Source organism: Rhodococcus sp. SGAir0479, assembly GCF_005484805.1.
Classification (GTDB): domain Bacteria; phylum Actinomycetota; class Actinomycetes; order Mycobacteriales; family Mycobacteriaceae; genus Prescottella.
In genome coordinates this window covers 2,172,277-2,287,619 of the sequence record NZ_CP039432.1, presented here as the reverse complement: position 1 = coordinate 2,287,619, position 115,343 = coordinate 2,172,277, and the positions used below count along the sequence as shown (strand labels likewise).

Below are 115,343 nucleotides of genomic sequence, written 5' to 3'. Positions count from 1 at the left end.
TGTGCGACGTCTCCGGTTCGGTCGCCGGGTTCTCCCACTTCACGCTGCTGCTGGTGCACGCGCTGCGCGAACAGTTCTCCCGGGTGCGTGTCTTCGCGTTCATCGACACCACCGACGAGGTCACCCGTTTCTTCGACACCGGCTCGGACCTCGGCGTCGCGATGTCCCGGATGATCCGGGAGGCCGAACTCATCACGTACGACGGCCACTCCGACTACGGGCACTCCCTCGGCGTGTTCGCCGAACGGTATGCGCACAGCATCACGAGCAGAAGTTCTCTGCTCGTCCTCGGTGACGGTCGCAACAACTACCGCGATCCCGGGCTGGCTGCGCTCGAGCACCTGGTGTCGGTGGCCAAGCACGCGCACTGGCTCAACCCGGAGCCGCGTAAGCAGTGGGGGACGGGCGATTCGGCCGCTCTCGTCTACAACGAAGTGATCGACATGCACGAGTGCCGGTCCGCCCAGCAGCTCGCCGCGGTGGTCGCCGGTTTGCTGCCTGTGTGACCGACCGCCGCGCGGCAGCCCGTAAGCTGGATTCTCGTGCACCAGCAGACAGCCGTCACCCCCCGTCGCCGTGTGGGCGTGATGGGCGGCACCTTCGATCCGATCCACCACGGGCACCTCGTGGCCGCGAGTGAGGTCGCGGATCGCTTCGACCTCGACGAAGTCGTCTTCGTGCCCACCGGGCAACCGTGGCAGAAGGACGACCGGCAGGTCAGTCCCGCCGAGGACCGCTACCTGATGACGGTGATCGCCACCGCGTCCAACCCGCGCTTCTCGGTCAGCCGCGCCGACATCGACCGTCACAAGGTCACCTACACCGTCGACACGCTGCGGGACCTGCGCGCCCAGCACCCCAACGCCGACCTGTACTTCATCACCGGCGCCGACGCCCTCGAGAGCATCCTGTCGTGGCAGGACTGGGAGGAGCTGTTCGCGCTCGCGAAGTTCGTCGGCGTCTCCCGTCCGGGCTACGAGTTGCACACCGAGCACCTCGCCGGCTACCTCGACCAGCTGCCGGCCGACGCCGTCACGCTCATCGAGATCCCCGCCCTGGCCATCTCGTCCACCGAATGCCGGTTACGTGCGGCCGAGCACCGCCCGGTCTGGTACCTCGTTCCGGACGGTGTGGTCCAGTACATCAGCAAACGAAATCTGTACCGCCCCGCCGGTGCCGAGCGCATCGACGGCGCGGCGACCATGTCGGAGCCGGTCCCGGCGCGACAGGTCGCCGCCGAAGCAGCACAATCGTCAACATCAGCAGAACCGGGAGAACACTGAGTGAGCGCATCGAACGACGCCATCGCCATGGCACGCACCGCCGCCCTGGCGGCCGACGAGAAGTTGGCCTCCGATGTGGTGGTGCTCGACGTCTCGGAGCAGCTCGTCATCACGGACTGCTTCGTCATCGCGTCGGCGCCCAACGAGCGCCAGGTCAACGCGATCGTCGAGAACATCGAGGACCGGCTGCGGGAATCCGGGCACAAGCCCGTCCGCCGCGAGGGCACCCGTGAGGGCCGGTGGGCGCTGCTCGACTACGTCGACATCGTCATCCACGTCCAGCACACCGACGAGCGCAACTTCTACGCCCTCGACCGGCTGTGGAAGGACTGCCCGGAGGTCCCGGTCGAGGGAATCGAACCGCGACAGCTGCCGATCGACGGTCCGGCGGACGAGGCGGGGGAGCCGGAGCTGTGACGGCGGCCGCGGGCGCAGCCGCGGTCAGGCGTCTGATCCTGCTGCGACACGGGCAGACCGAGTACAACGCCACCAACCGCATGCAGGGCCAGCTGGACACCGACCTGTCCGACCTGGGCCGGGCGCAGGCGAAGACCGCGGCCCAGGCGCTCGCCGACCAGCGGCCGTTCGCGATCGTCTCCTCCGACCTGCGCCGGGCCCACGACACGGCGCTCGCGCTCGGGGACCACGTGGGGCTGCCGGTCGAGACCGACAGCCGCCTGCGCGAGACGCACCTCGGGGACTGGCAGGGCCTCACCCACACCGACGTCGACGAGGTGTCGCCCGGTGCGCGGGTCCGGTGGCGCACCGACGCCGCATGGGCGCCGCCCGGCGGCGAGAGCCGGGTCGACGTCGCCGCGCGCAGCCTGCCCCTGGTGCAGGAGCTGCTCGAACGCTACGACCAATGGGGGCCCCAACCCGTGGTGCTGGTGGCCCACGGCGGTCTCATCGCCGCCCTCACCGCGCGACTACTGGACCTGCCGGCGGATCGGTGGCCGGTGCTGGGGGGACTGGGCAACACCAGCTGGGTACAGCTCAGCGGACACGGGGAGGGAACGGAACCGGCATGGCGGTTGGATGTGTGGAACGCGTCGGCGAGCGTGGCCAGTGATGTCCTCTGACGGCTCGGCCGTCGTGACGTCCTCTGACGGCTCGGCCGTCGTGACGTCCTCCGACGGCTCGGCCGACACCCGGCCCGTGCTGTTGGTGATCGCCGATTCGCTGGCGTACTACGGGCCCAAGGGAGGCCTGCCGGCCGATCATCCGCGGATCTGGCCGACGCTCGTCGCGAACCAACTCGGGTGGCGGGTGGAACTGGTCGCGCGCATCGGCTGGACCAGCCGGGACGCGTGGTGGGCGGTCACGCAGGACCCGCGCGTGTGGGCGGCGGTACCGCGGGCCGCTGCCGTCGTGTTCGCGGTCGGCGGCATGGATTCGCTGCCCTCGCCGCTGCCGACCGCCCTGCGCGAACAGCTCCGGTACATTCGGCCGCCGGCACTGCGGCGGGTGGTCCGCACGGGCTACCAGTGGCTGCAGCCGCGGCTGTCGAAGCTGGGCCGCCCGGTCGCTCTGCCGCCGAAACTGTCGGTCGAGTACCTCGAGAGCTGCCGCGACGCGCTCGCAGCCATTCGTCCGGACCTGCCGGTCATCGGCACGTACCCCTCGGTGCACCGGTGTGACGCCTACGGGCGGGTCCACACCGGCCGCGCACCCGCGGTGCGGGCGCTGGCCGCCTGGTCGGCCGCCAAGGGCGTACCGATGGTCGACCTCGCGGAGGCGGTGCGCGCGAACGTCTTCTCCGACGATGCGAATCCCGACGGCATCCACTGGGGGTGGCAGGCGCACGAGGAGGTCGCGGCGGCAATGGTCGACGCGGTCAAGAACGCGCGCACGCCGACCTCACCGCGGATCGAAATAGGGTAGAGCTGTGCCTGTCGTCGTCGTGACCGACTCCTCGTCCTGCCTGTCGCCGGAACTGGTCGACCGCATGGGCATCCGAGTCGTGCCGCTGCACGTGCTGCACGACGACCGCGACTACCGGGAGGGCGTCGACGAGGTGCCGCGCGGGCTGTCGGGAGTGACGACGTCCGGCGCGTCCCGCGGGGAGCTCGTCGACGTCTATGCGGCGGCGCTCGCCGACAGCGGTGGTGACGGCGTCCTCGCCGTGCACATCTCCCGGCAACTGTCCGGCACGTGGGACGCCGGCCGTCAGGCCGCGCAGGAATTGGGCGAGCAGGTCCGGGTGGTCGACTCCGCCTCGGCCGGAATGGGTCTCGGCTTCCCGGCGCTCGCCGCGGCGCGGGTCGCCCGCGCCGGGCGCAGTCTCGAGGCGGTGTACCAGAAGGCGGTCGAGGTCGCGGCTCGGGGACGCACGCTCATCGTCGTCGACCGGCTCGACCATCTCCGCCGCGGCGGCCGGATCGGCACGGCCGCGGCCCTGCTCGGGACCGCGCTCGCCATGAAGCCGGTCCTGCACGTCGTCGACGGCAGACTGGTGCTGCGGGAGAAGACGCGGACCGCGACCAAGTCGCTCGCCAAGCTGGTCGACGCAGCGGTCGAGCAGGCCGGGGCGGGACCGGTCGCCGTCGCGGTGCACCATTCGCACGCGCCCGAGCGGGCGGACGAGGTTGCGGCGCAACTGAAGGAGCGGATCCCGGCGGTCAGCGAACTGGTCGTCACCGAGATCGGGAGCGTGCTCGGCACCCATGTCGGGCCCGGTGCGGTCGGCGTCGTCGTGTGTCCCGGCGGGGCCGACGTCGAGGATTCGTCCACAGGCCCCGACTGATCCACAGACTTTCCTCGGCGCCCGCTCACGGCGCGTTCTCCGACGGATGCGGACCCTACGGTCGGCGGCATGGGTACCGATCACGATCGAGCGAGGGCGCGAAGTCGGCTCGCGGCGCCGACCCCGGTGACGGCAGGCAGGGACCGTCCCGACACCGCCGATGACCGCGGGGACGGTGGATCGGACTGGGCACCGGGCTGGTTGGGCGAGGACGACGACGCGGATCGGTCGGACTGGGCGCCGGATTCGTCCCGGTGGCGGGCCGCGCGGTGGAGTCCGGGCCGCGGCGGTGTCGTGGTTCTCGTGGTGGTGGGGTTGGTCGCGGTCGTCGTCGCGGCGCTCACGGTGTGGCGCGATCGACCCACCGCGCAGGCGGTGCCACCGCTGCCGGCCGTCGAGGTACGCCCGGCCGACGAGGCGGACGCCGGGACCGAGGGGGCAGTGGGGACGCCTGCCGAGACGAGCCCGCCGGCTGCCGCCGAGGAACTCGTCGTCAGCGTCGTCGGGTTGGTCGACCGGGCCGGACTGGTGCGACTCGCCCCGGGATCGCGGGTCGCGGACGCACTCGCGGCCGCCGGCGGCCCGCGCCCCGGCGCGGACGTGCTCGGGCTGAACATGGCCGAACGCGTCGACGACGGCGATCAGATCCTCGTCGGGGCCGTGGCCCCCGACGGCGGACCGACGACCGTCGGCAGTGCCCGCGTCGGGTCCGGCGCGGCAGCCGTCGGCAGTGCAGGTGTACCCGCGGACGCGAACAGCAAGGCGGGCAAGGTGAATCTGAACGCCGCCGGGGAGGCCGACTTGGACGCGTTGCCCGGGGTGGGCCCGGTCACCGCCGCCGCGATCGTGGCGTGGCGTCAGTCCAACGGCAAGTTCACCGACGTCGAACAGTTGGGGGAGGTCGACGGAATCGGCCCGGCCCGGCTGGCGAAGCTGCGTGAACTGGTGACCGTGTGACACCCGCGCCGCCCCGGTGGCCCCGGGGGCCCCGGTGACGGAGCGGGACGGCCCGCCGGACCTGCGTCTCGTCCCGTCCGCAGCGGCGTGTTGGGGGATGACGCTCGTCGGGATGCTCGCGGGATGGCGGCCCGCGGTGTGGTGTGTGGTCGGGTCCGTCGGCGCGGCCACCGTTCTCGCGGTCCTCGCCTGGCGTCGACATCGCGCCGGGGTCCCGGTCGGCGCGGCCGTCGCGGCGATCGCCGCGCTGTTGCTCGGCGCCGGGTTCGGTGCGGCCGTCGCAGTCCGCGCTCACGCGGCGGACACGCATCCCGTCGCCGAGTTGGCCGCGGCCCGTGCCGCGGCCACCCTGACGCTGTCCCTCGACGACGACCCGAAACTGCTGCGCAACAGCGGCTTCGGCGGGGAGAAGCAGTACCTGCTGCGGGCGTCGCTGCGGCGCGTGGAGGCCCGGGACACGGGCGTCGGGGTGGGCGGGTCCGTGGTGGTGTTCGCCGAGGGCGAGCCCTGGGCGGGCCTGCTGCCCGGACAGACGGTGACGCTGCGGGGCCGGCTCGCACCACCGGAGCGCAGCGACCTCACCGTCGCCGCCGTGCGGGCGACGGGACCCCCGGTGCGTGTCGATCCGCCGTCGACGGTGCAGCGTTGGGCAGGCACGGTCCGGGCGCGGCTCGCGGCGGCCGCCGCGGCGGGTCTGCCGTCCGACCAGGCGGGGCTGTTGCCCGGGCTGGTGGTCGGGGACACCGCGGCACTGGCACCGGAGACGAAGGACGCGTTCACGGCCGCCGGACTCACTCACCTGACCGCAGTGTCCGGCGCCAACGTCTCGATCCTGCTGGGGGCGGTTCTGCTGGTCGTGCGGGGTGTCGGGCTCGGCCCGCGCACGGGTGCGGTGCTGGCGGCCGTGGCGCTGGCGGCGTTCGTCGTCGTCGCGCGGCCGTCCCCGAGCGTGCTGCGTGCCGCCGCGATGGGTGCGGTCGCGTTGCTCGCCCTGGTGACCGGTCGCCGCAAGCAGGCGGTCCCGGCACTCGCGGCCTCGGTGATCGTGCTGCTGGCGGTGTTGCCCGCGCTCGCGGTCGATTTCGGCTTCGCGCTGTCGGTGTCCGCGACCGCCGGGTTGGTCGTGGTGTCCCCGATCCTCGTGGACCGACTGCGGGAGCGCGGCTGGCCGCGCTGGCTCGCCGAGATGTGCGCCGTGGCCGTCGCCGCGTTCGTCGTGACCGCACCGTTGGTGGCGGCGATGTCCGGCACGGTCAGTGTCGTGTCGATCGCGGCGAACATTCTCGTCGCGCCGGCGGTGGCGCCCATCACCGTGGTCGGCGCCGTGGTCGCGGTTCTCGCGGTCGTGTGGCTGCCGGCGGCCGCGCTCGTCGTCCGGGTGGCCGGGCCGCCGCTGTGGTGGTTGCTCGAGGTCGCCGACCGTGCTGCGGCGGTCCCGGGAGGGACCTTCACGGTCGCGTCCGGGACGGCGGGCGCGATCGTCGTCACGGTGGGCGTCGTGGCCGTCGCATGGGCCGTGCGGTACCGCTGGTCGCGCCGAATGCTGTTGGCGCTGGGGCTGGGGACGGCGCTGGTGTGGGTGCCGACCCGGGTGTACACGCCCGGGTGGCCCGCAGGTGGCTGGTCGTTGGTCGCGTGTGACGTCGGGCAGGGCGACGGACTGGTGCTGTCGACGGGGGACGGGCGGGCAGTCGTGATCGACGCGGGCCCGGAGCCGGGACCGATGGACCGTTGCCTGCGCCGCCTCGGCGTCGACGAGATCGCGCTGCTGATCGTCAGTCACCTGCACGCCGACCACTACGGCGGCATCGACGGCGTGCTCGACGGCCGGGCGGTGGGGGCGGTCGCGATCGGCCCGGCGGATCTGCCCGCGGGCGGGTTCCGGTTCGTCTCGGCCGCAGCGCGCCGGGCCGGGGTGGCGGTGGTCCGGTTGTCCCCGGGGCGGGACGTCGTCCTCGGGGACGTCCGGCTCGAGATCCTGGGCCCGCTCGTGCCGCCGCCGCGCAGCCCCGACGAGGCCGACGACGCCGCCAACGACTCCTCGCTGGTGATCCGGGCGCACACCACTGCCGGCACCATCCTGTTGACCGGGGACACCGAAGTGGCGGGCCAGCGTGCCCTCATCCGCTCGGGTGTGCCGCTGCAGGCGGACGTGCTCAAACTGCCGCACCACGGATCACGCACCACCGCAGCCGAATTCCTCGCGGCGGTACGGCCACGGCTGGTGGTGGTCAGCGTGGGCGCCGACAACTCGTTCGGGCACCCCAACCCCGGCATCCTCGACCGGATCCGCGGCAGCGGCGCGGTGATCGCGCGCACCGACACGGACGGGGACGTCGCGGTGGTCCGATCCGGCTCCGGGGCACTTGCGGTGGTGGGCCGCTCCCATGGCACCATCGTCCGGTGAGCTCCTCTACGCGCCCCGATCCGCTCCATCTGGTCCTTGGTGACGAGGAGTTTCTGGTCGAACGGGCCGTGGCATCGGTGATCGGCGCGGTGCGCAAGGCGGCCGGTCCCTCCGGCGCCGACATTCCCGTCTCGCGGTTGCGGGCGGGCGACGCCAGCGCCCCCGAACTGGCGGAGCTGCTGAGCCCGTCGCTGTTCGCGGAGGATCGGGTGATCGTGCTCGAGGCGGCCGCGGAGGCCGGTAAGGACGCCGTCGCGCTGGTCCAGGATGCCGCCGCGGACCTGCCCGAGGGCGTGGTGCTGGTGGTGTTGCATTCGGGCGCCGGCCGTGCCAAAGCGATGGCGGGCGTGCTGCAGAAGACCGGTGCCACGGTGCACCAGTGCGCCAAGCTGAAGTCCAACGAACGCGTCGACTTCGTGCGCGGCGAATTCCGCACGGCCGGCGTACGAGTCGCGCCCGACGTCATCGAGCTCGTCGTCGAGGCGGTGGGGTCCGACCTGCGGGAGCTGGCGGCGGCGTGTTCGCAGCTGGTCGCGGACACCGGCGGCAAGATCGACGCGGGGGCCGTGCAGCGGTACTACTCGGGCAAGGCCGAGGTGTCGGGCTTCGACGTCGCCGAGAAGGCGGTCACGGGGGACCGGCGTGGCGCGATGGAGGCGTTGCGGTGGGCCATGCACCGCGGAGTCGCGCACGTGTTGCTCGCCGATGCCCTCGCCGACGCGGTGCACACCATCGCGCGGGTCGGATCGGCCGGCCGGGGCGACCCGTTCCGGATGGCGTCCGAGCTGGGCATGCCGCCCTGGAAGATCAAGAAGGCGCAGGGACAGGCGCGGGGCTGGGACCCCGCGTCCATCGGCGAGGCGCTCCAGGTGGTCGCGAAGCTCAATGCGGACGTGAAGGGACAGGCCGCCGACGCCGACTACGCGGTCGAGTGGGCAGTGCAGCGCGTCGCGGGTCTGCACGGCGGCCGCTGAGGGGGCATACCCAGAAGGGCAGCGGTGGTGGCTGCGCTCGCGCGACTCCAGCGCCCGAAGGCGAAAGGCGCACAGCAAGAAATAGCCCCCGATCAGGTGATCGGGGGCTACTTCTACAGAGCTTGCGACGGTGTAACCGTCAGAAACTTGCGACGGTGTAACCGTCGGAAGTTTGTCAGATGGAGTTGGCGACCTTCGCGAGCGCCGACTTCTTGTTGGCGGCCTGGTTGGCGTGAATGACGCCCTTGCCGGCTGCCTTGTCGAGCTTGCGGCTGGTGGCGACGAGGAGCTCGTTGGCCTTGTCCTTGTCACCGGCTGCCGCGGCCTCGCGGAAGGAACGGATCGCCGTACGCAGCGAGGACTTGACCGACTGGTTGCGGAGTCGGTTGCGCTCGTTGGTGCGGATCCGCTTCACCTGGGACTTGATGTTGGCCACGCGTAAAATCCTGTCGTCTTTGGTTTCTGTCGGAAAGCTCTGGGCACACGTGTGTGCCGACCGACGACACTACCAGTACCCGTGTGGTGTTCTCAAACCGGAGGCCGTCCAGGGCTCGTGCAACCCTAACGGCCCGGGAGTTCGCGGTCGCCGCCGGGGCCACGCTCGTGGCGATTGCGGCGCATCCGGCGGGTCTCGATTCGAAATCACTGTCCCCGGTTTCGGCCGAAAGCAGACCAGCTTGTTCGTAAAGTCCGGTCCGTCACCTCAGGCAGTGGTGGGATCGGAGGGCGGGTGTATGTCGACAGCGCAGGAAATTGCGGAGAAGGAACCGATTTCGGACCTCGCGAAGTACCTCGCCGAGGGAGTCGGCACCTTCGTGCTCGTCTTCTCGGCGATCGGCACGGCCGTGTTCTCCGGGGGGAAGGTGGGTCAGCTCGGCATCGCGCTCGCCTTCGGTCTGACGCTCCTGTTCCTCGTGTACTCGATTGGCCCGATCTCCGGCTGCCACGTCAATCCGGCCGTCACCCTCGGGCATTTCATCGTCGGTCAGATGTCCGCCGTGCGGGCGCTGATCTACGTCGCGGCGCAGGTCGTCGGCGGTCTCCTCGCAGGTCTCGCGGTGTTCGCGATCGCCCGGAGTCTGCCGAGCTACGACCGCGAGACCGACGGGCTGGCGGCGAACGGCTGGGGCGTGCACAGCCCGTCGGCGGAGACCGGGCCGCTGGGCAAGCTGGTCGAGCCGGGCTACGGGATCGGTGCGGCCATGACCGTCGAGATCATCCTCACCGCCATCCTGGTGTTCGTGGTGCTCGCGTCGACGGATCAGCTGTCCGACATTCCGCTCGCGGGCATTTCCATCGGCTTCACGCTCGCGGTGCTCCACCTCGTCGCGATTCCGATCGACAACACGTCGGTGAACCCGGCCCGCAGCTTCGCCGTCGCCCCGTATCAGGACGGTGCGATGGGCCAGGTGTGGCTGTTCATCGTGTTCCCGCTCATCGGCGGCGCCGTGGGCGCGCTGATCTACCGGGCGCTGTTCGGTCGCTACAACCGGCTGAAGGACTGACGCTCGGGGATCAGTGCCAGCTGTAGTCGGAGCGCAGTCGGGCCGCGACGGCGTCGAAGCGGCCCCGCTCGAGGATTGCGCCCTCGCGGCGGATGCCCGCCTCGGGGACCTCGAGCACCCGGTCGAGCCGCACCCAGCTGGGGCGCCCGTCCGCGTCCCACTGCCCGGCGCCGAGCGCGAGCCAGTTCCGGTCGTCGCCGCGGTCGCTGTTGGACGACAACATCAGGCCCAGCAGCGTGCTGCCGTCCCGGCCGACGACGAGGACCGGTCGGTCCTTGCCCTGGCGGGGGTCCTCCTCGTAGGCGACCCAGGTCCACACGATCTCGCCCGGATCGGCGCGCCCGTCCAGTGCGGGGGCGTAATCGATCCGGCGGGCCCGGTGCGCGGTCGGCACCGACGTCCGCGAGACCGGACGGCCCTGCGGGACCGGATGCTGCGGTGGGCCGGTCAACGCCTCGGCAGCCCGCTTGACCGGCTCGGTCTCCTGCAGTTGCCGGAGCAACTTCGGTCCCTGCCGGACGGCGTACTTGCCGAGCTTTCTGCCGATGCTGCCCCACGTGCTCGCCATGGGGTCCGAGCTTAGTGGCGCCGGGCTCGAGCTTCTCGGCTCGCGCGGACGCGGGCCACCCTCGATGTGTACGCCCACCCGCGTGCAGGGGATGATGGGTGGGCACGGGACGCGGTCGATGCGATCCTGGTGCGGGACCAGTGCGGGACGGGCGACCGAACCGGGCCGATGCCGGCGCGCGAGTGAGACGAGGGAATAGGGCTTGAGCAGCAACTTTGCGGAGAAGACGTTCACGGATCCGTCGAAGATCCGGAACTTCTGCATCATCGCGCACATCGACCACGGCAAGTCGACGCTCGCCGACCGGATGCTGCAGCTCACCGGCGTCGTCGAGGAGCGCGCGATGCGCGCGCAGTATCTCGACCGCATGGACATCGAGCGCGAGCGCGGCATCACCATCAAGGCGCAGAACGTGCGGCTGCCGTGGACGGTCGAGAACGAGGACGGCACGACCGAAGAGATCGTCCTGCACCTGATCGACACGCCCGGTCACGTCGACTTCACGTACGAGGTCTCCCGCGCGCTCGAGGCCTGCGAGGGCGCGGTGCTGCTGGTCGACGCCGCCCAGGGCATCGAGGCGCAGACGCTGGCCAACCTGTACCTGGCGATGGAGAAGGACCTCACCATCATCCCGGTGCTCAACAAGATCGACCTGCCCGCCGCGGACCCGGAGCGGTACGCCGCCGAGATCGCGCACATCGTCGGCTGCGAGCCGGAGGACGTGCTGCGGGTGTCCGGCAAGACCGGTGTCGGCGTGAAGGAACTGCTCGACGAGGTCGTCAAGCAGGTGCCCGCGCCCGTGGGCGACGCGGACGGTCCGGCCCGCGCGATGATCTTCGACTCCGTGTACGACGCGTACCGCGGCGTCGTGACCTACGTGCGTGTGGTGGACGGCAAGATCCGCCCCCGCGAGAAGATCACGATGATGTCGACCGGGACGACGCACGAGTTGCTCGAGGTGGGAATCATCTCGCCCGAGCCCAAGGCCGCCACCGGCCTGGGCGTCGGCGAGGTCGGTTACCTGATCACCGGCGTCAAGGACGTGCGCCAGTCGCGGGTCGGCGACACGGTCACCACCTTCCGTAACGGTGCGGAAGAGCCGTTGACCGGTTACCGCGACCCCAAGCCGATGGTCTACTCCGGTCTGTACCCGATGGACGGTTCCGACTACCCGGTGCTGCGCGACGCGCTGGACAAGCTGCGGCTCAACGACGCGGCCCTGGCCTACGAGCCGGAGACCTCGGTGGCCCTCGGTTTCGGATTCCGTTGTGGCTTCCTCGGTCTGCTGCACATGGAGATCACCCGGGACCGGCTCGAGCGGGAGTTCGGTCTCGACCTGATCTCCACCGCGCCCAACGTGGTGTACCGAGTGGTGATGGAGGACGGCACCGAGCACGAGGTGACCAATCCGTCCTACTGGCCGGAGGGCAAGGTGCGCGAGGTGTACGAGCCGATGGCCAAGTGCACCGTCATCGCCCCGAGCGAGTACACCGGTGCGATCATGGAGCTGTGCCAGTCTCGCCGCGGCGAACTCGGTGGCATGGACTACCTGTCGGAGACCCGCGTCGAGTTGCGCTACACGCTGCCGATGGGCGAGATCATGTTCGACTTCTTCGACGCTCTCAAGTCGCGGACCAAGGGCTACGCGAGCCTCGACTACGAGGAGGCCGGCGAGCAGCAGGCCGCGCTGGTGAAGGTGGACATCCTGCTCCAGGGTGAGACCGTCGACGCGTTCAGCGCGATCGTGCACAAGGACGCCGCGTTCGCCTACGGCAACAAGATGACCACCAAGCTTCGCGAGCTGATCCCGCGCCAGCAGTTCGAGGTGCCGATCCAGGCCGCGATCGGATCGAAGATCATTGCGCGAGAGAACATCCGGGCCATCCGCAAGGACGTGCTCGCGAAGTGCTACGGCGGCGACATCTCCCGTAAGCGCAAGCTGCTCGAGAAGCAGAAGGAGGGCAAGAAGCGGATGAAGACCATCGGTCGGGTCGAGGTTCCGCAGGAAGCCTTCGTTGCTGCGTTGTCGAACGAGTCGGTGGCGGACAAGCCCAAGGGCAAGTAGGAGGACACTCGATGATCGGCACCTGGTTGACCCGCGAGCTCGGGCTGGAGGTGCCGGTCTTCGGTGCCCCCATGGGCGGGCGGGCCGGTGGCCGGCTCGCCGGTGAGGTGACCCGCGCCGGCGGTCTGGGGCTGCTCGGTGCCGCCCGGTACGCCACCCCCGAGTGGATCGCCGAGGAATCGGCGGTCGCCCGCGAGATCGGGGGCGGGCTGCTCGGCGTCGGCCTGATGACGTGGTCACTGGACGCCGACGACACTCTGCTCGACGCTGCGCTCGCCGAGAAGCCGCGCGTGGTGTCGCTGTCGTTCGGGGACCCGGCACCCTACGTCGAGCGGGTGCACGCGGCCGGGGCGCTGGCCGTCTCCCAGATCAACACGATCGAGGACCTGCGGGTCGTCGAGCGGGCCGGCGTCGACGTCGTCATCGCGCAGGGCGGTGAGGCGGGCGGTCACACCGGACGCATCGGCACGCTGCCGCTGCTGCAGGAGGTGCTGGACGCGACGGACCTGCCCGTGCTCGCGGCCGGCGGCATCGGGACCGGCCGGGGCCTGGCGGCCGTGCTCGCGGCCGGTGCGGACGGCGCGATGATCGGCACCGCGCTGCTGGCCAGCCCGGAAACGGTCGGACCGGAGTACGCGCGGGCTCGGCTGATCGACGCGGGCAGTGCCGACACGGTGTACACGTCGATCTTCGACCAGGCCCGGGACCAGCCGTGGCCCGCCCGCTGGGGTGGGCGGGCGCTCACGAACGACTACACCGACAAGTGGCACGGGCAGGGCGCGGACAACGACACCCTCGCGGCCGCTTACGATCCCGCCGACCCCCGACAGGGGGTCGTGTACGCGGGCGAGGCGGCCGGCCTGGTCACCTCGGAACGTCCGGCGGGCGAGGTGGTGCGCACCATCGCGGCCGACGCGGAACGGTTGCTGCGGCGCCGGTACTGACGCGGGGCGGCTAGGCGGGACGGTGGCAGACGGCCTCGACGTTGTTGCCGTCCGGATCGCGCACGAACGCGCCGTAGTAGCCGGGGTGGTACTCCGGCCACTCGCGCGGCTCGTGCAGCACCTCGGCGCCCCTCTCGACGGCAGCGGCGAAGAACGCGTCGACCGCGGCGCGCGACTCGGCGGAGAACGCGATGTGGTTCTCGCGGAAGCCCGCGTCGGCGGGCACCAGCGGACTGATCCAGAAGTCCGGGTGCGGCGGCGCCCCGTATCCGATGACGCCGGGGGCGGGCTCCACGAGTCGCTTTCCGCCGAGCGGAGCGAGCACGGCGTCGTAGAAGGTGGCAGCGGACTCGACGTCGGCGCATTGGATACCCACATGATCCAGCATTCGTCGATCCTGGCACAGCGGGTGCGCCCCGGGGGCCGGTACGGCGGACGGAACGAATCGCACCGACCCCCGCCCGCCGTCACGACGGGGTGCGGACCACCTGACCGACGCGCAGGACCCCGCGCGGGTCGTGCCGGTCGGCCAGCGCACCGAGCCAGTGCCGGGTGTCCTCGTCGTAGCACTGGGCGATCCGCGCCGGATCGGCACTGGCGGAGAAGTTCGGCAGCGCGCCCCCGGTGGCCCAGGGCGCCAGCGACCGCACGACGACGTGCGCGTGCTCGGGGACCGGCCGGGCGAGGGGTGGGGCGGACACTCCCGCGACCATCAGCCCGAACGCGGCGTCGCGATGGCAGAAGGCGCTGCGGTGCCGCGGTTCGCGGGCCAGCGCGCCGCCGAGCAACCGGAGCTCGATCACCGTCTGCGGCGACCCGGAGCCGGGACCGGCGACCGCGAGCAACGCGTCGACGGCCTCGTGGGTCAGGGCGCCGGTGAGCGCGCTGAGCTCGTGCGTCGGCATCGGGTCCACCGGATCGGCGTGGATCGCCGACAGCGCCGCGTACGGCATCGGGCCGACGGCATCGATCAGCGGGGTCGCCACGGCGCGCAGGCGCGCGATCAGCGAGTCGGCCTCGGAAGTGTCTGCGACACTGGCGAATCTGACCGCGAGTGTCAGCCGTCCCGCCAGCGGCGGCGGGATCTGCGGCAGCGGTGGCAACTGCAGGAACGCGATCGAGGTCGAGCTGTGCTCGGGCAGGTCCTGGCACCAGTCGAGCCACGCGTGGGCCACGGCGGCCGCATCCGCACCGTCGAAGTAGAGGGCGCCGCCGTGGATCCGGCTGATCGGCAGCAGCTCGATCTCCACCGCCGTCACGATCCCGAGTGTCGCCTTGCCGCCACGCAGGCCCCAGAACAGCTCGGCGTGCCGGTCGGGGGTGACGTGCAGCCGCTCGCCGTCCCCGGTGACGATGTCGAACGAGCGCACGTGGTCGGAGGACAGCCCGTAGGTCCGCACCAGCGGGCCGATGCCCGCTCCGGTGAGGAAGCCGGCCACTCCGACCGTCGCGGACGAGCCGGCCAGCGGGGCCAGGTCGTGCGGGGCGGCCGCGGCCAGGACGTCCTGCCAGATCGCGCCCGACCCGACGCGCGCGGTGCGGGAGTCCGGGTCGACGACGCACTCGTTCAGCCGTCCGGTGTGCACCAGCAGCACGTCCCCGTCCAGGGGCACGGCGCCGTGGCCGGTGCGCTGCACCGCAACCCGGAGCCCGTGCTCGGCGGCGAACCGCACGGTCGCCGCGACGTCGTCGGCGTCCGCCACGGCGACCACGGCGCGCGGCGTCACCGGAATCGAGAGGTTCCACGGCGTCGCCAACTCGTATCCGGGTTCGCCCGGCAGGGCGACCGAGCCGGTGAGACGTGGCCGCAACGACTCGATCGCCGCGTCGATTGTCGGGGTCTGGAGCTCCATCGAACTTCCTTTCGTCGGCGCCTTCGCGGCGTGGACGAAACGATGGTCGAGCCCTCTTGGGCGGTTCTTGTACCGGATCCGACGGACGATCCAAGAATTCGCCAAGCCGACGGCCGGATCAGCCGAGCAGGGACCGCGCCTGTGCAGCGAGCCCGTGCATGCCGCGGCGCTCGGCCTCGTCCGCGACGGCCACGAGCTCGCTGGTGCGTGCGTCGGAGGCGGGCGCGAGTTGCGCGCGGAACAGCCTGCAGCGCAGCAAACTCGGTGTTCCCGACGTCCGGGCCGCGATCCGCTCGGCCTCGTCCAGCAGGGCCGTCGCCCGATCGGCGCGCCCGAGCAGCGCGTGCAGACGCGCGGACGCCTCGGCGACGGTACCGACGACCCCGACCTGCCCCACGGTCGCGATGCGGTCGCTGAACGGGGCCAGGAGATCACCCAAGGGCCGGGCGTACTCGACGAGCGCCAGGTCGGCGATCACGTGCGCGAGCAGCGTCCGGTGTCCGAGCGTGGTCCACACGTCCGGGCCGGGATCGGCCATCCACCGCTCGAGACCGTCGATCGCGGCCTGCCGGTCACCCCGCGCCGCTGCGATCGCGATCGTCCACGCCCGCGGCTCGACGAACCCCGGTGTGCTGTCGGCCAACACGCCCTGCTCCCACTTCACGGTGTTCTGCGCGAGGTCGGCGCTGCCCGCGGTGTACAGCTCGGTCTGCAGATGGATCTGCGCCGCCGTGGCGTAGTGGTGGGCGGCCTGTCGGAGCTCGCCGCGCCACTCGGCGAGCGTGCCCTCCATCCAGCGGAGTTGGACGCGCAGCACCGGTAGCCGCAGCAGGTCGCAGCCGACGATGCCCCGCCGCACGTGCGCGGCGGCGGACGCGGTGTCGGCGAGGTTCATCTGCGTCATGCTGGCGACGGCGTGCACGATGACGTCGTCGACCCGCGACTGCTGGTGCGGCAGGCGCAACAGCTCGGCCGCGAGGTCGAGCGACTCGCGGCTGCGGCGCGCCACTCCCGAGAAGAGCAGGAGACGGCCCAGCAGCGCGTCGGCGATCACGTCCGGATCATTCTGCGCGCGAGCGAGTTCGACGGCCCGGCGGCTCATGTCGTCGGGAACCGCGGAGTCGGGGTGATAGCACGACCCGACGGCCAGGGCGGCGAGGACCCGGGCGTGCGCGACGGGGTCGGACGCCACGAACGGTTCGAGCGCCCCGAGGCGTTCGAGCAGCGGGCCGGGATCCCGGCCGTACGACACCCACGGCCACGCGCCCGCGGCCCGCAGCAGCGCCGCCGCCAGCCTCCCCGCACCGGACGTGCGTCCCTCGCGGACGGCGTCGAGCAGACCGGCGTCGACGACGTCGAGAACGGTCTGCCCACGACCCGCGCGGGCCAACGCCTCCACCCGGGCCACCACCAGATCGTCCCGGTCGTCGGCCGAGCGCGCCGACGCCGGCAGCAGATCGAACGTCTCGACGGCGACCTCCCACCAGTGCGCAGCGGTCTCCGAGCTCCACCGCTCCGTCGCCTCCCGGGCCGCGAGGACGCAGGCGTCGAGCGCGACCTGCGGATCGACCAGGGGCACTGCGGCACGCAGGTGGTGGGCGCGCCGACTCGCACGGTCGGTGTCGGCGGACTCGGTCAGGATGTCGGCGACACGCGCGTGCACGCGCTGACGGCGCACCGGCGGTATCGCCTGGAGCACCTCGTGCCGCAGCAGTCCGTGGGCGAAGACGTAACCACCGGAGCCGGGCGCGGCGACGAGGATGCGCTCGTCGGCCGCGGCGTCGAGACGATCGGCGAGCGTGTCCACGTCGAGGCCGGTCGCCGCCGCGAGGAGACCGACCTCGATCGCGTCACCGAGGACGGCCGCGACGCGAAGCACGTGCAACACATCCGCATCCACCGCAGCGAGCCGGCGCCCGAGGACCGACCGTACGGCCAGGGGGATGCCGTCACCGAGGCGTTCGTCGCGGGGCAGCCGCGCGTACTCGGAGACGAACAGCGGGTTGCCGCCGGTCCGATCCGACAGGAGTCGGACCTCGGCCGGTCCGAGGTGTTCACCGCAGACGTGGCGAGCCAGTTCCGCGACCTCGTCCGACGCCAGCGGCGGGACCACGACGTGCCGGTTGCCGTCGCCACGGAGCACGGCGTCGACGAGGGTGCCGACGACCGTTCCCGACCCGGTGTCGCGCAGGGTCAGCACGAACCACACCGGCCGCTGCCGTAGCGCCCCGGCCAGATACGCGAGACATCGCAACGACGTCGGATCGGCCCACTGGATGTCGTCGACGACGACCGTCAGCACCGGCGTGTCCGCGGACGCCGTCTCGATCACGTCCCGGACCCGCTCGTACACCGCGAACCGGGCCTCGTCGGGATCGACGCCGGTCGGGGGGATCAGCACCGCGTCGGCGTCGCCGCCGAGTTCGCGCACCAGCCGGCGGATCGGCCACCAGGCCGGTGTCCCGTCGTCCTCCGGGCACCGCGCCCACACCGCCGTTCCACCCACCGCGGTCGTGCGGGCTGCGCACTCCTCCGCGACGCGGGTCTTGCCGATCCCGGCCGGCCCGGTGAGCGCGAGCCATCGCGTGGAACCGGCGAGGACGTCGTCGAGCATGCGGTCGATCGTGGCCGTCTCGTTGCCGCGTCCGACGAACGGGCGGGCCGGCCTGCTCGCGGCGGCCGAATCCTGCGGACCGGTGTCGGAGGGACGCGGAGACGTGGACGGGGTGGCAGGAAGCGGAACCTGTTCGGCCCCCGTCCATCCGGGTGTACGCGGCCATGCGGCCAGACCGGGGTCGTGCCGGAGGATCGCGCCCTGCAGGTTCTGCAGTTCCGCGCCGGGGACGAGGCCCAGTTCGGTGTCGAGCCGGACGGCGTGCGCCTGGAACTGGTCCAGTGCCTCGGACGACCTGCCGGCGCGGTGCAACGCGAGCATCCGGAGCCAGCAGGTTCGGTCCCGGTACGGGAACTCGCTGCTGAGTTGGGCGGCCTCCACCAGCGCCGGGGAGATCCGCCCCAGCGCGAGCAGCGCGGTGATGCGGGTCTCCCGGCAGGCGGTCCGCACCTCGTCGAAACCGGCTGCCTCCAACCGAATCCACGGCTGGTCGCCGAGGTCCTCGAGCAGTGGCCCGCGCACCGAGGCCAGCGCGCGGTCCGCCGTCTCCAGGGCGGGTTCCCACTCGTGTTTCTCGGTGAGGCACCGTGCATCCTCGGCGTCGGCCAGGAACGCGGTCAGGTCCACCTCGTCGGAGGAGACGTCGAGCACGTAGCCCGGCGGTTGCCGCACGATCGGCGAAGTGGCGCCGGGGCCGCTGCGCAGCACCCGGCGCAGGTTGGAGACGTAGGCCTGGAGGCCGGCCAGGGCGCTGGCAGGGGCGTCGTCTCCCCAGAGGGCGTCGATCAGCCGGGCCGTCGACACCACCCGGCCGCGAGCCAGGAGCAGAACCGCCAGGACCGTGCGTTGTTTCCGCGGACCCAGGTCGAGAAGCGGGCGGTCGGAGTCGGATCCGGCCACCTCGAGCGGTCCGAGCAGCCGATAGATCATGCGTGCACTCCTCGCACCTGCCGACGCCCACGTCCGAACGGGTCGAGTGTAGGGATCGGCGGGCCGGGAGGAGACGCAAACGGTCACGAAAGGGCAGGCACGCCGGGGTCCCGACTGGCGGTGGCGGCCCGCCGGACGCGACGCGCGGGCAGCATCGCCGCACACACCAGCGCGCCCAGTGCGGCGATGAGCGCGGCGACCGTCAACGCCTGGTGCAACCCCGTCACGAATTCCGCGGGCGAGCCGCCCGCCAGCATCGACTGTGCCGGCAGGAACGCGCCCAGGCCGGCCACACCGACCGCGATCCCGGTCTGACGGAACGCATCGTTGATTCCCGCGGCGAGTCCGACATGGTCGGCGGTGCTCTCACCCAGCACCAGTCCACTCATCACCGGGTTGAACACCCCGGCCCCCACCAGGGCGACGACGAAACCGGGAAGGATCGCGTACCGGGAACTGGCCACGTCCACGACGGTCATCATCCCGAGGCCGGCCGCCACGAGCATCAACGAGCAGGTCAACGTGACCGACGCGGGGACGCGCCCGTCGAGTTTCGCGGTGGCGCCCGCGACGACGAACATCGCGATCGTCGCGGGCAGGTACACCAGGCCGGCCTCGACGGGCGACAGGTGCAGGACGGACTGCAGGTAGATGGTGGTGTAGACGAACACCGCGAACAGCGACGCCGAGATCGCGAACGCCGCGATCTGCGCACCCGCGAACGCCCGGTTCCTCAGCAACTGCGGCGGCAGCATCGGTTCCCGGGTGCGCAGCTCGTATCCGACGAACCCGAGCAGCGCGATCACGCCGACGACGAGCGCGCCGACCGTCGCCGGCGCGCTCCACTCGGTCTCGTTGCCCCGCAACAACCCGAACACCAGCGCACCCAACCCGATGCAGACCAGGATCTGGCCGACCACGTCGGTGCGTCGCGGATGCGGGTCTCGGGATTCCGGTACCCACCGGACGGTGACGGCCAGCGCGAGCAATCCGATGGGGACGTTGATCAGGAAGATCGCGCGCCAGTGCGCGAACTCGGTCAGCACGCCGCCGACGAGCGGGCCGATCGCGAAGGCCCCGCCGATGGTGGCGCCGTAGGCCGCCAGCGCGCCGGCGCGCGCCGGGCCCTTCTCGAAGACGTCTGCGAGCAGCGCCAGCGAGCAGGCGAACAGCACGGCGGCGCCGAATCCCTGTGCGGTGCGGGCGAGGTCGAGGATCCAGATGTTCGGCGCCAGCGTGCAGCCCAGCGAGGCGGCGGTGAACAGCAGGATCCCGATCACGAACACGTGGCGGCGGCCTCGCCGGTCCGCCCAGGAACCGGCAGTGAGGACCGCGGTCGCCAGCGCCAGGGTGTAGGCGTCGACCACCCACTGGAGCCCACTCACGCCGGTGTCGAGGTCCGACGCGATCGACGGAAGCGCGGTGTTGACCACCGCGATGTCGAGCATCAACATCGCGGTGGTCACACACACCACGGTCAGGGTCGCGCGGCGGGTGGCCGCGCTCGCGGAAACTCTCTCGACAGGCATGGGCGCTCCTCTGGAGTCGGCGGGGGTGCGACGTGTTCGCACCGCACGCCACCGTGCGCCCGGCCGCTTGGCGGCCGTCGGGACGAATCCTTGGATGCCGCCGGTGTGGCCGCCGCGGCGCCGGCCCGTCAGGCGGGACCGTGCGCGGGCTGGAAGGTGCCCGTGTCGCCCGCTTCCTCGGCGCGGATCACGTGTACCACTGCGTTGATCAACGCCAGGTGGGTGAACGCCTGCGGGAAGTTGCCCAGGTGCCGGCCGGTCTTGGGATCGATCTCCTCGGCGTACAGCTTGAGGGGGCTGGCGAACGCGAGCAGCCGCTCGCACAGCTGCTTCGCACGCTCGAGTTCGCCGATCTCGACGAGCGCCGACACCAGCCAAAAGGAGCAGATCGTGAAGGTGCCCTCCTTGCCGGACAGCCCGTCGTCGGTGGATTCGACCCGGTAACGGAGGACGAGCCCGTCCTCGGTGAGCTCGTCGGCGATGGCCGACACGGTGGCCCGGATGCGCGGATCGTCGGCGGGCAGGAACCGGAGCAGCGGGGCCAGCAGCAGGGACGCGTCGAGCGACGGGTGCCCGTAGCGCTGAGTGAAGACCCCACGCTCGTCCACGCCGTGCTCGAGGACGTCGGCCTTGACCTCGTCGGCGGCCCGGGACCACTGCGCGGCGTAGCCCTTCTCACCGTGCAGCGCGGCCAGGCGCGCACCTCGGTCGAGCGCCACCCAGCACATGATCTTCGACGACGTGAAGTGCTGCGGCTCACCGCGCACTTCCCAGATGCCGCGGTCGGGTTCGCGCCAATGGGCGAGGACCTCCTCGACCTGACGTTTGAGCAGCGGCCACAGCGTCTCCGGGACCTGGTCCCGTGAACGCACATGCAGGTACACCGAATCGAGCATGGTGCCCCAGATGTCGTGCTGGTTCTGGTTGTAGGCGCCGTTCCCGATCCGGACCGGGCGGGCGCCGTCGTAGCCCTTGAGATGTGTCAGTTCCTCCTCGACCAGCGTGTGTTCGCCGCCGACGCCGTACATCACCTGCAGCGACGTCGGGTCGCCGTTGTCGGACTGCGACGAGTCGAAGATGAACGAGAAGAAGTCGTTGGCCTCCCGGTCGAGCCCGAGGGTGTACAGACCCCACAGCGCGAAGGTCGAATCCCGGACCCACGCGTAGCGGTAGTCCCAATTGCGTTCGCCGCCGGGGGTTTCCGGTAGTGACGTGGTGGGCGCGGCCAGCAGCGCGCCGGTCGGCGCATAGGTCAGGCCCTTGAGTGTCAGCGCGCTGCGCTGCAGATGACCCCGCCACGGGTGGTCGGGGAACCGTCCGATCGTCACCCATTGCCGCCAACACTCGGTGGTCTGCCACATCCGGTCGGAGGCCTCCTCGAAGGTCCGCGGCGCCGGTACGTCCGACCACGACAGGGCCACGAACGCGTTGTCGCCCTCCACCATCCGGGTACGGGCGCGAGCCTCGCGCCCCTCGAGCCCGAGACGCAGGTTCGACGTGAGCCGCAACGTCGGGTGCTCGCCGGGCGCCGCGGTGCGGCACGTCGCCGTCGCCTCCTCGTACACCTTGCCCGTGTATTCCCACCGGGCCGGCGCGCGGTGGTAGTCGAACGCGGGCTCGCAGCTCATCTCCAGTTCGACCGTTCCGCTCACGCACTTCACGGTGCGGAGCAGGATGTGCTCGGCGTCCCAGTCGGAGGGGGTGCGGCGCCGGGTGGGGGAGCGCTGCTCGTTGGCGTGCCACCGGCCCATGACGAGAGCGTCGCGCACGATGAGCCATCCGGTCTGCGTCTGCCACGTGGTCTCGAGGATCAACCCGCCGGGCAGGTAGCGGCGCGCGGCGGGCACGTTCTGTCCGTACGGCCCGATCCGGAAATGACCGGCGCTGCGATCGAGGATGGCCCCGAAGACGCTGGGCGAGTCCGGCCGTGGCAGGCACATCCACTCCACCGCACCGTTGCGCGCGATCAGGCAGTTCACCTCGCAGTCCGAGAGGAACGCGTAGTCGTCGATCGGGGGGAACACGCTCCGATGCTCGGGTGCGGTTTCGTCGGAATCGCCCATCGGTGTGGTGACGGACTGTTCGGCCTGCAACGTCATCCCCTCATCATCGACCGAGTGCCCGTCGCCGTCCACAGTTCACCGAGCCGCCCGCCCCGCACGGGCCGGATCGGGGCGGGTGGAGCGTCTGCTATGGTCTGCGACGTGTCCGCCGTCACCGCCCACCGCATCCGCCATGAACTGGCGTTGATTGCCGTCGGTGGTCTTGCGGTTGCCGACATTCACTGTTGCTGACGCGGGTCTCGGCGTTCGCCTCCGCGTAGATCCCGTCGCGCCGCACTCGTCGTCGCGTGCGTTCCCGGCCGTGTGCCCGGGGTGCCGCGCGGGCGGGTCGTGTCGAACGCGGTCTCTGCTCGGGTGTCGTCGTTCGCGCTCCCGCTTCGCTCTTCGAGTTCGTCGGTCCGGCCCGCGTCGCCCGACGGCTGTTCGTCCCACTACACCTGTGAGCCTGTAGGAAGGCAATCTGATGAGGCATCCCCGTTCGTTCCTGACCGCACTCGTCGCGCTCGGAGCCGTCGCGCTCACCGCGTGCAGCGGCGGTTCGAGTGACGTCGCCGGTGGCGGCGAGACCGTCGCCGACGGCAGCGGTGGCACGATCAACCTGTTCGCGTACGCGGTGCCCAAGCCCGGATTCGACAAGGTCACCGCGGGCTTCGCGGCGACGAAGGAGGGCAAGGGGGTGCGGTTCAATCCGTCCTACGGCGCCTCCGGTGACCAGTCGCGCAAGGTCAAGGACGGGGCCCAGGCCGACTTCGTGAACTTCTCCGTCGAGCCCGACATCACCCGCCTGGTCGACGCCGGGCTCGTCGACGAGAACTGGAACAGCGACGCCTACAAGGGAATACCCTTCGGCTCCGTCGTGACGATCGTGGTGCGCGAGGGCAATCCCAAGAACATCCAGGACTGGGACGACCTGCTGCAGCCGGGTGTCGAGGTGGTCACGCCCAACCCGTTCAGCTCCGGTTCCGCGAAGTGGAACCTTCTGGCGCCGTACGCCGCCGAGAGCGAGGGCGGCAAGAACCCGCAGGCCGGACTGGATTACCTGAACAAGCTCGTCGGTGAGCACGTGAAGGTGCAGCCCAAGTCCGGTCGGGAGGCCACCGAGACGTTCCTGCAGGGCACCGGCGACGTCCTGCTGAGCTACGAGAACGAGGCGCTGTTCACCGAACGGGGCGGTGACCCGGTGGAGCACGTCACGCCGCCGAGCACCTTCAAGATCGAGAACCCGGTCGCGGTGATCTCGAACAGCCCGAACATCGAACAGGCCACGGCGTTCCGGGACTACCTGTACACGCCGGAGGCGCAGCGGCTCTGGGCCGAGGCCGGATTCCGTCCGGTCGACCCGGCCGTCGCCGCGGAGTTCGCGGCGGACTTCCCGCAGCCGCAGCGGCTGTGGACCATCGCCGACCTCGGTGGCTGGCCGCGGGTCGACGCCGAGCTGTTCAAGCAGGGAACGGGCAGCATCGCGGTCATCTACGAGAACGCGACGAAGTAGCGGCACCCGGGCGTGACCCGGGGGGCGGTGACCGGATGCGGCGGACGTGCGCCGTGTTCGGTCACTGCTGTGTCAACGGCTAGGGTGGTCGGGTGGATCAACTCGCGAACTGGTGGGACGGCACCGAGCTGTGGATTGCCGGCCTGCCGTTCATTCCCCAGGTCGTCCTGGTGCTCGCGGTGATGATCCCCGTCTGCTTCGGCATCGCCTGGCTTCTCGATCGCGTGCTCTCGGCGGTGTTCGCGGCGGTCGGTCGCGCCGAATCGGTCGATGCCGGTGTTCGGTCGGACGTACACACCGAGCTGGAGGGGTCCTGATGCCGCGCTCACGCGTGACCTTGGCGCTGATCGCGCTGATCGTCCTGGTCGTCATCGCCTGGTTCTTCACCCGCTGACCCGTCCGCTCGGCCGTTCACGTCGGCCGTCTCGACCACTGGTCGAGCAATTCGGACGCGGCTCGGTGCTCTGCTAAAGTCTGCCGCGTGTCTGTAGTCACCGCGCACGAGGTCCGCCATGAACTGGCGTTGATTGCTGTCGGTCGACTCGCAGTCGCGGACATCGACTGTTGTTGACACCTGTCTCGGTGTTCGCGCCCCGATAGCTTTCCGCGTTCCTCGAACGCCTCCCCACCTCCTGCCCGTCGCAGCGACGTGCTTCGCGAACGCCTCTCCACTCCCGAGCTTCACAGACCGACCGCTTGGTTCGGTCGATTTCGCGCGAGCACTTCTGCCAGCGCCGTCGCCGTAGGAAGGTGAACCCGTATGAATCATCGGTCCCGCTCGCTCCTGACCGCGTGTGCCGCGGTCGGGGTCTTCCTCGTGGCCGGGTGCAGCGGTGGCTCGAGTGACGTCATGGGCGGCGCCGGTGGGGGACCGGACGGCAGCGGGGGCACGATCAACCTGTTCGCCTACGGGGTGCCCAAGCCCGGCTACGACAAGGTGACGGCCGCGTTCGGGGAGACCGAGGAGGGCGCCGGCGTGCGGTTCAACCCGTCTTACGGCGCCTCGGGCGACCAGTCTCGCAAGGTGCAGGACGGTGCGCAGGCCGACCTCGTCAGTTTCTCGGTGGAACCGGAGATCACGCGACTGGTCGAGGCGGGGCTGGTGGACGCCGGGTGGAACGAGGACTCCTACGGCGGCGTCCCCTTCGGATCGGTGGTGACGCTCGTCGTGCGGGAAGGCAACCCGAAGAACATCCGTGACTGGGACGATCTGCTCCGTCCGGGCGTCGAGGTGGTCACGCCCAACCCGTTCAGTTCGGGCTCGGCGAAGTGGAACCTCCTGGCGCCGTACGCCGCCGAGAGCGAGGGCGGCAAGAATCCGCAGGCGGGCCTGGACTATCTGGGCAAGCTCGTGGGCGAGCACGTGAAGGTGCAGCCGAAGTCCGGTCGCGAGGCGACGGAGATGTTCCTGCAGGGCACCGGCGACGTGCTGCTGAGCTACGAGAACGAGGCGCTGTTCACCGAGCGCAAGGGTGATCCGGTGGAGCACGTGACGCCGCCGGTGACCTTCAAGGTGGAGAACCCGGTCGCCGTCGTCTCCACCGGACGGAACGCCGCCACCGCGGTCACCTTCCGTGACTTCCTGTACACCCCGGCCGCGCAACGGGCGTGGGCCGAGGCCGGGTTCCGGCCGGTCGACGCCGCCGTCATGCAGGAGTTCGCGGCGGACTTCCCTCCGCCGCAGCAGCTGTGGACCGTCGCCGACCTCGGCGGCTGGGACACGGTCGACCAGGATCTGTTCGAGCAGGACTCGGGCCGGATCGCCGCCATCTACGAGAACGCGACGACATGACGACGACAGTGACGACCTCGGCGACGACGCCGACCGATCGCATCCCGCCTCCCCGGAAGTCGCGGGGCGGATTCCGGCGGCGACTCGCCGTCACCGGCGCCGTCGGCCCGTTGGGAATCGGGATCGCGGCCCTGTGGCTCAGCATCATCGTCCTGCTGCCGTTGGCGGCCCTGACGGTGACCTCGTTCGAGGACGGTTGGTCGGGGTTCTGGAACGCCGTCACCGCGCCCGGTGCGCTCGCCGCGCTGCGCGTGACGATCGTGGTCTCGGCGATCGTCGCGCTGATCAACGTGGTGATGGGCACGCTGATCGCGTGGGTGCTGGTGCGGGACGAGTTCCCCGGCAAGCGGATCGTGAGCTCGCTCATCGACCTTCCCTTCGCGCTGCCCACGATCGTCGCGAGCATCGTGCTGCTGTCGCTGTACGGCCCGCAGAGCCCGATCGACGTGCACCTCAACGCAACCCAGCCCGGACTGGTGGTGGCGCTGGCGTTCGTGACGCTGCCGTTCGTGGTCCGGTCGGTGCAGCCGGTGCTGATCGAGGCCGACCGGGAGGTCGAACAGGCCGCGGCGTCGCTGGGCGCCGGCAACTGGACGATCTTCCGTCGCGTGGTGCTGCCGACGCTCACCCCCGCGATCATCAGCGGCGCCGGACTGGCCTTCGCCCGCGCGATCGGTGAGTACGGGTCGGTGGTGCTGATCGGCGGCAACATCCCGCGCGAGACGCAGGTGGCCTCGCAGTACATCCAGCAGCAGATCGAGATCGATCGCCCGGTCAGTGCGGCCGCGGTGTCGGTGGCGTTGCTGGTGATCGCGTTCGTGACGTTGTTCGTGCTGCGCCTGTTCGCGGCCCGGAACCAGCGCCGAGAGGAGCAGTCGCAGTGAAGATCTCACCCTGGGCGCGGATCAGTCTGCGCACCGTCGTCCTCGGCTACCTGTTCGTGCTGCTGCTGGTACCGATCGGAGTGATCCTGTACCGCACGTTCGAGCACGGAATCGTGGACTTCTACCACGCGATCAGCACTCCTGCGGCGATCTCGGCGCTCAACCTGTCGCTGCTCATCGTCGCGATCACGGTGCCGATCAACGTCGTCTTCGGCGTCGTCACGGCACTGGCACTCGTACGGGGCCGCTTCCCCGGACGCGGCCTGCTCCAGTCGGTGGTCGATCTTCCGTTCGCGGTCTCGCCCATCGTCGTCGGCGTCTCGCTCATCCTCCTGTGGGGAGCGAACGGCTGGTTCGGTGGTATCGAATCGACCGGGTTCAAGGTGATCTTCGGATTACCCGGCATGGTCATCGCCACGATCTTCGTGACCCTGCCGTTCGTGGTCCGTGAGGTCGAGCCGGTACTCCACGAGATCGGCGAGGAACAGGAACAGGCGGCGGCGACCCTGGGCGCGTCGAAATGGCAGACGTTCTCGCGGGTCACGCTGCCGGCGATCCGGTGGGGTCTGACCTACGGCATCGTCCTCACGGTCGCCCGCGCGCTCGGCGAGTTCGGCGCCGTCATCATGGTCTCGTCCGGCATCCCCGGACAGTCGCAGACCCTGACTCTGCTCGTGCACTCCCGATACATCGACGACCACAACACCTTCGGGGCCTACGCCGCAGCGACACTGCTGATGTCGATCGCGGTGCTGACCCTCCTGCTGATGACTCTGCTCGACCGTAAGAGGAGCACGACATGATCACCGTGACCGGGGCACGCAAGAACTACGGCGACTTCGCGGCACTCGACGACGTCACCCTGGACATCCCGTCGGGCTCGCTCACCGCGCTGCTGGGGCCGAGTGGGTCGGGCAAGTCGACGCTGCTGCGCTCGATCGCCGGCCTGGAACAGCCCGACTCCGGCACCATCACCATCGGCGGCAAGGACGTCACCGGGGTGCCGCCGCAGAAGCGCGACATCGGCTTCGTCTTCCAGCACTACGCGGCTTTCAAGCACATGACCGTGCGCGACAACGTCGCGTTCGGGCTCAAGATCCGCAAGCGTCCCAAGGCCGAGATCGCCCGCAAGGTCGACGAACTGCTCGGCATCGTCGGGCTCGACGGCTTCCAGCACCGGTACCCGGCGCAGCTCTCGGGCGGCCAGCGTCAGCGCATGGCACTGGCTCGCGCACTGGCGGTGGACCCGCAGGTGTTGCTGCTCGACGAGCCGTTCGGTGCGCTCGACGCGAAGGTTCGCGACGACCTGCGCACGTGGCTGCGGCGCCTCCACGACGAGGTGCACGTGACGACGGTTCTGGTCACGCACGATCAGGAGGAGGCGCTCGACGTCGCCGACCGGATCGCGGTCCTCAACAAGGGGCGGATCGAGCAGGTCGGCACCCCGCAGGAGCTGTACGACACCCCGGCCAACGACTTCGTGATGTCGTTCCTCGGCCCGGTCGCCCGGCTCAACGGCCAACTGGTGCGCCCGCACGATCTGCGGCTCGATCGTGCCCAGCTGCCGCAGTCGTTCGCGGCCACCGTCTCCCGCGTCGTGCACCTCGGTTTCGAGGTCCGTGTCGAGCTGCAACCCAAGACCGGTGCCCAGGAGCTGTCCGCCCAGATCACGCGCAGCGACGCCGAGGCGCTCGGGTTGCGGGCGGGCGAGACCGTGTACGTGCGCGCGAGTGAGACGGAGCGAGCAATCCAGGACTAGGCGGAAAGGCGCCCGCGCCGTCCCGGTGAGAGCCGTTGTCGGCGCGGGCAATTCCGCCCGCCGTTACGCGCACGAGTCCCGTCGCTCGCCCGAAGCGGCACCCGTGGCCGGTGAGCGCGTGTAAGGCGAGGCCCGGCTGGGTACCTGACCGACATGGATTCAGACACCGACGATCACGCTTCCGACGAGGGTGCGGGCACCAATGCGTTCGTCTTCGCGCCGTCGCCACTCCTCACCGTCACCGTCGAGGCGGCCCCCAACGGGGGCAACGAGTTACATGTACATCCCGGTGGACAGGGGTTCTGGATCGGTCGGATGGCCGCGATTCTCGGCATGGACGTCCACCTGTGCGGACCTTTCGGGGGCGAACCGGGCGGCATTCTCGTGGACCTGATCCGCCGCGAAGGTCTCACGGTGCACCCGGTCGCCACCGCGCGAGACAACGGTTCGTACATTCACGACCGCCGCGCGGGTGAGCGCGAAGTGGTCGTGGACGTCCCACCACCGACCCTCACGCGCCACGAGACCGACGATCTGTTCAGCGCTTCCCTCGCTGCGGGCATGGCGGCCGATGTGGCGATCCTCGGCGGTCCGCACTGCGACGAGGCAGTGCCCGTCGAGCTCTACACCCGACTGTGTTCCGATCTGTCGGCACTGAAGATCCCTGTCGTCGCGGATCTCTCGGGAGCTACCCTCACCGCCGCGCTCGAAGGCGGGGTGTCGCTGCTCAAGGTGAGCCACGAGGACCTCATCGAATGCGGGCGCGCCGCGTCCGAGGATCTGGACGATCTGATCGAGGCGATGAAGTCCCTCCACGAGGAGGGTGCCGGGTCCGTCGTGATCTCCCGTGCCGCGGACCCTGCCATCGCACTGCACCAGGGCGAGGTCTGGGAAGTGGAGGCGCCGCCCGTGAAGCCGGTCGACCATCGCGGCGCCGGCGACTCCATGACGGCCGGTCTGGCGGCCGCCCATGCGGCGGGCAAACCGATCGAGGATGCGCTGCGACTCGGCGCAGCGTCGGGAGCGGTGAATGTGACCCGGCGCGGGCTGGCGACCGGCCAGCGGCAGGCCGTCGAGCGGATGGTCGAGAACGTACAGGTACGTCGTCTGCGGAGGGACGGGGCATGAGGGCACTCATCGTCAACGACGACGGAATCGACAGTCCGGGCCTCGCAGTTCTGGCCCGCGTCGCGGTCGCCGCCGGTCTCGAGGTGCAGGTGGCCGCGCCGCATGTGGAGCGCAGCGGTGCGAGTGCGTCGTTGTCCGCTCTCGAGGACGACGGAAAGCTCATGCTCTCGCGCCGGACCATGCCGGACCTGCCCGGGGTGGAGGTGCTCGCGGTGGAAGCCTCACCCGCGATGATCGCCTTCGTCGCAGCGCACGGGGCTTTCGGCCCGGCGCCGGACCTCGTGTTGTCCGGCATCAATCTCGGACCCAACACGGGGCATGCGATCCTCCACTCCGGAACGGTCGGCGCCGTTCTGACCGCGGCCGCGCACGGCGCCCGCGGCGTGGCGCTGTCGCTCGACCAGCCCTCACCGTCCGACTGGGAGACGGCGGAGGCCGTCGCGTCGCACGCAGTTCGATGGGCCGTCGAGCACGCAGCGCCCGGGAGGGTGCTCAACGTGAACATCCCGGATGTCCCGATCGACGGCCTGCTCGGATTGCGTGCTGCCCCGCTGGCGGAGTTCGGTGCAGTGCAGGCCGAGATCGGCGACGTCGAGGAGAACGGGGACGAGTCGCGTGCGGTGACCGTGACGTTTCGGAAGGTGGAAATCGACAGTTCCGGCGACAGCGACGCCGTACTCCTCCATGACGGGTGGGCGACCGCCACCGTGTTGCGGATGCCGTTCGAGGTTGCCGAGGCCGACCTGGGCGACCTCACGTTCAGCCGCTCCGGGAACGCCGTCTCCTGACGGGGGCGCTCATGGGTGCCCCCTCGCGATCACGTTCGCTCGGACCCGCGTCGTCACGGCCCGGACGAGGCCCTCGAGGGGACCCCGACCTGCGGTGGCGCGCCACGCCAGTGCCAGCAGGACGATGACCACCGCTTGACGGACGTAACCCTCCGTCGGGCCGTAATGGTCGAAGTCCGAGTTCACGAAGAGGATGTGGCCGACGTAGACCGTGAGCGACATGCTGCCCACCGCCGCCAGCGGGGCGAGAATTGTGCGGACGACGGTGGACCAGAACGGCCGGGTCACGTGCGTCAGCGCGAGGCACCCGCCGAGGACGAGCAGGGCGCTGCCCATGGTCGCCAGGAGGTCCAGCGGGGTTCCGGTGTGTGGGGCCGAAAGGCCGAGCCACCACCAGGAGTTCGTGGGTACGGTGCCGTCGGCGCCGAAGGTGAGGAACTCGTCGACGGTTCGGTTCGGATCGGGAGCCATGACCCACTCGAGTCGCGTCCGGCCACCGACCGGCCCCAGGATCGCCTTCGACGCCAGCATCGCCGACACCATCATCGACAGTCCGGCCGCGGCCAGTGTGACGGCGGTGCGCAGTGAGGTCAGCGAGAGTCGCCCGACCAGGAGGCCGAGGCACACGTAGCTCGTCCACACCAGTGCCGGGAATTCACCGGTGAACATGACGTCGGAGAGGAACCGCGCGGGATCGTCCCACAGGAGACCGAACGACAACTGGGCGTCGAAGCGCTGCGGCAGTGCCGGTCGCAGCACCTGGCTGAGGAGGGGAGTGCCCACCGTCAGCACCACGGTGACCACCGCGAGAACCCGGGTGCTCAGATAGATCAACGGTATTGCGAGGAAGAACATCGCGCCGTACGCGACGAGGATGACGACGCCGTACGTGCTGTCGGTGAAACCGAGCGCGAGTCCGATCGCTGCGATCGTGACAGCGCGCGCGGCCAGCGCCCAGGCGATCGATCGCGCCTCGACGCCGCGAGTCTGGCGCCGCCGCCGGGACAGGAACGCAATACCGACTCCGGCCAGGACTGCGAAGACGGCCGATGCGCGTCCGGCTGCCAGGCTGTACGTCCACGTCGGCTCGCCGGTGGTTTCGTCGTAGGCGGGGAGGGAGTGCACCGCGATCATGCCGAACACCGCGAGCCCGCGTACCGCGTCGATCGCGGTCAGTCGCTCACTTCTGTCGACCCTCCGGACGATTGGCGGTCCGGTCGGGGTGGACGTGTCGACGTTGTCCATGTCAGCGCTCATGTCGGATCATCACCGCATCCACTAGTTCCAGCCCCGCGTCGCGGGTGTCGTCGGCAGGTCGAGACAAGTCGGCGTCCGCAAACCAGTCGCGATCGGCCTCCGGGTGCGGTCCGACGGCGGCGACCCGCCCGTTTCCGTAGTCGGTTGCCAGGGCCGCGATCTCCCCGTTGGGATAGGTGGCGATGACGTCGAGTCCGGGCGCGTATCGATCCACCCGGAAGACAGCTCCGTCCTGGAAGTACATGTGGCGCCGGCGGTGTCGCCAATCGACTGCCACCACGGTGGGGCGAGCGGAGTGTACGGTGGCGGCCTTCGAGCTGATGTAGCGGTCGGTGTCACCGGGGAGCAGGTCGAAACCGGGAGTGGCGCCGGCGAGGTAGCCGCCGAGGCAGAAGCCGAGGTACCGGCCGCCGGCGGCGACGAAGTCGCGAAGTGCCTCGTCATACGGACGCATCCGGCGCCACGCGGGGCGCAGCGTCCCGCCACCCGGCTGTGCGTAGAGCGCGGCCCCGGCGAGTACGTCGACGGTGAGCGGAAGACGTTCGCGTGGGCCGACATACCGGACATCGAAGTTCCACCGGCTGCGCCGCAGGAGTTCGGCCACGGATTCGGCGCAGCCCGGCAACGTCGCCCGTCCGCGATAGACGAGCGCGAGTGGACGATCCGCCCCCCTCATCGGAGTGCCTCGGCAGGGATCCCGCTCCAGCGGGTCTCGTCCGGCAACGTCTCGCCCTTCATCAGGAGCGACAGCGTGCCGAGGGTGGCGTCACGGCCGACCGTCGCGTCGTAGAGCACGATCGCGCGGGTTCCGACCGTCGCACCCGATGCGACGGTGACGGTCGACATCTTCATCACGCGGTCCTCGAACAGATGCGTCTGCAGGGACGCGTTCGCGCCGACGGCGGCATCGTCGCCGATATGTACGAGGTCGAACTCGGTCAGATAGGTGGTGTCCATCCAAACCCGCTTGCCGATGTCGGCACCGAAGCCACGCAGAGCGAGTGGCAGAAATGGCGTCCCTCTGAGCTGGTCGAGCAGTACCGGGACCGCGGCCGCTTCGTAGATGCCGGTCGCGAATTCCGCTCGCCGGACGAACCGTGCCCACAGCGGTTCCACGCGCGGGCGGTAGACCCCCACGATGTTGCGTTTGAGCGCGGCGGCGAACAGGACGACGCCGAGCGCGGTGACGAGAGCGAACAGCGGCGCAACCAGGACCGTCACCGCCAGGCCCTGGGATCGCGCGGTCAACGAGAGCGTCAGCAGGTAGAAGAACAAGCTGACTCCGATCAACGTCGCCGGCAAGGTCGCGCGGAAGAACTCGATGAACCAGCGGTGCGCGAGAACCTGCCGAGGGGGAGCGAAAGTCTGCGACTCGTCGTAGGTTCCGCTGTCCTGGCGCACCGGCAGGTGGATGGCAGGTGAGCCGAGCCAGGAGGAATCGGCCGGGACACCATCGGCGTGCGGAACGGTCAGGACCCCGACGAGCGACCGGTCTCCGGTCCGGGCGCCGGCCGGAACGTGCGCCGCGTTACCGATGAATGCGCGCTCACCGACCACGGTGTGGTCGAGGGTGAACCAGCCGTTGCAGAACGACGATCCGCCGACGCTCGCCATGTCCGCGACGAAACTCCCGTCGCCGATCGTGAGCAGGTCCGGGTCGATGTGAGCGGCAGTGGACACTTCGGCACCGCGGCCGACCCGGGCGCCGAGCAGACGCAACCAGGGCCCCGTGTAGAGCGTCGCGTACAGAGAACCGGTGTAGGTCAGACTCATGAGAAACAGCTTGTCGGCCAACCACTTACGGATTCCCAGCGTAGAACGGGCACTGTGGGTTCCGGTGGGCGGGTCGGGCAACAGAACTCGTTTCCCGGCCGCCACCACGGCACACACACTGAGCACGTAGAGCGGTCCGGATGCCAGCGTTGCGATGAATGCCCACACCATGCCGTACGTGAGAAGCACGTACCAGACCAGAATCAGACTGGGGAACAGGGCGGCGATGGCAGCCGCTTCGAGGGAGGCCAGGCCGAGTACCGACAGCGCGTACAGGCGCGCCGACCACGATCGGGGCGGTGGTGCCGCGGCCATCGCTTCGACAGCGGGGCTCAGTGCGGCGACGGGCCGAGACGGAGATCCCGCATACCGGCTGCGGGCGGGTAGCGTTCGGTCGGCGTCGACCACGGACTGGTCGGCGAGCATGGCGCCGACCTCGATGTGGGCCCCCGGTTCGAGCACGCTGTCGGAACCGACGAACGCGCCGTCCTCGATGACGACTTCGCCGACGATCACCCAGCCGGCCTCGACCCGCCACGCTCGCAGGTCGGTGTTGTAGCCGACCGAGACGCGGTCGCCGATCCGGACCAGAGCCGGCAGCGGGATCGTGCCGGTGCAGATCTCGGTGTCCCGGCCCACCCTCGCCCCGAGTGCGCGCAGGAACGGGGCCATGATCGGCGACCCGGCGAGCACCGGACTCGGCGACAGGGCCAGCAACCGGTCCACCGCCCACAACCTCAGATACGTCGTTCCCCACAGCGGATAGCGACCGGGGCGGATGCCGCGCGAGAGGGGCCGGACCAGTAGCACCGGCAGAACCCATCGAACACCCAGATAGGTGGGAACCGTCGCGACCAACAGATCGCGGAGAACCACGAACGACGGCCGACCTCCGTGAATGCTGTAGACGACAGACACCGGAAGCGTCACGACGAGGAGCAGAAACAACAACGCGCTCGCTTGCACCGTCCCGGCCCGGCGGACAGGAACGTCGTCGTGCCCGAGTGCCTCGGCGCGGGGCGGGGATGCTCGACGAGCGCCGTCGACGGTGTCGAGCCGGGCTGCGAGCGCACGCACCGTCGGGTGGGCATACACATCGCGGAGCCCGATCTCGCGAATCTCGCTCTCGCGCAGTGTGGAGACGAGTTTGGCCGCCGCCAGGGAGTGCCCTCCCAACTCCGTGAAGAAGTCGGACTCCACGGACAGTGTGGTCGCGTCCACTCCCAGGACGTCGGCGCACACGGCGCGTACTCGGCTCTCGCGATCGGTCGCCGGCGCGACCACGGGCCCGCCGTGGTGCAGACTCCGGCGCCGTCCGGGTGCCGGCAGCCTGGTCCGGTCCACTTTGCCGCTGGGCATGGTCGGCAGCTCGTCGACGATGTCGAGATAGGCCGGGATCATGTAGTGGGGTAGCCGTCGGTGGAGGGCGTCGAGAAGACGGTCGACGAGCACGGATTCGCCGTCCACTCCGGCGCGCGCGGGCCGATGCGATCCGGTACGCAAGGAGACGTAGGCGGCCAGCTCGCCTGTGCCGGCGACGTCCACGAGAGACACGACGCCCGTGGCGACTTCGGGATCCTCGAGCAGGACGCTCTCGATCTCCCCGAGGTCCACCCGATGGCCTCGGATCTTGATCTCGCTGTCCGCCCGTCCCAAGTACTCGATTTCACCGTCTTCGACAATTCGGCCGAGATCTCCTGTGCGGTAGAGCTTTCCGTCACCGCCGCTCGGGTGGACGATGAAACGCTCCGCCGTCTGCTCGGGCCTGCCCACGTATCCGCGCGCGACACCGGGTCCGCCGATGCAGATTTCACCGATCTCCCCGTCCGGGACCGGAACGCGATGCTCGTCGAGGATCACCACCGAGTAGGTCGGCAGCGGTCGTCCGATGGTGACGAGTCGCCCCGGTAGCAGCTCGCCCCAGGTTGCGGTGACCGTGGCCTCGGTGGGCCCGTAGGTGTTGAGGATCCGCCGGCCCGGGCGCGACCACCGCTCGACGAGCTCACCCGGACATGCCTCACCGCCGACGAGAATGGTTCGTAGCTGCGGAAGGTCACGGGGGATCGTGGCGAGGAGGGTCGGCACGCAGTACAGCTTGGTGACGCGGCGCTCTTCGAGAAAATCGGCGAGATCGGCGCCCAGTCGTCCGGACCCGGTCGGGCCGGCCACGAGTGTGGCACCGCGCGCCCACGTCGGCCAGATCTCCTCGATGGAGAAGTCGAAGGAGATCGTCATCCCCTGGTAGACGCGGTCGGTGGGTTGTACGTCGTAGATTTCCGGAACGACGTCGAGGAAGTTGCAGATGCTCGACTGGGCAACCGCGACGCCCTTGGGTTTTCCGGTGGATCCGGAGGTGTAGATCACGTAACACACCGGGTCGAGATCGGCGGGGACGTCGAGCACCGGGCGGGACGACGGATAGCGGCGGCAACTGTCGGAAAGGGTGTCGAGTTCGAGACGGGGCCGGCCGAGCGCGGAGAGAGCGTTCGCGAAGGAGGACGACGTGAGCACCAGATCGACGTCTGCGTCGGAAATGATGTAGTCGATCCGATCCGGCGGGGCGCCCGGGTCGACAGGAACGAACGTGGCGCCCGACTTGAGCGAGGCGAGCAGCGCGATGTACGTCGCCGGCGACCGCTCGAGCAGAAGGGCGATCCGAGCACCTACTCCGATGCCGTGATCGATCAACAGATGGGCGAGCCTGTTGGCACTCGCGTCCAGCTCGGCATACGTGAACTCGGTTTCGCCGCATTCGAGCGCCCACGCGAAAGGTGTTCGGTCGCAAGCATCCTCGAAAACGTGGTTCAGGCGCCGCGGGCGCGACCGTTCCCGTCGGGCAGCGGCGTCGTCCACTTCCGAAACTGCCAAATTGTGCATCGGAGACTCCAGTGTGTGCGAAGAGTTACTCCGGCCCCCCGACCGCCGAAAGCAGACTAGACGTCCGTCTAGGTCTGGCCGCAGGAATGTTAGGGGCATTCGTCGGCCGAGGTTCGGCAGTGTTCTCGGGCGTCGAGGTCCCGTCGCGGGCGTGCGGAAAGACACCGAATCACAACGAAGTTCGAAGTAACGAAAGTTATCTCCGCAGCTCAGTACTAGCCTGTTCTATAGGGCGTTTTGGTCGCGGGACTCTTCGACGGCGACTCCGAATTCCCGCTGTCAGTGCTACGGCAAATAACGACGCATCGGGACTTCACCCCATTTTTCACCCTTTATCGGGCAAAATTGAGACCGCGGTCACAGGCGGGGACGGTGCGACGAGCGGTGAGGGGACGATGACGATGGTGGATCGGCGAGGGTTTCTGACCGGCGTCGGCGCGGCGTGCGCGCTGGCATTGACACCGAAGTTCGCCTCGGCCGCCCCGGTGCCGGCCCTGCGGGCAGGTGCCGAATCGCGGCCGTTGGCGGCGGTCTACCGCGGCCCCGCGTCATCCCCGGGCTGCCCGGAGGCGGTCGCGACACTGCTACAGAACTGCCCCCGCAACTTCCGAACCGTCTACGTCGGGCCGGGCGAGCAGACACCGCTGACCGCTTCCGCCCTCGCGAATGCAGCGGTCTATGCGCAGCCGGGTGGCCCGACCTTGGCGACGGGGTGGGCGGCGATGAGCGAGTATGCCGACATCGTTCGACGGTATGTCGGGGACGGCGGCGTCTACCTAGGATTTTGTCTCGGCGGATATCTGGCCGGCGCCACTCCCGGGTTCGGCCTCCTGCCGGGCGACACCTGGCGATATATCTCGGCTCCGGACGCAACGGTGAAAACCGCCGGCGCGTCCCGGATCACTGTGAACTGGCGTGGGGCGGCGCAGACCCTCTTCTTTCAGGACGGGCCGGCATTCCGGATAGCGGGCGGGCAGGCGGAAATTCTGGCCACCTATGCGGGTGGTCAGCCCGCAGCCCTCGTTGCCCCGTACGGCGCCGGGCGGGTGGGGGTCGTCGGCCCCCACCCGGAGGCGGACGGTACGTGGTTCGGCCGCATGGACAGAACCGGTGCCATTCACCCAGAACTCGGATTCGATCTCGTCGAAGCTTCACTGGGGGCGCTGCGGGTGTGAGCCCGCGGCACTCTCAGGCCGACAGTCGCGCTCGGCGCGCTGCCGTCGACGCGGCGTCGTACCGATCGATTGCGACGTGGGCGACGTGTCGGTGCGCCCCGATGGTGTCGGCGAGGATAGCGTCGGGAGCCGCGTCGAGCGCCGCCCTGCCGAGCCGGTCGGTCAGGCGTCCGGGAGCGAGGAACCACGGGGCGATCACGATGCGCTCGACCCCTCGCGAGCGCAGGTGTGAGACGGCTCCCGCCACCGACGGCTCGGCCGCGGTCGCGAAGCAGGCCGTCGCGCCGGCCCAGTGGGTGCCCGCGGCGAGGACCGACGCGAGATCCCGGGTGCGCTCGTTCGCGCGGGCGTCGGACGACCCCACGGCGGCAAGCACGACACCGGCCGCACCGTCGTCGACACCGACACCGGTCGCGACGACGCGGTCCCGGACGGCGCCGACCAGGCGGTGGTCGTGTCCCAGGACGTCCGATTGGGTGAGCGTCAACTGCGGATGTCGCCTGCGCGCGGCCGCCAGGATCCCGGGCAGGTCCACGCGGGCGTGGAACGCGCTGCCGAGCAGCAGCGGCACCACCACCGCGGCGGAATGCCCCTCGGCGGCCACCGCGTCCACCACCTGATCCACCGACGGCGCAGTCAGATCGAGAAAACACAGCCGGACATCGAGCCCCGGCCGATGCGCGCGGATCGCCGCCACGGCCGCCGTGACCACCCGAGCGGATCGGGGATCACGGCTGCCGTGGGCGACGGCGATCAGCGGCGGAGTCACTGTCAGACCCGCTCACCGAGTTCGACCGCCGCGATGGCGTCGCCGACGAGACCGGCCGCGAGCGTGTTGCCGCCGGCCGGGTCGATCAGCAGGAAGCTGCCCGTGTGGCGGTTGACGGTGTAGTCGTCGGCCACGATCGGCTCCGCGACGCGCACCGAGATCTTGCCGATCTCGTTGAGCTCGAGCGTCTCCGGCGACGCCTCGGACACCAGCTCCTGCTCGTCGAGGCGTTCGACGAGCGCGCCCACGATGGCCTGCGTGGTGCGGGTGCCGTGCTTGAGCAGCAGGCGGGCGCCGGGACGCAGCGGTTTCTCGGCGAGCCAGCACACGGTGGCGTCGAACTGGTCGATCGGCTCCGGCGCGTGCGACGGCGCCGCGATGGTGTCACCGCGGGAGACGTCGACGTCGTCGGCGAGCACCAGCGTGACACTGCGGCCGGCGTGTGCGACGTCGAGTTCGCCGTCGTAGGTGTCGATGCGGGCCACCGTCGTCCGGGTGCCGGACGGCAGGATCACCACTTCGTCGCCCGGGACGACCGAGCCGGCCGCGACCTGACCGGCATAGCCGCGGTAATCGGGGAACTCGGCGGTACGCGGACGGATCACGTACTGCACCGGGAACCGCAGCCCCACTGCGTGCCGGCCCTCACTGTCGCTGTCCACCGGCACCGACTCGAGGTGCTCGATCAGCGTCGGCCCGTCGTAGTACGGGGTCTTGTCCGACGCGACCGCGACGTTGTCGCCGTGCAGCGCCGACACCGGGATCGCGTGGACGTCGGCGTCGTCCCAGCCGAGTGAACCGGTCAACGACCGGAACTCCGCGGAGATGTCGGCGAACACGGCGGCCGGGTCCTCGACCAGGTCGATCTTGTTGACTGCCAACACCAGTCGCGGCACTCCGAGCAGTGCCAGCACCGCGGCATGCTTGCGGGTCTGCGAGATGACACCCTTGCGCGCGTCGACCAGCAGGATCACCAGCTGGGCGGTGGAGGCGCCCGAGACGGTGTTGCGGGTGTACTGCACGTGGCCCGGGGTGTCGGCGAGCACGAACGAACGGCGCGGGGTCGCGAAGTAGCGGTACGCGACGTCGATCGTGATGCCCTGCTCGCGTTCGGCACGGAGGCCGTCGACGAGCAGTGACAGGTCGGGGGTGGACAGACCCTTGTCGACCGACGCGCGCGTGACGGCGTCGATCTGGTCGGCCAGAACGGATTTGGTGTCGTACAGCAGCCGGCCCACCAGGGTGGACTTGCCGTCGTCGACACTGCCCGCGGTGGCGAGTCGTAGCAGGTCGCTCATGATCAGAAGTAGCCCTCTCGCTTGCGGTCTTCCATGGCCGCTTCGGAAACTCGATCGTCACCGCGGGTCGCGCCGCGCTCGGTCAGTCGGGACGCCGCGACCTCGGCCAGGATGGCCTCGTTGTCGGCGGCGTCGGACAGGATGGCGCCGGTGGTGGAGCCGTCGCCGACGGTGCGGTAGCGCACCGACCGCACCTCGAGCTCCTCGCCCTCGGCCGGGCCGCCCCACACGCCCGGAGTCATCCACATGCCGTCCCGGCGGTAGACCGGACGCTGGTGCGCGTAGTAGATGCTGGCCAGTTCGACGTTGTCGCGGGCGATGTAGCGCCAGATGTCGAGCTCGGTGAAGTTGCTGAGCGGGAACACTCGCACGTGCTCACCCGGTGCGTGCCGGCCGTTGTACAGGTTCCACAGCTCGGGACGCTGACGCTTGGGATCCCACTGACCGAAGGCGTTGCGCAGCGAGAAGATCCGCTCCTTGGCGCGGGAGCGCTCCTCGTCGCGGCGGCCGCCGCCGAAGACCGCGTCGAAGCGGTTCTCGGAGATCGCGTCCAGCAGCGGGACCGTCTGCAGCGGGTTCCGGATGCCGTCGGGGCGCTCGGTGAGCCGGCCGTCGGCGAGGTAGTCCTCGACCTTGGCGACGTGCAGGCGCAGGTTGTACTTCGCGACGACGTGGTCGCGGAAGTCGAGCACCTCCTGCAGGTTGTGGCCGGTGTCGACGTGCAGCAGCGCGAACGGCAGCGGGGCGGGCCAGAACGCCTTGATCGCCAGGTGCAGCAGCACCGTCGAGTCCTTGCCGCCCGAGAACAGGATGACGGGCCGCTCGAACTCGCCGGCCACCTCCCGGAAGACGTGGACGGCCTCGGACTCGAGGGCGTCGAGCGTGTCGAACTTGTTGCCGTCGAGCTGAAGTCGCGGCTCGGAAACGATGTCGATTGTCATGACTGGTGCAACCCGCATTCTGTCTTGGCCGAACCGGCCCACCGACCGCTGCGCGGATCGGCGCCGGGGAGTGGTTTGACGGTGCATGGAGCGCACCCGATGGACGGATATCCCTCGTCGACGAGCGGGTTCACCAGGATCGAATGCTCGTCGATGTACGCCTGCATGTCGTCGTCCGACCAGGCCGCGATGGGATTGATCTTCACCAGTCCGAACGCCTCGTCGAACGAGACGAGGGGAGCGTTCGCCCGGGTGGGGGCCTCGACCCGGCGGATGCCGGTGACCCACGCCCGGTAGTTCTTCAGCGTCGCCTTGAGCGGCGCCACCTTGCGCAGCGCGCAGCAGCGGTTGGGCTCGCGGGCGAAGAGGTCCTTGCCCTCGATGGAGTCCTGCTCGGCCACCGAGGCCGCGGCCTGCGCGTTGATGACGTTGACGCCGTACACCTGCTCCACCGCGTCGCGCGTGCCGATGGTCTCGGGGAAGTGGTAGCCGGTGTCGAGAAAAAGCACTGGCACAGCACTCGATTTGCGGACCTGCGCGGCAAGGTGAACCAGGACGCCGTCCTGCATGTTCGACGCCACGATGTAGCTGTCGCGATACCCCGTCGCTTCGCTCGCCCCGGCCCCGAACGTGTCCTCCGTCCACTGCAGCAGTTCCCGCGCGGACGCGCCGTCCAGCTCCGCTGCGCCCCGCGCGGCCAGTGCCCGGAGCTCGTCCTGGGTCGCCGTCGCCAGATCGACCGTCATCGCAAATCCCCCTCGTCTGCTCGAACTGCCCACTGTGCGAAGCGTTCACCCTCGTTGCGGTGCTTCACGAAGTTGCGCACCACCCGGTCGATGTAGTCGCCGAGTTCGGCGCTGGTCACCTTGTGCTGGCGCAGCTTCCGGCCGAACGCGCTGTCGAGGCCCAGGCTGCCGCCCAGGTGGACCTGGAATCCCTCGATCTGGTTGCCCTCGCCGTCGTCGACCAGCTGGCCCTTGAACCCGATGTCGGCGATCTGGGAGCGGCCGCACGAATTGGGGCAGCCGTTGATGTTGATCGTGATCGGGACGTCCAGCTGCGCGTTGATGTCCGCGAGCCGCTCCTCGAGTTCGGGAGCGAGGACCTGCGAGCGCTTGCGGGTCTCCACGAACGACAGCTTGCAGAACTCGATACCGCTGCACGCCAGCAGGTTCCGCCGCCAGTGCGACGGCCGGGCGTGCAGGCCGAGCGGCTGTAGTTCGGCGATCAGGTCCTCGACCTTGTCGTCGGGCACGTCGAGCACGATCAGCTTCTGGTACGGCGTGAAGCGGATACGGTCGGAGCCGACCGCCTCCGCCGCGGCGGCGACCTTGGTCAGGATGGTGCCCGACACCCGGCCGGCGATGGGGGAGAACCCGATCGCGTTGAGGCCGTTGCGCAGCTTCTGCACGCCGATGTGGTCGATGGGGCGCTCCGGCTTCGCCGGCGCGGGGCCGTCGATCAGTTTGCGCTTCAGGTATTCGGTTTCGAGAACTTCCCGGAACTTCTCGATACCCCAGTCCTTGATCAGGAACTTCAGCCGCGCCTTCGCGCGCAGCCGGCGGTAGCCGTAGTCACGGAAGATCGAGACCACGGCCTCCCACACGTCCGGAACCTCGTCCAGCGGCACCCACACGCCGACGCGTTGCGCGAGCATCGGATTGGTGGACAGACCGCCGCCGACCCACAGATCCAGGCCGGGACCGTGCTCGGGATGCTCCACGCCGACGAACGCGACGTCGTTGATCTCGTGGACGACGTCTTGCTGCCCGGAGATGGCCGTCTTGAACTTGCGCGGCAGGTTCGAGTACTGCGGATCGCCGATGTAGCGACGCACGATCTCGTCGATCGCCGGGGTGGGGTCGAGCACCTCGTCCAGCGACTCGCCGGCCAGCGGTGAGCCGAGCACGACGCGGGGGCAGTCGCCGCACGCCTCGGTGGTCTTCAGTCCGACGGCTTCGAGTCGCTGCCAGATGGCGGGCACGTTCTCGATCTCGATCCAGTGGTACTGGACGTTCTGGCGGTCCGAGAGATCGGCGGTGTCGCGGGCGAACTCGGTCGACAGTTCGCCGATGGTCCGCAACTGCCGGGCGCTCAGCGCACCGGCGTCGCAGCGGACGCGCATCATGAAGTACTCCGCCTCGAGTAGGTCGAGGTTCTCGTCGCCGGTGAAGGTGCCGTCGTAACCCTCTTCACGCTGCGTGTACAGCCCCCACCAGCGCATCCGTCCCCGCAGGTCGGCCTTGTCGATGCTGGCGAAACCCTGCTTGGAGTAGATGTCCTCGATGCGGGCGCGGACGTTGAGGGGGTTGTCGTCCTTCTTGATCTGCTCGTTCGCGTTGAGCGGCTCGCGGTAACCGAGGGCCCACTGCCCCTCGGAGACGCGCTTCTTGGGACGTGCCGTGCGCGCAGCCGCAGGCGGGCTGGCCACGGAATCGGCGTCGGTGGTCGACGTCATTGGTGCTCCTGAACTTCGTGACTCTCACGGTGCACCGGGCGAAGACAAGGAAGAGGAGGGCTGTTCCTCGCGGGATCGTCTTCGGCCGGCCGGGACAAGCGGGCTGAAACGGGGGAGACGAACGCAGGCGAGCGCCAAAGGCCCACTCAGGGCCGGAGAACGCCGTGCCGCGTTACACGCCGCAAGGCAGACAACAACAGCTGCAGACACGCTTGAGGTCGACGTGGCGCCTGGCCACCAATCGCACCCCGGTGTCTGTCATGCGGGCCATTCTGCCATGGGATTTCGCCTGCGTGGACCACCGGGGAGATATTTCCCCGAAAATCGCGGGAAATCTCCTGATCGACGCCGGATCGTGGCGCGGAATCGGGCGGCTGGAACACTGGAGACGTGAGTGGATCCACCGTCTCGACCCCGGCCGCCGAAGCGGCACCCTTCGAGCTGCCCGACTCGGCGCTGGCCGGGGTGGGGGCACGCCCCTTCGGCATCTACGTGCACGTCCCGTTCTGCGCGACGCGGTGCGGGTACTGCGACTTCAACACCTACACCGCCGGGGAACTGGGCACGTCCGCGTCACCACAGTCCTGGCTCGAGGCGCTGAAGCGCGAGCTCGCGACGGCAGCCCGGATCACCGGTGCGCCGAGAGCGGACACGGTGTTCGTCGGCGGCGGTACGCCGTCGCTCCTGGGCGGCGACGGCCTCGGTGCGGTGCTGGGCGCGGTGCGGGACAGCTTCGGGCTCGCCGACGGCGCGGAGGTGACCACCGAGTCCAACCCCGAGTCCACGTCCCCGGAGTTCTTCACGACGCTGCGGGACGCCGGGTTCACCCGGATCTCGCTCGGCATGCAGTCCGCCGCCGAGCACGTCCTGCGGATTCTCGACCGCACGCACACTCCCGGCCGCGCGGTCGCGGCGGCGCGGGAAGCGCGCGCCGCCGGGTTCGACCACGTCAACCTGGACCTCATCTACGGCACCCCGGGCGAGACCGACCGGGATCTCGACGCCTCGCTGGACGCGGTGCTGACCGCCGGCGTCGACCACGTCTCGGCGTACGCGTTGATCGTCGAGGACGGGACGGCGCTCGCCCGGAAGGTGCGCCGCGGTGAACTCCCGGCGCCCGACGACGACGTGCTGGCGTCGCGTTACGAGCGGATCGACGCGCGACTCGCCGACGCCGGCCTGCGCTGGTACGAGGTGTCGAACTGGGCGGCCGCCGATCCGGGCGCCCGCTGCCGCCACAACCTCGGATACTGGGACGGCGGCGACTGGTGGGGCGCCGGCCCGGGCGCACACAGCCACGTCGGCGGGGTCCGGTGGTGGAACGTCAAGCACCCGGCCCGCTACGCGGACCGGCTGGCGGCCGGCGAGCTGCCGGTGGGCGGCAGCGAGAGGCTCACCGCCGAGGACGTCCACGTCGAGCGCGTCCTGCTCACCGTGCGACTGCGGACCGGGCTGCCGCTGGCGGAACTGCACGAGAGCGAACGCGTCGCGGCCGAGCGGGTGGTGGCGGACGGGCTGGCGGTCGTCGACGCCGACCACCTGGTGCTCACCGACCGTGGCCGGCTGCTCGCCGACGGTGTCGTCCGCGACATCCTGGACTGATTCCGACCCGGCCGTCGAGCGGGAGCTACACGGTCTCGCCGCCGTCGAAGTCGTAGACCCGGGCGTGCAGCACCACCCGGTTGCGCAACGCGGACCGGACGGCGTGGTGGACGCCGTCCTCGAGGTAGATCATGCCCTGCCACAGCACCGCGTGCGGGAAGAGGTCGCCGTAGAAGGTCGAGTCCTCCGACAACAGCCGGTCGAGTTCGAGCACTTTCGTGGTGGTCACGATCTCGTCCAGGCGGACCTGGCGCGGAGGGATCTGGGACCAGTCCCGCAGTGTCAATCCGTGGTCGGGGTACGGCTTGCCGTCCCGGACGCCCTTGAAGATCATCTGTCGTTCCCGCCGTGTTCCTCGTCGTGTCTCGTGAGCGGTCGGCCCGCGTGCCGGCCCGGCGACAACCCTACGGTCGCTCCGCTCGTGGGGCCGGTAACGAAGGCGCGGTGCGGGCTGCGCCGAGGAAAAACGGCTCGGCCATTAGACTTGGCGGCGAGGTGGACGCCGCGCGAGCGGCGTCCCGCGTCCGGGGGTGTCCACGACAACTTCCGGTCTCCGTGGCGAAGTGGGCGAAGTGGAGGTGTGTAGCGGTGTCGAGTACGGAGGAACGGCGGTTCGAGGTACTCCGCGCGATCGTCGCCGACTACGTGGCCACGCAGGAGCCGATCGGTTCGAAGGCCCTGGTGGAACGGCACAACCTGGGCGTGTCGAGCGCGACCATCCGCAACGACATGGCCGTCCTCGAGGCCGAGGGCTACATCACGCAGCCGCACACCAGCTCGGGCCGGGTGCCGACCGACAAGGGCTACCGGCAGTTCGTCGACCGGATCGCGGACGTCAAGCCGCTGTCGGCGGCCGAGCGTCGGGCGATCCTCCAGTTCCTCGAGTCCGGTGTCGACCTCGACGACGTGCTGCGGCGCGGGGTCCGGCTGTTGGCGCAGCTCACCCGGCAGGTCGCGATCGTGCAGTACCCGACCCTGTCGGCGTCGTCGGTGCGGCACCTCGAGGTGGTGGCACTCACCCCGGCTCGGCTTCTGCTGGTGCTGATCACCGACTCCGGGCGGGTCGATCAGCGGATCGTCGAACTCGGTGACGTCGTCGACGACGAGGGGCTCTCGCGGTTGCGGTCGCTGCTCGGCGGCGCGCTCGAGGGCAAGCGGCTCGCCGCGGCGTCGATCGCGGTCTCCGAGCTCGCGGAGGACGCGCCGGAGTCGATCCGCGACGCGGTGGTGCGGTCGGCGACCGTGCTGGTGGAGACGCTGGTCGAACATCCCGAGGACCGGCTGGTCCTCGGCGGCACCGCCAACCTCACCCGCAACGCCGCGGACTTCTCGACGCAGGCCGGGGTCCCCGGTTCGCTGCGGTCGGTCCTCGAGGCGCTCGAGGAGCAGGTGGTGGTCCTCAAGCTGCTCGCCGCGACGCAGGATGCCGGCCGGGTCACCGTCCGGATCGGCGAGGAGACTCAGGTCGAGGAGATGCGGGGTACGTCGGTGATCTCCACCGGCTACGGCGCCGCCGGCACCATCTTCGGTGGTGTGGGTGTCCTCGGGCCCACCCGAATGGACTATCCGGGAACAATTGCCTCGGTGGCCGCCGTTGCCAGGTACATCGGCGAGGTTCTCGGCGAGAGATGACGCGCGGCCGGCAGGCATCGGACGGCGGACCGGTTCGGTCCGCTGACGCAACTGTCCACCGCATGGTGCGAACGAAGTAGAGAAGGACGAGATACCCAAAGTGGCACGGGATTACTACGGCACGCTCGGCGTCGGACAGAAGGCGACCGACCAGGAGATCAAGCGCGCATACCGCAAGCTGGCGCGGGAGCTGCATCCCGACGTAAACCCCGACGAGGCGGCGCAGGCCCGGTTCCGTGAGGTCTCCACGGCGTACGAGGTGCTGTCGGACCCCGAGAAGCGGCGCATCGTCGACCTCGGCGGCGACCCGCTGGAATCCGGCGGCGGCGGTGCCGGCGGCGGCTTCTCCGGCGCCGGTTTCGGCGGTCTCGGCGACGTGTTCGAGGCGTTCTTCGGTGGCGGGGCCGGCGGGTCCCGCGGCCCCAAGGGCCGCGTGCAGCCGGGCGCCGATTCGCTGCTGCGCACCAAACTGACGCTCGCCGAGTGCGCCACCGGCGTCACCAAGACGATCACCGTGGACACCGCGATCCTGTGCGACGGCTGCGCCGGCGCCGGCACCCACGGCGACTCGCAGCCGATCCGCTGCGAGACGTGCGGCGGCGCCGGTGAGGTGCAGTCGGTCCAGCGCTCGTTCCTCGGTCAGGTGATGACCTCGCGTCCGTGTCCGACGTGCCGCGGAGCCGGCGAGACCATCCCCGACCCGTGCCACAAGTGCGGGGGCGACGGCCGCGTCCGCGCGCGCCGCGACATCAACGTCAAGGTGCCGGCGGGCGTGTCGAGCGGCATGCGGATCCGGCTCGCCTCCCAGGGTGAGGTCGGTCCCGGTGGCGGCCCCGCCGGCGACCTGTACGTCGAGATCATCGAGCAGCCGCACGACACGTTCGTGCGCGACGGCGACGACCTGCACTGCACCATCCGGGTCCCGATGGTCGACGCCGCCCTCGGCACGACCGTCACGCTCGAGACCATCATCGACGGCCCCACCGAAATCACCGTCGACCCGGGCACGCAGCCCGGATCGGTGTCGGTCCTGCGTGGCCACGGCATGCCGAAGCTGCGCTCGACCGTCCGCGGCGACCTGCACGCCCACCTCGAGGTGGTCGTCCCGACCCGCCTCGACGGCAAGCAGAGCAAGCTGCTGCAGGACTTCAAGAACCACCGCGACCGCGACCACGCGGAGGTCGTGTCGTCCGGCTCGCAGAACTCCGGCGGACTGTTCTCGCGGCTGCGCGACGCCTTCAGCGGCCGCTGACCGGCGCCGGGCACACAGATGGCCGCGACCGTCTTCTACCTCGATCCGCTGCCCGACGTCGGGCAGGTTGCGGTGCTCGACGGCCCCGAGGGCCGGCACGCCGCGACGGTGCGTCGCATCAAGGCCGGTGAGCGCCTGCTGCTCGCCGACGGCCGTGGTGGCGTCGCCGACGCGACGGTGACCGCCGCCGCGAAGGACCGGCTCGACCTCGAGGTCACCGCGCGCCGCGACCAGCGGCCCTCGGCGCCGACGGTGACGCTGGTGCAGGCGCTGCCCAAGGCGGAACGTTCCGAACTCGCCGTCGAACTCGCGACGGAGGCGGGTGTCGACGCTGTGGTGCCGTGGCAGTCGGCGCGGTGCGTCGCCCGGTGGGAGGGCGCCAAGATCGGTAAGGGCGTGACCCGCTGGCGCAACGCGGCGCTCGCGGCCGCCAAGCAGTCGCGGCGTGCGTTCGTCCCGGAGGTCGCCGAACTGCACCACACGGCCCAGGTTCTCGAGCTCGTTCGCGACGTCGTCGCCCGCGGCGGCGTCGTGGCGGTGCTGCACGAGTCGGCGACGTCGCCGTTGGCCTCGCTGCCGCTGCGGGACGCGCCCGAGGTGGTGCTGGTCGTCGGCCCCGAGGGCGGGCTGTCCGACGACGAGGTGTCGGGCCTGACCGGCGCCGGCGCCACCGCGGTGCTGTTGGGCCCCACCGTGTTGCGCACCTCCACCGCGGGGGCGGTGGCGCTGGGCGCGATCGGGGTGCTCACCGACCGGTGGTCCTCGGCGCCGCTGGACTGAGGCACGGCGGCGCAGCCGCCCACCCGACCGACAGAGGAGTGACGAGCTTGCCCAGGACCCGCATCGAGTACGGCCCCGAACCGCAGCAGTTCGGTCACTTCTACGCACCGGACGGAAGCGTCGAGGGCCCGGTACCGGTCGTCATGGTGATCCACGGCGGCTTCTGGAGCGGGCAGTACCACCTCAATCTCGGGACCGCGTTCTCGGTCGAGCTGGCCCGCAGCGGGGCCGCGGTCTGGAACGTCGAGTACCGCCGGATCGGCGCGGGCGGACGGTGGCCCGAGATGTCGGCCGACGTCGTCTCGGCGCTCGACGCGGTCGCCGGGCCCGTCGCAGCCGCCTCACCGGTGCCGCTGGACCTCGGTCGGGTCCGCATCGTCGGCCACTCGGCGGGCGGCCAGCTCGCGGTGTGGCTTGCCGGACAACGCGATACCGTGATCCGCCCCGAGCTGGTCGTGTCCCAGGCGGGCGCGCTGGACCTGGCGTCGCCGGGTGAGCGTGGCCGGCGCGTGAGCTACATCGAGGACCTCTTCGGCGTCCCGTTCGACCACGATCCGGATCTCTACCGGTCGGCGTCGCCCCAGCACCGGGTGCCGATCGGTGTGCCCGTCGCCGTGCTCCACGGCACCGAGGACGTGCAGGTCCCGGCGAAGATCGCGTCCCGGTACCGCGACGCGGCACACGCGGCGGGGGATTCGGTGGAGCTGCATCTGGTCGAGGGTGAGGACCATTTCGCGTTCCTCGACCCGAACACCCGGAGCTGGAAGATCTCCCGCGAGCTGTTGCTGGGCGCTCAGTCCTGACCCACGGTGGTGCGGCTCGGCAGGATCGCCGCCACCACCACCGCGCCGACCGCGAGCGCGAGCCCGCCCACGAGGCTGGCACGGGAGATCGCGTCCGTGAACGCGACCGTCGCGGCATCCATCAGCGGCTGTGCCTGCGCGGCGCCGAGCGGGTTCTTCGCCAGCTCGCCGGCGACGATCACGGCGCCACCGACCGACTCGCCCGACGCCTGCAGGCCCTGCGCCACCAGATCCGCCTGTGGGCCGGTGAGTTTCGGGACCGGCAGTGCGGCCAGGAAGCCCGCGATGCCGTCCTTGTACGCCGCGGCGAGGACGGAGCCGAGGATCGCGATACCGAGCGAGCCGCCGAGTTCGATCGCGGTGTCGTTGAGGCCACCCGCCGCGCCCAGGTCCTTGTCCGGGAAGCTGCCCATGATGGCGTCGGTCGCGGGGGAGACCGCCAGCCCCACACCGACACCGAGCAGGACGAGGGTGGGCACGAAGTCGAGATAGCCGGAGGCCGCGTCGATCCGGACGAGCACCAGGACACCCGCCGCTGCGACCAGCATGCCGCCCGCGACGATCGACCGGGTGCCCACGCGCGGGGCCAACCGGGCACTGGCCGCGGCGCCCACCGACACCGCGGCCGCGAGCGGCAGCAGGCGGACGCCGGTGTCGAGCGGGCCGAAACCGAGCACGAACTGGAACTGCTGGGCGATGAAGAACATCGCACCGAACGCCGCCAGGAACACGAGCAGCACCGCGAGCGCCGCGCCGCCGACGGCGCGCTCACCGAGTTTGCGCACGTTCAGCAGCGGCTGCGGATGACGCAGTTCCCAGGCGAGGAATGCCGCCAGCCCGACCGCGGAGGCGGCCGCTGTGGTGAGAGCCGTTGCACCCCAGCCGAAGTGGAATCCGTCGATGATCGCGAAGACGAGGCCGCCGATCGTCACCACCGACAGCAGCCCGCCGAACCAGTCGACGCGGCCCAGCCCGTGGGCCCTCGACGGGGGCACCAGCACGAGGGCCGCCACGATCGCGCACGCCGCGATCGGGACGTTGATGAGGAAGGTGGAGTGCCACGAGTGGTTCTCGAGCAGCCAGCCGGCCAGCAGCGGGCCCAGAGCGATCGCGAGACCGGAGGTGGCCGCCCACGCCGCGATCGCGCGAGCCCGCTCGGCGGCCGGGAAGGTCGCGACCAGGAGGGACAACGTCGCGGGCATGATGATCGCGGCGCCGACGCCCATGACCATCCGTGCCCCGATCACCGCCGTCGTGCCGTCGGCCAGACTGCCGAACACCGCGCCGCCGCCGAAGACGACAAGACCCGCGAACAGTGCCCCGCGCCGGCTGTACTTGTCGCCCAGGACGCCGAACAGCAACATCAACGCGGCGTACGGGACGGTGTAGCCGTCGATGACCCATTGCAGGTCCGCACTCGACAGCTGCAGGTCCCGGGTCATGTCCGGCGCCGCGACGATGAGCGCCGTGTTCGCCATGACGACGATCAGCAGGCTCAGGCACAGTACGGCCAGTGCCGCCCAGCGGCGCGGGTACGGCCGGTCCATGCGGTCGACGGGGGTGCGTGCCACCCCCGGCAACTGCGACAGCGTGATCGTCATCGACATCCCCTCCCGCGTCCCGGCGGCGCTCCACCGGAGAACTTGCACACTGATGTGCAAGCTAGTTTCCTGCACACCGGTGTGCAATACGGTCGTGGTGCACATCACACCGACGCTTCGGGGGAGGATGTGCCGGTGACCCCCGAGACCTCCCCGCCGCTCCGGTCCCAGGCGCGCGCCAACCGCGCCCGCATCCTCGAGGCGGCCATCGCGGCGTTCGCGGCCGACCCGGACGCGAGCATGGACGACGTCGCCCGGGCCGCCGGGGTGGTGCGGCGCACGGTCTATTCGCACTTCCCCAACCGGGAGGTGCTCATCGAGGGGCTGGTGAGCGAGGCGTCCACCGCCATCACCGAGACGCTGGCGTCCGGCCCGCCGGCGCCGGACGCGCCCGAACTCGCGGTCGCCGTCCTGGGCCTGCGGACGTGGCCCGTCGGCGACCGGTTCCGGATCCTGCTGTCGTTCGCTCGACGCGAGCTGGGCGAGGAGCGGATCCACGACCTGCTCGAACCGCTCCGCGCCACCAGCATCGACAACGTCGAGCGCGGGCAGCGCACGGGCGTGTTCTCGAACTATCTGCCCGCCGAACTCCTGGTCGCAATGTACGAGGGCATGACGCTGACGCTCCTCGAGCATGCGAACCGCGGCGTGATCGTCGACCGCGGGGAGACGTTCGCCACTGCCGCCCTCGTCCTGCTCGGCATCCACCCCGACCGCGCCGCCGAGGTGGTGGCGGAGGCGGCGCGGTGGATGCGCGAGCCGCAGTGAACCGGACGGTGGGTACGTCCGGTAACTCGCTGGGCGGTCCGGGCGTCGGGCGCTAGACTTTGGACACGGCGGCAACGTCTCGCGCCGCCCCCCGTGAACCCCTCGGACCTGGAAGTAGGCCATAGCCAACACGTGAGTGAACAAGTCGAGAACGGCTCGCCGCGCTACGGCGGCGCCCCGCAGAATCCTGCACAGCCCGCCCAGCGCACCGTGCGCTCGAGCATGGAGCTCCCGCCCGAGGTGGCGCCGCCACTGCTCGGGTCGTCCGACGAGAACCTGACGGCGCTGGAGAAGGCGCTCGACGCCGACATCCACGTCCGCGGAAACGCCGTCACGCTGACGGGCACCCCGGCCGACGTGGCCCTCGCCGAGCGAGTGCTCGAACAGCTCACCGCGCTGGTCCGGCGGAACCAGCCGATCACCCCCGACGCGGTGCGCCGCACGGTCGGCATGCTCACGCAGGGGCTGTCGGAGTCGCCGGCCGACGTGCTGAGCCTCGACATCCTCTCGCGCCGCGGCAAGACGATCCGTCCCAAGACGCTCAACCAGAAGCGGTACGTCGACGCGATCGACGACAACACCATCGTGTTCGGGGTGGGCCCGGCCGGTACGGGCAAGACGTACCTGGCGATGGCGAAGGCCGTGCAGGCGCTGCAGACCAAGCAGGTGACGCGGATCATCCTGACCCGTCCGGCGGTGGAGGCGGGGGAGCGGCTGGGCTTCCTGCCGGGCACGCTGCACGAGAAGATCGACCCGTACCTGCGCCCGCTGCACGACGCGCTGCACGACATGATGGACCCCGAGGCCATCCCGAAGCTGATGCAGGCGGGCGTGATCGAGGTCGCACCGCTGGCCTACATGCGCGGCCGCACGCTCAACGACGCGTTCATCATCCTCGACGAGGCGCAGAACACCACGGCCGAGCAGATGAAGATGTTCCTCACCCGCCTCGGTTTCGGATCCAAGATCGTCGTCACCGGTGACATCACGCAGGTGGACCTGCCCGGCGGCGCCCGCTCGGGTCTGCGGGCCGCCACCGAGATCCTCGACGACATCGACGGCATCCATTTCGCGGTCCTCGACAGCAGTGACGTCGTGCGGCACCGGCTGGTCTCCGACATCGTCGACGCGTACGACCGGTTCGAGGCGTCGCGGTCCGGCGAGGTCCAGCTGGGCAACCGTGCGCAGCGACGAGCGGTCCAGTCGCGTTCGCACCGGCGGTAGGGTTGTGCCCGCCCACAGTTACTGCACGACCCTGGCCGCGCGCCGGCGGCGACCGACGAAAGAGCGACGTACATGAGCATCGAGATCTCTAACGAGTCGGGGATGGAAGTCTCCGACGAGGACCTGATCAGCGTCGCTCGCTTCGTGATCGCCCGCATGGACGTTCACCCCGCGGCCGAGCTGTCGATGGTGTTGGTGGACTCGTCGACCATGGCCGACCTGCACATGCGTTGGATGGATCTGCCCGGGCCCACCGACGTCATGTCGTTCCCGATGGACGAGCTCGAGCCCGGCGGTCGGCCGGACGCCCCCGAACCCGGTCCCTCGATGCTCGGTGACATCGTGCTGTGCCCGTCCTTCGCCGCCGATCAGGCCCAGAAGGCGGGACATTCCCTCGACCACGAGCTGGCCCTGCTCACCGTCCACGGCGTTCTGCACCTCCTCGGCTACGACCATGCCGAGCCGGAGGAGGAGAAGGAGATGTTCGGCCTGCAGAACCAGTTGCTCGCCGACTGGTACGAGGATCTGCGACGCGCCGAGCGCGAGGCCGAACTGGCGGCGCGCGACGCGCGCCTTCTCGGTAAGGCCGGATTTGTCGATGGTTCCCAGCAGTGACATCCGGCCGGCGGTGAGCGTCCGGTGAGCGACGCCGTCGTCCTGATCGTTCTCGCCGTCGTCCTCGTCCCGCTCGGCGGCCTGTTCGCGGCACTCGACTCGGCCCTCAACACGCTCTCGCCGGCCCGGCTCGAGGAGATGGCGAAGGACGAGCGTCCCGGCGCCCCGCGGCTGCTGCGGATCGTCGAGGATCGCCCCCGGTACGTCAATCTCATGGTGCTGCTGCGCATCCTGTGCGAGATCGCCGCGGCGGTCCTGCTCGCCGGCGCGCTCATCGACCTCGTCGGACCGGTGTGGGGCGCGGTCGTCACGATCGCCGTGATGGTGCTCGTCGACTACGTCGCGATCGGGGTCGGTCCGCGCACGCTGGGCCGGCAGCACGCGTATCCGCTCGCTTTGGCGAGCGCGATGCCCCTGGTCGCGCTGGGCGCCCTGCTCAGCCCCGTGAGCCGGCTGCTGATCCTGGTCGGCAACGCGCTCACGCCGGGCCGCGGTTTCCGGGCCGGCCCGTTCGCGTCCGAGATCGAGCTGCGGGAGCTGGTCGATCTGGCGCAGGAGCGCGGCGTGGTCGCCGACGAGGAACGCCGGATGATCCAGTCGGTGTTCGAGCTGGGCGACACCACGGCCCGCGAGGTCATGGTGCCGCGCCCCGAGATGGTGTGGATCGAAGCCGACAAGTCCGCCGGCCAGGCGACGTCGCTCGCGGTGCGCAGCGGCCACTCCCGGATCCCCGTCATCGGCGAGAACGTCGACGACGTGTTGGGCGTGGTCTACCTCAAGGACCTCGTGCAGCAGACCTACTACTCGTCCGACGGCGGCCGGAGCGTCACGGTGTCGCAGGTGATGCGCCCGGCGGTGTTCGTGCCCGACTCGAAGCCGCTCGACAGTCTGCTCGCCGAGATGCAGCGCGACCGCAACCACATGGCCGTGCTGGTCGACGAGTACGGCGGCATCGCCGGGCTCGTCACGATCGAGGACGTGATCGAGGAGATCGTCGGCGAGATCGCCGACGAGTACGACACCGACGAGACCCCGCCCGTCGAGGATCTCGGCGACGGCTCGTTCCGGGTCTCGGCGCGGCTGCCGGTCGAGGACCTCGGCGAGCTGTTCGACATCGAGATCGACAACGACGAGGTGGAAACCGTGGGCGGGCTGCTCGGGTACGAGCTCGGCCGGGTGCCGTTGCCGGGCTCGGAGGTCGAGACCGCCGGGCTGCGGCTGCGCGGTGAGGGCGGCGCCGACGTGCGGGGCCGGGTGCGGATCAGCACCGTGTACGTCGAGCGGGTCCCCCGCGTGGACGCGGATGCCGACGAAGAGACCGAAGACCGAAGTGTGAACCAGGAGTGACAACGAGCGTGAGCGAGAGATGACAGTGACCGACAACGAATTCCGTTCCGGCTTCGTCTGTTTCGTCGGACGGCCCAACACGGGCAAGTCGACGCTGACGAACGCGCTGGTGGGGGAGAAGATCGCGATCACGTCGTCGCGTCCGCAGACCACCCGGCACACGATCCGTGGCATCGTCCACCGCGACTTCGCGCAGCTGATCCTCGTCGACACCCCGGGCCTGCACCGCCCGCGGACGCTCCTCGGTCAGCGGCTCAACGACCTCGTGCGCGACACGTACTCCGAGGTCGACGTCATCTGCCTGTGCATCCCCGCGGACGAGAAGATCGGGCCGGGCGACCGCTGGATCCTCGACCAGGTGCGGCAGATGGCGCCCAAGACCAAGCTCGTCGGGCTGGTCACCAAGATCGACAAGGTGAGCAAGGACGCACTCGTCGGGCAGCTCATGGCGGTCTCGAAGCTCCTGGGCCCCGACGCCGAGGTGATCCCGGTGTCGGCGGTCTCCGGTGAGCAGGTGGAGCTGCTGGTGAAGGTCCTGGCCGGCCTGATGGAGCCGGGGCCGGCGTTCTACCCCGACGGTGAGCTCACCGACGAGCCCGAGGAGACGCTCATGGCCGAGCTGATCCGCGAGGCCGCGCTCGAGGGGCTGGGCGACGAGCTTCCGCACTCCCTGGCGGTGGTCATCGAGGAGGTGCGCGAGCGCGAGGATCGCACCGAGAAGCAGGGTGAGATGCTCGACGTCCACGCGCTGCTGTACGTCGAGCGCCCCAGCCAGAAGGGCATCGTGATCGGCAAGGGCGGCGCCCGGCTGCGCGAGGTGGGCACGGTGGCGCGCAAGCAGATCGAGAAGCTCCTCGGCGTGAAGATCTACCTGGATCTGCACGTCAAGGTGGCCAAGGACTGGCAGCGCGACCCCAAGCAGCTCGGTCGTCTGGGGTTCTAGGACTCCGTCCCGCGCCCGGTCCGTGCCGCTCCTCCCGTCCGGGGGAGCGGCACGGTCGTTTCCGGGGTGGGAGCCCGATGGCGCGTGCGACGATCGAATCCCGGCACGGACCGGCCTCTCGCGGCGAGAAGGTGATGTCATGGGCTTCTTCCTGATCCAGTGGGGCGTCCTGGTCCTCGGCGGCGCCGCCCACATCGCGGTCGATCGGCACCCGGATCGGCGCACCGCGACGCGGGTCTACGAGCTGATCGCGCTGTGGGCGGTGGTCGGTGGGGGTGCGTGGACGGTCTTCGGGGGAATCGGGCATATCGGACCGACGTCGGACGAGATCGCCGACGGCATCGGGTACACGCAGTCGATGTTCCAATGGGAGGTCGGCTGGGCCGACATCGCGATCGGTGCCGCCGGCATCGCGTGCGCGTGGAAGGCCAACCGCGGCGGGTGGACGAGTGCGGCGGTGTTCGTCCTGCTGGTGTACTTCTGGGGTGACGGGATCGGGCACATCGTGCAGTGGACGGCGCACGACAACACCGAGCCGATGAACGTGTGGGCCATCCCCGCGGACTTCCTGCAGCCGCTGATCGCCGTCGTGTTCCTGGCGCTGTACCGGCGCGGCGCGGCGGGCGCCCACGCGCGGCCCGGCCCGGCCCCGGACGGGCCCCGCGAATCGTCGGTGCGGCGTGGGAGACTGGCTCCGTGAGGTTGTACCGGGACTATGCGGTGGTGCTGCGCCAGCACAAGCTGGGCGAGGCCGACCGCATCGTGACCCTGCTGACCCGGCAGTACGGCCTGGTGCGCGCGGTCGCCAAGGGGGTGCGCCGCACCAAGTCGAAGTTCGGGGCCCGCCTCGAACCGTTCGCGCACATCGACGTGCAGCTGTATCCCGGCCGCAGCCTCGACGTCGTGACCCAGGTGCACACGGTCGACGCGTTCGGTGCCGACATCGTCGACGACTACGGCCGCTACACCACCGCCTGCGCGATCCTCGAGACCGCCGAGCGCCTCGCCGGTGAGGAGAAGGCGCCGGTGCCGCGCCTGCACCGGCTCACCGTCGGCGCGCTGCGCGCGGTGGCGGAACAGGCGCGTCCCGTCGAACTGATCCTCGACGCCTACCTGTTGCGGGCGATGGGCTACGCCGGGTGGGCGCCCGCCCTCACCGACTGCGCGCGCTGCGCCGCGCCCGGCCCGCACCGCGCGTTCCACGTCGCCGCCGGCGGCGCGGTATGCGTGCACTGCCGTCCGCCGGGGTCCGCGACGCCGTCGCCCGGCGTCCTCGACCTCATGGATGCGCTCGCGCACGGCCGGTGGCAGGACACCGAGGCCGCGACCGCTGCCGCGCGCAGCCAGGCCAGCGGGCTGATCGCGGCACACCTGCAGTGGCACCTCGAACGGCAGTTGCGGACCCTGCCGTTGATCGAACGTCACCGACCGCATGCGGCGGTCGGGGCGGGTGAGGCGGTCAGGCAGGATGGGGAGCGTGATTCGACGACGCGAACCTCGAGCTCGGCCTGACCGCGAGATCCGCCCGCCCTTCCCGCACCCGTCGGGAGCCCGACCGCCCATCCTGCAGCCCGAGTTGATTCCCAATCACGTGGCGCTCGTCATGGACGGCAACGGCCGGTGGGCGCAGGACCGCGGACTGCCCCGGACCGCGGGCCACGAGCGCGGCGAGGACGTGCTGATGGACACGGTCGCCGGGTGCATCGAGATCGGCGTGAAGTGGCTCTCCGCGTACGCCTTCTCCACCGAGAACTGGAAGCGCAGCCCCGACGAGGTGAAGTTCCTCATGGGCTTCAACCGCGACGTCATCCGGCGCCGCCGCGACGAGATGCACGCGATGGGGGTGCGGGTCCGCTGGGCGGGTCGCCGACCGCGGCTGTGGCGCAGCGTCATCAAGGAACTCGAGATCGCCGAGGAACTGACCAAGGACAACACCGTCATGACGTTGACGATGTGCGTCAACTACGGCGGTCGCGCCGAGATCGCCGATGCGGCAAAGGAAATCGCGCGTCGCGTGGCAGCCGGGGAGATCGACCCGGAGAAGATCACCGAGGCGAGCTTCGCGAAGTACCTCGACGAGCCGGACATGCCCGACGTCGACCTGTTCCTCCGCCCGTCCGGCGAGCAGCGCACGTCGAACTTCCTCATCTGGCAGTCCGCCTACGCGGAGATGGTGTTCCAGGAGAAGCTGTTTCCCGACTTCGACCGGCGTGACCTGTGGGCGGCCTGCGTCGAGTACGCGTCCCGTGATCGACGCTTTGGCGGCGTCAAATGATTGAGCACAGCGGCGGAGTCAAATGATCGAGCACGGTGGCGGGGTGAAGTACCGGTGAGCGAGGCGATGTCGGCGGCCGAGGCGCTGCAGGAACGGGTGCGGACGGCGCTCGCGGGTTTCGTCGCCGTCACCGCGGACGACGACGGGTCGCTGCGCTTCGAGTACGGCGGCGCTCTGTGCTCACTGCGCGCGGTCACGCTCGCGGACGGGCTCGACGTGCTCTCGCTCACCGGCGTGCTGGCGTGGGACCGGACGCTGAAGCCGACTCTGCACAAGCGGGTGGCGGAGCGGAACGCGCAGGCGCAGTTCGGGGCGATCAGCGTCATCACCCGCGGCAAGCTCGCCGACGTCGTGCTGCGCTACACCTTCCCGGCGACGGGACTGGACGACGCGCCGCTGACCACGATGCTGCTGCTGGTTCTCTCCGGCATCGAGGACGCCCGGCAGGGGCTGCTCGCGTAGGTCGTCACGGCACCTTCGCGCAGTCGCGGCACGTGCCGAAGATCTCGAGGGTGTGGCTGACGTCGGTGAAGCCGTTGTCGTCGGCGATGGTCTGCGACCACTGTTCCACGGCCGGGCCGTCGACCTCGACGGTGAATCCGCAGCCGCGGCACACCAGGTGGTGGTGGTGCCCGGACGAGCAACGACGGTAGACCGATTCGCCGGTGTCGGTGCGGAGCACGTCGACGGTACCGGCGTCCGCCAGTGCCTGCAGGGTGCGGTACACCGTCGTCAGCCCGATGCCTTCGCCGCGCCGGCGGAGCTCGTCGTGCAGTTCCTGGGCGGACCGGAACTCGCTGATCTCGTCGAGCAGCGCGGAGATCGCGCTGCGTTGCTTGGTGGAGCGCACGCCGACGACGGTGGGGGCGCGGCGGCCGGTCGGGTCCGTCACGTTCTCGGTCATGCTTCCTCCGCGTGGGCGATGGCGTCGACGACGATGTGCGCGAGGTGGTCGTCGACGAGCCGGTACATCACTTCGCGTCCGTTCCGTTCGCCCGCCACCACGCCGGCGGTCTTGAGGACCCGCAGGTGCTGACTGATCAGCGGCTGGGTCACCCCGAGGGTGGCGACCAGTTCGTGCACACACCGCTGCGACTCGCGCAGCTGCAGCACGATCGCGATGCGCACGGGTGCGGCCAGCGCACGCAGGATCTCGCCCGCGGCGGCCAGCGTCTCCTTGGCCGGCAGAGGGGCCGGGGTGCCCTCGGAACAGGCGTGGCCGTCCGTTCCGGTCTCGATGTGCCCCGCGTCGGCGATGCTCACGTGCGGCTCCTCACCTGCGATGGACGGGCGTCGGACGGAGCCCGATACACCGCCTTATTGCAAATCAATTCCATTTTGATATGCACGAATATGCATGTCAACCGGGCGCGTGGGACGCCGCCGCGGCTACCGATAGGCTGGACGGGCGAAATCCGCACGTGAACCACGCATCTATTACCCAGATGGAGAGCATCCCAGTGGCACCCAAGTCCAAGATCGATACCGTCGCCAATCTCGCCAAGCGCCGGGGCCTCGTCTACCCATGCGGTGAGATCTACGGCGGTACCAAGTCGGCCTGGGACTACGGTCCGCTCGGCGTGGAACTCAAGGAGAACATCAAGAAGCAGTGGTGGCGCAACATGGTCACCAGCCGCGAGGACGTCGTCGGCCTCGACTCCTCGGTCATCCTGCCCCGCCAGGTGTGGGAGGCCTCCGGGCACGTCGAGGTGTTCACCGACCCGCTCGTCGAGTGCCTCAACTGTCACAAGCGCCACCGCCAGGACCACCTGCAGGAGGCGTACGCCGAGAAGCACAAGCTCGACGACCCGGACGCCGTGCCGATGACCGAGATCGTGTGCCCGGACTGCGGCACCAAGGGCCAGTGGACCGAACCCAAGGCGTTCTCCGGTCTGCTCAAGACCTACCTCGGCCCGGTCGACAGCGAGACCGGCCTGCACTACCTGCGCCCGGAGACCGCGCAGGGCATCTTCGTGAACTTCGCCAACGTGCTCACCACGTCGCGCAAGAAGCCGCCGTTCGGCATCGGCCAGATCGGCAAGAGCTTCCGCAACGAGATCACGCCCGGCAACTTCATCTTCCGCACCCGCGAGTTCGAGCAGATGGAGATGGAGTTCTTCGTCAAGCCGGGTGAGGACGAGGAGTGGCACCAGTACTGGATCGACTACCGCATGGACTGGTACACGGGTCTGGGCATCAACAAGGACAACCTGCGCCTGTTCGAGCACGCTCAGGAGAAGCTGTCGCACTACTCCAAGCGCACCGTCGACATCGAGTACCGCTTCCAGTTCCAGGGCAGCGAGTGGGGCGAGCTCGAGGGCGTCGCCAACCGCACCGACTACGACCTGGCGACGCACGCCAAGGCGTCGGGCACCGACCTGAGCTACTTCGACCAGACGTCGGGTGAGCGCTACACGCCGTACGTCATCGAGCCCGCGGCCGGGCTGACCCGCTCGCTGATGGCGTTCCTGGTCGACGCGTACACCGAGGACGAGGCGCCCAACGCCAAGGGCGGCGTCGACAAGCGCACGGTGCTGCGCCTGGACCGTCGCCTCGCGCCGGTCAAGGCCGCGGTGCTCCCGCTGAGCCGCAACGCCGACCTCTCGCCCAAGGCGAAGGATCTCGCGTCGGCGCTGCGTCAGCACTGGAACATCGAGTTCGACGACGCCGGCGCGATCGGCCGCCGCTACCGTCGCCAGGACGAGATCGGCACGCCGTTCTGCATCACGGTCGACTTCGACACCCTCGAGGACCAGGCCGTGACGATCCGCGAGCGCGACACCATGGCGCAGGAGCGCGTCGCCCTCGACCAGGTGGAGGGCTACCTCGCCCAGCGTCTGATCGGCGCCTGAATTCCCAGCCGAATGTCACATGCGTTCAGTTCGACTGAACGCATGTGACATTCGGCGTTTCGGGGGGTGTTCTAGAAGCGGCCGCCGCCGCCGCGGCCGATCCGGCCCGAACTGCTGGGGCCGCCGAACGATCCGGGGCCCGGTCCGCCCCAGCCGCCGCCCCCGCGGCCACCCCAGCTGCCGCCGCGGCCGCCGAACCCGCCGCGCAGTATGCTGTCGATGAGGATGCCGCCGAGGATGGCGCCGGCCGCGTTGCCGCCGCCGCCCGAGACGCCACCGGTCGGTGGGCGCTGGTCGTCCCGGTAGCGGTTGACGTCGGCCTGCGCGGACCAGAGCGCGCGGGAGGCGAGTTCGGTCGCGGAGCGGGCGTGCTGCAGTGCCGTCGACGGGTCCGCGTCGGCGAGTTGCTGCGCCGTCCCGAGATGTCGCTGGGCCTCCGACAGTCGGGTGCGGGCCTCGGCCCCGACGGCGCCGCGCCGCGTGGAGATGAAGTCGGCGGCGGCGCTCACTTGGGACTTCGCCGCCGTGAGGTCCTGGTCCAGGCGCGCTCGCGCCCGCTCGGCCTGTCGGGTCGCCTCCTGCGCCTGCGCCAGGACGGCGTCGAGCCGGGCATCGGCCTCGACGATCTTGGTGAAGCTGCCCAGCGGATCGGTGTCCGCTGCGGCCCGCGCGTGCTGCAGCGCGGCCTCCGCGGCGGCCTTCGCTTCCGCGAGCTGCGGTCCGCCCTTCGCGGCGAACGCGTCCGCGGCCGTGATGCCCTCCTGCACGTCCGCCATCGCCGCCGGCAGGGTCGCGATCGCGTGCCGGATGTCGGTGTCGGCGCGGTCGACGGCGTCGAGCAGCTGACGGGCCTGGTCGAGCGCCCCCTCGGCGGCGCGGATCGCGATCACCGCCGGCCCCTGCTTGCCGGCCGGCAGCGCCACCGCCTCGCGTCCGGCCTCGATGTTCTCCTCCGCGAACGTGATTCGCTCGCGTGCCATGCGTGGGTTGTCGCGCACGGTCGCCAGCGCCGAGGCGGGAAACCGGTCGTCGAGGGCGGCGAGCGTGGTCTCGGCGGCCGGTACCCGGACCGTGAGGGCGACGACGGCCTGGGTGAGGGCGTCGAGCCGGGCCGGGGCGTCGAGAAGCAGGTCGCGCATCGAGTCGAACTCCGTGACACGGGCATTGAGTTCCCGGTCGGCGCGCTCGCAGGTCGTGACGAGCTCGACCAGCATCTGCCGCTGCTGCTCGGGCGTCTCGGGGATGTCGTCGTCGAGACGCTGCCGGATCGTGAACGCGGACGCCAGCGTGGCGCGGGCCTTGTCGAACGCCGCGGTGAACGGCGCGGTCGCGTCGGGGCCGAATTCGCCGACCGCCAGCGCGAGTTCCTCCTCGCTGGTGCGGATCGCGTTGTCCATCTCGACGAGCGCATCCTCGGCGAGCGCGTCGAGGGCGGGCACGGGCAGCGCCGCGAGCGCGGTGGCGTCGGTGGGGTCGACCTGTCGGGCGGCGGCCACGGACTGCTCGAGTTGCCGGGTCCGCTTGCGGCGCGAGTAGACGATCAGGCCGACGCCCGCGACGGCGACCACGCCGACGCCGACCCCGAGAACCTTCCACGACGTGTGCGACGGGGACATCGCATCACCGAGCCCGCCGGCCGCGGCGATCGCGGCTCCGGCCCAATCCTGCTCGCGCAGGGCGGGTTGCACCGAACCGTCGTTGATCGACCGGATCTCGGAGTCGGTGATCTCCGACAGTGCCTGGGGGACGTCGAGCTGGAAGTCCCGGTCCGTCGTCGCCACCGCGAGCAGTGCGTCCTTGTTGCCGAGATCGCTGGCGGCGGCGGTCCGCTCGGCCCATGCCTCGCGGGACAGCCCGTCGAAGTCGGCGACGTAGACCACCCACAGCGACACCCGATGTTCGTCGTAGAGGGTGTCGAGTGCGTTCTGCACGTCGGACCGCTGTCCCGGATCGAGAACCCCGGACAGGTCGGTGATGTGATCGGGCAACCGCACCGGCGCCTCGGCCGACGCGGTGGGGGACAGCGTGAGTGTCAGCAGCGCGAGGAAGACGCCGACGGCCGCGAGGGCCGACGTGCGGCGCGGAGCACCGCGGCGGGAGAGCGGACGCGACTGGGCCTGGACCATGAGACGAATCTATCGGGTGTGGCGCGTCGCCATCGGCGGCCGCCGGAGCCGACTGGCAGAATCGGGGAGTGAATTCCGCGCCCAGCTACGACCCGCCGGAGGTGTCTCCGCCGCCCGCCCCGCGCCGCTCCCTCGGCGCCACGGTGGGGCGTTGGGTCACCCGCCTCGTCGTCGGGGCCGTTCTCATGGGAATCGTGCTCGTCGGTGGCACGGCCGTCCGGGTGTGGCAGGTGGCGCGCATCGACGACACCACCGCCGCGGACGCGATCGTCGTGCTGGGGGCGGCGCAGTACGACGGCACCCCGTCCTCGGTGTTCGAGTCGCGTTTGGAACAGGCGCGCCGACTGTACGAGCAGGGGGTGGCGTCCACCATCGTCACCGTCGGCGGCAAGCAGGACGGTGACGAGTACACCGAGGCGGCGTCGGGCCGGAACTTCCTGATCGACCAGGGCGTGCCCGGCGCGGCGATCGTCGCGGTCGAGGAAGGCTCGGACACGCTGTTGAGCGTCGAGGCGGTCAGCCGCGAGATGCACAACCGCGGCCTGCACTCGGCGGTCCTGGTCAGCGATCCGTGGCATTCGCTGCGCACCCGCACGATGGCGCGGGACGCGGGCCTCGACGCGTGGACCGCCCCCACCCGGCAGGGCCCCGCGGTGATCACCCGGGAATCACAGCTGCACGGAATCACCCGGGAGACAGGCGCTCTGCTGTGGTATCAGCTGACCCACTTCTCGTCGGACTTCCAGTACACGGCGGGCCAGTGACCGATCCCGCCGAACGCGCGGTCTACACCGCGCACGATCTGGAACGGCGCGTGCCGGAGGCGCCCAAGACGGCCGGGCTCGTGCCCGCCGCGGAGGCGTCGCAGCACCGCTCGGCGTTCGCGCGCGACCGGGCCCGTGTGCAGCACTCTGCCGCGCTGCGTCGTCTCGCCGACAAGACGCAGGTGGTCGGTCCGCGCGACGGCGACACCCCGCGTACCCGGTTGACGCACTCGATCGAGGTCGCCCAGATCGGCCGCGGCATCGCGGACGGGCTGGGCCTGGACCCGGACCTCGTGGACCTCGCCGGGCTGGCCCACGACATCGGGCACCCGCCGTACGGCCACAACGGGGAGCGGGCCCTCGACGAGGTGGCCGCGACGTGCGGCGGCTTCGAGGGCAACGCACAGAACCTGCGCATCCTCACCAGCCTCGAGCCCAAGATCCTCGACCCGGAGGGCCGCAGTGTCGGGCTCAACCTGACGCGCGCGTCGCTCGACGCGGCCGTCAAGTACCCGTGGACGCGGCCCACGCCGGGCGCGAAGTTCGGCGCCTACGACGACGACGCCGACGTGCTCGCATGGGTGCGGGACGGCGCACCGGCGGGGCGCAAGTGTCTGGAAGCGCAGGTGATGGACTGGGCGGACGACGTCGCGTACTCGGTGCACGACGTCGAGGACGGGGTGATCGCCGGCCGCATCGACCTGCGGGTGCTGGGGGACGCCGTCGAGGTGCGGGCGCTGGCCGAGCTGGGCGCCTCCCAGTTCCCGGGTCTCGTGGTCGACGAGTTGGGGGAGGCGGCCCAGCGGTTGTCCCGGCTCCCGGTCGTCGCGGCGGTGGGCGACTACGACGGCGCGCTGTCCAGTGCGGTGGCACTGAAGAATCTCACGAGCGAGCTGGTGGGACGGTTCGCGTCCGCCGCGGTCAGCGGGACCCGCGCGGTGACCGGGCCGGGGCCACTGGCGCGGTACCAGGCCGACCTCGAGGTGCCGCCCGTCGTGGCGGCCGAGGTGGCGCTGCTCAAGACGGTGGCCCTGCACTACGTGATGTCCGACGCCGGGCACCGCAACCGGCAGGACCGCCAGCGTGACCGCGTGCACCGGGTGGCCGAGTGGCTGCTGCGGACCGCCCCGGCCGGGTTGGACCCGCTGTTCCTGCCCGCGTGGGAAGCGGCCGGTGACGACGCGGCGCGGATGCGGGTGATCGTCGACCAGATCGCGTCGTGCACCGAGAGCCGGCTCGAGCGGATCGACAAGCAGAGTCTGGGCGCCCAGGCCAGCTGGGGGTAGGCGGCTGCGAAGCGCCTAGACTGTCGTGGTGGCCGGCCGAATCCCTGACAGAGACATCGCGGCCGTTCGCGAGCGCACTCGGATCGAGGACATCGTCGGCGAGTACGTCTCGCTCAAGCGCGCGGGCGGCGACTCCATGAAGGGGCTGTGTCCCTTCCACGACGAGAAGTCGCCGTCGTTCCACGTCCGGCCCAATCACGGTCACTTCCACTGCTTCGGCTGCGGCGAGGGCGGCGACGTCTACTCGTTCCTGCAGAAGATCGAGCACGTCAGCTTCGTCGAGGCCGTCGAGCAGCTCGCCGACCGGGCCGGCTATCAGATCTCGTACGAGGGTGGCGGTCCGTCGGTGCAGCGGGACCGCGGCACCCGGGCCCGCCTGGTGGCCGCGAACGCCGCCGCGCAGGAGTTCTACGCGGCGCGGCTGCGTGAACCCGACGCGCAGGCCGCCCGCGACTACCTCACCGAACGTAACTTCGACGCCGCCGCGGCCGCGCAGTTCGGCTGCGGGTACGCCCCGGACGGCTGGGACACGCTCACCAAGCACTTGATGGCCAAGGGCTTCGACGCCAAGGAACTCGAGGCGGCGGGGCTGTCCAAGGAAGGACGGCGGGGGCCGATCGACCGGTTCCATCGGCGTCTGTTGTGGCCCATCCGGAACCTGGCCGGCGACGTCATCGGCTTCGGTGCCCGCAAGCTGTTCGACGACGACACCATGCCCGGCAAGTACGTCAACACCCCCGAGACGATCCTGTACAAGAAGTCGCAGGTGCTGTTCGGGCTCGACCTCGCCAAACGGGAGATCGCCAAGGGCCACCAGGCGGTGGTCGTCGAGGGCTACACCGACGTGATGGCGATGCACCTGGCCGGTGTGAAGACCGCGGTGGCGTCGTGCGGCACCGCGTTCGGTGACGACCATCTCGCGATGCTGCGCCGACTTCTCATGGACGACAGCTACTTCCGCGGGGAGATCATCTACACGTTCGACGGCGACGCCGCCGGGCAGGCCGCCGCGATGAAGGCGTTCGAGGGCGACCAGAAGATGGCCGGGCAGACGTTCGTGGCGATCGCGCCCGACGGTATGGACCCGTGCGAGTTGCGGCAGCAGTCCGGTGACGCGGCCGTCCGCGACCTCGTGGCCCGGCGCACGCCGATGTTCGAGTTCGTGGTCAAATCTCTTCTCGCCGAATGCGATCTGGATACCGCGGAAGGCCGGGTGGAGGCCCTGCGCCGAACCGTTCCGGTGGTGGCGCGGATCAAGGAGCCGACGCTGCGCGACGGCTACGCCGTGCAGCTGTCCGGCTGGGTGGGCTGGGACGACATCCCCACGGTCCGCCGCCGGGTGCGGGACGAGGCCCGCAAGTTCGCTCGCGGTGGGGGCACGGTCGCGACCAAACGGCGGCCCGCGCCCGCCGCACCCGACGCCGGCACGACCCCGGCTGCGGGCGTGCCGCGACCGCGACCGAACGATCCCGCGCTGTGGCCGCAGCGGGATGCCCTCAAGTCGGCGCTGCAGTACCCGGCCATCGCCGGCACGGTGTTCGATTCGCTGCCGTCCGAGACCTTCACCCACCCGGCGTACGCCGCGGTGCGCGAGGCGGTGCGAGCCGCGGGCGGGACGTCGTCGGGGCTCGGTGGCGCGGAGTGGGTCGACGCGGTGGGCCGGCACGCCGGGGATCTGGTGGTGCAGTCCCTCGTGATGGAGCTCGCAGTGGAGCCGCTGCCCACCGACGACGACACCGCGCCGCGCTACATCCGGGGCGTGCTCGCCCGGCTGCAGGAGGTGTGGGTCGGCGAACAGGTGGCCGAACTGAAGTCGAAGCTGTCGCGAATCTCCGTGGAAGCCAACGGCGACGAGTACTACTCCCTGTTCGGCGACCTCATGGCGCTCGAGCAGTACCGCCGCAGCCTGAGGGATCAGGCGATCGGCGACACCAGCGGCGAGGGCATCGCCTGACCCTCGCCGCCGGCGGCCGTCAGTTCCGCCGCAGCTGATCCTGGGGGACCAGGACGGTGGTCTGTTCGTCGATGGGCTTCATCGGCTCGAGCCGCGGTTGGGTGCTGAGCGAGTCCGACAGCTTCTGCCGGCCCACGTCGATCGCTTTCTTGGTGGCGGGGCTGGTCGCGACAGCCTTCGCAGCCTTGCTTATCTGTTCGTACCTGGCGCGACCCGCTCGGGTGCCCAGGACATAGCCCGCCGCGACGCCAACCAACAACCGCAACATTTCCGGAATCCTCCCGTCGAAGTGCCTCCCTACATCCTGCCCGATCGGCCTCTGTTCAGGCGATTTGGTACTGGGGTGGGGGTATGGGCTAAAGTTTTCCAGGCGCCGCCGGAAAGGGCAGCGCCACGCAGGACAATCCCCTGTAGCTCAATTGGCAGAGCATTCGACTGTTAATCGAAGGGTTGCTGGTTCGAGTCCAGCCGGGGGAGCTCCGAGAGAAGGCCCCCACCCGTACGGGTGGGGGCCTTCTTCGTGTCCGCCCCTGTTCGGGGCCGTGTTCGCGGTCAGGAGTCGGTGCGCCGACCCCGTGCCGCGGGAGCGTTGCCGAACGCGAACCACGCGACCGGGCCGAGAATCGGCAGCGCCAGCGCGATGAGAATCCAGGCGATCTTGGCGGTGGCCGACACGTGCCCGGCGCGCAGTACCGAGACTGTGGTGACAATCACGAGCGCGAGCCAGACGAGCGCCGCCGCCGTCCACGTCAGGTCGTCGGCCAACGGCAATGTGGCCGTGTGTTCGTCCACGGTGAATCCTCCCCGGTTCGATGTCTCACTGCATCCTGTCAGGCCGCCGGGCGGCGGATCGGCCACTGCTCGTCGACGTCCGACGTCACCCGGCCCTCCCGGTGCAGGTACTCGACGAGGTCACGCTGCCGTCGCGCATGCCATGCGGCCTGACTGCCCATCATGTCGTCGCACTCGCGCAGGACCGGAAACCGTTGGGGGAGCAGCCGGGCCAGCGTGGCCGCGGCAAGCGCATCCGCCTCCGCGTGGTGGGCCGAGGCGAGTTCGACACCGTAATGCTCGCAGAGCGCACCGAGCGTGCGTCTGCCCTCGCGGTCCGGGTCGAGCGCCCGGTCGATCACGTACGGATCGAGCACCAGGCCGTAGTCGTCGAGGGGTGGCCACCCCAGACGCCGGGCCTCGGCGTCCAGCACGGTGAGGTCGTACGCGGCATTGAACGCGACGACGGCGTAGCCGGCCCGCCACGCGCCCGTCAGCGCCTCCCGGATCTGCCGGTAACCGGTCGCATAGTCCTGGCCGTGCGTGCGCGCCTGCCCCGTGCTGATGCCATGCACGGCGCTGGCGTCCTCCGGGATCTCGATGCCGGGGTCGAGGATCCAGTTCCGCGGCCGCGGCGGCCCGTCGTCGACGGTGACGACCGATGCCGTCACGATGCGCGCCGAGTGCGGGTCCCGGCCGGTTGTCTCCAGATCGAATGCGCAGATCGGGCGGGCCGTCCAGTTCCTCATCCACGGTCCTCACCGCCGCGCGGCGAGCCGGATGCCCGCCGCTGTCCGGGACGAGTCTGCGCGCCCGCACCGACAACCCCGCGCGGTCGCGTGGCGTACCCCACCCCGCAGGGGGAAACCGACCGACGCGGGCGGTAGCATTCCGGCTGGCGGCGAGACATCGCCGCGGAACGGGGCGGTAGCTCAGTCGGTTAGAGCCGTGGACTCATAATCCATTGGTCGCGGGTTCGAGCCCCGCCCGCCCCACCCCGGTGTGACGCGGTCGACTTCCCGCGCGCGGTTGCTCGGGCGGTGTCCGGCGCCGCGGCCGACGACAGTACCTTTTCGATCATGATCGTTTCTCCGTCGCGTGCGGCGCTGTCCACCGCAGACACCGGCTTCTTCCTGGCGGATCGCCCGACACTGGTGGATCTTTTCGTGTTCGAGGACCCGGGGGGCATCGACCGGGCCGCGGTGGAGCAGTGGGTGTCCGAACGGCTGGATCGGTCACCCCTGCTCACCCACCGGGTGGTGCCGGTGCCCGGCTTCCTCGATCACCCGCGCTGGGTGCCCGCGCGGGTGGACGTCACCCGGCACGTCTCCGTCGAGGAGTACTCCGGAGAGGGCTGGGCGGCGTTGGGGGAGACGCTCACGCGCATGACCGCGGACGGACTGCGCCGGGACGTCCCGCCGTGGCGGCTGTCGGTGTTCACCGGTGTCACGGGCGTGGCCGGGCTCCCGGAGCGGGCAGTCGTGGTCGCGCTGCAGATCCACCACTGCGCCATCGACGGGCTGGGTGTCGGGCATCTGCTCCGCGCCCTCTTCGGTACGGTTCCCGCGCCGCGCTGGCGCCTCGGCTCGCGCGTGCCGTGGTGGATCGCCGCGCCTGCGCGGTTCCCGCTGCTCGTGACCCGGCTGGCTGCGGCGGCGGTCCGCCTCGGGGTCGAGACGCGGCGCCGCCCGTCCGCTCCGAAGCCGGCGAGTCCGCACACACGGCTCAACGGGCGCGCCGACGGCGGCCGCGCGCACCGCTTCCTGCCGTTCACCGTCCCCGAGCTCAAGATCACCGCGAAGGCGTTGGGGCCGTACACGATCAACGACCTCTGGATCGCGATGGTGGCCGGGGCCCTGCGGGCGTATCTGCTCGAGAAGGAGGAGCTCCCCGCGTCCTCGCTCGCCGCACACGTGCCCCTCTCGCTCCGCGGCGACGGGCCGCCCGTGGGGAATCTGGTCGCCAACATGGTGGTCGATCTGCGTACCGACCTCGACGACCCGCGGGCCCGGCTGGCGGCGATCGCCGACACGGTGCGGAGGGAGCGTGTGCTCCTCGGGCGCGTCGGCCGCCGCCAGATGGCAGTCCTCGACGCGGTTCCCGCGCCCGCGCTGCGCCGGCTCGTGAGAAGAGCCGACGCCCGGCGGGCCGCCGCGAGCGCGGATGCCCCGCGGCACACCAACACCGTCGTGAGCAACGTCCCTCGCGGCGCGGCGGATCTCGAATTCCTCGGTCTCCCGGTCCGCACGACGATGAGCCTTCTCGAGGTGTTCGACGGCCGCGGGCTGTCCCACGTCGCCGCATCGATCGGCGACGAGATGACGCTGACGGTCACGTGCGACACCGGGATGATGCCCGACGTCGACCACTACGTCGATCTGCTGGCGAAGGAGTACGCCGTGCTGCGCGCGCTCACCTAGCGTGCTGTCCGCCCGGCGATCTGCCCACCGGGGCCGACGGACGGCGGTACCGTTTCGGTCATGACTCGCACCGCCAGAGCGGGATTGTCGACCGCGGACACCGTCTTCTTCCTCTCCGACCGTCCGACGATGGTGGGGCTGCTCGTGTTCGAGGACCCGGGAGGCATCGACCAGGTGGCGGTCGAGGCGTGGATGACCGGACGGCTGGACCGGTCCCCGATCCTGACCCACCGCGTCGCGGCGGTGCCCGGCTTCGTCGACCACCCGCGCTGGGAGCCCGTCCGGGTGGACGTCGCGCGCCACGTCTCCGTCGAGGAGTTCACCGACACGGGATGGGATCGCTTGGGGGAGAAGCTGGTCCGCATGACGGCGAACGGACTCCGCCGGGACGTGCCGCCGTGGAAGCTGTCGGTGTTCACCGGCGTCACGGGCGTCGACGGCTTCCCCGAGCGGGCGGTCGTGGTGGCTCTCCAGCTCCACCACTGCGTCACCGACGGGCTCGGGTTCGTCCACTTCCTCCGCGCAGTCTGCGGCACGCAGATGCCGCCGCAGTGGCGGCTCGGATCCCGGGTGCCGTGGTGGATGGCCGCGCCCGCCCGGCTCCCGATGCTCGTGACCCGCCTGGCCGTCGCCGGCAGCCGTCAGTGGTGGGACTCGGTACGCCATCGGTCCGGGCCCCCGGCGCCGCCGGCGTCGAGTCCGCGTACCCCCCTCAACGGACGCGCGGACGGCGGTCGCGCGCACCGGTTCCTGACGTTCACGGTCCCGGAGGTCAAGGCCACCGCGAAAGCGTTGGGGCCGTACACGATCAACGACGTCGTGGTCGCGATGGTGGCCGGCGCGCAGCGGGCGTACCTGCTCGAGAAGGGCGAACTTCCGGCGTCCTCCCTGGCCGCGCACGTGCCGCTGTCGATCCGTGGGGACGGCCCACCCGTCGGCAACCTGATCGCGGCCATGATCGTCGACATGCACACCGATCTCGACGATCCCCGGGCGCGGCTCGCGGCGATCGCCGCGTCGGGTCGCCGCGAGCGCGAGCGCGTCAGCCGGCTCGGGCCGCTCCGGATCGCCGTACTCGACGGCGTTCCCGCTCCGGCGCTTCGCCTGTTCGCACTGAAGGCGGGCGCTCGCCCGCAGGCCGGGACGGACGTCGTCCCGCACCCCAACACCATCGTGAGCAACGTCCCGCGCGGGGCCGCCGACCTCGAGTTCCTCGGACTGCCGGTGTGCACGACGGTGAGCGTCCCGGAGGTGATCGACGGACGCGGCGTCGGGCACGTGGCCGCCTCGATCGGCGATGTCCTGACCCTCGCGGTGTCCTGTGACACCGGGATGATGCCCGACATCGACCACTACCTCGATCTCGTGGCCAAGGAGTACGCGGCGCTGCGCGCGCTGGTGTGACCGCGTCCCGCCCGCCGACCGACACGGGTTGCACCACAGGTGCGGACCGTGAAACTCCCGCTCAACGGGCCATTGCCCTACTCCGTGCCTAGAACCTGTTTCAATTTGAAAGATTTGTGGCTATCGTCACAGCCATTGGTAGTCGGTATCGAAGGGCGGAAGCAATGAAGACCAAGGGCGCGCTGCTGTGGGGTGTCAACGAGAAGTGGTCGATCGAGGAGATCGAACTCGGCGACCCGGTTGCCGGCGAGGTGCAGATCCGTATGGAAGCTGCCGGCATGTGCCACTCCGACCACCACATCGTGACCGGTGCGACGCCGATGCCGTCCTACCCCGCGATGGGTGGGCACGAGGGTTCCGGTGTCATCACCAAGGTCGGCGAGGGCGTCACGGGCGTGGAGGTGGGCGACCACGTCGTGCTCTCGTTCATCCCGGCGTGCGGACGCTGTCCGTCGTGTTCGGAGGGCCACTCGAACCTGTGCGATCTCGGCATGGGGCTGCTCAGCGGCCAGGCCATCTCGGACGGCACGTACCGCATCCAGGCGCGGGGCCAGAACGTCATTCCGATGTGCCTGCTCGGCACGTTCGCGCCGTACATGACGGTGCACGAGTCCTCCGTCGTCAAGATCGACAAGGACATCCCGTTCGAGCTCGCGGCCCTCGTCGGCTGCGGCGTCCCGACCGGGTGGGGTTCGGCGACGCACATCGCCGAGGTCAAGCCGGGGGAGTCGGTGGCCGTCATCGGCGTCGGCGGTGTCGGCATGAGCGCGCTGCAGGGCGCCGTCGCGTCGGGCGCCCGCCACGTGTTCGCGATCGATCCGTCGTCCTTCAAGCGTGAGCAGGCCGTCAAGTTCGGTGCCACGCATGCCTTCCCGTCCATGGAAGAGGCGATCGGCCCGATCATGGAGATCACGTGGGGCCGCATGTGCCAGAAGACCATCATCACGGTCGGTGAGATGAAGGGCGAGTACATCGATCCCGCCATGACGCTCACCGCCAAGAACGGCCGCTGCGTCGTCACCGCGATGGGTCACATGGCCGACATGGACGTCAAGCTCAACACGTTCCTGATGTCGATGCTGCAGAAGGACCTCAAGGGCAACATCTTCGGCGGCTGCAACGCCCGCGTCGACATCCCGAACCTGCTCAACCTGTACCGGGCGGGCCTGCTCAATCTCGAGGACATGGTGACGAACACCTACTCGCTCGAGCAGCTCAACGACGGCTACCAGGACATGCTCGACAACAAGAACATCCGCGGTGTCATCCGCTACACCGAAGCGGACTGGTGAGTTCCTGACCGGGTCCGCCTCGTAGTCTGATCGGGTGCAGACTCTCGATCGGATCGGGCAATGGCCGGTGGACAACGCCTCGGCTGCCGTCGTCGACGGCAGCCGAGGCGTTGCGCATTTCGGGGACCGGCAGCGGGTCTACCCGCTCGCGTCGGTCACCAAGCTGGTGTGCGCGTACGCCACCCTCGTCGCCGTCGAGGAGGGCGCCGTGGAACTGGACCAGCCCGCCGGCCCGCCCGGCGCCACCGTGCGGCATCTGCTTGCGCATGCGTCGGGTCTCGCCTTCGGTGAACACCGGGTGCAGGCGGAGCCGGGGGACAAGCGGATCTACTCGAGTGCGGGCTTCGAGGTGCTGGCGGACTTCGTGGAGGCCGAGACCGGCATCCCCTTCGCCGCGTACGTGTCCGAGGGTGTGTTCGAGCCGCTGGGGATGGCGACGGCCGCGCTCGTCGGCCCGGCCGGCCACGGCGCGCAGGCGAGTGTCGACGACCTGAGCCGATTCGCGGCCGAACTGCTCCGGCCCACCTTGATCTCCCCACAGACCCACGCCGAGGCCACCACCGTGCAGTTCCCGGGACTGGCCGGCCTGCTCCCGGGCTACGGCTCACAGCGGCCCAACGACTGGGGCCTCGGCTTCGAGATCCGGGACGGGAAGACACCGCACTGGACGGGCGCCGGCAACTCGCCGGCGACCTACGGCCACTTCGGGCAGTCCGGGACGTTCCTCTGGGTCGATCCGGCGCTGGACGCGGCGTGCGTGGTGCTCACCGACCGGGCATTCGGTGACTGGGCCAAGCCGCTGTGGACCGAGCTGAGCGACGCCGTGGCCGACGAGTTGCGTTCCGCGCACCGATAAATTTCCAGCTACCACTGGCGTAACAGTGGCATCACAGGGCACACTGGTCGGCGGTGTGGCCTGCAGGGCTGCACGCGCTCTGGCTCATCGAGGTCGTTGGGGAAGACGTCCCTCGTCGAGTTCGGAGGTGTTGCAGTGCGCTCGTTGAACCAGTTCGCGGACGCGACGACCGGAGTGATCTACGTCCACTCGTCGCCGGCCGCCCTCTGCCCGCACGTCGAGTGGGCGCTCGCGGCGATCCTCGACGCTCGCGCCAATCTGCGGTGGACCGCGCAGCCGGCCGCCGACGGCACACTCCGAGCAACCTGCGACTGGGTGGGGCCGGTGGGGACGGGCTCGCGGGTGGCAGCGGCACTGCAGGCGTGGCCGCTGCTGTGCTTCGAGGTGACCGAGGACCCGAGCGACGGTGTCGACGGCGAGCGTTTCAGCCACGTCCCCGGACTCGGGCTGTGGCGGGGTACCACGAGCGCCAACGGCGACGTCGTGATCGGCGAGATGCGGTTGCGGGCCCTCCTCGACCAGAACCGCGCCGGGTTCGCCGCCGCGGTCGAGCAGGCGTTGGGCACCGCCTGGGACGACGTGCTCGAGTCCTACCGCAGCGGTGGCGAGGGCGCCGAGGTGACCTGGCTGCGGCGCGAGGTCGGCTGAGCGATGCAGACGCGGAAGGGGCCCTGCAGTGCAGGGCCCCTTCGTCGTGCGTAGGTCAGCGGACCGACATCACAGCGGGATGTTCTTGTGGCGACCGCGTGCGGCCGGGGCCGCGGCGAGTGCGGCGGTGATGACGCTGCGGGTCTTGGCCGGATCGATCGTCTCGTCGACGACACCGATCGACATCGCGCGACCGACACCGCCCGCGATGGCCTCGTGCTCGGCCGCGAGGCGATCGTGCAGCGCCTCGCGCTCCTCCTCCGGCGCGGCCGCGAGCGCACGCTTGTGCAGGATGCCGACCGCGGCCTTGGCGCCCATGACCGCCACCTCGGACTCGGGCCACGCGTACACGGCGGTGGCACCGAGGGCACGCGAGTTCATGGCGATATAGGCGCCGCCGTAGATCTTCCGGGTCACCAGCGTGACCCGGGCGACCGACGCCTCCGCGAAGGCGTGCAGCAGCTTCGCGCCGCGGCGGACGACACCCTCGAACTCCTGGCTGACGCCGGGCAGGTAGCCCGGTACGTCCACGATGACCACCAGCGGGATCCCGAACGCGTCGCACAGCCGGACGAAGCGCGCGGACTTCTCCGCGCTCTCGGAGTTGAGGCAGCCGCCGAGGCGGAGCGGGTTGTTGGCGATGATGCCCACCGTGCGACCGCCGAGCCGGCCCAGGCCGGTGACGATGCTGCGCGCCCAATTGCCCTGCAGCTCTTCGAAGCTCGACTCGCCCTCGACGTTGTCGAGGAACTCGTGCACGATCGGCCGGACGTCGTAGGCGCGCTTGGCGGACGCCGGCATGAGGGCGCGCAGATCGGTGTCGCCGTGCTCGGCGGCCGCGAGGTCGAACTCGCCCTGATCGCAGAACATCGACACCAGGCGGCGGGCGCGGTGGAACGCGTCGTCCTCGTCGCGGGCGGCGATGTGCGCGACGCCGGACTTCTTGCCGTGCGTCTCGGGACCACCGAGCGTGGCCATGTCGACCTGCTCGCCGGTCACGCTCTTGACGACGTCGGGGCCGGTGACGAAGACGCGTCCCTCGGGAGCCATGATCACGACATCGGTGAGCGCGGGACCGTACGCCGCGCCACCGGCCGCGAAGCCGAGCACGACCGAGATCTGCGGCACCAGGCCGGACGCGCGCACCATGGCCTCGAAGACCAGGCCGACGGCGTGGAGCGCCTCGACGCCCTCGGCGAGACGCGCGCCGCCCGAATGCCACAGGCCGACGACCGGCGCCTCCTCGGCGATCGCGGTGTCGATCGCGTCGACGATGTGCCGGCAGCCGTCGACGCCCATCGCGCCGCCCATGACGGTGGCGTCGGAACAGTAGGCGATGGTGCGGACGCCGTCGATCTCACCGGAGGCGGCGAGCACTCCGGACTTGTCGCGGTCGTGTAGGGGGACGACGGTTCCGGCATCGAAAAGCCTGGCGAGACGCGCGAGCGGATCGCGCGGATCGGTCGATGCCTCGGACTTCGTCGCGGGAGCCAAGACGGTCATGGTGTCCTCCTGAGCAAGCCCACGTGGGGCTGAAGTTCGGGGGTGGGGGCCCCGGGTGTGGGACCCCCACCTAGCAATCCAGCGAGGTTCGGCTGGGTTATGCCCGGCCGAAGGCGAGCGCGACGTTGTGCCCACCGAAACCGAACGAATTGTTGAGAGCGAAATCGATGTCGCCGAAGCGGGGTTCACCCTTCACGACGTCGAGATCGATTTCCGGATCCTGGTTGTCGAGATTGAGCGTGGGCGGAATGACGCCGTCACGCACACTCAGGACCGTGAGCACTGCCTCGAGGGCGCCGACGGCGCCGATCGAGTGGCCCAGTGCCGACTTGGGCGCGTACACCGCAGGATGCGTGCCGACCGCCGCCTTGACGGCGATGGACTCGGCGATGTCGCCGATGGGGGTGGCGGTCGCATGTGCGTTGACGTGCTTGATGTCGGCCTTGGTGAGACCAGCGGTCTCGATGGCCCGGGTCATGGCGCGCGCCGCCCCGGTGCCCTGCGGGTCGGGCGCCACGATGTGGTAGCCGTCCGAGGTGATTCCGGCGCCCAGCAGGCGCGCGTGGATCGTCGCGCCACGCGCCCGCGCATGCTCCTCCGTCTCGAGGATCATCATGGCTCCGGCCTCACCGAAGACGAACCCGTCCCGGTCCTTGTCGAAGGGGCGCGAAGCCGCCCTCGGGTCGTCGTTGCGGGTGCTCAGCGCCCGCATCATCGCGAAGCTCGCGATGGGCACGGAGTCGATGTTGCCCTCGACCCCGCCCGTGACGACCATGTCCGCGTCGCCCATCGCGATCATGCGATACGCATGGGCGATGGCCTCCGATCCGGACGAACACGCCGATACCGGCGTGATGACACCGGCGCGCGCACCGAGTTCGAGTCCGACGGTGGCCGACGGACCGTTCGGCATCACCATCTGGACGGCGAACGGCGACACCTTGCGGTATCCACCTGCGCGCAGCTTGTCGACGGCGTCGATGAGAGCCTCACCGCCGCCGAGTCCGGTGCCGATGACAACTCCGAGACGATCCTTGTCGACCTCGGGGCTGCCGGCGTTCTGCCAGACCTGCCGACCCAGAACGAGAGCGAGACGCTCGACGAAACTCATCCGGCGGATCTCGACCCGGCTCAGCGCATCGTCGAACGGGACCTTGAGTTGGCCACCGAAACGCACCGGCAGATCGAATTCCTCCACGAACGAGCCCTCGAGAACGTCGATGCCGCTCTCACCGGCCAGCAGGCCCTTCCACGTGCCATCCACATCTCCGGCTACCGACGTCGTAGCCGCGAGGCTGGTGACGACGATGTCGGGAAATCTCCCTCGGGTAGAAGCGGAAGTCACGGTTGGCTCACTCGTCGTCGTTCTTCGCGGCCTCGAGCTTGGCCTTCACGGTCTCGGCTGCCTCGCCACCCTCGGCCTCGACCTTCTGGATGTAGGTGACGACGTCGCCGACCGTGCGCAGGCTCGCGAGGTCCTCGTCCGGGATCTTCACGCCGTACTTGTCCTCGGTCTGGACGGCGATCTCGACCATCGACAGCGAGTCGATGTCCAGGTCGTCGACGAAGGACTTCTCGATCGTGACCTCGGACGGCTCGATGCCGGTGACCTCTTCGATGATCTCGGCGAGGTTGGCGATGATGTCTTCCTGGTTGGCGGCCACTAGGTGGCTCCCTTCTGCATTCGATGTTCGGTGGATGGTCGGACGGGCCGACCGGCGCGCGCCTGGTGGGCGCGCGGCGAGCTAACCGGCTTCGGTGAATTCGGTCAGTGCGGAGAAATCTCCGGATTCCTTGAGCGCCGCGGTCGGAGTGCCGCGCATCTCGCGCTTGGCGATCCCGATCAGGGTGCCTGCCGGGGGGAGCTCCGCGATGGCCGAGACCTGCGCGGCCCGCAGGCTTGCGGTACACAGGTCCCAGCGCACAGGTCGGGTCACCTGCGCGGCCAGCTTAGTCAGGGCGTCGGCACCGGAGGTCACCGGCGCGCCGTCCGCGTTGGAGAGCAGCGTGCGCACCGGATCGTGGGGTGTGATCCGCGACGCGGCCTCGGCCACGGCGTCCTGAGCGGGCGCCATGAAACGAGTGTGAAAAGCGCCCGCCACCGGAAGGGCCCGCACGCGGGCCTTCTCGGGCGGGTTCGCGGCGAGCTGCTCGAGGGCATCGAGTCGCCCCGCCGCGACGATTTGTCCGGCCGCATTGCGGTTGGCCGGCGTGAGATCGAGTTCGTCGAGGCGGTCCAGGACGGCGGTCTCGTCCCCGCCGAGGACGGCGGACATGCCCGTGGGTTCGAGCGCGCAGGCCTTCGCCATCTCGCCGCCGCGGATCGCGGCGAGCCGCACCGCGTCGTCGGCGGAGATGACCCCGGCCGCTGCCGCCGCGGCCAGTTCGCCGACGGAATGACCGGCGACGACGGTGTCGTCCGGGACCAGGCCCCGGCGTTCGAGTTCCTCGTAGGCGAGGAGTGCGGCGGCCACCACCAGCGGCTGCGTCACGGCGGTGTCCGTGATCTCGTCGGCCGATGCGGTGGTACCGAGTCGCACGAGGTCGAGGCCGGAGGCCTTGGACCACAACGCCACGCGATCGTGTGCGCCCGGCAATTCGAGCCAGGGGCTCAGCATGCCGGGAGTCTGGGAGCCCTGACCCGGGGCTAGCAACGAAATCACGCATTCAAGGGAACACCCTCGGTGGACCGACGCGAGATGTCGTCTGGGATGAACTCTGGACACGTGTTTTGTAGGTTCCCCACAAAAATGCACGTCGGCGAACGCCATCGAATTTGGGCGCTGCAGCGTTACGCCCCGGCCTTCCGGAATGTGACATTTGTGACGGAAGTGTCCGAAGTCGACGTTTGAACGCGCGTTTGGGCAAGTCGGCCCACTGTGGCTGCGACACGGAGCACGTACGCGTCTCGTGGATTCGTGGGATCGCGGCCGGTGATCTCGGAAATGCGCTTCAACCGGTACCGGACGGTATTTGGATGAACAAACAGCTGACGGGCGCAGGCCTCCACGGCGCCGCCGGAGTCCAGGTACGCGTCGAGGGTGTCCGCGAGCGCGGTGCCGGAGCCCGACAGCGGATGGATCAAACGCTCGTTCAGAGCCGCGACCGCGGCGGTGTCGCCGAGCAGTGCCCGTTCGGGCAGGAGTTCGGCCGCGAACACCGGCCGGGGGGCGCCCCGCCACCCCACCACGGCCTCCATCCCGGCCAGCGCCTCGACCGCACTGAAGTGCGCCGCGCCGAGGCTGGGAGTGGTCGGTCCGATCACGACGGGACCCTCGGAGAAGCTCTCGAGCAGCTCGTTCATGAACTCGCGGGACGCCTTGTCACTGCCCAACTCGCCGCTGACCACCATCACCAGGCGCTCGCCCTGCACCACCGCGAGCGCGGCGCGGCCGTGCTTCTGCGCGGTGGTGTGCACGGTGCCGATGACCGACACGCTCTCCTCGGGTGGGGGAGCGCCCACGATCACCGTCGCGGAGGCGGTGGCGTCCCAGTTGAGGGTCGCGGCGCGGGACTGCAGGTCCGAACCGGTGTCGCCGCGAACCACCGCGTCGACGACGAGCGCCTCGAGTCGGGTGTCCCACGCGCCGCGGGACTCGGCCGCGCTCGCGTACACCGAAGCCGCCGCGAAGCCGAGCTCACGGCCGTAGCGCAGGATCGACTCGGTGAGCGCCACGAGCTGCCGGTCGTTGCGGGCCAGCGCCGGCAGCCGCTGCTCGAAGAACTCCATCGCCACCCGCACCATGTCGACCGTCTGGCGCAGCGTCAACCGCCGTGCCAGATCCTGCGGGATCACCTGGAAGGCGTCGATCGTGTACCGGATGTCGCTGTCGGAGTCCGTGAGCCATTCGAGGAAGTTGACGACCGACCGCTGGACGATCATCTGGACGCTCGCGCGCTGTTCGGCGTCGAGGTCGGCGAAGAACGGGAGCTGGTCCTGCATCGAGGCGATCGCCTCGGTGGAGAGCCGGCCCGAGAACTGCTTGACGCGGCGGAGCAGCGCGTCGGGCAGGGAATCGCGGCTTGGACGCCCCGTGGTGTTGGGCGGCGGCGGCTGATACCGGGCCCGCCGCGGCTGCAGGACCGGTCCCCGCTCCGCGCGGGCGGGCTGGTGCGAGGAGGAACTCGACGTGTCGGGCGGATCCGCGGCCATGAGAAGGAACTTACGCCCGCCGCCGCGGCGAGGTCCCGAGGACACTCGCCGCGGCGGCGGGCGTATCAGCGATCGACCACCGGGCCGATCGGCTCAGTTCAGCGCTCGATCACGCGACGCCGGGATCCGACGTCTGCTCCGGCGCGGCCAGCACGTCGTCGATCCGGTAACGCGCGGCCGCCTCGGCGGCCTTGGACCGGTCCAGCTCACCGGACCGGCCGAGCGCGGCGAGCACCGCGACCGTGATCGACTCGGCGTCGACGTTGAAGAACCGGCGGGCGGCCGGGCGGGTGTCGGAGAAGCCGAACCCGTCGGTGCCCAGCGTCGTGTACGAGCCGGGAACCCACTGCCGGATCTGGTCGGGCACCGCCCGCATCCAGTCCGAGGCCGCGACGAACGGTCCCTCGGCCTCCGAGAGCACCTGCGCGACGTACGGCTGCGGCGCGTCGGTCTCCGGGGCGTGCAGTGCCAGCCGCTCGCACTCGACGCCCTCACGGCGCAGCTCGTTCCACGACGTCACCGACCACACGTCCGCTGCGACACCCCAGTCGTCGGCGAGCAGCTGCTGGGCCCGCAGCCCCTCCGGCATCGTGACACCCGAGACCAGGATCTGCGCCCGCGGGCCGTCGGTCGTGGCCTGCTTGTACAGGTAGATGCCCTTGAGCAGGCCCTCGACGTCGAGATTCTCGGGCTCGGCCGGCTGCACGTAGGGCTCGTTGTAGACGGTGAGGTAGTAGAAGATGTTCTCCCCGCCGAACCCGCTGTCCCCGGCCGTGCCGCCGTACATGCGCCGCAGACCGTCCTTGACGATGTGCGCGATCTCGTAGGAGAACGCCGGGTCGTAGGCCACGACCGCCGGGTTGGTCGACGCCAGCAGCAGCGAGTGACCGTCGGCGTGCTGGAGGCCCTCACCGGTGAGCGTGGTGCGGCCGGCGGTGGCGCCGAGGACGAAGCCGCGCGCCATCTGGTCGGCCGCCGCCCACAGGCCGTCGCCGGTCCGCTGGAACCCGAACATCGAGTAGAAGATGTAGACCGGGATCATCGGCTCGCCGTGCGTGGCGTAGGACGTGCCCACCGCGGTGAACGACGCCGTGGAGCCGGCCTCGTTGATGCCCTCGTGCAGGATCTGGCCGGCCTCGCTCTCCTTGTAGGCGAGCATCAGTTCGGCGTCCACCGAGGTGTACAGCTGACCGTTGCGGTTGTAGATCTTCAGCGACGGGAACCACGAGTCCATGCCGAACGTGCGCGCCTCGTCGGGAATGATCGGCACGATTCGCTTGCCGATCTCCTTGTCGCGCAACAGTTCCTTGAGGATGCGGACGGTCGCCATGGTGGTCGCGACCTCCTGCTTGCCCGACCCCTTGAGCACCGGCGCGTACGTCTTGTCGTCCGGCTGGGGGAGCGGGGCGGCGTCCGTCCGCCGCGACGGCAGGAAGCCACCGAGCGCCTTGCGGCGCTGCAGCATGTACTGGATCTCCGGCGACTCGGCACCCGGGTGGTAGTACGGGGGCAGGTACGGATCCTTCTCGAGTTCCTCGTCGGAGATCGGGATCCGCTGGATGTCGCGGAAGCGCTTGAGGTCGTCGAGCGTGAGCTTCTTCATCTGGTGCGTGGCGTTGCGGCCCTCGAAGTGCTTGCCCAGGGTGTAGCCCTTGATGGTGTGCGCCAGGATCACCGTCGGCTGGCCCTTGTGCGCCATCGCGGCGGCGTACGCGGCGTAGATCTTGCGGTAGTCGTGGCCGCCACGCTTGAGGTTCCAGATGTCCTGGTCGCTCATGTCCCCGACGAGCGCCTTGGTGCGCGGGTCGCGCCCGAAGAAGTGCTCGCGGACGAACGCGCCGTCGTTCGCCTTGTACGTCTGGAAGTCGCCGTCGGGCGTCTCGTTCATGAGGTTGACGAGCGCGCCGTCCTTGTCGGCGTGCAGCAGCGCGTCCCACTCGCGGCCCCACACGACCTTGATGACGTTCCAGCCGGCGCCCCGGAAGAACGACTCCAACTCCTGGATGATCTTGCCGTTGCCGCGCACCGGGCCGTCGAGGCGCTGCAGGTTGCAGTTGATGACGAAGGTCAGGTTGTCGAGGCCCTCGGTGGCGGCGACGTGCGCCAGACCACGCGACTCCGGCTCGTCCATCTCGCCGTCGCCGAGGAACGCCCACACGTGCTGGTCGGAGGTGTCCTTGATGCCGCGATCGTGCAGATAGTGGTTGAACCGGGCCTGGTAGATGGCGTTCATCGGGCCGAGGCCCATCGACACGGTGGGGAATTCCCAGAAGTCCGGGAGCAGGCGCGGGTGCGGGTACGACGGCAGCCCGCCGCCGCTCTTGGCGTGGCTGGCCTCCTGCCGGAAGCCGTCGAGCTGCTCGGTGCCGATGCGGCCCTCGAGGAAGGCGCGGGCGTAGATGCCCGGCGAGGCGTGGCCCTGCACGAAGATGTGGTCACCGCCGCCCGGATGGTCCTTGCCGCGGAAGAAGTGGTTGAACCCGACCTCGTACAGGGCGGCCGACGACGCGTACGTGGAGATGTGCCCGCCCACGCCGACACCCGGTCGCTGCGCGCGGTGCACCATGACGGCGGCGTTCCAGCGGATCCAGGCCCGGTAGCGGCGCTCGACTTCCTCGTCACCGGGGAACCAGGGCTCGTTCTCGGTGGGGATGGTGTTGACGTAGTCCGTCGAGGTGAGTGCGGGAATCGCGACGTGCTTCTCGCCGGCGCGCTCGAGCAGGCGCAGCATCAGGTAGCGAGCGCGGGCGTGTCCGGCGCGGTCGAGCAGGCCGTCGAACGACTCGAGCCACTCGGTGGTCTCGTCGGGATCGATGTCCGGCAGGTAGGAGGCCACCCCCTCGCGGATGACGCGGACCCGGCCGTCGGTGCCGGGCTGCGTGCTCGCAGCGGGTGACGAGGCCCCACCGGTGACGCCTGGTGTGTCGGCGTTCGGCGAAGACGCGGGCCCCTGGATCAGGTCTGACAAGGTGTGCTCCTCATTGTGGTGGGACGCGCGGTGTCGCGTCCGCTCCATCCGGTCGGTCCTTGTTAGGGCTGACCGAGTTTCCATATGAAAATGGCGCAGCCCTCATCTTTCACCATCGGGACGCGGGGAGCACCCCTCACTCCTGTCCTTCGGAACTCGGCGCGTCCTGTCCTTCCGAACCCGGCGCGTCGCGGCCTCCGGCGGGGCCCGATATTTGCCCTGATAACAGCGCTTCGCTCGGCGCGTCGCACACTTTCTCGATATGTTCGGGGACGTCGGCTTGCGTCAAGCGCTTCGACCATGTTCGCTTTCAGCTATCGATCGACACACGCTCGATCCCATCCGGGGTGGAAAATTCACCCCGCCGAACAGAGGAGGACACCACCGTGGTCGCCGCGGCGGACGCTCAGAACTACGCTCAGAAACTTGGCATAACCCACGACATGGTGGTTCAGGAGCTGGGCTGGGACGAGGACACCGACGACGAGCTGCGCGTAGCGGTGGAGGACGCCGTCGGTGAGGAAATGGTCGACGAGGACTCCGACGAGGTCGTGGACGTCGTGCTGCTGTGGTGGCGGGACGGAGACGGTGACCTGGTCGATGCGCTCATGGACGCCATCGGGCCGCTCTCCGACGACGGCTTCGTGTGGGTTCTCACCCCCAAGACCGGCCAGCCCGGGCACGTCGAACCCAGCGAGATCGCGGAGTCCGCACCGACCGCGGGCCTGACCCAGACGTCGGCCGCGAATCTCGGCAACTGGAGCGGCAGCCGGCTGGTGCAGCCGAAGGCACGCGCGCCCAAGCGCTGAGTCGCAGCTTCTTCTTCCGCGCATCCGCCCGGCGTACGTTGGCCGTGGCGGATGCGCGACGTATTCGACGTTAGGACCAGGTATGCCTCTCGAGGTGGGCGCAGCGGCGCCCGATTTCACGCTCAAGGACCAGAACAACCAGGAAGTCTCGCTCGCGGACTTCCGGGGCAAGAAGAACGTGCTCCTCGTCTTCTACCCGCTCGCGTTCACCGGTGTCTGCCAGGGCGAGCTGTGCCGGGTGCGCGACGAGCTGCCGAAGTTCCAGAACGACGACGCCGAGATCCTGGCGGTCTCGGTGGGTCCCTCGCCGACGCACAAGATCTGGGCGGCGGAGCAGGGCTACACGTTCCCGCTGCTGTCGGACTTCTGGCCGCACGGCGAGGTAGCGCAGGCCTACGGCGTGTTCAACGACAAGTTCGGATTCGCCAATCGCGGCACGTTCGCGATCGACAAGGACGGCATCATCCGCTTCGCGGAAATGAACGGCCCCGGCGAACCCCGTGACCAGGGAGCTTGGGAGAAGGCGCTCGCCGCGCTAAAGTCCTGAAGCGATTCCGGCGGCCGCGGCCGCCGGATTTCGGGCGTGTAGCTCAGTGGTAGAGCTCTGGTTTTACACACCAGCGGTCGGGGGTTCGAAACCCTCCGCGCCCACTCGATGTCCCTCCGCAGTACCTCGCGTGAGGGACTTTTCGTTTCTTTAGGTAGCCGTCGCGCAGCGGGCGCGACGCCGACGGGTCGGTCAGGAATTGCGAGCCCCGCGAATTCACTCCCGTCGTTGTGGGAAAACCGGTGATACTGGAATCCCGGCCCGCTCCCGAACGGACACACCCGTGAACGACGACCTCGCGGATCCCACTGCGATCGACATCAAGGTCGACCCGATGCGTCAGCACCTGATCGGGATCACCGCGCACGGCCATCTCCCGTTCGACGTGCCGGTCGTCAGTGAGATCGCGACCAACCTGTGGCAGGGCGGCTGCCGTGACGGACTCGTGCTGCCGAAGTTCGTCAGCCACCTGGTCTCGCTCTATCCGTGGGAGCAGTACGACATCCGGCACAGCATCGACTCGGAGATGTACGTCCGCATGTACGACAGCGCCGAGCAGGGCTTCGAGCAGGTCGACGTGCTCGCGGCGTGGGTGAACGTGTGCCGCGAGACCGGTCCCGTGCTGGTCCACTGTCAGGTGGGGCTCAACCGGTCCAGCCTGGTGGCCGCGCGCGCCATGGTGCTGGCCGGCGAGGCCGACCCGGCGGGGGCCGTGGCGCTGCTGCGGGCGCGGCGCTCCCCGGCCTGCCTGTGCAACCCGGCGTTCGAGACGTGGCTGCTGCACGATGCCCCGCCGCCCGGCGCGGCGGTATCGGCGTCAGACGCCGGCGACGCCGAGTAACTGGCCGATCCCGTACGTCACGGCCATCGCGAGCGCGCCGCCGATCACGACGCGCACGATCGCTCGCGGCCGGTCGGCCCCACCGAGCCGCGCACTCAGACTGCCGGTGATCGCCAGCGCGACGAGTACCGCCACGAACGTGACCGGGATGCGCGCGGTGGCCGGGGGCAGCAGGATCGCGAGCATCGGCAGGATCGCCCCGACCGTGAAGGAGACGGCCGACGCGCCGGCCGCCTGCCACGGATCGGTCAGCTCGTCCGGGTCGATGCCCAGCTCCACCTCGGCGTGCGCCGCGAACGCGTCGTGAGCGGTGAGCTCCTCGGCGACGGTGCGGGCGGTCGCGGGGGACAGACCCTTGGCCTCGTAGAGCGCTGCGAGTTCGTCGAGTTCGGCGTCCGGGATGGTGGCCAGCTCGACGCGTTCCTTCGCCAGCAGCGCCCGCTCGGTGTCGCGTTGAGTGCTCACCGAGACGTATTCGCCGAGGGCCATCGAGACCGCGCCGGCAGCAAGCCCGGCCAGACCGGCGGTGAGGATCGGTCCGCGATCGGTGGTGGCCGCGGCGACACCGACCACCAGACCGGCCACCGACACGATGCCGTCGTTGGCGCCGAGGACACCGGCGCGCAGCCAGTTCAGCTTCGAGGACAGTGCGCCGCCGTGCGGCTCCGCGCCGTGCTCGCTCGCCGAGCCGGGCGACCCGTGATCGGAAGTCACACCGGAAGGTTATGGCGGCGAGGGCACTACGCACCAGCAATGCAAGGCTGTCCGAAGCCGCGGGTGGGTGTACCGCGCAGCGCCGCGCGCCGGTAGGGTCGGGCGGGCACCGGAACGAATCGAACGGGGGGGAAGGCTGTCCGCATGGGTGTCCTGATTGTCTTGATCGTCGTGTTGATTCTGGTGCTGGTCGCCGGGATCGTCGTATTCGCCCGGCGCACACGGACACCGGCGCCGGCGCCGCGCGTCGATCCCCTCGCCGACTACCCGGAGGTCTACGACCCGCACAAGATCGGTGTCGGCGACATCATCACGTACGCGGGTATCGATCACGTGGTGCGCGGCACGATCGTCCTCGACCAGGAGGGCTACCAGTGGCGGGAGCACCTGCTCGACGGGTCGACCGGTCGGCGCTGGCTCACCGTCGAGGACGACGAGGGCGAACTCGAGATGACCCTGTGGATGCGGCGCGAGGGTACCGGCCTCGAACCGGGCGGCGACGTCGTCCTCGACGACCGGGTGTACCGGAAGATCGAGTCCGGCTCCGCGCGGTACACCGCCGAGGGCACCACCGGCACCGCGCCGTCCGGATCGATGGACTACGCGGACTACGCCACCTCCGACAAGACCGGCCTGCTCGCCTTCGAGCGGTGGGCGCGGACGGCGTCGTGGGAGGTCTCGACGGGACGGGCCGTCACGCGTGGTGAGCTGACGGTGATCCACGCCGGTCCCGTCCTGTGAGCGTCCACCTGCTCGACGTCGAGCCCACCGACGTGGCCGCCGACGCACTCGGTCTCGTGCTCGACGCCCCGGTGCCCGAGATGCTGGCGTCGCTGCGCCTGCACGACGCGGCGGCCGGCACGGTGACTCTCGGTGTGCTGGGCGCGTCGCACGTGGTGGTCGGCGAGACCGATCGCGTGGTGCTCACCGAGCAGGTCTCGTGCACCGCGGTCCTGGCCGGCGGCCACCGGTTGCCGGACACGGCGGAGCGGCCCGGGTACCGGTTCGCGGCCCGGACCGAACGGGTCTCCGGCGCCGAACTGCGGCGCCGCGCCGCGGACCTGCGAGCCCGCTCCACCGACGACCGCTGGGTGTGCGGTGCGTTCCCCGGTGACCGGGACGCGCTGACGGCGCTGACCGCCGTCGCGGAGGCGGGGCAATGGCGCTGGCGGACATGGCATCTGTACCCCGGTGACGGGCACGGCACCGTCGTCGCGACCGAGAGCAGGTGGCGCCCGTGAGGCGCGCGGGCATCGTCGCGGCGCTGGCCACGGCGACGATCCTGCTCGCCGGCTGCGGCGCAAACGTGCGCGACCACATCGGCGACAAGTTCGAGCGTCGGGACACGACCGGCTCGGTCACCACCTACTACTCGCGGGACCCCGTGGGCACCACCGTCAGCCGCATCGTCGCCGACGACCAGCCGGCCGCCCGGAAGGCGGACGGCAACAACGAGTACCTGCGGTACGACGACGACATCGTCACCGTCGGGCCCGCGGCGGGCGGCGGCAGCACGGTGACCGTCGAGGATCTCGGCCGCTACAACGGCGGCCATTTCGCCTACCTCGGTCCCGGCTTCAGTCCCGGCTCACCCGCCGCGGGCAACACCTCCGGCGGATCGGGATCCGCGAAATGACAACCATCACACAGCAATCCGGGAGCGCGCACATGACCGTCACGAACCTGGCCGCCGCCACCGAGATCGGCTCCGTGGAGTTCCTGCCCATGGTCGGGGGCGTGCTCGCCACGCTCGCCTACTTCGCGGTGGGCGTGGGCGTGCTGGCCGCGGGCTTCGCGATGCTCGACGCCCTCACCCCGGGGAACCTGCGCCACCAGGTGTACGTCGAGAAGAACCCCAACGCCGCGCTGCTGCTCGGTGCGAACCACCTGGCGCTGGCGGTCATCGTGATCACCGCGATCCTCACCAGTTCCGACGGCTTCGCCCAGGGGATCCTCGACTCGCTCGTCTACGGCGTGGTCGGCGTGGTGCTGCAGGCCGCCGCACTGGCGATCATGAACGTGCTGCTGCCGGGTCGCCTGGTCACGCTGGTCGGCGAGCCGCGGATGTGCGGTGCCGCGTGGGCCGTCGCGGTGACGCTGTTCTCGGTGGGCCTGGTCAACGCCGCCGCGCTCTCGTGACGACGGCGGTGCCCGCCGCGGCGCCGGCGCTGGGGCGCCGCTCCCGAGTGGTGCTGCTCGCCGCGGTCGCCGCGTGCGCGGCGTGCGGGCTGGTCTACGAACTGGCGTTGCTGACGCTCTCGACCAGCCTCACCGGCGGCGGCATCACCGAGACCTCGCTCATCGTCGCCGGGTTCGTCGCGGCACTCGGTGTCGGCGCCCTCGCGGCCAAACCGCTGCTGCACCGCGCCGGTCCGTCGTTCGTCGCCGTCGAGGTGGTGCTCGGGCTGGTCGGCGGCGTCAGTGCCGCCGCGCTGTACGTCGCCTTCACGTTCCTGGGCTCGTCGACGTGGGTGCTGGTGCTCGCCACCGCCGCGATCGGGGTGCTGGTGGGGGCCGAGGTTCCGCTGCTGATGACGCTGCTGCAGACCGGGCGGGCCGGGGACGCGGCCGACACGGGCAAGGTGCTCGCCAACCTCAACGCCGCCGACTACGCGGGCGCGCTCATCGGCGGACTGGCGTGGCCGTTCCTGCTGCTGCCGTGGGCGGGACTGATCCGCGGCACGGCGCTGACGGGCATGGTCAATCTGGTCGCCGCCGCGGTCGCCGCGCTGTTCCTGCTGCGCGGGCACCTGCGCCCGGTGATCCGGGCGGCCGCGATGCTGGCGCTGCTGCTCGCGGCCGCGCTGCTCGGCGGCCTGCTGGTGCGCGCCTCCGACATCGAGACCACGTCCCGCCAGCGGCTGTACCCGGACCCGGTCGTGTACGCGCAGCGGTCGCAGTACCAGGAGATCGTCGTCACCGAACGCGCCGGCGACGTCCGCCTGTACCTCGACGGCGATCTGCAGTTCTCGAGCCGGGACGAGCACCGCTACACCGAGGCACTGGTGTACCCGGTGCTGGCACGGGACCCGGAGCGGGTGCTGATCCTCGGCGGCGGGGACGGGTTGGCGGCCCGGGAGGTCCTGCGTCACGGTGGTGTGCGCGAGATCGTGCAGGTGGAATTGGATCCGGCGGTGCTCGACCTGGCGAACACGCGCCTGCGGGGACTCAACGAGGGTGCGCTGGCGGACGAGCGGGTGACCGTCGTCGTCGACGACGCCTTCCGCTGGCTGCGGGAGGCGGCCGGCGGCCGGTTCGACGCCGTGATCGTCGATCTGCCCGACCCCGACACCCCGACGCTGGGCCGGTTGTACTCCACCGAGTTCTACGGGCTCGCGACGACCGCGCTTGCGCCGCGGGGACTGATGGTGGTCCAGTCCGGCAGCCCGTACTCGACACCGGACGCGTTCTGGCGGACCGTCGCGACCGTCGAGTCCGCGGGCCTCGGCGCGACGCCGTACCACGTGTACGTGCCGAGTTTCGGGGACTGGGGTTACGTGCTGGCGCAGGCGGGCTCGCCGCCGCAGCTGGCACTGGCGCCGGACGCCGCGCCGCGAAAGTTCCTGGACGAGCAGACGCTCGCGACCGCCGCCGTGTTCCCGCTCGACCGTCAGCGGCGCGCGCTCGAGCCCTCGACGCTCGATCGTCCCCGCATCGTCGACGACATGCGTCGTGGTTTCGAGCGGTGATAGAACTACCGTCGTGCTCCGCTCTGCCCGCCGCATCCCGGCCCGACGTCCACGTTCCTCCGCCCGGGCGGCGGGCCTGCTGATCGGGTACGCCGCCGACCGCGCCTTCGGTGATCCGCGGCGGTGGCATCCGGTGGCGGGATTCGGGCGCGCCGCAACACTGTTGGAGCAGCGGACCTACGCCGACAGCCGACTGTCGGGCGTCGCGCACACCGCTGTGCTCGTCGGTGCGGTCACCACGGTGGGCGTCGGCGTCGAGCGCCTGAGCACGCGGCTCGGCTGGGCCGCCGAGACGGCCGCGACCGCGGCGGCGACGTGGACGGTACTGGGTGGCACGTCGCTCGCGCGGACCGGACGCACGATGTCGCGGCATCTCGAGGCGGGGGACATGACGTCGGCGCGGGCGTTGCTGCCGTCGCTGTGCGGACGCGACCCGCACGTGCTCGACGCGGACGGCCTGGCCCGCGCCAGTGTGGAGTCGGTCGCCGAGAACACCTCCGACGCCACCGTGGGCGCGCTGTTCTGGGGCGCGGTGGCGGGCGTGCCGGGGCTGCTGGCGTATCGCGCGTCCAACACCCTCGACGCCATGATCGGCTACCGGTCGCCGCGGTACGCCCGCTTCGGGTGGGCGGCGGCCCGCTGGGACGACATCGTCAATCTCGCGCCGGCACGGGTCGCCGGGGTGCTCACGGCGGCGGTCGCGCCGGTCGTGGGCGGCGCGCCCCGGGCCGCGCTGGCGGCGTGGCGGGCCGATGCCGCGCACCATCCGAGCCCGAATGCCGGGGTCGCCGAGGCATCGGCTGCCGGTGCACTCGGCGTGCAGCTGGGCGGGCGCACCGAATACGCGCACGGCGTGGAGTCGCGGCCCACTCTGGGGAGCGGACCGGCGCCGGTCGTCGCGGACCTCGAGCGGGCCGCGCGGCTGTCGACGGCGGTGCAGACGGCGTCGGCGCTCACCGCGGCCGCGCTGGCACTCGGCCCGCGCCGGCTGCGGGGCGCGTGAGCCCGAGCCGATGAGTTTCCGCCCCCGCGGCGGTCCTACCTTGCAGAATTGCAGCTCGTCCAGGGGCGCAGCGAGGAGGAGACATGATCATCGTGGCGGGGCACCTCACGGTCGCGGCGGAGGACCGGTCGCGCTACCTGGACTCGTGCCGGGACGTCGTGGCCGGCGCCCGGTCGGCGCCGGGGTGCATCGACTACGCGCTGGGCGCCGATCTGGTGGACCCGGGCCGGATCAACGTCGTCGAGATGTGGACGACGCGCTCCGCCCTCGAGGCGTTCCGCGGCGACGGACCGGACGAGGGCCTGGGCGCGCGCATCCTGGCGCTGGACGTCCGCGAATTCGAGTGCGACGGGCCGTGACGGGCGCGGGGGATCAGCGGTGCTTGCCGTAGCGATCGGCGAGCCTGGCCTCGGACGCGGTCAGCGGCTTGGCCGCTTCGTCGGACTTCTTCAGCAGCTTGCGTCGGCGGGGGAGCGTGAACTCGTCGTCGCCCGGTGCCGCGGCGGCCGACGGGGCGGGGGCCGGAGCCGCGGGCGCGGGAGCGTCGGGCACCGGGGACTGGGGCTCCGGCTGGGGCCGGGGCTCCGGCTGGGACTGTGCCACGCGGGCCGCCACCGAGGTCTTCGCCGGCGGCGCCGGCGCCGGGGTGGCCGCCGCGGACTGCCGGGCCTTGCGGCGCTCGCGCAGTTCGGCGCGCACGAAGTACGCCAGGCCCAGGGGCGCCATGATCCCGAACGCGAGCCATTGCAGTCCGTACGAGAGGTACGGGCCGGCATCGAGTTGCGGCAGCGGGATGGTGCCGAGTCCGCCCGGCTGGGCGTCGTCGAGCTGGAGGTAACCGTTCACCAGGTCGGCGCCGATGAACTGGCCGATCTGACCGGAGTCGATGTAGTACACCTGTTTGGTGCCGGTCTCGACGATCGGTTCCTTGCCGGGGACGGTGCCCTCGGACATTCGGATGCGGCCCTCGACGGTCACCTGACCGGTGGGGGCCGGCGGAATCGGCGGGGCCTCGGTGCCCTGGAGCGGGCGCACGTAGCCGCGGTTGACGAGCATCGTCTGCCCGTCGGTGAGCAGCATCGGAGTGAGCACCTCGTACGCGGGGCTCTCCTCGACCGAGCGCAGCCGGACCAGGATGTCGCCGCCGGGCTCGTAGGTGCCGGTGGCGGCGACCTTGCGCCACTCGTCCGACGGTGCCGGACCGGTCCCGGCGATCAGCGAGTCGATCGGCACCGCGTCGGCGTTGATCGACTGCTCGAGCAGGCCGTTGCGCTCCGACGTCCGAGTGTTCTTGCCCAGCTGCCACGGCGCCAGCACCGTGAAACACATGAAGGCGAAACCGGCCACGACGGCTGCCAAGGCCAGCCAGCCGGGTCGCAACAGAAACTTCAGCCTTCCCACGTCCCCCACGGTACTGGGTCGTCGCAGGTCAGTTCTCCCGCACCCAGGCCAGCAGGCCGGGGATCGCCGCCTCGATCTGGTCGCGTACGAGCTCGAAGTCGCTCATGTCGCCGTAGTAGGGGTCGGGGACCGAGTCGCCGTCGGCGTCGGGGTCGAAACTGCGCAGCAGGAGGCGCCGTTCGGCCGGGACACCGAGCCGCGCGAGAATCCGGTCGTGCCCGCGATCGAGCGGAACCACCAGGTCGGCGGACAGATGCTCGGCTCCGACCTGGGCGGCGCTGTGCCCGGTCGGGTACCCCGCCGCCTCAAGCACCTTGTCGGTGCGCGGGTCCGCGCCGTCTCCGACGTGGTAGCCGTGGGTGCCGGCGCTGCTCACCCGCACGCGCCCGTCCAGGTCCGCCCGCCGCACGTGTTCGGCGAAGATCCGCTCGGCCATCGGCGAGCGGCAGATGTTGCCGGTGCACACGAACGTGACGTGAATCATGCCCATGTCACACCGTCCGGGTGAGGATCCGGCCCAGATGCGGCACCGTCGGCGCCGACCATCGCGCCCCCTGTGCCTCGGCCGTGGTCCCGTAACCCCATTCGACGAACACCGTCGGGATGCCCCACCGGGCCGCACCGTGCACGTCGTGCTCGCGATCGCCGATCATCACGACGTCCGCGGTGCCGCCGGCGACCGCCGGGATGCCCAGCCCGCCCAGGACGTGCTCGATGACGTCCGCCTTGGCGCGGCGCGCCCCGTCGGGGCTGGCCCCGCCGATGACCTCGAAGTAGTCGGCCAGACCGAAGTGCTCGAGGATCCGGATCGCGAACGTCTCCGTCTTGGACGTCGCGACGGCCAGCCGCGCACCGGTGTCGTGGGCGAGCGCGAGCATCGCGTCGATGCCGTCGTACACCTCGTTCTCCGCCCAACCGACGGCGTCGTAGCGCTCGAAGTACGCCGCGAGCGCCGCCGCGGTGGCCGCCTCGTCGAGGCCCATCGCCCGCATCGAGTCCATCAGCGGCGGGCCGATGACGGTCCCGAGCACCTCCGCGGTGGGCGCCGGGGCACCGACCGCCGCGAGGGCGTGCCGGAACCCGTTGTGGATGCCGAGTGCGGAGTCGGTGAGGGTGCCGTCGAGGTCGAACAGCAACACGGGGGCGAGCGGTGCGGCGGAGGTTGTCACCCGGTCATTGTCCTCGGACGCCGCAGCGAGCGAGCACCGGCTCGCGCCGTAGGCTCGACGGCTATGGAATCCGGTTCGGGAACGGTGCTCGACACGCTCACGCGGCTGCGGCATCACGGCGACGCCGAGGCGGCGCCCGGACTGGTGGATTTCGCCGTCAACGTCCAGGGCGCCGGCCCACCGGAGTGGCTGCGGCGCAGGCTCGCCGACGCACTCGGCGGGCTCGGCCGCTATCCCGCCGCCGCCGCGGACCGGCGCGCCCGGGAGCAGGTCGCGGTGCGGCACGGCCGCGACCCCGGCGACGTGTTGCCGCTCGCGGGCGGCGCGGAAGGATTCGCGATGCTCCCGCGGCTGGAGCCGCGCGAGGCCGCGCTGATCCATCCGTCGTTCACCGAACCCGAGCTGGCGCTGCGCGAGGCCGGTGTCCCGGTGACGCACGTGACGCTGGACGCGCCCTACCGGTTGGATCCGTCCGCGGTGCCGGAGTCCGCGGACCTGGTGGTGATCGGCAACCCCACCAACCCGACCTCGGTGCTGCACCCGGCCGCCGACGTCCTCGCGCTGCGCCGGCCCGGCCGGCTCCTGGTGGTCGACGAGGCGTTCATGGATGCGGTGCCGGGGGAGACCGAGTCGGTGGCGGGCCACGCACTGCCCGACGTGCTGGTGCTGCGCAGCCTGACCAAGACGTGGGCGCTGGCCGGACTGCGGTGCGGGTACGCCCTCGGGCACCCCGACGTCCTCGCCCGGCTCACCCACGGCCGGGCGCACTGGCCCGTGGGCAGTCTGCAGCTCGAGGCGATCACCGCCTGCAGCGGGCCCGCCGCCGTCGCGGAGGCCGCGGCGAGGGCGCGGGCCGTCGCGGCCGACCGCGACGTCGCGACCGCGCTCCTGCGGGAGGTGGGGATCGACGTCCACACCCCGGCGGCGGCACCGTTCCTGCTGCTGCGGGTCCCCGACGGGGCGGACGTGCGGCAACGGCTGCGGGCGCGGGGGATCGCGGTGCGGCGCTGCGACACCTTCCCGGGACTGGGACCGGACTTCCTCCGCATCGCGGTGCGGCCCCGCGAGATGACCGAACACTTGATCGCGACGTTGAAGGAGATCCTGTGACCGAAATCCCGACGACACCGACGCTGGCGGACGTGATCGGCGTGCTCGAGGCGGCGTACCCGCCGGCGCTGGCGGAGTCGTGGGACTCGGTCGGCCTGGTCGCCGGCGACCCCACCGACGAGGTGCGCAGGGTCGTGGTCGCGGTGGACGCCACCGCCGCGGTGGTGGACGAGGCGCTCGCGTCGGGTGCCCAGCTGCTGCTGGTGCACCATCCGCTGCTGCTGCGCGGGGTCGACACCGTGGGCGCCCACACCTCCAAGGGCGCCCTGCTGCACCGGCTGATCCGCGGCGGCTGCGCCCTCTACAGCGCGCACACCAACGCCGACCGCGCCGATCCGGGCGTCTCCGACGCGCTGGCCGCCGCCCTCGGCCTGGCCGGCACCCGGCCGCTGGTCCCGATACCCGACACCGTCACCGACAAGTGGGTGGTGATGGTGCCGACCACCGACACCGACCGCGTGCGCGAGGCGCTGTTCGCTGCGGGCGCGGGCGAGCTCGGCGACTACCGCGAATGCAGCTGGACGGTGACCGGTGCCGGTCAGTTCCGCCCGCTCGCCGGTGCGAACCCGGCGCTCGGTGCCGTCGGGGACCTCGAGTCGGTGACCGAGGACCGGGTCGAGGTGATCGCGCCGCGGTCCGCCCGTTCTCGGGTGCTGGCGGCGCTGCGGGCCGCGCATCCGTACGAGGAGCCGGCGTTCGACGTGTTCGAGACCGCGGACTTCCCGGGCCGGCGCGGGCTCGGCCGGATCGGCGAGCTGCCGCACGCGGAGACGTTGCGGGAGTTCACCGCGCGGGTGGCCGCGGCGTTGCCGCGCACCGAGTGGGGCGTGCGGGCGGCCGGTGATCCCGACCGGGTCGTCCGGACGGTCGCGGTGTGCGGCGGATCGGGGGACTCGCTGCTGGACACCGTCGGCCGACTGGGCGCGGACGTCTACGTGACCGCGGATCTGCGGCACCATCCGGCGGACGAGCACCTGCGTACCGGCGGCCCGGCCCTGGTCGACGTCGCGCACTGGGCCAGCGAGCAGCCGTGGTGCGCGCAGGCCAAAGGCGTGCTCGACGACCGGTTCGCGGGTGTGGCGGGCTGGGACGTGCGGGTGACGGAGTTGCGGACGGACCCGTGGACCCTGTCGTGTCACTGACGCGAGCCGTCCGGTGTGACTGACGGCGAGCCGTCCGGTGTGACTGACGGCGAGCCGTCGGGTGTGACTGACGGGGCCGCCGTCAGGTGGCGGATGTGGTCGGTGACGGGCGGATGCAGGGTACGGTTGACGTCTGATCTCGGGCCGTCCGAGCACCTCGAAGAACAAGAACACAGCAGGAGCTTCCACGCGTGAACGTCGACCCCACAGTGCAGTCCAAGCTTCTCCAGCTCGCCGGTGTGGACACCGAGCTGGCCCGGCTCGCGCACCGTCGCGGGGCGCTGCCCGAGCAGCAGGAGGTGGAGCGCCTCGAGGCCGAGCGTGTCTCCCGTAAGGACGCGGCGGTGGCCGTGGAGATCGTGCTCGACGACCTCGATCGCGACATCAAGAAGCTCGAGGGCGAGGTGGACGCCGTCCGGCAGCGGGAGACGCGCGACCGCAAGCTGCTCGAGGGCGGCACGCTCGCACCCAAGCAGCTGTCGGAGTTGCAGCACGAGCTCGGCAGCCTGGAGCGGCGCCAGAGTGTGCTAGAGGACGAGCTGCTCGAGGTCATGGAGCGGCGCGAGGCATCGCAGGCCGACCACGATCATGCGGGCGCGCGGCTGACGCAGGTCGAGGACGAGCTGATCGACGCGGAGCGGCGCCGGGACGACGCCGTCGCGGATCTGGACAAGACGCAGGAGCGGTGCGAGACCGACCGCGCGGCGCTGGTGGGGCAGTTCCCCGACGAGTTGCTGGCGGTCTACGAGAAGCAGCGCGGGCAGCGCGGCGTGGGGGCCGCGCTGCTGCAGGCCCGCCGTTGCGGCGCGTGCCGCATCGAGATCGACCGCGGCGAGATCGCCCGCATCGCCGCGACCCCGGCCGACGTCGTCGTCCGTTGCCCCGAGTGTGGCGCGATCATGGTGCGCACCAAGGAATCCGGTCTGTGACTGCCGACCGGGTCGTCGTCGAGGCCGACGGTGGTTCCCGGGGCAATCCGGGCCCGGCCGGGTACGGGGCGGTGGTCTTCGACGCCGACCGTGGCCGCGTCCTGGCCGAGCGGCGGGAGTTCCTCGGGGTGGCCACCAACAACGTGGCGGAGTACCGGGGTCTCATCGCGGGCCTGACGGCGGCGCGGGACCTCGGCGCGCACGAGGTGGACGTGCGGATGGACTCCAAGCTGGTCGTCGAGCAGATGTCGGGCCGCTGGAAGGTCAAGCACGCCGACATGATTCCGCTGGCGCAGCGGGCGCGTGAGCTCGCCGCGTCGTTTGCGCGGGTGTCGTACACGTGGATTCCGCGCAGCGAGAACAGCCACGCCGACCGGCTCGCGAACGAGGCGATGGACGGCGAGGATGCGATCACCTCGGGCCGCGTGGACGACGGGGCCCGCGAGTCGGCGACGCCCGCCGCGGCCGCGCCCGGCTGGACCGGGGCGATCGGTGCGCCCACCCGGATGCTGCTGTTGCGCCACGGGCAGACCGAGTTGTCCGTCGAGCGTCGCTATTCCGGACGCGGCAATCCGCCGCTCACGGAGTACGGCCGCGCGCAGGCCCGCGCCGCGGCGGACCGGATCGCCGCGAAGGGCGCGGTGGCGGCCGTGGTCTCCTCGCCGTTGGGGCGTGCCCGGGAGACCGCCGAGGCGGCAGCCCGCGCGCTCGGGGTGCCGGTCGACGTCCACGACGGGCTCATCGAGACGGACTTCGGCAAGTGGGAGGGCCTGACGTTCGCCGAGGCCGCGCAGCGCGACCCCGACCTGCACCGGCGCTGGCTGTCGGACACGGCCGTCCGCCCCCCGGCGGGCGAGAGCTTCGACGAGGTCCGCGCCCGCATCGAGTCGGTCCGCGCCGACCTCACCGCCGCCTACGCGGGTTCCAACATCGTGGTGGTCACGCACGTCACGCCCATCAAGACATTGCTGCAGCTCGCCCTCGACGTGGGGCCGTCGCTGCTGTACCGCCTCCATCTGGATCTGGCGTCGCTGAGCATCGCGGAGTTCTACCCGGACGGCGGCTCGTCGGTGCGGCTGGTCAACGATACGTCGCACCTGTAGGACCGTCGTCGTGGCGGGGGAGGGCGACCCCGAGGAACACCAGCGTCACGCCGGCGACGAGGTGCAGCCAGCTCGCGGCGTAGTCGACCGGCATGAAGTTCGACGCCGTGTCGGTGTCGATGACCAGCCCGTACACGCCGAGCAGCACCCCGAGGGCGCCGCTGCCGAGGAGGAACATCTCCGCGGCCGCCAGCGTCCGTGACATCGCCAGCCCCACGATCGCGGTCGCGATGTGCGCGACGTTGTGCAGGACGGACACGTCCACCCAGCCGACCAGCCGGGCGCCCGTGCCGGGGCCGGCCCAGGCGATGTCGTCGACATCGGTGGTGGCGCCGGGGACGAAGCCCAGAACTCCGATCACCAGCAGGATCAGCGCGATCACGGTCGTCGCGAGCTGCGTCGTGGTCCGCGCGAAGCCCTCGGATTCGTCCATCGATCCCACCTCCGGTGACGGTGCGATGACTCGGATCATCGCTTCCATTGTCGGTCCCCGGTCGCCGCGCGGGTAGCCGATTGGCGTCCGCGCGGCGGACGAGCGTAGCCTCGACGGCTGTGAACGCCCTGCTGACCTGTCGCCGCTATGTCGACAACTGTCGGCAGGCGAGCGCGGTCTGTCACGTCTGACGCCCGAACTCTCCGGGCACCCCCGCGCGTCCCCTCGCGGCCGCGTGCGCGTCGTCGTGCGCCGCCGTTTCCACATCATCTTTTCGAAAGGCCCTCATGTCGGCCCCCACCCTCGACGCGCCTCGGCGCGCGCTGCCCAGATGGGCAACCTCGTTCGGCCCTCAGATCGTCGCCGGTCTGATCCTCGGTGTCGTGATCGGTCTCGTCGCCCGAGCGATGCCGGACGCCGCGGACGGCAACGAGAACTGGCTCGTCGGCACCGTGAAGACGATCGGTTCGAGCTACGTCGCACTGCTCACGGTCGCCGTCATTCCGCTCATCTTCACGGCCGTCGTCAGTTCCATCGCGAACTTGCGCAACGTGGCGAACGCCGCGCGACTCGCGGTGCAGACGCTGCTGTGGTTCGCGATCACCGCCTTCGTCGCGGTGCTGGTCGGCATCGTGGTCGGCCTCGTCACGCAGCCGGGCGCGAACACCTCGGTCGATGCCGACGCGGCCAAGGCGCCCGCCTCCGGCGGCTCCTGGTGGGCGTTCCTCACCGGTTTGGTGCCGCAGAACTTCCTGGGCCTGGGCGCCAAGACGACCGTCACGGGTGGTCAGGTCACGGACGGCGCCGTCTCGGGACTCAGCGCCACCACCTCGCTGAGCTTCAACGTGCTGCAGCTGCTCGTCGTGGCGATCGCGATCGGCATCGCCGCGCTCAAGGTCGGGGAGAAGGCCGAGCCGTTCCTCAACTTCAACGCCGCGCTGCTGGCGATCGTGCAGAAGGTGCTGTGGTGGATCATCCGCCTCGCCCCCATCGGCACCGCCGCGCTGATCGCCAAGGCCGTCGCGACCTACGGTTGGGACGCGATCGGTCAGCTCGGGATGTTCACCCTGGCCGTGTACATCGGCCTGGCGATCGTGTTCTTCGTCGTGTACCCGATTCTGATTCGCGTGCACGGCCTTTCGGTGCGGAACTTCTACTCGGGCGTCTGGCCCGCGACGCAGCTGGGCTTCGTGTCCCGGTCGTCGATCGGCACGTTGCCGCTCACCGAGCGGGTCACCGAGCGCAACCTCGGCGTGCCCCGGGAATACGCGTCCTTCGCGGTGCCGCTGGGTTCGACGACCAAGATGGACGGCTGCGCCGCGGTCTATCCCGCGATCGCCGCGATCTTCGTCGCCGAGTTCTACGGCGTGAACCTGAGCCTGACCGACTACCTGCTCATCATCGTGGTGTCGGTGATCGGTTCGGCGGCCACCGCCGGCACCACCGGTGCGACGGTGATGCTGACGCTGACGCTGTCCACGCTGGGCCTGCCGCTGGCCGGTGTCGGTCTGCTGCTCGCGGTCGAGCCGATCGTCGACATGGGCCGCACCGCCGTCAATGTCACCGGTCAGGCCCTCGTGCCGACCATCGTGGCCAAGCGGGAGAAGATCCTCGACGAGTCGCTGTACAACGCGCCGCGCCAGGGCGACCCGTTCGCCGACGAGGACCTCGAGCCGGCCCGCTGACGGGAACCACAACACGAGAGATCCGACGGGGACCGTCACAACACGAGGTACAGCGCCGTCGTCGCGCCGACGACGGCGAGGGGCGTGGTGGCCAGCCCGAGCCCGGTGAACGTGCCGAGCTCGGGCCGGCAACCCCCGGCGGCCGCGACCCGCCGCCACAACATGGTCGCGAGCGAACCGACATAGGTGAGGTTGGGGCCGAGGTTGACCCCGATCAGCATCGCCAGCACCAGGCCGGTGGGGGCGGCCGGCCCGAGCGCGGCGAGCAGCAGCAGCGTCGCGGGCAGGTTGTTGAGCAGGTTCGCGGCGAGGGCCGCGATCGCGGCCGTCGCCAGCATGCCGGGGAGGGTGGCGTCGTCGGGCAGTAGCTCGCCGAGCCAGTCGCCGATCGGTCCGGTGGCGACGCCGGCCACCACGACTCCGAGGGCGAGCACGAACCCGCAGAACCACAGGTCGGCCGCGTACACGACGCGTTTCGGTGTCGTGCGCCCGGCGCGCAGCGCCGGCACGGCCAGCACCGCCGCTCCCGCCGCGGCGATCCATCCCGGGGCGATCCCGACCAGCCCGCCGAGCGCGAATCCCGCCAGCGTGGCGGCCAGCACGGTGAGCGCCAGTGTCGGCGCGCCCGGCAGCGTCCGCACCGGTTGCGCCGGTTCGTCCGCGCGGGGGGACAGGTCGCGGCGGAAGAAGATCAGGAAGACCGCCAGCTCGATCGCGACCGTGACGAGCCACGGCACGGCCATCACCGCCGTGAAGTGCACGAACGACAGGCCGGTCGCGGAGAACGCGATCAGATTCGTGAGGTTGGAGACCGGGAGCAGCGTCGACGCCGAGTTCGACAGGTGGGCGGTGGCATACGCGTGCGGGCGCACGGGTGCCCGCACGGCCCGCGCCGCGCGGATGACGACCGGGGTGAGCAGCACGACGGTCGCATCGAGACTCAGGACCGCGGTGGTCACCGCCGCGACGACGAACACGAGCACGAGGAGCCGGCGCGGATGCCCACCGCCCGCGCGGGTGAGGACGGCCGCGACCCAGCCGAACACCCCGTGCGCGTCGGCCAGGTGCGCCAGCACCAGGATGGCGGCCAGGAACCCGACCGTCGGTGCGAGCGCGGTGATCTCGTCCCACGCCTCGGTGGGGGTCACGACGCCGAGCGCGAGAGCGAGGACGGCGGCCGGTCCGGCGACCACGATCTCGGGCAATCCGCGCGGGCGGACGATCGCGAACACGAGGACGGCGGCCACGAGCATCACCGCCACAACCGTCACCGCCGCATGATGCCACGCGGCGGCTACTTCAGCAGTTTCACCAGCGTCCGCAGATTCCGGGTGGTGGTGACGGCCTTCAGTTTCGGCTTACCGGTGTTCTTGCCGAACGTGCTGTCGAGCGTGCGCCCCCGCTCGACCTCCCAGTAGAGGACCCCGTCGCCGCCTGCGATCCGTTCGATCGCGGGATCCAGGTCGCCGCGTAGCGCGAGGAGATCCGCGAGCACTCCCGGTTCGGCCGTGAACATCACGTACGGATGCCAGCCGTCGCGCTCCGGGTCGAACGGGTACGCCTCGACGATGGCGGCCAGCCTCGCGATGTCGAGGACGAACACCCACGCCTCGTACCCGAAGACCTCCCGAAGTGCCGCCTCGACGGTCGCCTTCAGTTGCGCCGCGTCGGTCGCGTCGGAGGTGAACAGCACGTTGCCCGACGCGAGCACCGTCCTGACGTCGTCGAACCCGAGATCGACGAACACCCGGCGCAGGTCGGCCATCTTGATGTTGATGCCGCCGACGTTGATGCCTCGCAGAAGTGCCACGTAACGGGTCATGGCGCGACGATAGTGCGGCGGACCGACACCGCGGGTTCGGACACGGCGACGTCACCCAGTACTCTTGTCGTGCGGACGAGTTGGCCGGGCGGCCGCGATCACGGGAACCGGCATCGCTTCAGATGTCAGGCCCGGGACCGAGGAAAGTCCGGACTCCACAGAGCAGGGCGGTTGCTAACGGCAACCCGAGGTGACTCGCGGGACAGTGCCACAGAAAACAGACCGCCGGCGCGCAAGCGTCGGTGAGGGTGAAAAGGTGCGGTAAGAGCGCACCAGCGCCCCAGGTGACTGGGGCGGCTAGGTAAACCCCGCCCGGAGCAAGGTTGAAGGCCGCACCGGTGCCCTCGCGGGCGCGGTGTGCGGCTGCGCAGGTGTTCGAGGGCTGCTCGCCCGAGCCTGCGGGTGAACCGCTCGAGGTACCCGGCGACGGTGTGCCCAGATGGATGGTCGCCACCCGGCGTTCGCGCCGGGGACAGGATCCGGCTTACACGCCGACTCGTCCGCCTCGACCCGACAGACGAAAGGCCCCCGGATTTCTCCGGGGGCCTTCGTCGTTCGCTCGACTACTGGAAGTAGCCACCGAGCGGGTTGATCATGAGCAGCTTGGCCCAGTACTCGGCGGTCGCTTCGCCGAGGTACGGCAGCAGGGTGTCGAAGATGATGTAGGACATGGCGGAACTCCGATTTCTGACGCGCACGCGTCGGTACGAGGGCGACGGGGTGCACCGGTGTTCGAAGGACGCGGGGGCGTCGACAAGTGCGCCGTACGCGCAGAGATTAGCAGGACGAGCGGGTTTGTCACAGACCCATATCTCGCTTGTCACTCCGACTTCACATAGCAGTTACGACGGGGCCGCGCACGGGATGGTGACGGCGGCCCTGAGGGGGCACACTGAGGGCATGAGCGACGACGACACCCAGTGGTACTTCAACCTGTCCGACGGCACCGTCCACCAGGGCAAGGCCGGCGACGTCTTCGACCGGATGGGCCCGTATCCGGATCGCGAGAGCGCCGAACGTGCCCTGCAGATCGCGGCCGCCCGCAACAAGGCGGCGGACGCCGCCGACGAAGAGTGGAACAACTGATCGACCGGGTTCGTGTCTCGCACGGCGGCCACTTCGGCGCCGTGCGAGCCGAATTCGCGCCGGCCCGGTCCGGTGTCCGGTCGGGATCGGCTCAGCTGCCGAACCCCAGCGTGCGGTGCGCCCGGCGTATCGCCTTCACGTGGCGGGGCAACTCGGCGACCGCGCGTGCCGCCGCCTGCTCCTCGGTGGCGTAGAGCAGCCCGTAGGTGAAGGTGTCCTCGTCCTCGTCGCGCGCCCGCGCGGCGGTGTCGAGGATCCATCCGCGCGCCAGCACGCCGTCCTGGTGGTCGCCGAGCTGCGTCTGCAGGGCCTTGGCGGCGGCGCCGAGCGCGGCGGCCGACGGCTCCGCCGCCGCGACGGCCTCGGCCGCGTACCGGAGCTTCTTGGCGCGCTTACGGACCCGGTGCAGTGCCGGCCCGACGTCCGCGGTCCCGCCGTCCGCGGCGTCCTTCGTGAGGCGGCGGGCCTTCCTCGCGGCCTTGCGCAGCTGCCGGTACGACCTGTCGAGCCCGCCGCGCAGCGTGACGTCCGCCGGCACCGGGTACGTGCCCGCGGTGACCTCGTCGAGCAGCGCGCACAGGGCGGCGTACCGCGGTTGGGTGAGCACCTCGACGATCTGGGCGTGCCCGGCGCGGTAGAGGTCGTCCTGCGTGCCGACCAGACGTTGGTGTACCGACCCGACGAGGAGATCCGCCGGCTGGGTGTCGATCAGCGTCGCGAACCTCTCGGCGAGTACCTCGGCGTCCCGGGCCCGTCCGAGAACCGCACCGAGCCAGCGCAGTTCGGACCGGGCGGTGGCGGTGCTGTCGGCGGGGAACGCCTCACGGAACGAACCGAGGAGACTGCGCAGACGTCGGGCGGACACGCGCATCTGGTGCACCGAGTCCGGCACGTCCGCGCGCACGTCCGCCGCGAGCGAGGTCAGTCGCTCGTAATGGTGTCGCGCCGCCGGCACGATCACGTCGGCGACCACGGTTCCGTGTTTCACTGCCGTCACCGCATCAGGTCTACCAGTGCCGTCGGCGTCCGTCGACCGAAACCGTCAGGCGCGGAAGCGGTCCGTGGCCTCGACGAGGTGGTGGGTGATACCCGGTTCCGCGGCGGCGTGCCCGGCGTCGTCCACGATGTGCAGCGTGGAGGTGGGCCACGCGCGGTGCAGCTCCCACGCGCTCGTGGCGGGGCAGACGACGTCGTAGCGTCCCTGCACGATCACCCCAGGGATCGTCGCCAGCGCAGCGGCGTCCCGCAACAACTGACCCTCGTCGATGAAGCCGGCGTGCCGGAAGTAGTGGTTCTCGATGCGGGCGAACGCCAGCGCGAACCGCGGCTCGGACGTCTCCTCCACCCGCTCGGGACGCGGCAGCAACGTGCTGGTCGCGCCTTCCCAGCTCGACCACGCGATCGCGGCCCGCAGGGCCACATCGGGATCGGCCGAGTGCAACAGCCGGTGGTACGCCTCGACGAGGTCGCCGCCGCGCTCTTCGGGCGGTACGGGAGCCAGGAACTTTTCCCATCGCTCGGGGAAGAGTTGCCCGGCGCCGCCGTTGTAGTACCAGTCGATCTCACTGCGGCGCAGCAGGAAGATGCCCCGCAGCACCAACTCGGTCACCCGGTGCGGATACCGCTGGGCGTACGTCAGCGCCAGCGTCGAGCCCCACGAGCCGCCGAAGACCTGCCAGCGGTCGATGCCGAGATGCGTACGCAGCGCCTCGATGTCGGCGACGAGGTGCTCGGCGGTGTTGACGGACAGGTCCGCGCCGTCGGCGACGTGCGGGGTCGAACGACCGCAGCCGCGTTGGTCGAACAGCACGATGCGATAGGCGTCGGGGTCGAAGAACCGCCGGTGCGCGGGATCGGTGCCACCGCCGGGACCGCCGTGCAGGAAGACGACGGGCCTGCCGGCAGGGTTGCCGCTGACCTCCCAGTACATGCGCTGGTCGTCGCCGACGGCGAGGAAACCGGTCTCGTGCGGCGTGATCGGGGGGTAGAGCGTGCGCACGGGTCAGAAACCGATCAGCGCGGACGCCAGGTTCGGGATCTCGAGCGCTTCCAGCGCGCCCTGGCGCACCTGCGGGCATTGCGCCGAGGTGATCGCGTCGATCTGCCCGCGGTCGTTCGCGAGCTTCAGCAGGTCCATCCCGTTGGCGGTGGCCCACGAGATGACCACGGTGTTCAGTCCGCCCTTGCCGATCGTCGGGGTGTAGGTGCGCCAGTTCTGCAGTTGCTCCTCGAGATCGGAGCACAGCTGCGCAGCCTGCGGGTCGGTGGCGCCCACCGCGCCTGCACCCGGGGCGGCGGACTGCGCCGAGGGCGCGGTGGTCCGCGCCGAGGAGGGCACCGACGTGGAGGGGACGACCTCGGTGTGTGCGCTGTTGCCGGGCGTCGGGGAGTCGTCGGTGCTGCTGCATCCGCCGACGAGGGCGGCGAGCGCGGCAGCTGCGGCAGCGGTGGCCGCAAGGCGTCCTCGGCGTTCGGTCATGGGCTGCACCTCGGTTCTCTCGGGGACGGGGTCCGGAATGTCGAGTGTGCCAAAGAACGGGGAGGTCGTCCGATTTCGTCGGCCGGCCTCCCCGTCTCCCGTGGTGGGGCGGCGTGCGTCAGAAGCTGTGCTCGGCGGCCGGGAACGTGCCGCCCTCGACCTCGTCGCGGTAGGCGGCTGCGGCGTCGCGCAGGGCCGCCCCGACCTCGCCGAAGCGTTTGACGAACTTGGCGGTCTTGCCGCTGGTGTAACCGGCCATGTCCTGCCACACCAGCACCTGGGCGTCGCACTCGTTGCCGGCGCCGATGCCGACGGTCGGAATGGTGAGCTTGCGAGTCACCTGCCCGGCGAGTTCGGCGGGAACCATCTCCATGACGACGGAGAAGGCGCCGGCCTCCTGCACGGCGATGGCGTCGGCGATGAGCTGCTCGGCACCGTCGCCGCGTCCCTGGACGCGGAAGCCACCGAGGCTGTTGACGGACTGCGGGGTGAAGCCGATGTGGGCCTGGACGGGAATCCCGGCGGCGGTGAGTGCGGCGATCTGCGGGGCCACCCGCTCGCCACCCTCGAGCTTGACGGCGTGGGCCTGGCCTTCCTTCATGAACCGGAAGGCGGTCTCGAGTGCCTGCTGCGGGGAGGCCTCGTAGCTGCCGAAGGGCAGGTCGGCGATGACGAGTGCATGGGGGGCGCCGCGGACCACACCGCGGACGAGGGGAAGCATCTCGTCGATCGTGACCGGCACCGTGGTGTCGTAGCCGTACACGACGTTGGCGGCGGAGTCGCCGACGAGCAGCACCGGAATCCCGGCCTCCTCGAACAGGCGGGCGCTCGAATAGTCGTAGGCGGTGAGTTCGGCCCACCGAGTGCCCTCGGCCTTCATGGCCTGCAGGTGGTGGATCCGGGTCTTGCGCCGGGGCGCCGCGGTGGGCGCGGAGGAACCGTAGACAGCGTTTTCGGACATCGTTGTCCCTTTCTGGCCTCGAGGCCCGACGTGGCGGGTCCCCGGGTGGGATGCTGACGCGTCTCAGTCTGCCACCGTGGCGTGAGGCCACGAAGAGCCGTGTCGGTGCGCTTGGTCACATCCGGCGCCATGGGGCGGCGGCCGTGGGCACCTGCGGGTTCGCGGCGGCGTGGCACGATCGTAGACATGCAGTCCAGACCCCGTTTGCTCGTGGCCGCTGCGATCGGGACCGTGGCCGCGCTCGCGGTCGGATGCGGTTCGGCGGACAGATCCGAGACGGTGACCGGCACCCCGGTCGCCGCGGAGCAGGTCGCGGGCGCGGGGACGGTGCCGCCGGGGCTCGACTCGTTCTACACCCAGCAGGTGGCGTGGGGTTCGTGCGACGGCTTCGCGACCGACGGCGAGGAGCTCGACCCTGCCCTCGAGTGTGCGCACGTCACCGTGCCGCTCGACTACGCCGATCCGGGCGGTGCGACGGCGCAGATCGCGATCTCGCGTGCCGCCGCGACGGGGGCGCGGCTCGGCTCTCTGCTCGTCAACCCCGGCGGGCCGGGTGCGTCGGGGCTGGGGCTGGCCACGGTCGCGGACGGCACCGAACTCGGCCGGCGGTTCGACGTCATCGGTTTCGACCCGCGCGGTGTCGGCGCGTCGACGCCACAGGTGCGCTGCCAGACGCCGCAGGAGACCGACGCCCGGCGCGGCGAGGCCGATGTCGACACGAGTCCGGCGGGCATCGCCCGTACCGAGCAGAAGAACCGCCTGTACGCCGCGCGGTGCGCCGAACGTTCCGGGCTGCCGCTGCTCGCGCACGTGGGCACGCGCGAGGTGGTCCGGGACATGGACGTGATCCGTTCGGTGCTGGGGGACGCGAAGCTCAACTACCTCGGCTATTCGTACGGCACCCGGCTCGGCACGGCGTACGCGGAGGCCTTCCCCGGGAACGTGCGCGCGATGGTTCTCGACGGCGCACTCGATCCGCAGCAGGACCCCGTCGAGGAGTCGGTGCTGCAGGGGGAGGGCTTCCAGAAGGCGTTCGACGCGTTCGCCGCCGAATGCGGGCGGAGCGTCGATTGTCCGCTCGGCGCCGACCCGGCCGCCGCCACCGTCCGCTTCCGGGCGCTGGTCGACCCGCTGGTGGCTCGTCCCGCCGCGACGACGGACCCGCGCGGTCTCAGCTACGACGACGCCGTGACGGGGGTGCAGCAGGCGCTGTACTCGCCCAACCTGTGGAGTTCGCTGCGCGGTGGGCTGAGCCAGCTCGCCGAGGGGCGCGGGGACACCCTGCTGTTGTTGGCCGACCTGTACGAGGGGCGGATGGACGACGGCAGCTACTCGAACCTCGAGGACGCGTTCAACGCGATCCGCTGCGTCGACGACCCGCCGGTGACCGATCGGGCGGTGGCGGGGGAGGCGGACGCGCGGTACCGGCAGGCGGCGCCCTTCCTCGACGACGGCCGCGGCACCGGCAACGCCCCGCTCGACGCGTGCGCGTTCTGGCCCGTGCCGAACACGGGCGCGCCCCACACCGTCACGGTGCAGGGGCTGCCTCCGGTGGTCGTCGTCTCCACCACCGAGGACCCGGCGACGCCGTACCAGGCGGGCGTGGACCTGGCCAAACAGTTGGGGGGAACGCTCGTGACCTACCGGGGGACCCAGCACACCGCGACGTTCGACGGCGTCGCCTGCGTGGACGAACCGGTGACCGCGTACTTCGTGGACGGGACCGTGCCCGATCCGGACCTGACGTGCTGAGCTGCCGAGGACGAGACGAATTTCACGATGTAACACAGATTTAACGCAGTTTGCCTAGTCTCGCGGGCATGGATCGCCAAAAGGAGTTCGTGCTTCGCACCCTCGAAGAGCGCGACATTCGGTTCGTCCGGTTGTGGTTCACCGACGTGCTCGGATACCTCAAGTCGGTGGCGATCGCGCCCGCGGAACTGGAGGGTGCCTTCGAGGAGGGCATCGGCTTCGACGGCTCCGCGATCGAGGGCTTCTCGCGGGTCTCGGAGGCGGACACCGTCGCCAAGCCGGACGCGTCGACCTTCCAGATCCTGCCGTGGGCCCACAAGGACGGCGCGCAGCACTCGGCGCGCATGTTCTGCGACATCGCGATGCCCGACGGCACGCCGTCGTGGGCCGACCCGCGGCACGTGCTGCGCCGCCAGCTCAGCAAGGCCAGCGACCTCGGCTTCTCGTGCTACGTGCACCCCGAGATCGAGTTCTTCCTGCTCGAGAACGGCCCGATCGACGGCACCCCGCCGATCCCGGCCGACAGCGGCGGCTACTTCGACCAGGCCGTCCACGACCGCGCCCCCAACTTCCGGCGGCACGCGATCGACGCACTCGAGTCGATGGGCATCTCCGTCGAGTTCAGCCACCACGAGGCCGCGCCCGGGCAGCAGGAGATCGACCTGCGCTACGCGGACGCGCTGTCGATGGCGGACAACGTGATGACGTTCCGGTACGTCGTCAAGGAGGTCGCGATCGACGAGGGTGTGCGGGCGTCGTTCATGCCCAAGCCCTTCGGTGACCAGGCCGGTTCGGCGATGCACACGCACATGAGCCTGTTCGAGGGCGACACCAACGCCTTCCACAACCCGGACGATCCGATGCAGCTGTCCGAGACCGGTAAGGCCTTCATCGCCGGCATCCTCGAGCACGCCAACGAGATCAGTGCCGTGACCAACCAGTGGGTGAACTCCTACAAGCGGCTCGTCCACGGCGGCGAGGCGCCCACCGCGGCCACGTGGGGTCCGTCCAACCGGTCGGCGCTGATCCGGGTGCCGATGTACACGCCCAACAAGGCGTCCTCGCGGCGCGTCGAGGTCCGCAGCCCCGACTCGGCCTGCAATCCGTATCTGACGTTCGCGGTGCTGCTGGCCGCGGGTCTGCGCGGCATCGAGAAGGGCTACGAGCTCCCGCCCGAGGCGGAGGACGACGTCTGGGCCCTCACCGATGCCGAGCGTCGCGCGATGGGCTACAAGCCGCTGCCGGGGAGCCTGGCGGAGGCCCTGCAGGAGATGGAGAAGTCCGAGCTGGTCGCGGAGGCGCTCGGTGAGCACGTCTTCGACTTCTTCCTCCGCAACAAGCGGCGCGAGTGGGAGGACTACCGCAATCAGGTCACTCCCTTCGAGCTGAAGGCCTACCTCGGCCTCTAGGGCCGACATCCACCGACCCGAAGAGGTGAACCGCGTGCCCCAACCGGCCAGTCCACGTGCTCGCGACGACGTGCGGATCGGGGGGAGTCGGTGAAGCCGCCGTACGCGCGGTCCGCGGTGCCCGGTGTCGGGCGGCTCGGGCTGATCGAACCCACCGCGCCGGCCGAGCTGGCGGCGTTGGGGTGGTCCAACCTCGACGGTGTCGAGCTGCTGTGGGCGCTCTCGCGCGCCGCCAACGCCGACCTCGCGCTGCGGACGCTCGTCCGGATGCAGGAGGGTCTCGGTGACGGGTGGGCGGAACTCGACGCGGCCCTGCGCACGGACAAGGGGTTGCGCGGCAGGCTGTTCGGCCTCATCGGCGCCTCCAGCGCGTTCGGGGATCACCTGGTCGCGGATCCCGCGTCGTGGAAGCTGCTCGCGGGGGACATGGCCCTGCCGTCGAAGGACGAGCTGACGCGGCGGCTGCTCGCGTGCGTCCAGGCGGTCCCCGAGAGCGGACCGAACGCGTCGCCCACTCTCTACCGCGCGGCCGTCACGGGCCCGGAAGCCATTGCGGCGCTGCGTAAGTGCTACCGCGATCAGATGATGGTGCTGGCGGGAGCCGATCTGGCCGCGACCGTCGAGAACGAGCCGGTGATCCCGTACCAGACGGTGGGCCACCAGCTCTCGGACATGGCCGACGCCGCCCTGACCGCGGCGCTCGCGGTGGCCGTGGCGGCGGTCAGCCCGGACGAGCCGTGCCCGGCCCGGATCGCGGTGATCGCGATGGGCAAGTGCGGGGCTCGGGAACTGAACTACGTCAGCGACGTCGACGTCGTGTTCGTCGCGGAACCGTCCAACGCGCTCTCGAGCCGCATCGCCGGCGAGATGATGCGCATCGGGTCGTCCGCGTTCTTCGAGGTGGACGCCGCGCTGCGTCCCGAGGGCAAGCGCGGCGAGCTCGTGCGCACCCTCGAGTCGCACGTCGCGTACTACAAGCGCTGGGCCAAGACGTGGGAGTTCCAGGCGCTCCTCAAGGCGCGCCCGATGACCGGTGATCTCGAGCTGGGCCGGGAGTACACCGACGCTCTGGGCCCGATGGTGTGGACGGCGTCCGAGCGTGAGGACTTCGTGCCCGAGGTCCAGGCGATGCGTCGCCGGGTGGAGGCGTCGGTGCCGCCGGAACTGCGCGAGCGCGAACTCAAGCTCGGCCGCGGCAGTCTGCGCGACGTCGAGTTCGCGGTGCAGCTGCTGCAGTTGGTGCACGGCCGCGCCGACACGTCGCTGCGCGTCAAGAGCACCGTCGACGCGCTCACCGCCCTCGCCGCCGGCGGCTACGTCGGCCGCGACGACGCCGCGAACCTCACCGCGTCGTACGAGTTCCTGCGCCTGCTCGAGCACCGGTTGCAGCTGCAGAAGCTCAAGCGCACCCACACGCTGCCGCCGCCGGACGACGAGGAGGGGCTGCGCTGGCTGGCCCGCGCCGCGCACATGCGTCCGGACGGTCGCAACGACGCGCTCGGGGTGCTGAACGCCGAGATCCGGCGCAACACCCACCGGGTGCGGCGGCTGCACGCCAAGCTCTTCTACCGGCCGCTGCTCGAGTCGGTCGCGCGGCTCGACAAGGAGGCGCTGCGGCTGAGCCCGGACGCGGCGGTCCGGCAGCTGGCGGCGCTCGGCTACTCGGCACCGGAGAACGCTCTCGGCCACCTCACCGCCCTCACCGGCGGGGCGTCCCGGAAGGGCCGGATCCAGGCCCTGCTGTTGCCGACGCTGCTCGAATGGCTCGGGGACACCCCCGATCCCGACGCCGGCCTGCTCGCGTACCGGCGGCTGTCGGAGTCGCTGGCGGACGCCACGTGGTTCCTGCGGCTGCTGCGGGACGAGGCGTCGGTGGCGCAGCGGCTCATGACGGTGCTGGGCTCCTCGGCCTACATCCCGGATCTGCTGATCAAGGCTCCGGACGTCATCCGCCTCTTCGCCGACGGCCCGTCCGGTCCGCGCCTGCTCGACCCGCAGCCCGCGGACGTGGCGCGCGGCATCCTGTCCTCGTCGGCGCGGTACGTCGACCCGGTGCGAGCGGTCGGTGCGGCGCGGTCGCTGCGCCGGTACGAACTGGCCCGCATCGCCAGTGCCGACATCCTCGGGATGCTCGACGTCCGGCAGGTGTGCCGGGCGCTGTCGTCGGTGTGGGCGGCGGTGCTCAACGCGTCGCTGGCGGCGGTGATCCGGGCGAGCGAGGCGGAGTCGGGCGAGCCGGCGCCGGCGACGTTCGCGGTCATCGGCATGGGCCGGTTGGGCGGCGGGGAACTCGGGTACGGGTCCGACGCCGACGTGCTGTTCGTGTGCGAGCCGCGGGAGGGGGCCGACGAGACGCGGGCGGTGAAGTGGGCCAACCTCATCGGCGACCGGGTGCGCAAGCTGCTCGGCGCACCCAGCACCGACCCGCCGCTGGAAGTGGACATCGGATTGCGCCCGGAGGGGCGCAGCGGCCCGCTGGTGCGGACGCTGGCGTCGTACGAGGCGTACTACGCGCAGTGGGCGCAGGCATGGGAGGTCCAGGCCCTGCTCCGCGCGAACGCCGTTGCCGGCGACGCCGACCTCGGGCTGCGCTTCCTGCACATGGTCGACGGGACCCGCTACCCGCAGGGCGGGGTCTCCGACGACGCGGTCCGTGAGATCCGGCGCATCAAGGCCCGCGTCGATTCCGAGCGGCTGCCGCGGGGTGCCGATCCGGCCACCCACACCAAGCTCGGTCGCGGTGGTCTCGCCGACATCGAGTGGACCGTCCAGCTCATCCAGTTGCAGCACGCGCACGAGATCCCGGCGCTGCACAACACCTCCACCCTGGAAGCGCTGGACGCGATCGGAGCGGCGGAGTTGTTGAGCCAGGCCGACATCGAGCTGCTGCGCGACGCGTGGCTCACCGCCACCAAGGCCCGCAACGCGCTGGTGCTGGTGCGCGGCAAGCCCACCGACCAGCTACCCGGGCCGGGCAAGGTGCTCGCCGCGGTGGCGCAGGTGGCGGGTTGGCCCGACGGCGACGCCAACGAGTTCCTCGACAACTACCTGCGGGTCACCCGGCGGGCGAAGGCTGTGGTGCAGCGGGTATTCGGAGGCGAGTGACGGCGGACGCGGCCGGTAGAGCAGGGTCGACCGCCGCTACCGCCGCTCAGCCGTTGGCGAACAGGCGGATTCGCTGTTCGCGGCTGTGCTCGAGGTGCGTGCGCATGTGCTCGCGGGCGGCCTTCTCGTCGCGCGCCCGCAGCGCGTCGAGGATCTGCTCGTGTTCGCTGTTGAGCAGCTCGGGTTCGCCGTAGTTCGACGGCGGCCCGCTATCGTAGATCCGCAACTGGGTGGTCAGCCGCACCAGCAGCGTCATGATCGTCGAGTTGTGCGCCGCCTGCCACAGCGCCTCGTGGAACCGGAAGTTGTCGGCGCGTGCCTCGACCTCGTCGTCGGTGCTGCAGCACGAGCGGTGCAGACGCTCGAGGCGGGCCATGTCGAGATCGGTGTGCCGCAGAGCGGCGGCGCCGGCGGCCTCGGACTCGAGCGCCACGCGGGCCGCGTAGATCTCGATGACGTCCTCGGCGGTGCCCGACCGCACCCGGAAGCCGCGGGCCGCGCGTTCGAGGAGACCGTCGTGGGCCAACCAGTTGAGCGCCTCGCGGATGGGGGTGCGCGAGGCGCCGTACGTCTCGCTGAGCTGCGTCTCGTGCAGTGCGGCTCCCCGCGGAAACTTGCCGTCGAGGATGTCGGCCCGCAGGCGCAGGTACTGCTTGGACGTCTGATCGGACCGTCCCGAAGTGCCGGAGGGCAGCAGCACGCCCAGATCTGCCAGGTCGTCCTCGCGCGTCATCGGTGTCCCATCTGTCGGTTCCCTCGTCGGACGCCGATGATTATGCCACCGGTTACAGTTGGATACTTGCGTATACGCAAGTCGTCATTTAGGTTCGTGGCGTCGTCACCCCGTCTGTCCGAGGATGTGTGAGTTGAGTACCGCCGAACTGCCCCTGATCCAGGCCGAGGATCTCGCCCGGGATTTGGGGCGACCGTCTCTGGTGGTGCTCGACGTCACGGTGGACCTGGCCCCGGCCCGCTTCGACGGCGACTACCGGCCGGAGTCCGGCGCGGGACCCTGGCGCGCCGCGCACGTGCCGGGCTCGCGGCACGTCGACCTGCTGACCAGTTTCTCCGATCCCGGCACCGGCCTGCACTTCAGCCGTCCGACGCGGGAACGGTTCGCCGCCGACGTGGCCGCCCTGGGAATCTCGGCCACCACCGACGTCGTCGTCTACGACCGGGGATCGATGACGTGGGCGGCGCGCTTCTGGTGGTTGCTGCGCAGCGTCGGCATCGACGCCCGCGTGCTCGACGGCGGGCTGGCGCACTGGCAAGCGTGCGGTCTGCCCGTCGAATCGGGAAGCGCGGTACCGGCCCCGACGCCCGGAGACGGCGGCCTCGTGCACGACTACCGCCCCGTGTGGGCGGATCGCGCCGACGTGCTCGCCGTCAGTGAGGGACGTGCGCCGGGCACGCTCGTGTGCGCCCTGGCGCCGGCCCAGTTCGCCGGCACCGAGCAGTCGCGGTACTCGCGGCGTGGGCACATCCCGGGCAGCCGGAACCTGTCGGCCAAGAGCCTGCTCGACGACACCGGCCGCGTCCGCGACGTCGCCGCCGTGCGCGCGGCGGCCGACGGCGTGCTCGTCGGGGCGTCCGCGCCCGTGGTCGTGTACTGCGGCGGCGGTGTGTCCGCGTGTCTGGCCGCGCTCGGTCTGGTGCTCGCCGGCTACGACGACGTCCGGGTCTACGACGGATCCCTCGAGGAGTGGTCGGCCGACGCGTCGCTGCCACTCGTGACCGCGCCGGGCGGTGACCAGTGACCCGATGTCGCCGCTGACGATCGACCCGACCCCGAACCCCGCTCCGCCCAAGGATTTTCCATGACCGCAGCTATCACCGGCGACGACCTCGCCGGCGCACTCGACGCGCTCCGCGCCCGGGTACCCCTCGTCCACTCGCTCACCAACGTCGTCTCGGCGAACTTCCTGACCAATGTTCTGCTCGCGGCCGGCGCGAGCAACGCGCACATCGACAATGTCCACGAGGCGGCCGGGTTCGCCCGCATCGCCGGCGGCGTCCTCGTCAACCTCGGCACGCCCGACGGCGGGACGGCCGCCGCGTTCACGCTCGCGGCGGAGGCCGCTCACGACGCGGGCACCCCGTGGGTCCTCGACCCGGTCGGCGTCGGCGGGCTGCCCTGGCGCAGCGGGCTGGCGGTGGACCTGCTGAAGTACCGGCCCACGGTCGTGCGCGGCAACGCCTCCGAGATCATCGCCCTCGCGGGTCTCGGCGGCGACACCCGCGGTGTCGACAGCTCCGACGACGCGGCAGCGGCGGTGCCCGCGGCCGTCGCGCTGCTCGACCACGCGCAGGCGGTCTCCGCCTCCGGGCCGGTGGACCACCTGGTCGGGCGGGCCGCCGACGGTTCCGTCGTCGGTGTCCGGATCGCGGGCGGCAGCGCCCTGCTGCCGCGCGTGACGTCCACCGGCTGCTCGCTGGGCGGGCTGGTGGCGGCGTACCTGGCGGTGGCGCCCACCCCGCTCGTCGGCCTCGCCGCCGCACACGCGCACGTGGCCGTCGCGTCGGAGATCGCGGAGGAGAAGTCCTCGGGGCCCGGCTCGTTCGCGGTCGAGTACCTCGACGCGCTGTACTCCGTCGACGCCGCCACGCTCGCCGCGCGCGCCCGCATCGACACCATCGACCCGGCGAACGAGGGCGGAAACCGATGAGCATCAAGACCTTCTGGTACCTCACCCAGGCGGACGGCGACTTCCCGTGGAGCCCGGACGGGCTCTACCCGGTGGACGGCGCCCGGCAGATCGAGCTGGCGAAGACCATCGACGACGGCGGGTTCGACGGCGCGCTGGTCGCGACGTGGTCCAACGATCCATTCGTCTCGGCGACATGGGCGGCGTCCCACACCACGCGGATGAAGTTCCTCGTCGCGGTGTACGCCAACATGATTCCGGCGCGTCTGCTCGCCGAGAAGGCCCTGACGTTCGACGCGTTCACCGGCGGGCGGCTGATGATCAACTCGGTCAACGGCCGGGACAACATCCTCACCAAGTACGACATGAACGTCGAGCACGACCGGCGGTACGAACTGGGGGAGCAGTACTGGGCCGACTTCCGGCGCTACTACCGCGAGGGCACCGAGTCGAACTTCCCCAACACCCCACTGCGGATCGACGGGCCCGCCGGTCACGACGTGCCGCTGTGGGGGACGGGCGACTCGCCGGCCGGCCTGGCGAACTCGGGGAAGGTGTTGGATGCGTACCTCGCGATGCTGCGCGAGACGTCCTTCATCGAGGACAAGTTCGCCGGGGCACGCGCCGCCGCGGCGGCCGCCGGCCGCGAGTTCACCGACTTCGGGGCACTGTCCGGTGTGATCGTCCGGCCCAAGCGGGACGAGGCGATGGACCGGTTCCGGGCACTGTTCGAGCAGGCCGGGATCGACCGGATCACCGACGTCCTCGACAACGCGGTTCGCCGCCGGACCGCCGGCAAACAGGACCTGAAGACCTTCACGGCGCGCGACGCGCAGCGGCAGGG

110 protein-coding genes, 3 tRNA genes and 1 other RNA gene (2 of these 114 only partly in view) are annotated in these 115,343 nt (G+C 70.6%); 72 read left to right on the top strand and 42 right to left on the bottom strand.

Annotated features, from left to right (window positions below; translation table 11 throughout):
* The 9 genes from E7742_RS10700 to holA all read left to right on the top strand — a co-directional run.
* On the top strand, positions 1-506 hold the 3' portion of the coding sequence (locus E7742_RS10700) for a vWA domain-containing protein (protein ID WP_137798936.1). 946 nt of this gene lie to the left of the window's left edge; the window shows 506 of its 1,452 coding nt (coding positions 947-1,452); the start codon falls outside the window, past its left edge; it ends in the stop codon at positions 504-506.
* 36 nt (positions 507-542) lie between these two features.
* Complete coding sequence (nadD, locus tag E7742_RS10695; protein WP_302661129.1) at positions 543-1,283, top strand: nicotinate-nucleotide adenylyltransferase; 741 nt, start codon at positions 543-545, stop codon at positions 1,281-1,283.
* A complete protein-coding gene (rsfS, locus tag E7742_RS10690; protein WP_137798935.1) occupies positions 1,284-1,700 on the top strand; it encodes a ribosome silencing factor in 417 nt (138 codons plus the stop codon).
* Positions 1,697-2,362 (top strand): histidine phosphatase family protein, encoded by a 666-nt coding sequence (locus E7742_RS10685; protein ID WP_137798934.1) that lies wholly within the window; start codon positions 1,697-1,699, stop codon positions 2,360-2,362. The genes rsfS and E7742_RS10685 overlap by 4 nt, the downstream gene beginning before the upstream one ends.
* A gap of 40 nt (positions 2,363-2,402) precedes the next feature.
* Complete coding sequence (gene octT, locus E7742_RS10680) at positions 2,403-3,164, top strand: diglucosylglycerate octanoyltransferase (protein WP_137801148.1); 762 nt, start codon at positions 2,403-2,405, stop codon at positions 3,162-3,164.
* Between the two features lie 4 nt (positions 3,165-3,168).
* Positions 3,169-4,026, top strand: a complete 858-nt coding sequence (locus E7742_RS10675; protein WP_137798933.1) for a DegV family protein — start codon at positions 3,169-3,171, stop codon at positions 4,024-4,026.
* 69 nt (positions 4,027-4,095) lie between these two features.
* Positions 4,096-4,983 (top strand): ComEA family DNA-binding protein, encoded by an 888-nt coding sequence (locus E7742_RS10670; RefSeq protein WP_137798932.1) that lies wholly within the window; start codon positions 4,096-4,098, stop codon positions 4,981-4,983.
* Positions 4,984-5,017: 34 nt separating this feature from the next.
* Positions 5,018-7,390, top strand: coding sequence for a ComEC/Rec2 family competence protein (locus E7742_RS10665; RefSeq protein ID WP_137798931.1), 2,373 nt, complete (start codon positions 5,018-5,020; stop codon positions 7,388-7,390).
* Positions 7,387-8,364 (top strand): DNA polymerase III subunit delta, encoded by a 978-nt coding sequence (holA, locus tag E7742_RS10660; RefSeq protein ID WP_137798930.1) that lies wholly within the window; start codon positions 7,387-7,389, stop codon positions 8,362-8,364. Before E7742_RS10665 ends, holA begins: the two co-directional genes overlap by 4 nt.
* A gap of 175 nt (positions 8,365-8,539) precedes the next feature.
* On the opposite strand, the gene rpsT is transcribed toward holA, so the two are convergent.
* Positions 8,540-8,800: a 30S ribosomal protein S20 gene (gene rpsT, locus E7742_RS10655; RefSeq protein WP_137798929.1), complete on the bottom strand. Its 261-nt coding sequence runs from the start codon at positions 8,798-8,800 to the stop codon at positions 8,540-8,542.
* 298 nt (positions 8,801-9,098) lie between these two features.
* On the opposite strand from rpsT, the gene E7742_RS10650 reads away from it, so the two are divergent.
* The gene (locus E7742_RS10650; protein WP_137798928.1) at positions 9,099-9,869 is read left to right on the top strand and encodes an aquaporin; all 771 of its coding nucleotides are present in this window, start codon (positions 9,099-9,101) and stop codon (positions 9,867-9,869) included.
* A gap of 10 nt (positions 9,870-9,879) precedes the next feature.
* Here E7742_RS10650 and E7742_RS10645 read toward each other — a convergent pair whose 3' ends face one another.
* Complete coding sequence (locus E7742_RS10645; protein ID WP_137798927.1) at positions 9,880-10,437, bottom strand: type II toxin-antitoxin system PemK/MazF family toxin; 558 nt, start codon at positions 10,435-10,437, stop codon at positions 9,880-9,882.
* A gap of 202 nt (positions 10,438-10,639) precedes the next feature.
* Between E7742_RS10645 and lepA the strand changes: the two genes are divergently transcribed.
* Both lepA and E7742_RS10635 read left to right on the top strand, forming a co-directional pair.
* Positions 10,640-12,502: a translation elongation factor 4 gene (gene lepA / locus E7742_RS10640; protein WP_137798926.1), complete on the top strand. Its 1,863-nt coding sequence runs from the start codon at positions 10,640-10,642 to the stop codon at positions 12,500-12,502.
* A gap of 11 nt (positions 12,503-12,513) precedes the next feature.
* Positions 12,514-13,446 (top strand): NAD(P)H-dependent flavin oxidoreductase, encoded by a 933-nt coding sequence (locus E7742_RS10635; RefSeq protein WP_137798925.1) that lies wholly within the window; start codon positions 12,514-12,516, stop codon positions 13,444-13,446.
* 10 nt (positions 13,447-13,456) lie between these two features.
* On the opposite strand, the gene E7742_RS10630 is transcribed toward E7742_RS10635, so the two are convergent.
* From E7742_RS10630 to E7742_RS10610, 5 genes are all read right to left on the bottom strand, one after another.
* A complete protein-coding gene (locus E7742_RS10630; RefSeq protein ID WP_137798924.1) occupies positions 13,457-13,834 on the bottom strand; it encodes a VOC family protein in 378 nt (125 codons plus the stop codon).
* A 79-nt stretch (positions 13,835-13,913) separates the two neighbouring features.
* Positions 13,914-15,299 (bottom strand): FAD-binding oxidoreductase, encoded by a 1,386-nt coding sequence (locus tag E7742_RS10625; RefSeq protein ID WP_137798923.1) that lies wholly within the window; start codon positions 15,297-15,299, stop codon positions 13,914-13,916.
* Between the two features lie 118 nt (positions 15,300-15,417).
* Complete coding sequence (locus E7742_RS10620) at positions 15,418-18,843, bottom strand: BTAD domain-containing putative transcriptional regulator (RefSeq protein ID WP_175420462.1); 3,426 nt, start codon at positions 18,841-18,843, stop codon at positions 15,418-15,420.
* An 83-nt stretch (positions 18,844-18,926) separates the two neighbouring features.
* The gene (locus E7742_RS10615; RefSeq protein WP_137798922.1) at positions 18,927-20,372 is read right to left on the bottom strand and encodes an MFS transporter; all 1,446 of its coding nucleotides are present in this window, start codon (positions 20,370-20,372) and stop codon (positions 18,927-18,929) included.
* Positions 20,373-20,500: 128 nt separating this feature from the next.
* On the bottom strand, positions 20,501-22,435 hold the full coding sequence (locus tag E7742_RS10610) for a glycoside hydrolase family 15 protein (RefSeq protein WP_254699305.1): 1,935 nt from the start codon (positions 22,433-22,435) through the stop codon (positions 20,501-20,503).
* Between the two features lie 141 nt (positions 22,436-22,576).
* Here E7742_RS10610 and E7742_RS23755 point away from each other — a divergent pair, with 141 nt between their 5' ends.
* From E7742_RS23755 to surE, 10 genes are all read left to right on the top strand, one after another.
* Positions 22,577-22,666, top strand: a complete 90-nt coding sequence (locus E7742_RS23755) for an Ms4533A family Cys-rich leader peptide (protein WP_368076964.1) — start codon at positions 22,577-22,579, stop codon at positions 22,664-22,666.
* A gap of 232 nt (positions 22,667-22,898) precedes the next feature.
* Entirely contained in the window at positions 22,899-23,927 is a 1,029-nt protein-coding gene (locus E7742_RS10605) for a sulfate ABC transporter substrate-binding protein (protein ID WP_137798920.1), read from the top strand.
* A gap of 92 nt (positions 23,928-24,019) precedes the next feature.
* Positions 24,020-24,244, top strand: a complete 225-nt coding sequence (locus E7742_RS10600; RefSeq protein WP_137798919.1) for a hypothetical protein — start codon at positions 24,020-24,022, stop codon at positions 24,242-24,244.
* Between the two features lie 164 nt (positions 24,245-24,408).
* Entirely contained in the window at positions 24,409-24,498 is a 90-nt protein-coding gene (locus E7742_RS23750) for an Ms4533A family Cys-rich leader peptide (protein ID WP_368076963.1), read from the top strand.
* A 189-nt stretch (positions 24,499-24,687) separates the two neighbouring features.
* Complete coding sequence (locus E7742_RS10590) at positions 24,688-25,719, top strand: extracellular solute-binding protein (RefSeq protein WP_137798917.1); 1,032 nt, start codon at positions 24,688-24,690, stop codon at positions 25,717-25,719.
* Complete coding sequence (gene cysT / locus E7742_RS10585; protein ID WP_137798916.1) at positions 25,716-26,603, top strand: sulfate ABC transporter permease subunit CysT; 888 nt, start codon at positions 25,716-25,718, stop codon at positions 26,601-26,603. Before E7742_RS10590 ends, cysT begins: the two co-directional genes overlap by 4 nt.
* Positions 26,600-27,406: a sulfate ABC transporter permease subunit CysW gene (gene cysW, locus E7742_RS10580; RefSeq protein WP_137798915.1), complete on the top strand. Its 807-nt coding sequence runs from the start codon at positions 26,600-26,602 to the stop codon at positions 27,404-27,406. The genes cysT and cysW overlap by 4 nt, the downstream gene beginning before the upstream one ends.
* Positions 27,403-28,362 (top strand): sulfate/molybdate ABC transporter ATP-binding protein, encoded by a 960-nt coding sequence (locus tag E7742_RS10575; protein WP_137798914.1) that lies wholly within the window; start codon positions 27,403-27,405, stop codon positions 28,360-28,362. The genes cysW and E7742_RS10575 overlap by 4 nt, the downstream gene beginning before the upstream one ends.
* A gap of 153 nt (positions 28,363-28,515) precedes the next feature.
* A complete protein-coding gene (locus tag E7742_RS10570; RefSeq protein WP_137798913.1) occupies positions 28,516-29,490 on the top strand; it encodes a 1-phosphofructokinase family hexose kinase in 975 nt (324 codons plus the stop codon).
* Positions 29,487-30,278, top strand: a complete 792-nt coding sequence (gene surE / locus E7742_RS10565) for a 5'/3'-nucleotidase SurE (protein ID WP_137798912.1) — start codon at positions 29,487-29,489, stop codon at positions 30,276-30,278. Before E7742_RS10570 ends, surE begins: the two co-directional genes overlap by 4 nt.
* A 9-nt stretch (positions 30,279-30,287) precedes the next feature.
* Here the strand turns inward: surE and E7742_RS10560 are convergent, their stop codons facing one another.
* From E7742_RS10560 to E7742_RS10550, 3 genes are read right to left on the bottom strand one after another with little or no spacing between them, the layout of a single operon-like run.
* Entirely contained in the window at positions 30,288-31,535 is a 1,248-nt protein-coding gene (locus E7742_RS10560; RefSeq protein WP_137798911.1) for a heparan-alpha-glucosaminide N-acetyltransferase domain-containing protein, read from the bottom strand.
* Entirely contained in the window at positions 31,525-32,211 is a 687-nt protein-coding gene (locus tag E7742_RS10555) for a BPL-N domain-containing protein (RefSeq protein ID WP_137798910.1), read from the bottom strand. Before E7742_RS10555 ends, E7742_RS10560 begins: the two co-directional genes overlap by 11 nt.
* Complete coding sequence (locus E7742_RS10550; protein ID WP_254699235.1) at positions 32,208-36,176, bottom strand: Pls/PosA family non-ribosomal peptide synthetase; 3,969 nt, start codon at positions 36,174-36,176, stop codon at positions 32,208-32,210. Before E7742_RS10550 ends, E7742_RS10555 begins: the two co-directional genes overlap by 4 nt.
* Before the next feature lie 404 nt (positions 36,177-36,580).
* On the opposite strand from E7742_RS10550, the gene E7742_RS10545 reads away from it, so the two are divergent.
* On the top strand, positions 36,581-37,360 hold the full coding sequence (locus E7742_RS10545) for a BPL-N domain-containing protein (protein WP_254699234.1): 780 nt from the start codon (positions 36,581-36,583) through the stop codon (positions 37,358-37,360).
* 13 nt (positions 37,361-37,373) lie between these two features.
* Here E7742_RS10545 and E7742_RS10540 read toward each other — a convergent pair whose 3' ends face one another.
* From E7742_RS10540 to E7742_RS23745, 6 genes are all read right to left on the bottom strand, one after another.
* The gene (locus E7742_RS10540; RefSeq protein WP_137798908.1) at positions 37,374-38,129 is read right to left on the bottom strand and encodes a sirohydrochlorin chelatase; all 756 of its coding nucleotides are present in this window, start codon (positions 38,127-38,129) and stop codon (positions 37,374-37,376) included.
* A gap of 2 nt (positions 38,130-38,131) precedes the next feature.
* The gene (locus E7742_RS10535; protein WP_137798907.1) at positions 38,132-39,427 is read right to left on the bottom strand and encodes a sulfate adenylyltransferase subunit 1; all 1,296 of its coding nucleotides are present in this window, start codon (positions 39,425-39,427) and stop codon (positions 38,132-38,134) included.
* Positions 39,428-39,429: 2 nt separating this feature from the next.
* Positions 39,430-40,368: a sulfate adenylyltransferase subunit CysD gene (cysD, locus tag E7742_RS10530; protein WP_137798906.1), complete on the bottom strand. Its 939-nt coding sequence runs from the start codon at positions 40,366-40,368 to the stop codon at positions 39,430-39,432.
* Positions 40,365-41,114: a phosphoadenylyl-sulfate reductase gene (locus E7742_RS10525; protein ID WP_137798905.1), complete on the bottom strand. Its 750-nt coding sequence runs from the start codon at positions 41,112-41,114 to the stop codon at positions 40,365-40,367. The genes cysD and E7742_RS10525 overlap by 4 nt, the downstream gene beginning before the upstream one ends.
* A complete protein-coding gene (locus tag E7742_RS10520) occupies positions 41,111-42,826 on the bottom strand; it encodes a nitrite/sulfite reductase (protein WP_137798904.1) in 1,716 nt (571 codons plus the stop codon). The genes E7742_RS10525 and E7742_RS10520 overlap by 4 nt, the downstream gene beginning before the upstream one ends.
* A gap of 172 nt (positions 42,827-42,998) precedes the next feature.
* A complete protein-coding gene (locus E7742_RS23745) occupies positions 42,999-43,088 on the bottom strand; it encodes an Ms4527A family Cys-rich leader peptide (protein WP_368076962.1) in 90 nt (29 codons plus the stop codon).
* 128 nt (positions 43,089-43,216) lie between these two features.
* Here E7742_RS23745 and hemW point away from each other — a divergent pair, with 128 nt between their 5' ends.
* On the top strand, positions 43,217-44,428 hold the full coding sequence (gene hemW / locus E7742_RS10515; protein ID WP_137798903.1) for a radical SAM family heme chaperone HemW: 1,212 nt from the start codon (positions 43,217-43,219) through the stop codon (positions 44,426-44,428).
* A 25-nt stretch (positions 44,429-44,453) separates the two neighbouring features.
* Here the strand turns inward: hemW and E7742_RS10510 are convergent, their stop codons facing one another.
* Positions 44,454-44,762, bottom strand: coding sequence for a type II toxin-antitoxin system VapB family antitoxin (locus E7742_RS10510; protein WP_137798902.1), 309 nt, complete (start codon positions 44,760-44,762; stop codon positions 44,454-44,456).
* 254 nt (positions 44,763-45,016) lie between these two features.
* Here E7742_RS10510 and hrcA point away from each other — a divergent pair, with 254 nt between their 5' ends.
* The 4 genes from hrcA to E7742_RS10490 all read left to right on the top strand — a co-directional run bounded on the left by hrcA (position 45,017) and on the right by E7742_RS10490 (position 48,895).
* Entirely contained in the window at positions 45,017-46,060 is a 1,044-nt protein-coding gene (hrcA, locus tag E7742_RS10505; protein ID WP_137798901.1) for a heat-inducible transcriptional repressor HrcA, read from the top strand.
* Positions 46,061-46,160: 100 nt separating this feature from the next.
* Positions 46,161-47,312, top strand: a complete 1,152-nt coding sequence (gene dnaJ / locus E7742_RS10500; protein ID WP_137798900.1) for a molecular chaperone DnaJ — start codon at positions 46,161-46,163, stop codon at positions 47,310-47,312.
* A gap of 18 nt (positions 47,313-47,330) precedes the next feature.
* Positions 47,331-48,092, top strand: coding sequence for a 16S rRNA (uracil(1498)-N(3))-methyltransferase (locus E7742_RS10495; RefSeq protein WP_137798899.1), 762 nt, complete (start codon positions 47,331-47,333; stop codon positions 48,090-48,092).
* A 47-nt stretch (positions 48,093-48,139) separates the two neighbouring features.
* The gene (locus tag E7742_RS10490) at positions 48,140-48,895 is read left to right on the top strand and encodes an alpha/beta hydrolase family protein (RefSeq protein ID WP_137798898.1); all 756 of its coding nucleotides are present in this window, start codon (positions 48,140-48,142) and stop codon (positions 48,893-48,895) included.
* Here the strand turns inward: E7742_RS10490 and E7742_RS10485 are convergent.
* A complete protein-coding gene (locus E7742_RS10485) occupies positions 48,886-50,496 on the bottom strand; it encodes an MFS transporter (protein ID WP_137798897.1) in 1,611 nt (536 codons plus the stop codon). The two genes, E7742_RS10490 and E7742_RS10485, sit on opposite strands and share 10 nt — an antisense overlap.
* Before the next feature lie 135 nt (positions 50,497-50,631).
* Here E7742_RS10485 and E7742_RS10480 point away from each other — a divergent pair, with 135 nt between their 5' ends.
* From E7742_RS10480 to E7742_RS10440, 9 genes are all read left to right on the top strand, one after another.
* Positions 50,632-51,264 carry a TetR/AcrR family transcriptional regulator gene (locus E7742_RS10480; protein WP_137798896.1) on the top strand — a complete coding sequence of 211 codons (633 nt, stop codon included), beginning with the start codon at positions 50,632-50,634 and terminating at the stop codon, positions 51,262-51,264.
* A gap of 132 nt (positions 51,265-51,396) precedes the next feature.
* Positions 51,397-52,488, top strand: a complete 1,092-nt coding sequence (locus E7742_RS10475) for a PhoH family protein (RefSeq protein WP_137798895.1) — start codon at positions 51,397-51,399, stop codon at positions 52,486-52,488.
* Positions 52,489-52,560: 72 nt separating this feature from the next.
* Complete coding sequence (ybeY, locus tag E7742_RS10470; protein WP_137798894.1) at positions 52,561-53,103, top strand: rRNA maturation RNase YbeY; 543 nt, start codon at positions 52,561-52,563, stop codon at positions 53,101-53,103.
* A gap of 24 nt (positions 53,104-53,127) precedes the next feature.
* On the top strand, positions 53,128-54,450 hold the full coding sequence (locus E7742_RS10465; RefSeq protein WP_137798893.1) for a hemolysin family protein: 1,323 nt from the start codon (positions 53,128-53,130) through the stop codon (positions 54,448-54,450).
* Between the two features lie 25 nt (positions 54,451-54,475).
* Positions 54,476-55,393 carry a GTPase Era gene (gene era, locus E7742_RS10460; protein WP_137798892.1) on the top strand — a complete coding sequence of 306 codons (918 nt, stop codon included), beginning with the start codon at positions 54,476-54,478 and terminating at the stop codon, positions 55,391-55,393.
* Between the two features lie 139 nt (positions 55,394-55,532).
* Entirely contained in the window at positions 55,533-56,093 is a 561-nt protein-coding gene (locus E7742_RS10455) for a DUF6790 family protein (protein ID WP_254699233.1), read from the top strand.
* The gene (gene recO, locus E7742_RS10450) at positions 56,090-56,905 is read left to right on the top strand and encodes a DNA repair protein RecO (protein ID WP_137798891.1); all 816 of its coding nucleotides are present in this window, start codon (positions 56,090-56,092) and stop codon (positions 56,903-56,905) included. The genes E7742_RS10455 and recO overlap by 4 nt, the downstream gene beginning before the upstream one ends.
* Positions 56,862-57,668 (top strand): isoprenyl transferase, encoded by an 807-nt coding sequence (locus E7742_RS10445; protein ID WP_137798890.1) that lies wholly within the window; start codon positions 56,862-56,864, stop codon positions 57,666-57,668. Before recO ends, E7742_RS10445 begins: the two co-directional genes overlap by 44 nt.
* Before the next feature lie 66 nt (positions 57,669-57,734).
* Complete coding sequence (locus tag E7742_RS10440; protein WP_137801145.1) at positions 57,735-58,130, top strand: hypothetical protein; 396 nt, start codon at positions 57,735-57,737, stop codon at positions 58,128-58,130.
* Positions 58,131-58,134: 4 nt separating this feature from the next.
* On the opposite strand, the gene E7742_RS10435 is transcribed toward E7742_RS10440, so the two are convergent.
* Both E7742_RS10435 and E7742_RS10430 read right to left on the bottom strand, forming a co-directional pair.
* Complete coding sequence (locus tag E7742_RS10435; RefSeq protein ID WP_137798889.1) at positions 58,135-58,572, bottom strand: Fur family transcriptional regulator; 438 nt, start codon at positions 58,570-58,572, stop codon at positions 58,135-58,137.
* A complete protein-coding gene (locus E7742_RS10430) occupies positions 58,569-58,925 on the bottom strand; it encodes an ArsR/SmtB family transcription factor (protein WP_254699303.1) in 357 nt (118 codons plus the stop codon). The genes E7742_RS10435 and E7742_RS10430 overlap by 4 nt, the downstream gene beginning before the upstream one ends.
* A gap of 203 nt (positions 58,926-59,128) precedes the next feature.
* Here E7742_RS10430 and E7742_RS10425 point away from each other — a divergent pair, with 203 nt between their 5' ends.
* Positions 59,129-60,520, top strand: a complete 1,392-nt coding sequence (locus E7742_RS10425; protein WP_137801144.1) for a glycine--tRNA ligase — start codon at positions 59,129-59,131, stop codon at positions 60,518-60,520.
* Between the two features lie 71 nt (positions 60,521-60,591).
* Here E7742_RS10425 and E7742_RS10420 read toward each other — a convergent pair whose 3' ends face one another.
* Positions 60,592-62,646: a TPM domain-containing protein gene (locus tag E7742_RS10420; protein WP_137798887.1), complete on the bottom strand. Its 2,055-nt coding sequence runs from the start codon at positions 62,644-62,646 to the stop codon at positions 60,592-60,594.
* Between the two features lie 101 nt (positions 62,647-62,747).
* Here E7742_RS10420 and E7742_RS10415 point away from each other — a divergent pair, with 101 nt between their 5' ends.
* The 3 genes from E7742_RS10415 to dnaG are packed head-to-tail and all read left to right on the top strand — an operon-like array spanning position 62,748 to position 66,650.
* Positions 62,748-63,410 (top strand): YdcF family protein, encoded by a 663-nt coding sequence (locus tag E7742_RS10415; protein WP_441346917.1) that lies wholly within the window; start codon positions 62,748-62,750, stop codon positions 63,408-63,410.
* On the top strand, positions 63,407-64,696 hold the full coding sequence (locus E7742_RS10410) for a deoxyguanosinetriphosphate triphosphohydrolase (protein WP_137798885.1): 1,290 nt from the start codon (positions 63,407-63,409) through the stop codon (positions 64,694-64,696). Before E7742_RS10415 ends, E7742_RS10410 begins: the two co-directional genes overlap by 4 nt.
* 28 nt (positions 64,697-64,724) lie before the next feature.
* Entirely contained in the window at positions 64,725-66,650 is a 1,926-nt protein-coding gene (gene dnaG, locus E7742_RS10405) for a DNA primase (protein ID WP_137798884.1), read from the top strand.
* Positions 66,651-66,669: 19 nt separating this feature from the next.
* On the opposite strand, the gene E7742_RS10400 is transcribed toward dnaG, so the two are convergent.
* Entirely contained in the window at positions 66,670-66,918 is a 249-nt protein-coding gene (locus E7742_RS10400) for a hypothetical protein (RefSeq protein WP_137798883.1), read from the bottom strand.
* A gap of 136 nt (positions 66,919-67,054) precedes the next feature.
* On the opposite strand from E7742_RS10400, the gene E7742_RS10395 reads away from it, so the two are divergent.
* Positions 67,055-67,127 (top strand) — tRNA-Asn (locus E7742_RS10395).
* A gap of 75 nt (positions 67,128-67,202) precedes the next feature.
* Here the strand turns inward: E7742_RS10395 and E7742_RS10390 are convergent.
* Together E7742_RS10390 and E7742_RS10385 are read right to left on the bottom strand one after the other, a co-directional pair.
* Complete coding sequence (locus E7742_RS10390) at positions 67,203-67,442, bottom strand: PLDc N-terminal domain-containing protein (RefSeq protein ID WP_175420461.1); 240 nt, start codon at positions 67,440-67,442, stop codon at positions 67,203-67,205.
* A gap of 38 nt (positions 67,443-67,480) precedes the next feature.
* Positions 67,481-68,170, bottom strand: coding sequence for an exonuclease domain-containing protein (locus E7742_RS10385; protein WP_137798881.1), 690 nt, complete (start codon positions 68,168-68,170; stop codon positions 67,481-67,483).
* Positions 68,171-68,342: 172 nt separating this feature from the next.
* Between E7742_RS10385 and E7742_RS10380 the strand changes: the two genes are divergently transcribed.
* From E7742_RS10380 to E7742_RS10355, 6 genes are all read left to right on the top strand, one after another.
* Positions 68,343-68,416: transfer RNA gene (locus tag E7742_RS10380), tRNA-Ile, on the top strand.
* Between the two features lie 84 nt (positions 68,417-68,500).
* Positions 68,501-69,841: a WS/DGAT domain-containing protein gene (locus tag E7742_RS10375; RefSeq protein WP_254699232.1), complete on the top strand. Its 1,341-nt coding sequence runs from the start codon at positions 68,501-68,503 to the stop codon at positions 69,839-69,841.
* A gap of 60 nt (positions 69,842-69,901) precedes the next feature.
* Positions 69,902-71,245, top strand: coding sequence for a wax ester/triacylglycerol synthase domain-containing protein (locus tag E7742_RS10370; protein ID WP_137798880.1), 1,344 nt, complete (start codon positions 69,902-69,904; stop codon positions 71,243-71,245).
* A 164-nt stretch (positions 71,246-71,409) separates the two neighbouring features.
* Positions 71,410-72,537 carry an NDMA-dependent alcohol dehydrogenase gene (locus tag E7742_RS10365; protein ID WP_137798879.1) on the top strand — a complete coding sequence of 376 codons (1,128 nt, stop codon included), beginning with the start codon at positions 71,410-71,412 and terminating at the stop codon, positions 72,535-72,537.
* A gap of 34 nt (positions 72,538-72,571) precedes the next feature.
* Complete coding sequence (locus E7742_RS10360; protein ID WP_137798878.1) at positions 72,572-73,393, top strand: serine hydrolase domain-containing protein; 822 nt, start codon at positions 72,572-72,574, stop codon at positions 73,391-73,393.
* 135 nt (positions 73,394-73,528) lie between these two features.
* A complete protein-coding gene (locus E7742_RS10355; protein ID WP_137798877.1) occupies positions 73,529-74,041 on the top strand; it encodes a DUF3145 domain-containing protein in 513 nt (170 codons plus the stop codon).
* A gap of 69 nt (positions 74,042-74,110) precedes the next feature.
* Here E7742_RS10355 and E7742_RS10350 read toward each other — a convergent pair whose 3' ends face one another.
* From E7742_RS10350 to aceE, 6 genes are all read right to left on the bottom strand, one after another.
* Positions 74,111-75,544 carry an acyl-CoA carboxylase subunit beta gene (locus E7742_RS10350; RefSeq protein WP_137798876.1) on the bottom strand — a complete coding sequence of 478 codons (1,434 nt, stop codon included), beginning with the start codon at positions 75,542-75,544 and terminating at the stop codon, positions 74,111-74,113.
* 97 nt (positions 75,545-75,641) lie between these two features.
* Positions 75,642-76,889 (bottom strand): KasA/KasB family beta-ketoacyl-ACP synthase, encoded by a 1,248-nt coding sequence (locus tag E7742_RS10345; RefSeq protein WP_137798875.1) that lies wholly within the window; start codon positions 76,887-76,889, stop codon positions 75,642-75,644.
* Between the two features lie 7 nt (positions 76,890-76,896).
* Positions 76,897-77,208: a meromycolate extension acyl carrier protein AcpM gene (gene acpM, locus E7742_RS10340; RefSeq protein WP_137798874.1), complete on the bottom strand. Its 312-nt coding sequence runs from the start codon at positions 77,206-77,208 to the stop codon at positions 76,897-76,899.
* Positions 77,209-77,289: 81 nt separating this feature from the next.
* The gene (locus E7742_RS10335; protein ID WP_137798873.1) at positions 77,290-78,207 is read right to left on the bottom strand and encodes an ACP S-malonyltransferase; all 918 of its coding nucleotides are present in this window, start codon (positions 78,205-78,207) and stop codon (positions 77,290-77,292) included.
* Positions 78,208-78,335: 128 nt separating this feature from the next.
* Positions 78,336-79,697, bottom strand: coding sequence for a PucR family transcriptional regulator (locus E7742_RS10330; protein WP_137798872.1), 1,362 nt, complete (start codon positions 79,695-79,697; stop codon positions 78,336-78,338).
* A gap of 109 nt (positions 79,698-79,806) precedes the next feature.
* Positions 79,807-82,665 (bottom strand): pyruvate dehydrogenase (acetyl-transferring), homodimeric type, encoded by a 2,859-nt coding sequence (gene aceE, locus E7742_RS10325; RefSeq protein WP_137798871.1) that lies wholly within the window; start codon positions 82,663-82,665, stop codon positions 79,807-79,809.
* Between the two features lie 386 nt (positions 82,666-83,051).
* Here aceE and E7742_RS10320 point away from each other — a divergent pair, with 386 nt between their 5' ends.
* The 4 genes from E7742_RS10320 (at position 83,052) to E7742_RS10305 (ending at position 84,862) form a co-directional block, all read left to right on the top strand.
* A complete protein-coding gene (locus E7742_RS10320) occupies positions 83,052-83,474 on the top strand; it encodes a DUF3052 domain-containing protein (protein ID WP_137798870.1) in 423 nt (140 codons plus the stop codon).
* A gap of 82 nt (positions 83,475-83,556) precedes the next feature.
* Positions 83,557-84,021 carry a peroxiredoxin gene (locus E7742_RS10315; RefSeq protein ID WP_137798869.1) on the top strand — a complete coding sequence of 155 codons (465 nt, stop codon included), beginning with the start codon at positions 83,557-83,559 and terminating at the stop codon, positions 84,019-84,021.
* Positions 84,022-84,053: 32 nt separating this feature from the next.
* A tRNA-Val gene (locus E7742_RS10310) sits at positions 84,054-84,125 on the top strand.
* Positions 84,126-84,304: 179 nt separating this feature from the next.
* Entirely contained in the window at positions 84,305-84,862 is a 558-nt protein-coding gene (locus tag E7742_RS10305) for a protein-tyrosine phosphatase family protein (RefSeq protein ID WP_254699231.1), read from the top strand.
* Here E7742_RS10305 and E7742_RS10300 read toward each other — a convergent pair.
* Positions 84,839-85,576, bottom strand: a complete 738-nt coding sequence (locus E7742_RS10300) for a VIT1/CCC1 transporter family protein (RefSeq protein WP_137798868.1) — start codon at positions 85,574-85,576, stop codon at positions 84,839-84,841. The two genes, E7742_RS10305 and E7742_RS10300, sit on opposite strands and share 24 nt — an antisense overlap.
* A 144-nt stretch (positions 85,577-85,720) precedes the next feature.
* Between E7742_RS10300 and E7742_RS10295 the strand changes: the two genes are divergently transcribed.
* The 7 genes from E7742_RS10295 to E7742_RS10265 all read left to right on the top strand — a co-directional run bounded on the left by E7742_RS10295 (position 85,721) and on the right by E7742_RS10265 (position 90,627).
* Entirely contained in the window at positions 85,721-86,317 is a 597-nt protein-coding gene (locus E7742_RS10295) for a DUF4178 domain-containing protein (protein ID WP_137798867.1), read from the top strand.
* Positions 86,314-86,817 carry a DUF2617 family protein gene (locus E7742_RS10290; RefSeq protein ID WP_137798866.1) on the top strand — a complete coding sequence of 168 codons (504 nt, stop codon included), beginning with the start codon at positions 86,314-86,316 and terminating at the stop codon, positions 86,815-86,817. The genes E7742_RS10295 and E7742_RS10290 overlap by 4 nt, the downstream gene beginning before the upstream one ends.
* On the top strand, positions 86,805-87,212 hold the full coding sequence (locus E7742_RS10285; protein ID WP_441346894.1) for a DUF4247 domain-containing protein: 408 nt from the start codon (positions 86,805-86,807) through the stop codon (positions 87,210-87,212). Before E7742_RS10290 ends, E7742_RS10285 begins: the two co-directional genes overlap by 13 nt.
* A gap of 32 nt (positions 87,213-87,244) precedes the next feature.
* Complete coding sequence (locus E7742_RS10280) at positions 87,245-87,715, top strand: DUF350 domain-containing protein (RefSeq protein WP_137798864.1); 471 nt, start codon at positions 87,245-87,247, stop codon at positions 87,713-87,715.
* Positions 87,712-89,265, top strand: a complete 1,554-nt coding sequence (locus tag E7742_RS10275) for a polyamine aminopropyltransferase (protein WP_137798863.1) — start codon at positions 87,712-87,714, stop codon at positions 89,263-89,265. The genes E7742_RS10280 and E7742_RS10275 overlap by 4 nt, the downstream gene beginning before the upstream one ends.
* A gap of 13 nt (positions 89,266-89,278) precedes the next feature.
* A complete protein-coding gene (locus tag E7742_RS10270; protein ID WP_254699230.1) occupies positions 89,279-90,268 on the top strand; it encodes a cobalamin biosynthesis protein in 990 nt (329 codons plus the stop codon).
* 83 nt (positions 90,269-90,351) lie between these two features.
* Complete coding sequence (locus E7742_RS10265; protein WP_137798862.1) at positions 90,352-90,627, top strand: putative quinol monooxygenase; 276 nt, start codon at positions 90,352-90,354, stop codon at positions 90,625-90,627.
* 13 nt (positions 90,628-90,640) lie between these two features.
* On the opposite strand, the gene E7742_RS10260 is transcribed toward E7742_RS10265, so the two are convergent.
* The 3 genes from E7742_RS10260 to E7742_RS10250 are packed head-to-tail and all read right to left on the bottom strand — an operon-like array spanning position 90,641 to position 92,838.
* Complete coding sequence (locus tag E7742_RS10260; protein WP_137798861.1) at positions 90,641-91,669, bottom strand: SURF1 family cytochrome oxidase biogenesis protein; 1,029 nt, start codon at positions 91,667-91,669, stop codon at positions 90,641-90,643.
* 28 nt (positions 91,670-91,697) lie between these two features.
* Complete coding sequence (locus E7742_RS10255; RefSeq protein WP_137801140.1) at positions 91,698-92,153, bottom strand: low molecular weight protein-tyrosine-phosphatase; 456 nt, start codon at positions 92,151-92,153, stop codon at positions 91,698-91,700.
* A 7-nt stretch (positions 92,154-92,160) separates the two neighbouring features.
* Complete coding sequence (locus E7742_RS10250) at positions 92,161-92,838, bottom strand: HAD-IA family hydrolase (protein WP_137798860.1); 678 nt, start codon at positions 92,836-92,838, stop codon at positions 92,161-92,163.
* Between the two features lie 63 nt (positions 92,839-92,901).
* Between E7742_RS10250 and cobC the strand changes: the two genes are divergently transcribed.
* From cobC to E7742_RS10230, 4 genes are all read left to right on the top strand, one after another.
* Positions 92,902-93,948 (top strand): Rv2231c family pyridoxal phosphate-dependent protein CobC, encoded by a 1,047-nt coding sequence (cobC, locus tag E7742_RS10245; RefSeq protein ID WP_137798859.1) that lies wholly within the window; start codon positions 92,902-92,904, stop codon positions 93,946-93,948.
* 5 nt (positions 93,949-93,953) lie between these two features.
* Positions 93,954-95,090, top strand: coding sequence for a Nif3-like dinuclear metal center hexameric protein (locus E7742_RS10240; RefSeq protein WP_441346916.1), 1,137 nt, complete (start codon positions 93,954-93,956; stop codon positions 95,088-95,090).
* Between the two features lie 191 nt (positions 95,091-95,281).
* Positions 95,282-96,019 (top strand): zinc ribbon domain-containing protein, encoded by a 738-nt coding sequence (locus E7742_RS10235; protein WP_137798857.1) that lies wholly within the window; start codon positions 95,282-95,284, stop codon positions 96,017-96,019.
* A complete protein-coding gene (locus tag E7742_RS10230; RefSeq protein WP_137798856.1) occupies positions 96,016-97,122 on the top strand; it encodes a bifunctional RNase H/acid phosphatase in 1,107 nt (368 codons plus the stop codon). Before E7742_RS10235 ends, E7742_RS10230 begins: the two co-directional genes overlap by 4 nt.
* Here the strand turns inward: E7742_RS10230 and E7742_RS10225 are convergent.
* Positions 97,100-97,594 (bottom strand): DUF4383 domain-containing protein, encoded by a 495-nt coding sequence (locus E7742_RS10225; protein WP_254699229.1) that lies wholly within the window; start codon positions 97,592-97,594, stop codon positions 97,100-97,102. The two genes, E7742_RS10230 and E7742_RS10225, sit on opposite strands and share 23 nt — an antisense overlap.
* Positions 97,595-97,842: 248 nt before the next feature.
* Between E7742_RS10225 and E7742_RS10220 the strand changes: the two genes are divergently transcribed.
* Positions 97,843-99,240, top strand: a complete 1,398-nt coding sequence (locus E7742_RS10220; RefSeq protein ID WP_137798855.1) for a dicarboxylate/amino acid:cation symporter — start codon at positions 97,843-97,845, stop codon at positions 99,238-99,240.
* A 35-nt stretch (positions 99,241-99,275) separates the two neighbouring features.
* Here E7742_RS10220 and E7742_RS10215 read toward each other — a convergent pair whose 3' ends face one another.
* Together E7742_RS10215 and E7742_RS10210 are read right to left on the bottom strand one after the other, a co-directional pair.
* The gene (locus tag E7742_RS10215) at positions 99,276-100,511 is read right to left on the bottom strand and encodes an SLC13 family permease (protein ID WP_137798854.1); all 1,236 of its coding nucleotides are present in this window, start codon (positions 100,509-100,511) and stop codon (positions 99,276-99,278) included.
* A gap of 23 nt (positions 100,512-100,534) precedes the next feature.
* Positions 100,535-101,062, bottom strand: coding sequence for a DUF1697 domain-containing protein (locus E7742_RS10210; protein ID WP_137798853.1), 528 nt, complete (start codon positions 101,060-101,062; stop codon positions 100,535-100,537).
* A 76-nt stretch (positions 101,063-101,138) separates the two neighbouring features.
* On the opposite strand from E7742_RS10210, the gene rnpB reads away from it, so the two are divergent.
* An RNA gene (rnpB, locus tag E7742_RS10205) (RNase P RNA component class A) lies at positions 101,139-101,565 on the top strand.
* 397 nt (positions 101,566-101,962) lie between these two features.
* Positions 101,963-102,148: a hypothetical protein gene (locus tag E7742_RS10200; RefSeq protein ID WP_137798852.1), complete on the top strand. Its 186-nt coding sequence runs from the start codon at positions 101,963-101,965 to the stop codon at positions 102,146-102,148.
* A 91-nt stretch (positions 102,149-102,239) separates the two neighbouring features.
* On the opposite strand, the gene E7742_RS10195 is transcribed toward E7742_RS10200, so the two are convergent.
* From E7742_RS10195 to panB, 4 genes are all read right to left on the bottom strand, one after another.
* Positions 102,240-103,145 carry a CHAD domain-containing protein gene (locus E7742_RS10195; RefSeq protein ID WP_137798851.1) on the bottom strand — a complete coding sequence of 302 codons (906 nt, stop codon included), beginning with the start codon at positions 103,143-103,145 and terminating at the stop codon, positions 102,240-102,242.
* Between the two features lie 45 nt (positions 103,146-103,190).
* Positions 103,191-104,147, bottom strand: a complete 957-nt coding sequence (pip, locus tag E7742_RS10190) for a prolyl aminopeptidase (RefSeq protein ID WP_137798850.1) — start codon at positions 104,145-104,147, stop codon at positions 103,191-103,193.
* A gap of 3 nt (positions 104,148-104,150) precedes the next feature.
* On the bottom strand, positions 104,151-104,627 hold the full coding sequence (locus tag E7742_RS10185) for a hypothetical protein (protein ID WP_137798849.1): 477 nt from the start codon (positions 104,625-104,627) through the stop codon (positions 104,151-104,153).
* Positions 104,628-104,745: 118 nt separating this feature from the next.
* Positions 104,746-105,588 carry a 3-methyl-2-oxobutanoate hydroxymethyltransferase gene (gene panB, locus E7742_RS10180; RefSeq protein WP_137798848.1) on the bottom strand — a complete coding sequence of 281 codons (843 nt, stop codon included), beginning with the start codon at positions 105,586-105,588 and terminating at the stop codon, positions 104,746-104,748.
* A 186-nt stretch (positions 105,589-105,774) separates the two neighbouring features.
* On the opposite strand from panB, the gene E7742_RS10175 reads away from it, so the two are divergent.
* The 3 genes from E7742_RS10175 (at position 105,775) to E7742_RS10165 (ending at position 111,854) form a co-directional block, all read left to right on the top strand.
* Positions 105,775-107,340 carry an alpha/beta hydrolase gene (locus E7742_RS10175; protein WP_137798847.1) on the top strand — a complete coding sequence of 522 codons (1,566 nt, stop codon included), beginning with the start codon at positions 105,775-105,777 and terminating at the stop codon, positions 107,338-107,340.
* Between the two features lie 68 nt (positions 107,341-107,408).
* Entirely contained in the window at positions 107,409-108,749 is a 1,341-nt protein-coding gene (locus E7742_RS10170) for a glutamine synthetase family protein (protein WP_137798846.1), read from the top strand.
* 90 nt (positions 108,750-108,839) lie between these two features.
* Positions 108,840-111,854, top strand: coding sequence for a bifunctional [glutamine synthetase] adenylyltransferase/[glutamine synthetase]-adenylyl-L-tyrosine phosphorylase (locus E7742_RS10165; protein WP_137798845.1), 3,015 nt, complete (start codon positions 108,840-108,842; stop codon positions 111,852-111,854).
* A 46-nt stretch (positions 111,855-111,900) separates the two neighbouring features.
* Here the strand turns inward: E7742_RS10165 and E7742_RS10160 are convergent, their stop codons facing one another.
* Positions 111,901-112,587: a GntR family transcriptional regulator gene (locus E7742_RS10160; protein ID WP_137798844.1), complete on the bottom strand. Its 687-nt coding sequence runs from the start codon at positions 112,585-112,587 to the stop codon at positions 111,901-111,903.
* A 124-nt stretch (positions 112,588-112,711) separates the two neighbouring features.
* On the opposite strand from E7742_RS10160, the gene E7742_RS10155 reads away from it, so the two are divergent.
* The 3 genes in view from E7742_RS10155 to E7742_RS10145 are tightly spaced (at most 60 nt apart) and all read left to right on the top strand, a layout consistent with a single transcriptional unit that may run on beyond the window.
* Positions 112,712-113,611, top strand: coding sequence for a sulfurtransferase (locus E7742_RS10155; protein ID WP_137798843.1), 900 nt, complete (start codon positions 112,712-112,714; stop codon positions 113,609-113,611).
* 60 nt (positions 113,612-113,671) lie between these two features.
* The gene (gene thiM, locus E7742_RS10150; RefSeq protein WP_137798842.1) at positions 113,672-114,520 is read left to right on the top strand and encodes a hydroxyethylthiazole kinase; all 849 of its coding nucleotides are present in this window, start codon (positions 113,672-113,674) and stop codon (positions 114,518-114,520) included.
* Positions 114,517-115,343, top strand: the 5' portion of a protein-coding gene (locus tag E7742_RS10145) for an LLM class flavin-dependent oxidoreductase (RefSeq protein ID WP_137798841.1). It continues 283 nt past the right edge of the window; 827 of the gene's 1,110 nt are visible here — the first part of the coding sequence; it begins with the start codon at positions 114,517-114,519; its stop codon lies off the right edge, out of view. The genes thiM and E7742_RS10145 overlap by 4 nt, the downstream gene beginning before the upstream one ends.

Excerpts from the sequence above, each read along its gene's own strand:
- E7742_RS10670 (WP_137798932.1), top strand. The coding sequence starts at position 4,096 with ATGGGTACCGATCACGATCGAGCGAGGGCGCGAAGTCGGCTCGCGGCG.
- E7742_RS10650 (WP_137798928.1), top strand. The coding sequence starts at position 9,099 with ATGTCGACAGCGCAGGAAATTGCGGAGAAGGAACCGATTTCGGACCTC.
- E7742_RS10645 (WP_137798927.1), bottom strand. The coding sequence starts at position 10,437 with ATGGCGAGCACGTGGGGCAGCATCGGCAGAAAGCTCGGCAAGTACGCC.
- E7742_RS10635 (WP_137798925.1), top strand. The coding sequence starts at position 12,514 with ATGATCGGCACCTGGTTGACCCGCGAGCTCGGGCTGGAGGTGCCGGTC.
- E7742_RS10630 (WP_137798924.1), bottom strand. The coding sequence starts at position 13,834 with ATGCTGGATCATGTGGGTATCCAATGCGCCGACGTCGAGTCCGCTGCC.
- E7742_RS10625 (WP_137798923.1), bottom strand. The coding sequence starts at position 15,299 with ATGGAGCTCCAGACCCCGACAATCGACGCGGCGATCGAGTCGTTGCGG.
- E7742_RS10620 (WP_175420462.1), bottom strand. The coding sequence starts at position 18,843 with ATGATCTATCGGCTGCTCGGACCGCTCGAGGTGGCCGGATCCGACTCC.
- E7742_RS10615 (WP_137798922.1), bottom strand. The coding sequence starts at position 20,372 with ATGCCTGTCGAGAGAGTTTCCGCGAGCGCGGCCACCCGCCGCGCGACC.
- E7742_RS10610 (WP_254699305.1), bottom strand. The coding sequence starts at position 22,435 with ATGGGCGATTCCGACGAAACCGCACCCGAGCATCGGAGCGTGTTCCCC.
- E7742_RS10605 (WP_137798920.1), top strand. The coding sequence starts at position 22,899 with ATGAGGCATCCCCGTTCGTTCCTGACCGCACTCGTCGCGCTCGGAGCC.
- E7742_RS10590 (WP_137798917.1), top strand. The coding sequence starts at position 24,688 with ATGAATCATCGGTCCCGCTCGCTCCTGACCGCGTGTGCCGCGGTCGGG.
- cysT (WP_137798916.1), top strand. The coding sequence starts at position 25,716 with ATGACGACGACAGTGACGACCTCGGCGACGACGCCGACCGATCGCATC.
- E7742_RS10575 (WP_137798914.1), top strand. The coding sequence starts at position 27,403 with ATGATCACCGTGACCGGGGCACGCAAGAACTACGGCGACTTCGCGGCA.
- E7742_RS10570 (WP_137798913.1), top strand. The coding sequence starts at position 28,516 with ATGGATTCAGACACCGACGATCACGCTTCCGACGAGGGTGCGGGCACC.
- surE (WP_137798912.1), top strand. The coding sequence starts at position 29,487 with ATGAGGGCACTCATCGTCAACGACGACGGAATCGACAGTCCGGGCCTC.
- E7742_RS10560 (WP_137798911.1), bottom strand. The coding sequence starts at position 31,535 with ATGAGCGCTGACATGGACAACGTCGACACGTCCACCCCGACCGGACCG.
- E7742_RS10555 (WP_137798910.1), bottom strand. The coding sequence starts at position 32,211 with ATGAGGGGGGCGGATCGTCCACTCGCGCTCGTCTATCGCGGACGGGCG.
- E7742_RS10545 (WP_254699234.1), top strand. The coding sequence starts at position 36,581 with ATGACGATGGTGGATCGGCGAGGGTTTCTGACCGGCGTCGGCGCGGCG.
- E7742_RS10535 (WP_137798907.1), bottom strand. The coding sequence starts at position 39,427 with ATGAGCGACCTGCTACGACTCGCCACCGCGGGCAGTGTCGACGACGGC.
- cysD (WP_137798906.1), bottom strand. The coding sequence starts at position 40,368 with ATGACAATCGACATCGTTTCCGAGCCGCGACTTCAGCTCGACGGCAAC.
- E7742_RS10525 (WP_137798905.1), bottom strand. The coding sequence starts at position 41,114 with ATGACGGTCGATCTGGCGACGGCGACCCAGGACGAGCTCCGGGCACTG.
- E7742_RS10520 (WP_137798904.1), bottom strand. The coding sequence starts at position 42,826 with ATGACGTCGACCACCGACGCCGATTCCGTGGCCAGCCCGCCTGCGGCT.
- E7742_RS23745 (WP_368076962.1), bottom strand. The coding sequence starts at position 43,088 with ATGACAGACACCGGGGTGCGATTGGTGGCCAGGCGCCACGTCGACCTC.
- E7742_RS10510 (WP_137798902.1), bottom strand. The coding sequence starts at position 44,762 with ATGATCTTCAAGGGCGTCCGGGACGGCAAGCCGTACCCCGACCACGGA.
- E7742_RS10495 (WP_137798899.1), top strand. The coding sequence starts at position 47,331 with ATGGCCGCGACCGTCTTCTACCTCGATCCGCTGCCCGACGTCGGGCAG.
- E7742_RS10485 (WP_137798897.1), bottom strand. The coding sequence starts at position 50,496 with ATGACGATCACGCTGTCGCAGTTGCCGGGGGTGGCACGCACCCCCGTC.
- ybeY (WP_137798894.1), top strand. The coding sequence starts at position 52,561 with ATGAGCATCGAGATCTCTAACGAGTCGGGGATGGAAGTCTCCGACGAG.
- E7742_RS10455 (WP_254699233.1), top strand. The coding sequence starts at position 55,533 with ATGGGCTTCTTCCTGATCCAGTGGGGCGTCCTGGTCCTCGGCGGCGCC.
- E7742_RS10445 (WP_137798890.1), top strand. The coding sequence starts at position 56,862 with ATGGGGAGCGTGATTCGACGACGCGAACCTCGAGCTCGGCCTGACCGC.
- E7742_RS10440 (WP_137801145.1), top strand. The coding sequence starts at position 57,735 with ATGTCGGCGGCCGAGGCGCTGCAGGAACGGGTGCGGACGGCGCTCGCG.
- E7742_RS10435 (WP_137798889.1), bottom strand. The coding sequence starts at position 58,572 with ATGACCGAGAACGTGACGGACCCGACCGGCCGCCGCGCCCCCACCGTC.
- E7742_RS10420 (WP_137798887.1), bottom strand. The coding sequence starts at position 62,646 with ATGGTCCAGGCCCAGTCGCGTCCGCTCTCCCGCCGCGGTGCTCCGCGC.
- E7742_RS10400 (WP_137798883.1), bottom strand. The coding sequence starts at position 66,918 with ATGTTGCGGTTGTTGGTTGGCGTCGCGGCGGGCTATGTCCTGGGCACC.
- E7742_RS10385 (WP_137798881.1), bottom strand. The coding sequence starts at position 68,170 with ATGAGGAACTGGACGGCCCGCCCGATCTGCGCATTCGATCTGGAGACA.
- E7742_RS10375 (WP_254699232.1), top strand. The coding sequence starts at position 68,501 with ATGATCGTTTCTCCGTCGCGTGCGGCGCTGTCCACCGCAGACACCGGC.
- E7742_RS10370 (WP_137798880.1), top strand. The coding sequence starts at position 69,902 with ATGACTCGCACCGCCAGAGCGGGATTGTCGACCGCGGACACCGTCTTC.
- E7742_RS10365 (WP_137798879.1), top strand. The coding sequence starts at position 71,410 with ATGAAGACCAAGGGCGCGCTGCTGTGGGGTGTCAACGAGAAGTGGTCG.
- E7742_RS10350 (WP_137798876.1), bottom strand. The coding sequence starts at position 75,544 with ATGACCGTCTTGGCTCCCGCGACGAAGTCCGAGGCATCGACCGATCCG.
- E7742_RS10330 (WP_137798872.1), bottom strand. The coding sequence starts at position 79,697 with ATGGCCGCGGATCCGCCCGACACGTCGAGTTCCTCCTCGCACCAGCCC.
- E7742_RS10315 (WP_137798869.1), top strand. The coding sequence starts at position 83,557 with ATGCCTCTCGAGGTGGGCGCAGCGGCGCCCGATTTCACGCTCAAGGAC.
- E7742_RS10295 (WP_137798867.1), top strand. The coding sequence starts at position 85,721 with ATGGGTGTCCTGATTGTCTTGATCGTCGTGTTGATTCTGGTGCTGGTC.
- E7742_RS10280 (WP_137798864.1), top strand. The coding sequence starts at position 87,245 with ATGACCGTCACGAACCTGGCCGCCGCCACCGAGATCGGCTCCGTGGAG.
- E7742_RS10265 (WP_137798862.1), top strand. The coding sequence starts at position 90,352 with ATGATCATCGTGGCGGGGCACCTCACGGTCGCGGCGGAGGACCGGTCG.
- E7742_RS10255 (WP_137801140.1), bottom strand. The coding sequence starts at position 92,153 with ATGATTCACGTCACGTTCGTGTGCACCGGCAACATCTGCCGCTCGCCG.
- cobC (WP_137798859.1), top strand. The coding sequence starts at position 92,902 with ATGGAATCCGGTTCGGGAACGGTGCTCGACACGCTCACGCGGCTGCGG.
- E7742_RS10225 (WP_254699229.1), bottom strand. The coding sequence starts at position 97,594 with ATGATCCGAGTCATCGCACCGTCACCGGAGGTGGGATCGATGGACGAA.
- E7742_RS10220 (WP_137798855.1), top strand. The coding sequence starts at position 97,843 with ATGTCGGCCCCCACCCTCGACGCGCCTCGGCGCGCGCTGCCCAGATGG.
- E7742_RS10210 (WP_137798853.1), bottom strand. The coding sequence starts at position 101,062 with ATGACCCGTTACGTGGCACTTCTGCGAGGCATCAACGTCGGCGGCATC.
- E7742_RS10200 (WP_137798852.1), top strand. The coding sequence starts at position 101,963 with ATGAGCGACGACGACACCCAGTGGTACTTCAACCTGTCCGACGGCACC.
- E7742_RS10185 (WP_137798849.1), bottom strand. The coding sequence starts at position 104,627 with ATGACCGAACGCCGAGGACGCCTTGCGGCCACCGCTGCCGCAGCTGCC.
- panB (WP_137798848.1), bottom strand. The coding sequence starts at position 105,588 with ATGTCCGAAAACGCTGTCTACGGTTCCTCCGCGCCCACCGCGGCGCCC.
- E7742_RS10175 (WP_137798847.1), top strand. The coding sequence starts at position 105,775 with ATGCAGTCCAGACCCCGTTTGCTCGTGGCCGCTGCGATCGGGACCGTG.
- E7742_RS10170 (WP_137798846.1), top strand. The coding sequence starts at position 107,409 with ATGGATCGCCAAAAGGAGTTCGTGCTTCGCACCCTCGAAGAGCGCGAC.
- E7742_RS10160 (WP_137798844.1), bottom strand. The coding sequence starts at position 112,587 with ATGACGCGCGAGGACGACCTGGCAGATCTGGGCGTGCTGCTGCCCTCC.
- E7742_RS10155 (WP_137798843.1), top strand. The coding sequence starts at position 112,712 with ATGTGTGAGTTGAGTACCGCCGAACTGCCCCTGATCCAGGCCGAGGAT.
- thiM (WP_137798842.1), top strand. The coding sequence starts at position 113,672 with ATGACCGCAGCTATCACCGGCGACGACCTCGCCGGCGCACTCGACGCG.